Origin of the sequence: Anabaena cylindrica UHCC 0172 (assembly GCF_034931625.1) — a bacterium.
GTDB classification, from domain to species: Bacteria; Cyanobacteriota; Cyanobacteriia; order Cyanobacteriales; family Nostocaceae; genus Anabaena; species Anabaena cylindrica_A.
In genome coordinates this window covers 1-115343 of sequence record NZ_JAYGGY010000002.1, presented here as the reverse complement: position 1 = coordinate 115343, position 115343 = coordinate 1, and the positions used below count along the sequence as shown (strand labels likewise).

The 115343-nt window shown below is 38.4% G+C and carries 58 protein-coding genes and 2 tRNA genes (1 of these 60 running past the window's edge); 39 read left to right on the top strand and 21 right to left on the bottom strand.

Annotated features, from left to right (window positions below; all coding sequences use genetic code 11):
* The 4 genes from VB713_RS01095 to VB713_RS01080 form a co-directional block, all read left to right on the top strand.
* On the top strand, positions 1–5290 hold the 3' portion of the coding sequence (locus VB713_RS01095; RefSeq protein ID WP_323309740.1) for a non-ribosomal peptide synthetase. The gene continues 3872 nt to the left of window position 1, outside the view; only the last 5290 of its 9162 coding nucleotides appear in the window; its start codon lies beyond the left edge, outside the window; the stop codon is at positions 5288–5290.
* A 161-nt stretch (positions 5291–5451) separates the two neighbouring features.
* Positions 5452–16425 carry a non-ribosomal peptide synthetase gene (locus tag VB713_RS01090; protein WP_323309739.1) on the top strand — a complete coding sequence of 3658 codons (10974 nt, stop codon included), beginning with the start codon at positions 5452–5454 and terminating at the stop codon, positions 16423–16425.
* A gap of 5 nt (positions 16426–16430) precedes the next feature.
* A complete protein-coding gene (locus VB713_RS01085; protein ID WP_323309738.1) occupies positions 16431–17480 on the top strand; it encodes an NAD-dependent epimerase/dehydratase family protein in 1050 nt (349 codons plus the stop codon).
* A 415-nt stretch (positions 17481–17895) separates the two neighbouring features.
* Complete coding sequence (locus VB713_RS01080) at positions 17896–19098, top strand: macrolide family glycosyltransferase (protein WP_323309737.1); 1203 nt, start codon at positions 17896–17898, stop codon at positions 19096–19098.
* Between the two features lie 424 nt (positions 19099–19522).
* Here the strand turns inward: VB713_RS01080 and VB713_RS01075 are convergent, their stop codons facing one another.
* From VB713_RS01075 to VB713_RS01055, 5 genes are all read right to left on the bottom strand, one after another.
* Entirely contained in the window at positions 19523–20650 is a 1128-nt protein-coding gene (locus VB713_RS01075) for an acyltransferase family protein (RefSeq protein WP_323309736.1), read from the bottom strand.
* A 290-nt stretch (positions 20651–20940) separates the two neighbouring features.
* Positions 20941–21801, bottom strand: a complete 861-nt coding sequence (locus tag VB713_RS01070) for a cupin-like domain-containing protein (RefSeq protein WP_323309735.1) — start codon at positions 21799–21801, stop codon at positions 20941–20943.
* 60 nt (positions 21802–21861) lie between these two features.
* Positions 21862–22599, bottom strand: coding sequence for a glycosyltransferase family 32 protein (locus VB713_RS01065; protein WP_323309734.1), 738 nt, complete (start codon positions 22597–22599; stop codon positions 21862–21864).
* Between the two features lie 64 nt (positions 22600–22663).
* Positions 22664–22885 (bottom strand): MbtH family protein, encoded by a 222-nt coding sequence (locus tag VB713_RS01060; protein ID WP_323309733.1) that lies wholly within the window; start codon positions 22883–22885, stop codon positions 22664–22666.
* Between the two features lie 86 nt (positions 22886–22971).
* Positions 22972–29400: a non-ribosomal peptide synthetase gene (locus VB713_RS01055; RefSeq protein ID WP_323309732.1), complete on the bottom strand. Its 6429-nt coding sequence runs from the start codon at positions 29398–29400 to the stop codon at positions 22972–22974.
* Between the two features lie 844 nt (positions 29401–30244).
* Here VB713_RS01055 and VB713_RS01050 point away from each other — a divergent pair.
* The 11 genes from VB713_RS01050 (at position 30245) to VB713_RS01000 (ending at position 53727) form a co-directional block, all read left to right on the top strand.
* Complete coding sequence (locus VB713_RS01050) at positions 30245–31159, top strand: glycosyltransferase family 2 protein (protein ID WP_323309731.1); 915 nt, start codon at positions 30245–30247, stop codon at positions 31157–31159.
* A 184-nt stretch (positions 31160–31343) separates the two neighbouring features.
* Positions 31344–32210: a hypothetical protein gene (locus VB713_RS01045; RefSeq protein ID WP_323309730.1), complete on the top strand. Its 867-nt coding sequence runs from the start codon at positions 31344–31346 to the stop codon at positions 32208–32210.
* A gap of 112 nt (positions 32211–32322) precedes the next feature.
* Positions 32323–40848 (top strand): non-ribosomal peptide synthetase, encoded by an 8526-nt coding sequence (locus VB713_RS01040; RefSeq protein ID WP_323309729.1) that lies wholly within the window; start codon positions 32323–32325, stop codon positions 40846–40848.
* 61 nt (positions 40849–40909) lie between these two features.
* Positions 40910–42193 (top strand): MFS transporter, encoded by a 1284-nt coding sequence (locus VB713_RS01035; RefSeq protein WP_323309728.1) that lies wholly within the window; start codon positions 40910–40912, stop codon positions 42191–42193.
* Positions 42194–42836: 643 nt separating this feature from the next.
* On the top strand, positions 42837–45923 hold the full coding sequence (locus VB713_RS01030) for a plasmid replication protein, CyRepA1 family (RefSeq protein ID WP_323309775.1): 3087 nt from the start codon (positions 42837–42839) through the stop codon (positions 45921–45923).
* Positions 45924–46209: 286 nt separating this feature from the next.
* Entirely contained in the window at positions 46210–47358 is a 1149-nt protein-coding gene (locus VB713_RS01025) for a tetratricopeptide repeat protein (protein WP_323309727.1), read from the top strand.
* A gap of 201 nt (positions 47359–47559) precedes the next feature.
* Complete coding sequence (locus VB713_RS01020; protein WP_323309726.1) at positions 47560–48309, top strand: DUF928 domain-containing protein; 750 nt, start codon at positions 47560–47562, stop codon at positions 48307–48309.
* A complete protein-coding gene (locus VB713_RS01015) occupies positions 48282–50549 on the top strand; it encodes an adenylate/guanylate cyclase domain-containing protein (protein WP_323309725.1) in 2268 nt (755 codons plus the stop codon). The genes VB713_RS01020 and VB713_RS01015 overlap by 28 nt, the downstream gene beginning before the upstream one ends.
* A 110-nt stretch (positions 50550–50659) precedes the next feature.
* Entirely contained in the window at positions 50660–51466 is an 807-nt protein-coding gene (locus tag VB713_RS01010; protein WP_323309724.1) for an MBL fold metallo-hydrolase, read from the top strand.
* 369 nt (positions 51467–51835) lie between these two features.
* On the top strand, positions 51836–52636 hold the full coding sequence (locus tag VB713_RS01005; protein ID WP_323309723.1) for a PEP-CTERM sorting domain-containing protein: 801 nt from the start codon (positions 51836–51838) through the stop codon (positions 52634–52636).
* 263 nt (positions 52637–52899) lie between these two features.
* On the top strand, positions 52900–53727 hold the full coding sequence (locus VB713_RS01000; protein WP_323309722.1) for a sterol desaturase family protein: 828 nt from the start codon (positions 52900–52902) through the stop codon (positions 53725–53727).
* Positions 53728–53885: 158 nt separating this feature from the next.
* Here VB713_RS01000 and VB713_RS00995 read toward each other — a convergent pair whose 3' ends face one another.
* Entirely contained in the window at positions 53886–55064 is a 1179-nt protein-coding gene (locus tag VB713_RS00995; RefSeq protein ID WP_323309721.1) for a low temperature requirement protein A, read from the bottom strand.
* Between the two features lie 791 nt (positions 55065–55855).
* Between VB713_RS00995 and VB713_RS00990 the strand changes: the two genes are divergently transcribed.
* The 14 genes from VB713_RS00990 (at position 55856) to VB713_RS00925 (ending at position 78586) form a co-directional block, all read left to right on the top strand.
* Positions 55856–60157 carry a DUF4114 domain-containing protein gene (locus VB713_RS00990; RefSeq protein ID WP_323309720.1) on the top strand — a complete coding sequence of 1434 codons (4302 nt, stop codon included), beginning with the start codon at positions 55856–55858 and terminating at the stop codon, positions 60155–60157.
* Positions 60158–60261: 104 nt separating this feature from the next.
* Positions 60262–61983 (top strand): iron uptake porin, encoded by a 1722-nt coding sequence (locus VB713_RS00985; protein WP_323309719.1) that lies wholly within the window; start codon positions 60262–60264, stop codon positions 61981–61983.
* A gap of 709 nt (positions 61984–62692) precedes the next feature.
* Positions 62693–63034 carry a carboxymuconolactone decarboxylase family protein gene (locus VB713_RS00980; protein WP_323309718.1) on the top strand — a complete coding sequence of 114 codons (342 nt, stop codon included), beginning with the start codon at positions 62693–62695 and terminating at the stop codon, positions 63032–63034.
* A gap of 364 nt (positions 63035–63398) precedes the next feature.
* A complete protein-coding gene (locus VB713_RS00975) occupies positions 63399–64955 on the top strand; it encodes an EthD domain-containing protein (protein ID WP_323309717.1) in 1557 nt (518 codons plus the stop codon).
* A gap of 1 nt (position 64956) precedes the next feature.
* A complete protein-coding gene (locus VB713_RS00970; RefSeq protein ID WP_323309716.1) occupies positions 64957–68121 on the top strand; it encodes a nuclear transport factor 2 family protein in 3165 nt (1054 codons plus the stop codon).
* Positions 68122–68146: 25 nt separating this feature from the next.
* The gene (locus tag VB713_RS00965; RefSeq protein WP_323309715.1) at positions 68147–69643 is read left to right on the top strand and encodes a nuclear transport factor 2 family protein; all 1497 of its coding nucleotides are present in this window, start codon (positions 68147–68149) and stop codon (positions 69641–69643) included.
* A gap of 83 nt (positions 69644–69726) precedes the next feature.
* Positions 69727–70329 (top strand): DJ-1/PfpI family protein, encoded by a 603-nt coding sequence (locus VB713_RS00960; RefSeq protein ID WP_323309714.1) that lies wholly within the window; start codon positions 69727–69729, stop codon positions 70327–70329.
* A gap of 68 nt (positions 70330–70397) precedes the next feature.
* On the top strand, positions 70398–72218 hold the full coding sequence (locus VB713_RS00955) for an AGE family epimerase/isomerase (protein WP_323309713.1): 1821 nt from the start codon (positions 70398–70400) through the stop codon (positions 72216–72218).
* Positions 72219–72291: 73 nt separating this feature from the next.
* Positions 72292–72630, top strand: coding sequence for an anti-sigma factor antagonist (locus tag VB713_RS00950; RefSeq protein ID WP_323309712.1), 339 nt, complete (start codon positions 72292–72294; stop codon positions 72628–72630).
* A 129-nt stretch (positions 72631–72759) separates the two neighbouring features.
* Positions 72760–74880: a glycogen debranching protein GlgX gene (gene glgX, locus VB713_RS00945; protein WP_323309711.1), complete on the top strand. Its 2121-nt coding sequence runs from the start codon at positions 72760–72762 to the stop codon at positions 74878–74880.
* 87 nt (positions 74881–74967) lie between these two features.
* Positions 74968–75306, top strand: coding sequence for an anti-sigma factor antagonist (locus VB713_RS00940; RefSeq protein WP_323309710.1), 339 nt, complete (start codon positions 74968–74970; stop codon positions 75304–75306).
* Between the two features lie 177 nt (positions 75307–75483).
* The gene (locus VB713_RS00935) at positions 75484–75900 is read left to right on the top strand and encodes an ATP-binding protein (RefSeq protein ID WP_323309709.1); all 417 of its coding nucleotides are present in this window, start codon (positions 75484–75486) and stop codon (positions 75898–75900) included.
* A 174-nt stretch (positions 75901–76074) separates the two neighbouring features.
* On the top strand, positions 76075–77511 hold the full coding sequence (locus tag VB713_RS00930; protein ID WP_323309708.1) for a PP2C family protein-serine/threonine phosphatase: 1437 nt from the start codon (positions 76075–76077) through the stop codon (positions 77509–77511).
* Between the two features lie 76 nt (positions 77512–77587).
* Positions 77588–78586, top strand: a complete 999-nt coding sequence (locus tag VB713_RS00925) for a 2-hydroxyacid dehydrogenase (RefSeq protein ID WP_323309707.1) — start codon at positions 77588–77590, stop codon at positions 78584–78586.
* 27 nt (positions 78587–78613) lie between these two features.
* Here the strand turns inward: VB713_RS00925 and VB713_RS00920 are convergent, their stop codons facing one another.
* From VB713_RS00920 to VB713_RS00900, 5 genes are all read right to left on the bottom strand, one after another.
* Positions 78614–79543 carry a hypothetical protein gene (locus VB713_RS00920; RefSeq protein WP_323309706.1) on the bottom strand — a complete coding sequence of 310 codons (930 nt, stop codon included), beginning with the start codon at positions 79541–79543 and terminating at the stop codon, positions 78614–78616.
* A gap of 188 nt (positions 79544–79731) precedes the next feature.
* Positions 79732–80472, bottom strand: a complete 741-nt coding sequence (locus VB713_RS00915; protein WP_323309705.1) for a M50 family metallopeptidase — start codon at positions 80470–80472, stop codon at positions 79732–79734.
* 87 nt (positions 80473–80559) lie between these two features.
* Positions 80560–81468: an FHA domain-containing protein gene (locus VB713_RS00910; protein WP_323309704.1), complete on the bottom strand. Its 909-nt coding sequence runs from the start codon at positions 81466–81468 to the stop codon at positions 80560–80562.
* 144 nt (positions 81469–81612) lie between these two features.
* The gene (gene pgl / locus VB713_RS00905) at positions 81613–82335 is read right to left on the bottom strand and encodes a 6-phosphogluconolactonase (RefSeq protein ID WP_323309703.1); all 723 of its coding nucleotides are present in this window, start codon (positions 82333–82335) and stop codon (positions 81613–81615) included.
* A gap of 365 nt (positions 82336–82700) precedes the next feature.
* Entirely contained in the window at positions 82701–85268 is a 2568-nt protein-coding gene (locus VB713_RS00900; protein WP_323309702.1) for a TonB-dependent receptor domain-containing protein, read from the bottom strand.
* Between the two features lie 536 nt (positions 85269–85804).
* On the opposite strand from VB713_RS00900, the gene VB713_RS00895 reads away from it, so the two are divergent.
* From VB713_RS00895 to VB713_RS00865, 7 genes are all read left to right on the top strand, one after another.
* Complete coding sequence (locus tag VB713_RS00895; RefSeq protein ID WP_323309701.1) at positions 85805–86710, top strand: TauD/TfdA dioxygenase family protein; 906 nt, start codon at positions 85805–85807, stop codon at positions 86708–86710.
* A gap of 280 nt (positions 86711–86990) precedes the next feature.
* Entirely contained in the window at positions 86991–87569 is a 579-nt protein-coding gene (locus tag VB713_RS00890; protein ID WP_323309700.1) for an FcoT family thioesterase, read from the top strand.
* A 97-nt stretch (positions 87570–87666) separates the two neighbouring features.
* On the top strand, positions 87667–88002 hold the full coding sequence (locus VB713_RS00885) for an acyl carrier protein (RefSeq protein WP_323309699.1): 336 nt from the start codon (positions 87667–87669) through the stop codon (positions 88000–88002).
* A complete protein-coding gene (locus tag VB713_RS00880; RefSeq protein ID WP_323309698.1) occupies positions 87999–95447 on the top strand; it encodes a non-ribosomal peptide synthetase in 7449 nt (2482 codons plus the stop codon). Before VB713_RS00885 ends, VB713_RS00880 begins: the two co-directional genes overlap by 4 nt.
* Positions 95448–95759: 312 nt before the next feature.
* Positions 95760–99827 carry an amino acid adenylation domain-containing protein gene (locus VB713_RS00875; protein WP_323309697.1) on the top strand — a complete coding sequence of 1356 codons (4068 nt, stop codon included), beginning with the start codon at positions 95760–95762 and terminating at the stop codon, positions 99825–99827.
* A 170-nt stretch (positions 99828–99997) separates the two neighbouring features.
* Complete coding sequence (locus tag VB713_RS00870; protein ID WP_323309696.1) at positions 99998–101581, top strand: long-chain-fatty-acid--CoA ligase; 1584 nt, start codon at positions 99998–100000, stop codon at positions 101579–101581.
* A gap of 72 nt (positions 101582–101653) precedes the next feature.
* Positions 101654–102898, top strand: a complete 1245-nt coding sequence (locus tag VB713_RS00865) for an MFS transporter (RefSeq protein WP_323309695.1) — start codon at positions 101654–101656, stop codon at positions 102896–102898.
* Between the two features lie 42 nt (positions 102899–102940).
* On the opposite strand, the gene VB713_RS00860 is transcribed toward VB713_RS00865, so the two are convergent.
* The 5 genes from VB713_RS00860 to VB713_RS00840 form a co-directional block, all read right to left on the bottom strand.
* A complete protein-coding gene (locus VB713_RS00860; protein ID WP_323309774.1) occupies positions 102941–104131 on the bottom strand; it encodes an MFS transporter in 1191 nt (396 codons plus the stop codon).
* Positions 104132–104303: 172 nt separating this feature from the next.
* Positions 104304–105089 carry an MlaE family lipid ABC transporter permease subunit gene (locus tag VB713_RS00855; RefSeq protein WP_323309694.1) on the bottom strand — a complete coding sequence of 262 codons (786 nt, stop codon included), beginning with the start codon at positions 105087–105089 and terminating at the stop codon, positions 104304–104306.
* Positions 105090–105154: 65 nt separating this feature from the next.
* A complete protein-coding gene (gene rph, locus VB713_RS00850) occupies positions 105155–105898 on the bottom strand; it encodes a ribonuclease PH (RefSeq protein WP_323309693.1) in 744 nt (247 codons plus the stop codon).
* Positions 105899–105947: 49 nt separating this feature from the next.
* Positions 105948–106154 carry a hypothetical protein gene (locus tag VB713_RS00845; RefSeq protein ID WP_323309692.1) on the bottom strand — a complete coding sequence of 69 codons (207 nt, stop codon included), beginning with the start codon at positions 106152–106154 and terminating at the stop codon, positions 105948–105950.
* Positions 106155–106190: 36 nt separating this feature from the next.
* Positions 106191–106766: a nucleoside monophosphate kinase gene (locus VB713_RS00840; protein ID WP_323309691.1), complete on the bottom strand. Its 576-nt coding sequence runs from the start codon at positions 106764–106766 to the stop codon at positions 106191–106193.
* A 349-nt stretch (positions 106767–107115) separates the two neighbouring features.
* Between VB713_RS00840 and VB713_RS00835 the strand changes: the two genes are divergently transcribed.
* The gene (locus tag VB713_RS00835; RefSeq protein ID WP_323309690.1) at positions 107116–107652 is read left to right on the top strand and encodes a P-loop NTPase family protein; all 537 of its coding nucleotides are present in this window, start codon (positions 107116–107118) and stop codon (positions 107650–107652) included.
* A 471-nt stretch (positions 107653–108123) separates the two neighbouring features.
* Here the strand turns inward: VB713_RS00835 and VB713_RS00830 are convergent.
* The 5 genes from VB713_RS00830 to VB713_RS00810 all read right to left on the bottom strand — a co-directional run bounded on the left by VB713_RS00830 (position 108124) and on the right by VB713_RS00810 (position 112131).
* A tRNA-Thr gene (locus VB713_RS00830) sits at positions 108124–108195 on the bottom strand.
* A 95-nt stretch (positions 108196–108290) separates the two neighbouring features.
* Positions 108291–108376 (bottom strand) — tRNA-Tyr (locus tag VB713_RS00825).
* Positions 108377–108488: 112 nt separating this feature from the next.
* Positions 108489–110309 (bottom strand): ABC transporter ATP-binding protein, encoded by a 1821-nt coding sequence (locus VB713_RS00820; protein WP_323309689.1) that lies wholly within the window; start codon positions 110307–110309, stop codon positions 108489–108491.
* Between the two features lie 87 nt (positions 110310–110396).
* Positions 110397–111197, bottom strand: a complete 801-nt coding sequence (locus VB713_RS00815; RefSeq protein ID WP_323309688.1) for a DUF6816 family protein — start codon at positions 111195–111197, stop codon at positions 110397–110399.
* Between the two features lie 175 nt (positions 111198–111372).
* Positions 111373–112131: a YebC/PmpR family DNA-binding transcriptional regulator gene (locus VB713_RS00810; protein ID WP_323309687.1), complete on the bottom strand. Its 759-nt coding sequence runs from the start codon at positions 112129–112131 to the stop codon at positions 111373–111375.
* A gap of 144 nt (positions 112132–112275) precedes the next feature.
* On the opposite strand from VB713_RS00810, the gene VB713_RS00805 reads away from it, so the two are divergent.
* Entirely contained in the window at positions 112276–113637 is a 1362-nt protein-coding gene (locus tag VB713_RS00805) for an ABC transporter substrate-binding protein (RefSeq protein WP_416242397.1), read from the top strand.
* A 183-nt stretch (positions 113638–113820) separates the two neighbouring features.
* Positions 113821–115266: a signal recognition particle protein gene (ffh, locus tag VB713_RS00800; protein ID WP_323309685.1), complete on the top strand. Its 1446-nt coding sequence runs from the start codon at positions 113821–113823 to the stop codon at positions 115264–115266.
* Positions 115267–115343 lie beyond the last annotated feature (77 nt).

Genomic DNA, 115343 nt, shown 5'->3' with positions numbered 1-115343 from the left:
TAAATTAACCGCAGCACAAACTCAGATTTTTTTAACAAAAGCCAATAAAACTTACCGCACTCAACCCCAAGAATTATTACTTGCAGCTTTGGTGAAAACTTTGGGAAATATCACCCAAAAATCAAATCTCCAAATTATGATGGAAGGGCATGGTAGAGAGGAATTATCTTCAGATTTGGATATCACCCGTACCCTTGGTTGGTTCACCACTCTTTATCCCCTCAATTTAGAATTACCGGATATTAATTTAGAATCAGAAATTATTAAAACTGTCAAAGAACAACTCCGTGCTATCCCTAAACGTGGGTTTGGTTATGGACTTTTAAGATATCTTGAAGAGGGAGAAAAGCCGAAATTTACCAATTATCAATCACCGGAAATCAGTTTTAATTATCTTGGTCAAGTCCGCAGCGAAAGTGGTAAAAATAAATTATTCCGCTTATTGAATGCAGAAATAGAACCAACTCGAAATCCTGAAGGTTTGCGTCCCCATCTTATTGATATTAACGGTATTGTTGTGGAAGGGGAATTGCGGGTTGATTGGTTATATAGTTCTAACTTACACAAAGAAGAAACAATTACTAAATGGGTGGATGAATTTCAGAAAAATCTCCTGGAAATTATCAATTATTGTACAGAAGTAGGTGTGGGAGGATATACACCATCAGATTTTCCTTTGGTGCAAATTTCTCAATCTTCTGTAAATATTCTCCAAGAAAAATATGCCAAATTAGAAGACATTTATCCTCTGTCTCCTTTGCAGGAAGGAATGTTATTTCACTCAATCTATAATCTAGAAGATGGAATTTACTTTGAACAGGTAACAGGTAAAATTATTGGTAAATTTGATGTTGATAACTTTAACTTTGCTTGGCAATCTGTTGTAGATAGACATCCAATTTTGCGGAGTGCCTTTGTTTGGGATAACCAAGATATGCCCTTACAAATTGTGAATAAATCTGTTAAATTCTCTATTTTACAAAAAGATTGGCGTGATTTATCACCTATTCAGCAAGAAGAAAAACTTCAACAGTATCTAGTTATAGATAGACAACAAGGATTTATCTTAGATCAATCTCCTTTAATGCGGTTTAGCGTCATTCGCTTAGATAATTCTACCTGGCAATGGGTGTGGAGTCATCACCATATTACCCTTGATGGTTGGTCATTACCAGTTATTTTCAAAGAAGTTCTGACTATTTATCAATCAACCTGTCAAAGAGTTCCCCATTCTTTGTCACCAGTTCCTCCTTATCGCCATTATATTCAGTGGTTAGCAACTCGAAATTTGCAGGAAGCAAAACTGTTTTGGCAGGAAAATTTAGCAGGTGTTTCTACATCTACTCGTCTGTCTTGGCAGATACCAGAATCAGAATTTGATGTTAATTTACCTGCATATCAAGAAGTAGAATTACGTCTGAGTCAAGATGAATTTGCTTTGTTGCAAAAGATGGCACAAAACCAGCGATTAACATTAAATACTGTAGCTCAAGGTGCTTGGGGACTGTGTTTACAAAAACATGGAGCAGGGGAAGATGTATTATTTGGTGTTACTGTTTCTGGTAGACCTCCAGAATTAGCAGAAGTAGAAAGTATGGTAGGGTTATTTATTAATACTTTGCCCATGCGAGTCCAAATTAATCCTGGTTTATCTGTTGCTGCTTGGCTGCAAAACATTCAACAGCATCATGTCGAAATGCGAGAATATGAGTATAGTAAATTAACAGATATTCAAAAAGAGATTCAATTAGGGTCTGGGGAGTCTTTATTTGAGAGCATTTTAGTATTTGAAAATTATCCTGTTGACCAAAGCTTAAAGGAACAAGGGCAGGATTTTAGAGTTGATGATATCCAGTTTTATGAAAGAACAAATTATCCATTGACGGTGGGGGTAATTCCTGATCAAGGATTGTTGTTAAAACTGAATTATCAAACTCAATTTTTATCGCCTATAGCAGCTAAAATAATGCTGTTACGCTTGCGAAATATCATGATGAATATGGCTGAACAGCCGAATGTGCCATTAGGAAAAATCCAGGCGTTATCAGCATCAGAGCAAGAAAAGATTATTAATAGTAGTGCAGTTAATATTATTACCTGGGGAGATTTTCGTCCCGCCCATCAATTATTTGAAGAATGGTCTGATTTACAGCCTGATGGTGTGGCTTTAGTTTGTGGTGATAGTGAGATTACTTATAGTGATTTGGAAAAATATGCCAATAATTTGGCAGCTAAACTCATTGCTACAGGTTTTGGATTTGAGTCCATAATTGGCTTATATTTTGATCCTTCTATTGAATATATTATTGCTCTCCTGGCTGTGTTAAAAATAGGTGCAGCCTTTTTGCCTTTAGATCGCAGTTATCCAGAAACGCGACGGCAATTTATTGTAGAGGACAGTCAAACTCGGTTGATTTTGACAAAAGCAGTTTCTGCACAGGGATTATTTCCAGATGATGTGAAAGTTATTGCTATTTCTGAACTAGATTTAACTGCAAATGTTCCTCGTCCTTGCTTAAAAGTTAGACCAGAAAATCTGGCTTATGTTATCTATACATCTGGTTCCACAGGTAAACCAAAGGGTGTTTTAGTGTCTCATGTAGGGATAGAGAATCTGGTACGGAATCAAACTGCAAGTTTCGGTGTCACAGCCGAAAGTCGCGTTTATCAATTTGCTTCTTTGAATTTTGATGCGGCAATTTCCGAGATTTTCATGGCTTTGGGTAGTGGTGCTACTCTATATCTGCAAGAACAGGCAAATCGTTCTCCTAGTGCTGCCCTTTGGGATAAATTGACTGCATGGGAAGTCACTCATGTTACTCTGCCTCCTTCCTTAGTGGCAATTATCAGCACCGCAGATTTACCCCAATTGCAGACTTTAATTGTGGCAGGAGAAACAGTTTCTGGGGATTTATTGCGGCGGTGGAGTAGTAATAATCGCACTTGTTTTAATGCCTATGGACCAACAGAAGCTACAGTTTGTGCCAGTTTGATGAATTGTAGCAATTTATTGGGAGAACCGAGTATTGGCAGTGCGATCGCTAATGTGGAAATTTATCTCCTCGACTCATTTTTAGAACCAGTAGCACCGGGGGTAACTGGGGAAATATATATTGGAGGCATTAGTTTAGCGCGGGGTTATTTACACCGTCCCGATTTAACCGCAGTCGCATTTATTCCCCATCCCTTTAGTAAAACACCGGGAGCTAGACTTTACAAAACAGGCGATCGCGGTGTATATGATTTACAAGGTAATATCCGCTTCATGGGTCGTCAGGATGCCCAAGTTAAACTTAATGGTTATCGCATAGAACTAGGTGAAATCGAAGCTGCCTTAACCAAGCATGAAACCGTAGATAGCGCGGTAGTTCTTTTGCGCCAAGACTTACCCGGACGGAAACGCATAGTTGCTTACGCCCTAGCACCGCAAGACAACCCACCAACTAGCCAAGAACTAAAGGATTATTTAGCAGAAATTTTACCTGCATATATGGTTCCCAGTGCAGTGGTGTTAGTTTCCTCTTGGCCAGTCACCCCCAACGGAAAAATAGATCGTCGAGTCCTACCTGCACCGGAAATATCAACCACTCCAACTATCGCCAAAACCCCCACAGAGGAGATATTTGCCCAGATTTGGGCAGAAATTTTAGGGATAGAAACCGTTAATCCCGATGATAATTTCTTCGAGTTGGGAGGAGATTCGATTATCAGTTTGCAAATAGTTTCTCGCATTCGTGCTGCTGGTTGGGAAATTAACCCCAAAGATATCTTTGAAGCTCAAACTTTATCACGACTAGCTGCGATCGCTACGGAGCGCTTCGCTATCGCTCAACCATTAGCCCAGAAAATCGAAATTACCGAACCGTTAACCGGCGCAGTGGATCTTTCCCCTATTCAGCATTGGTTTTTGAGCAAAAATTGGACTCATCTCCACCACTGGAATCAAGCAATAGCCCTGAATAGCAGTGAACCTTTAAATATAGATGCCTTGATTGTGTCCTTAAACGCCTTAGTTGCCCATCACGATGTTTTTCGCCTAGGATTCTCCCAAAATCAAGGACAATGGCAGCAATTTTATACTGGTGCTGCGAAAACCACACCTTTGCAGATTGCAGACTTTAGCAACCATTCACCCCAAAGCCAGCAAGAGGCTTTAACCGCAATGGTCGAAGCAGAACACGCAAGTTTTCAATTAGATAATCCGCCCCTATTCCGGTTATTATATGCGACTAATCTTAGCGAGTATGGTAACGTTTTATTTCTCTTTGCCCATCATTTAATTATAGATGGTGTATCCTGGCGAATTTTACTAACAGATTTAAACCAAGCTTATCAACAAACCATAGATAATCAACCTATTTCCCTACCATCAAAAACATCCTCCTATCGAGAATGGACTGCATCCTTGCGAACTTTAGCAGATTCTGATGCGATCGCTAAAGATATTCCCTTTTGGCAAAACATTCTCTCAACTCCCGTCGCCACCTTACCCGTTGATTATCCAGTTATCAACGATAAAAATACAGTAGACAGCATAGCCATCATATCTTACCAATTAACCCCAGAAGAGACAAATATTCTCCTCAAACAAGCAACAATAAACTATCATGCTAACATCCAAGAAATCATGTTGGCAGCATTATTTAAAACTCTTTGGGAAACTTATAAATCTGACAATTGGCTCATTGATTTAGAGGGACATGGTAGAGAACAAATAAATGATCAATTAGATATTTCTAGAACAGTAGGTTGGTTTACCTCTCTTTACCCAATTCTGCTACAACAACCAGCAGCCAATACCCATGAGGATGCATTAATTAAAGCAATTAAAACCCAATTGAGAAGCATTCCCCATCATGGCATCAGTTTTGGATTACTACGATATCTCAGTCAAAATAAAACCTTACAGGAAAACCTTAATCATGCTAATCAAGCCGCCATCAGTTTCAATTATTTGGGGCAAATTGACAACAAATCCCCAGATAATCACCTATTTAAAATTAGTCATGCACCCACAGGAACAGGGCTATTTGCTAAACAAGAACGTCCTCATCTATTAGCAATTAATGCCCATATCCAAAATGATTTTCTGCAAATAGAATGGTCATACAGTCAAAACATACATCAAAAACAAACTATCGATCATCTAGGAGAAAAATATGTAGAAAACCTGCGTTTATACCTCACAGATGCAACCTCTAATAATTCATCATTTTATAGTGCTACCGATTTCAACCTAGTTGACTTATCTGAAAACGAACTAGATTCGATTTTAGAAGACTTAGAATAAAAAAATCCTAATAATTAATTCAGGTAAGGCGATAAGATACTTGACTTCTTTTATTTATTGTGTCCATAAATTATAAATTGATGTCAGAAGTTGGGTATCTAAGTGTGAACAAGTTCTATAGCCTTTTAACCCTCTGCTTTTAATAAAACAAAAGGATAATTATGACAAATCTCAAAGATAAAATCCAAGATATTTTTCCTCTTACTCCCTTACAAAAAGGATTATTATTTCATTCCCTCTACGAACCAGAATCAGGGGTTTATTTTGAACAATTACATTGCCAATTACAAGGAGATGTATCTATAGTTGCAGTACGTCAAGCTTGGCAAACTTTAGTAGATCGCCACCCCATTTTGCGGACTGCTATTGTTACCAAAGGACAAACAGAACCAGTACAAATTGTATTCCGTAATCTCGTATTTAACATAACAGAAGAAGATTGGCGGGGATTAAGTAAAACAGCACAAAAAACCCGACTCCAAGAATTTTTAGAAGCAGATAAACGACAGGGATTCATTCTCAATCGTCCCCCCTTAATGCGAGTTAGTTTAATTCGACTAGAGGAAGATTCCTGGCATTTAATATGGAGTCATCACCACTTAATTTTAGATGGTTGGTCTTGGCCTATTCTACTTCGAGAATTTTTGATGTTGCATAAAGCAGCCAGAGAAAATAAAAATATTTCCCTACCTAATGTCCGCCCTTACGGTGATTTTATTGCTTGGTTAAAACGGAAAAATCCTCAAGATGGTGAATCTTTTTGGCGTGAATATATGGGTGACTTTGAAAGTGCTACCCCATTATTAATGACTTCTAAAACCAAAGTCAGTCACACATTTAAAGGTGGAGAAATCAACCAAATATTATCGCCAGAAAATACCGCATTTTTACAAAAATTAGCCCGTAAATGTAGCGTCACTCTTAACACTGTAATTCAAGGAGCTTGGGCAATATTACTGAATCGCTATAGTCGGACTACAGACATTGTTTATGGAATTACAGTAGCAGGAAGACCTCCAGAATTGCCAGGGGTAGAAGGGATGATTGGACCCTTTATTAATACCTTACCATTTCGGGTTTTGATATCTGGAGAAGAAACTCTGGAATCTTGGTTACAAAAATTGCAAACTAGAGCAGCTTTAATGCGTCAGTTTGAACACACCAGTTTATCAGATATTCAAAGCTGGAGTAATGTTTCTCGTGGACAACAAATGTTTGAAAGTTTGCTGGCTTTTGAAAATTTTCCCTTTGACAAATCCTTAAAAACAGAAGACTTTGGCTTAAATGTATCAGAGTCATCTTTTTCTGAAACTACCCATTATCCCTTAACTTTAGTAGTCGTTCCTGGGGAGGTAATCTCTCTGAAATTAAGTTACAATGCTGCTCGTTTTGAGGCAGTAACTATGAAATTATTGCTAGACCAGTTTACCAATTTGCTGTTAAACATGGCCAATAATTCTCAAGCACCTTTGCAATCTTTATCATTGCTGGGGTATGAAGAGAGAGAACAGAGAAAAGCAAATAATGAACAGACAACAATTACTATCGTCGAAATTTTCACAGAAACCGTTAAGAAATATCCAGAACGAATTGCTATAACCTATGACAATGAAAGCCTCACATATCAAGAATTAGACCGTCGTTCTAACCGCATAGCTAGATATTTACAATCATTAGGAATTAGTGCGGAAAAACGAGTAGTAATTTGTTTGGAACGTTCCCCAGAAATGATTATAGCCATGTTAGCTGTAGTCAAAGCAGGAGGAGTTTATGTTCCTGTTGATCCGGCATATCCTGATGATAGAATTGAATTTACTATTACTGACTGTGAAGCAGAATTAATTCTCACCACAACTAATATTAGTGAAAAATTTCCAGATTCAATCACTAAAATTTGTTTAGATGCAGAAGATGCACCCTATTTCAACCTCAGTACAGAACCTTTAAATGTAAATAATGTTGAGCCAGATTCAGGAGCCTATATTATTTATACATCTGGTTCGACGGGAAAACCCAAAGGTGTATTAGTTACTCAAAAAAATCTCACCCGATTATTTAAGAGTACAGAACATTGGTTTGAATTTAAAGAACAGGATGTTTGGACATTCTTCCATTCCTTTGCTTTTGACTTTTCTGTGTGGGAAATTTGGGGAGCTTTGTTTTATGGTGGAAAATTAGTCATTGTTCCTCATTGTGTCAGTCGTGACCCTCAAAGCTTTTTAGAATTGCTACAAAATGAGCGAGTTACTGTTCTGAATCAAACTCCCTCAGCCTTTCTCCAATTACTAGCTTCCAGAAACATTCATTATAATTTATCAAGTTTACGCTACATCATTTTTGGTGGTGAAGCGTTGAATCTCCCCAGTTTGCGTCCTTGGTTTGAAAACTATGGAGAAAATCAGACTCGCTTGGTGAATATGTATGGAATTACGGAAACCACAGTCCACGTTACCTATAGACCAATTAGCAAACAAGATATAGATAATTCATCTGGTAGTTTAATTGGTCAACCAATTCCCGATTTACATCTTTATATTCTTGATCCTGATGGAAATCGTCTACCAACAGGAGTAATTGGGGAAATGTATGTGGGTGGTGCGGGGGTTGCCCGTGGTTATTTAAACCGTCCAGAATTGACAGCAGAAAGGTTTGTTAAAAATCATTTGTCCTCAAGTTCACGCTTGTATCGGACAGGGGATTTGGGTCGTTTTCTGCCTAATGGCGATTTGGAATATTTAGGACGGATAGATAACCAAGTTAAAATACGCGGTTTCCGCATTGAAATTGGTGAAATTGAAACTGCTCTTTCCCAATTTCGTGATAGCTTGCGTGGCGAAGCCATTGTACAAGAGAATATTGTTATAGTGGCATCTGATGCAGAAACACATCAAAAACGGTTAATTGCCTATCTGGTTTGTAGTTCTGAACAACCACCAACTATTGAAACTTTGCGAAATCATCTGCAAGAGCTTTTACCAGATTATATGATTCCGTCGCAGATAGTTTATTTAGATAAATTTCCCCTCACACCCAATGGTAAAATAGATAGAAAATCTCTACCTGTACCAGAAATTAACCGAGAAAATATAGGGATTGAATTTGTATCCCCAGCCACAGAAATTGAGCAGAAAGTAGCAGAAATTTGGCAACAAGTTTTAGGTGTAAATCGGGTTGGTAGATTTGATAATTATTTTGTTTTAGGTGGCGATTCTATCCGCAGTATTCGGGTTTGTTCTCTAGCGCAAGCAGCCGGATTAAACTTAAAAATTGAGCAAATATTTTCCCATCCCGTTTTGTGGGAATTAGCGGAATTTTTAGAGACAGCAGCAACCGTAAAAAGTCAGGTTTGGCATCAAGAATCTTTTGCTTTAATTACATCTGAAGATAGAGAAAAGTTAGAAAATATTGCTGATGATGCTTATCCTTTAGCACAATTGCAAGCGGGAATGTTATTTCATGGTGAATATTCTCAGAGTTCCACAACTTACCATGATGTTTTTAGTTTTCGGATTCGTATACCTTTTGATTTGCAAGTTTGGGAACAAGCTTATACTCAAATGTTTGCTAGACATAGGGTATTAAGAACGGCATTTTATTTAGCTGAATTTAGTCAACCAATTCAGGTAGTTGTTAAAGATGTACCTGCAAAAATCACCTTTGCAGATTTAACTAATTTATCGTCATCAGCACAGGATGATTATATCAAAACTTTTATTGACCAAGAACGGAGGAATCGGTTTGATTATCAGACTGCACCGTTAATGCGTTTTCATGTTCATCAGCTAGATGAAAATGTGATGGAAGCAACCTTTACTTTGCATCATGCTATTATGGACGGCTGGAGTTTAGCCAACTTTTTAGCAGAATTGACAGGGTTATATCTGCACTTAATGGATAGAGGTGTACCTGCCTTACCTCCTGCACCTAATTTAGAATATTCTCGCTTTATTGCTTTAGAACAAGAGGCTTTAAAAGATCAGAAAATAAGGGAATTTTGGCAACAACAACTGACGGAAATTCCCTTTACTAAAATACCCCGTTTACCCGTGACAGTTTCCCCAACATCACAGTCAAATATGGGGAAAGTTGATATAACTTTATCAGATACAATTTCCCAAGGTTTAAAAGATGTATCTCATCAATTGGGTGTACCTTTACGGACTGTGTTGTTAGCATTGCATCTGCATATTTTAGCTGTTGTTTCAGGAGAGGAAGAAGTCGTTACAGGCTTGGTAAGCAATGGTAGACCAGATGAAACAGATAGCGATCGCATTTTAGGTCTATTTTTGAATACCTTGCCATTACGATTAAAATTACCTCATGGTTCTTGGGTAGATTTGATTAAGGAAACATGGCGTGCTGAACAAGCATTAATGCCAAATCGTCGTTTTCCTTTAGCAGAATTGCAACGGCTAAATGGTAATCAACCCTTCTATGAAACTTCCTTTAACTTCGTGCATTTTCATGTTTACAAAGGATTACTCAATTGGCGAGAAGTAGAATTAATCCAATCCGTATCCTTAGATGAAACAAATATTCCCTTTGCAGTTAGTTGGAGTGAAGAAGTAGCTGCTGTTAACATCAGTTTAAATATTACCTATAACAGTCAGGAATTGACTAAATCACAAATCGCTACCATAGCTAATTACTATCAAACCAGTGCCGAATTATTGAGTAAAAATCCCCATGTTAATAGAGAATATTTACCAACCGATAGGGAAATTTTCACCCATGATCAATTAAAAATTACCCCAATTCATGAAATTGTCAATCAACAAGCTGCCGCAAATCCTGATTCTATTGCAGTTGTTTGTGAAGGAGAAGTTTGGACATATCAGCAATTAAATCAAAAAGCTAATCAATTAGCGCGGTTTTTACAAAAGCATGGTATTAGTCAAGAAAAACCTGTAGGTATTTGCTTAGAACGTTCTCTAGATATGGTTTGTGCCATGCTAGGTGTCTTGAAGGCAGGTGGTTGTTATGTACCGATAGACCCCCATTATCCCACCGCGCGTATCCAATCTATGTTGGAAGATGGCAAGGTTAACTTATTGCTAACTCGGTCAGAATTAAAGGTAAATTATGGTGAAACTATTTACCTGGATATTCACAAAGAAGAAATAGCAACCCAAGCTACTAACAACTTAGACATTACCGTTTTTCCTGACAATATTGCCTATATCATTTTTACTTCTGGTTCAACTGGTAGACCAAAAGGCGTAGCTGTTTCTCACCAAGCATTAGCCTATCACCAAAATTGGTTTTTAGAGAATTTTGCAGTTAATAATAATGATGTAGTTCTGCAAAAAACACCATTTAGTTTTGATGCTTCCGTGTGGGAATTTTGGACACCTTTAATGGTGGGTGCAAAACTGGTTATGGCTAAACCAGGAGGACATCAAGATCCAGCTTATTTGGTGAAAATAATACAACAAAAAAATGTCACGTTGCTGCAATTAGTACCCAGTTTATTAAAAATAATTTTAGATGAACCTGGATTTTCTCAATGTGGTAGTTTACGGTTGGTGTTTAGTGGTGGAGAAGCACTGAAAAAACGGACTTGGCATGAGTTTAAAGAAAAATTAGCCATTCCTTTAGTCAATCTTTATGGCCCAGCAGAAACAGCAATTGATGTGGCTTTTCATGATTGTCGAGAAAATGAAAATGCTGAGATTATTCCCATTGGTGAATCGGTCAAAAATACCAGGTTATATGTTCTTAATTCCCGTATGCAACCTGTACCTGTGGGGACACCAGGAGAGTTATTTGTATCTGGATGTCAATTAGCGCGTGGTTACTGGAATGCACCGGGGATGACTGGGGAACGGTTTTTACCCGATCCTTTTGTTGCCGGGGAGAGAATGTATCGTACAGGCGATCGCGCTCGGTACTTACCAGATGGTAAAATAGAATTTCTAGGACGTGCAGATCAACAGGTGAAAATTCGCGGTTTCCGCATCGAAACTGGTGAAATTGTCGCAGCTTTAGAACAACAAACTTGGGTGAATCGTGCAGTAGTTAAAGCAATTACTACTCCAGGAAAACCAAATCGGCTGATTGCTTATTTGCAACTCCAAGAAACAATCACAAATTGGCAAAAAGTTCTGCGTTTGGAACTAGCACAGATTCTTCCTGATTACATGATTCCCGCTTTCTTGGTGGAGATTGAAAACTGGCCATTATTACCAAATGGTAAAATTGATCTAAATTCTTTACCCAATCCAGAAATTGCAGAAACAACAAGAGACGAATATATCTCCCCACAAAATGAAACAGAAAAGATTTTAACTCAACTTTGGGAACAGGTATTACAAGTATCCCGTGTTGGTGTGAATGATAACTTTTTTGAATTAGGTGGAGATTCAATTATTGGATTACAAATTATTGCTAAAGCCAGGGATTTAGGTTTTTATTTCACACCTCAAGATTTATTTAAGCATCCCCAAGTATGTGATTTGGCTAATCATGTCAAAAAAGTTGATCATCAATCGGCAAACTTACCAACTATTAAACAAGGGGAAATTCCTTTAACTCCCATTCAAAATTGGTTCTTCCAACAATCTTTAGCTTATCCTGAACATTGGAATCAGGCTATTTTATTGGATATCAAACCACAATTTAATATTGCCCAATTCCCAACTGCTTTAAATCAAATAGCTAAAAAGCATCCAGTCTTCAGGTTGAAATTCCGCCAAACAGCAACAGGTTGGATACAGGAATTAGATAGTCATAGTCAAGGTGTAAATTTTGATATTGTCAATTTAACAGATATTCCTGAAACTGAATTATCTGCCCAACTGCAAACCATAGCCACAAATTTTCAAAGCCAACTTAACTTAGAAACTGGTAATCTTTTCCGTGCTGTCTATTTCCAAACACCAGAAAACACAGCCGATAAACTATTATTGATTATTCACCACCTGATAGTTGATGGTGTTTCTTGGCGTGTGATTTTGCAAGATTTAGCAGCGAAAGTTTCTGGAAATATTCCTCAATCTTTACAAAATCAATCTTTACAAAAACAGAGTGCGAGTTTTCCTCAATGGAGTCATTATTTACAACAAACCATTGAAAATGATACTTGGGAAAAAGATGTTGATTTCTGGAAACAACAAACAGTAGATAATTTCACATTACCGTTGAATTTTCCTGATAGCTTGCGTGGCGACGCAGGAGATATAAGAATAGCAGATAATAAAGAGATTTCTGCAACACAAATTGAGTGTAATTTCACCAAAGCAGAAACGGATAAACTATTATTTGATATTCCCCGCACCTGCAAAGCACGTATCCAGGAAGTTCTCCTCACAGCACTTTTGATAGCAGTTAGCGAATGGACTGGTAAATCAGAAATTGTCATTGCATTGGAAAGTCATGGTAGAGAAAGCACTTTAGATATATCTGATGCTGTCGGCTGGTTTACATCTTTATTCCCTTGCAAATTAACCAAGACAGATGGCGACATTTTAGATAATTTAGCCACCATTAAAGAACATCTCAAAAACTTACCAAATAATGGTTTTTCTTACGGTATTCTCAGTCAAAAACCAGAATATGCTGCGGTTTTACCACCAATTCCCCAAGGGATTATCTTTAACTACTTGGGACAATTTGACGAACAAATTGCACCAGATGCACCATTTACACCTGCTGTTGAAGATACAGGAATTTCTCGACATCCAGAAAATCAACGTGCTTTTCAGTTAGAAATAACTGGTTTGATTGCTAACGGTAAATTGCAAATGCGATTTGGTTTTAGTAAAGACTTACATCAAGAAGCAACTATTCACAATTTAGTAAATAGTTACCAAAGATGTTTACGGGATTTATTAACAGCTAGTGATCATCAAGCTGAAAGTTGGCAACCTGGAGATTTTCCTTTGGTTAATTTAACTCAGGAACAATTAAATATCGCTGTCAAGGAAATTACAGATTTAGAAAATATTTATCCTCTAGCACCAGTTCAAGAAGGTATTCTTTTCCATGCTAATTATGAAACCGAGAAAGATATTTACCTGCAACAGGTAACAGGTAATATTGCCGGAAATCTGAATGTAGAAATATTTAAAACTGCTTGGGAAAGCTGCATTAACCGTCATTCTAGCTTGCGTACTTCCTTTATTTGGCAATCACTTCCCCGTCCTGTAGCTAGAGTGCATAATAGTGTGGATTTGCCCTTTATCGTCGAAGATTGGCAGAATTTGGCGGTTGATGAATTAGAGCAAAAATGGACGAATCTATTAACAAATGACCGTCAACAAAACTTATCCACAGAAACAGCGCCTTTAATGCGCTTAACTTTAGTGAGAACAGAAGCTCAAAAATGGCGATTCTGTTGGACTCATCATCATATATTGTTAGATGGTTGGTCTTTACCTCTGGTTTTTGGCGATGTCATTGCCTTTTATCAAGCACAACAAAATCATCAAGTTCTTAATTTACCACCAGCACCAAATTATCGAGATTTTATTGTCTGGTTAAATCAAAAAGAAACTCATGCAGCGGAAGCATTTTGGCGGCAAGAGTTAGCCGATTTACAGTCTGCAACTAGCTTAGGATTAACTACTCAAAAATCTGCTGATGTTGCCGATTATCAAGTTTTAGAAGGTACTATTATCCCGGAAATTTACACACAACTAAAAACCTACGCCAATAAAAATCAAATCACAGTCAATACTTTAGTTCAAGCCGCTTGGGGGATTTTATTGAGTAAATATAGCGGTGTTGATGAAGTTGTTTTTGGTGTAACAGTTTCCGGAAGAACAACAGAATTATCAGGTTTTAGTGAGATGGTAGGTTTATTTATTAATACCTTACCTTTGCGGTTAAAATTCAATGCAGCTACACCTATACAACAATGGTTAAAAGAAGTAGGCGATCGCATTTTATCCATCAATGAATATTCCTACAGTCGCTTGGTAGATATTCAAGGTTGGAGTGATATTAACAGAGGTGAATCTTTATTTGAGTCTATTGTGGTTTATGAAAATTACCCCGTAGGCGAAAACTTACGTAACCAACCCGGTGAATTAGTAATTAATGGTGTAGAATCTTTAGAGAAAAATCATTATCCTGTCAGTCTCTACGCCTTACCAGGAAAAGATTTAACCCTAAAAATTGCTTTCCAAAAAAATATAGGAACAGTAAAAGAACGGGAACAATTATTACAGCAACTCAAGCATATCTTAACCACCTTTGCCACCAAATCACCACAATATATTGGTGAACTTAGTCTCAAAACTTCACCTGTTCTACCAATTACCAATCACCCATTACCAATCACCACAATCCTAGATTTATTTAATAGACAAGTCCTCCAAAATCCCGACTCTCCCGCCATTCTCCAAGGTAAAAAATGGTTAACATATCGTGAATTAGATGAGAAATCTGATCAAATTGCCCAAGCATTAATCCAGCTAGGAGTCAGACGAGAAACATTAGTAGCTGTATGTTTAGAACGCCATGCAGGTTTAGTCATAGCATTGTTAGGAATTATGAAAGCTGGTGCGGCTTACTTACCACTAGATCCAGCCTTCTCAAGCGATGCCTCCGGCGAGCGAAGCGATCGCTTACAATGGATACTGGATGATAGTCAAGCTACGGTAGTCCTCACAGAATCTCAACTTGCCCCCCACATACCCCCATCATCAGCCCAAATCCTCTTACTAGAAGCAATACCACAACATTCAACAGTCATTTCCCCACCGCAAACACCCTTAGATTTAGCATACACAATTTACACTTCTGGTTCGACTGGCAGACCCAAAGGAGTGCAAATTCAACATCAATCCTTAGCAAATTTTCTCCTCAGTTTCCAAGCCAAACTACAATTAACTGCGGCTGATACCTTAGTGGCGGTAACAACAATTTCCTTTGATATTGCCGGTCTAGAACTATTTTTACCCTTAATTAGCGGTGCAAAATTAATCCTAGCTGACAAAGAAACAACCCAGGATGGATTTAAATTATCTCAATTGTTGCAGCAAAACCAAGCAACAATCATGCAAGCCACTCCGACCACTTGGAGATTACTATTAACAGCAGATTGGCAACCACAAAATAATTTTTGCGCCCTCTGTGGTGGGGAAGCAATGCCATTAGAATTAGCCGCTTCTCTTCTCGAATTAAAGGTCAATCTGTGGAACGTTTATGGACCAACAGAAACTACTATTTGGTCAGCAATAAATCAGGTACAGCAACCAGAAGATGCCCTTTCTATTGGTCAGGGAATTGCTAACACATCTTTGTATATTCTGGACAGTGGTTTAAATCCACTACCAGCAGGAATTGTTGGTGAATTGTATATTGGTGGCATGGGACTAGCGCGAGGCTATTGTGGCAACCCAGCCCTGACATCAACAACATTTATACCCAACCTATTTTCACAACAACCTGGAGAACGTTTGTATCGCACTGGAGATTTAGCGCGGTGGCTACCAAATGGAGAAATTGAGTTTTTAGGAAGACTTGATTATCAAGTCAAAATTCGTGGTTATCGCATTGAGTTGGGAGAAATTGAAACTGTTCTAGAAAGTCATCCAGCCATTACTCAAGCTATTGTCCAAGCAATTGGTGAGACTTCTACAGATCAAAAGCTTGTGGCTTATTTAGTGGCTAAATCTGATAGCGAAATACCAACAATAGAAACCCTGCGCTTATATCTCTCAGGCAAATTACCCGATTATATGATACCTGCGGCTTGGGTGTTTTTAGATACTATGCCTCTTACCGCTAATAATAAGGTAAATCGTCGTGCTTTGCCCGCACCTACTCAAGCAGATACACGAGTAGATTATTTAGCACCCAGAAATCTCATTGAAGAAGCATTAGTAGAAATGTGGCAAGAATTACTCAAAGTTGAAAAAGTGGGTGTAAAAGATAACTTCTTTCATTTGGGGGGACATTCGCTTTTAGCTGGGCAATTTCATGGACGGATTAAAAAAATATTTGCCGTTGATTTGGCATTAAAAGAACTATTTGATGCTGTAACTATTGAAGAAATAGCACCAATTCTTGTAGAAAGAGAAACCAAATCAGGAAATACAGAAAAAATTGCTAAAGCCTTTTTACGTCTCAAACGCATGACACCAGAAGAAAAAGCCCAACTACTACAAGCCAATCAGCAACGAAATTAACCAACATGAAAAAACTACTTGTCACTGGATCATCGGGATTAATTGGTTCGGAAGTCTGTGAATATTTCGCCCGAAAAGATTGGGCAATTCACGGTATTGATAATAATCAAAGAGCCATATTTTTTGGTAATCAAGGGGATACTCGTTGGAATCAACAACGGCTAGAGTTGAAAATTAAGGGTTTTGTGCATCATGAAATTGATATCCGCGATCGCACCGCTATCTTAGACTTAATGGGTAGTCTTAGACCAGATGCGATCGTGCATACAGCCGCCCAACCCAGTCATGATCTAGCCGCCAAAATCCCTTTTGATGACTTTGATACCAATGCTGTAGGCACACTCAACCTTTTAGAAGCAACTAGGCAATTTGTCCCCTCAGTCCCCTTTGTGCATCTGTCAACCAACAAAGTTTATGGTGATGCACCAAATGAAATCCCCATGCTGGAGTTAGCAACCCGTTGGGATTATGCTGATCCTACTTATCAGCATGGTATACCCGAATCTTTTCGTATTGATCAATCAAAACACTCTCTATTTGGTGCTTCTAAACTTGCAGCCGATATTATGGTTCAAGAATATGGGCGCTATTTTGGCTTAAAAACCTGCTGTTTACGTGGAGGCTGTCTAACAGGCCCTAATCATTCTGGTGTAGAACTGCACGGTTTTTTGAGTTATTTAGTCAAATGTAATTTAGAAGATCGTACTTACAAAATATTTGGATATCAAGGTAAACAAGTCCGAGATAATATCCATGCTTATGATGTTACCCGTTTTATAGAAGAATTTATGGCAGCACCACGTAGCGGCGAAGTTTATAATTTAGGCGGGGGAAAAGAAAATACCTGTTCAATATTAGAAGCTTTTGAAATCGTGACTGCATTAACAAATAAACCAATGCTATATGAGTATGTACCAATAAATCGGGAAGGTGATCATATCTGTTACTACAGCGATTTAGGCAAAATTAAAAACCATTATCCTAATTGGCAAATTACCAAATCCTTAAACTCAATCTTTGCTGATATTGTTGCTGCTTGGAGAGATAAAATCTAAATGAATTAAGCTGCTATCAAAAAATGGCTCTACCGTTTCCTTTATGTAAAAAAACATTTATTGTAGGTTGGGTAGAACGAAGTGAAACCCAACACTCCTTGTTATACTGCAAATGGGTGAAATTTGGACTTATGTCATACTGTATCCCTGACGAGGGCGTAGCCATACTTAACGTAGTGCAGCGTATCCCTTCGGAACACTTCGTACCCTACGGGAAGCAAGCTACAGAATGACACTTTTAACCCGTTTTTAGTATATCCTACCGCTAATGTTGGGTTTCACTTCGTTCTACCCAACCTACAAAAATTAAATTAATATTTCTTCTCCATAAGGGGAGCGGTAAAACCCCTGTCTTTATCAGGATAAAACCTGACAACTTTCTATATACAACAGGTAATTTACAGGTAATTTAAATATGAGTCGTGTAGTATTTTTCAACGTTTCCGCAGCCGGTCATGTTATCCCCACATTGGGATTAGTAAAAGAATTAATTCACAGAGGTGAAGACGTAATTTACTATGAAGTGGCTAATTTTCAAGCAGAAATCGAGTCTTTTGGTGCTAAATTTCGTTCTTATCCACCGCTAAATCCCGAAACAGCACCACCAGCAGAAAATGAAATGTCTTTAGTCCCTTCTCTGACTTGGTGCGCTCATCAAATGTTACCAGCACTGCTTGAGTCAGTACGTGCAGAAAAGCCAGATTATATTATTCACGATTCCCTCTGTCTTTGGGGCAGATTAGTAGCCCAAATCTTGAATATTCCCGCTATTAATTCCATTGCTACAGCAGCGTTTACTCCTGAAAGTTTCTATGAATGTCCTTGGCTAAGAAAGAAACTACCAGGATTTTTAAAACAGGCTGCTGCTGGGATGAAACATTATCGTCAATATCAGCGAGAACTACGAACAACTTACGGTGTACCATCAATTAAATTTGTGGATACCTTTACCAATATTGAACCGCTAAACTTATGTTATTTGCCACCGGAACTCCAACCTTATCGAGATAAATTTGACCAGAGTTTTCATTTTGTTGGCCCTTGTAATCCAGTCCGAGGAATGGAATATGATTTTCCCATGGAACAACTGCAACAAGACAAGTTGATTCTAATTTCCTTTGGCAATATTCATGATCCAGGTGTAGAATTCTATCGCAGTTGTATTCAAGCCTTTGGTAATACAGATGCTCAAATAGTGATGATATTAAGTCCATTTGTGGATATAACGTTGTTAGGAGATATCCCAGATAATTTTATTATTCGACCGACTGGAACTGTTCCTCAATTAAAAATATTAGAACGCGCCAGTTTATTCATTATGCACGGAGCAGGTGGCGGTGCAAGGGAAGCTGCTTGGTATGCAGTACCTATGATTGCAGTCCCTCAAACTTATGAACAGGAAATAATTTCCCGTCGGATTCAGGAACAGGGTGCAGGAATTATGATGATGTTAGAAGATGTTACTGTAGAAAATTTGCAACAGACAGCACAACAGATTTTTGATGATAGTTCTTTTCGAGTCAATAGTGGTCTTTTAGGTGATGCTTGTCGTGCGGCTGGAGGGGTAAAACGAGCAGTGGATGAAATTTGGCGATATGTGTATGATAAAAACTCTTGACAGCAATTAGAAGATGGCGAAACGCCTGCTATCAGATATCGAAATTACAAGATGTTTTAAAAATTTTTCCTTTGGGATCTCAGATTTTAGATTCCTCATAAAACATTATGGCGGTTATCGGTCGGATACAATACAATCGAGGGCAGGTTTTCCCGTCCTTACAGGTTTCAATACTTGTCAGTTAAGGAAATGTAGGTTGGGTTGAGCGACAGCGAAACCCAACATTACAAAGGATTTAGTTGGGTTATGGCTTCGCCTCCCGTCAGGGATACGTTCCATTGCTTCGCAACGCTAACGCGAACAACCCAACCTACGATATAACAAAGTCTTACCCTTAACCGAACAGTATTGCTACAGGTTTTGTAATTTCCTGACTGTATCTCACTCAAGTAGATACTGCGATAATATTTTTTGAGAACGTAAGCTATATAATATCTTGAAAAATTTGGAAATTTCTCATAATTTTAGTAATGTAAATTGTGAATATAAATATTGCAAAAAATATTAAATAATAAACATAATAAGGATAATGACCTTCTGGGAATAATCGAATAATTGACAATATTAAGAATGTATGTAGGCAATAAATACCAAGAGAAAAATTAGATATTAACTTAATTAAAAAAGGAGGTGAAGATGTGATTTTAAAAGAAATTACCGTAATTAACCAAGAGCAAAGAACTAAAGATACTCTAGAATAAATTGGTAAACCTTCTTTAGTAGCATCATCGGAAATCCAAACCCATATAGGCTGGTTAAAATATCCCCATTCAATGAAGAAAAAGCAGAAGAATAGAATTATTAAAGACCAAATCTGTGGACTATTGAGATTGTAATTAGATTCTATTTCTTTTTGTGATAAAGATTTGCTAATTAAAAAAGATGAAAATATATAAGGTATAAAATTAAAAGGATTTTCTACCTTAGTTAAAAGAGAAAACTTTTCACCAAGTGTGATATGAATTAAGGGCAAACTAAAAAGAATCACACAAGACAAAATTAAAAGAATATAAGATATAACATCAGGATTTATATGCTTATTCTTTTGATTAATTTCAAGAGAAAAAACAAATAATTCAGCTAAAGCAGTCATTAGAAATAAAGAAAACAAAAAATAGAAAATTGAGTTCCCATTTGAAATAATAAAAATTATAATTTCTTGGATATTAATTTGGATAGTCATTAAATCTTTAATAGAAATTAAATATATTTTGTTTAATTGCAATGTCAAGGAAAATAGCTGAAAAAACAAACCCCAAAAAATATAAAGTTTAAGTAATTTAAACAATCTTTTTTTGCGAAAATAATCTGGTTGGCTTTCTCTCTTTAAAAAAAACAGAATTAAAGATATTTGAAAAAACAGGGGAACAGCTAAATCAAATACGTTATAAATCAGGAAACTATGTATTCTTTGATATCCTTCAAATATGCAACTTATATTGCTATGTAATGCAATCACAAAAATACAACTGATAGCTCTGAGATAATCAAAGGCGTAAATTTTTTCTAAATTGGAGTTAGATGAGTTCATAACAGATGTAGTGATAGTCATAAATTTTCCCTGACGATTAAAATAGATTTTCTCTGTCAATCAAAGTGGTCATTGCGGGTAAAATAAACATGAAAATTACAGGCAAGAATATTTCCATCTTCAGTAAAAATTTATATTTACTACTTTTATCAATAACTATCTAAATCTTTTTCAGTCAACTAAACTCTCATCAAATAATTAGATAATATAGGACTTCTATTTGAGTTTTGAACGGAATTTTTTTACGTCCGCGAATGGTGGCGCAAGCCATACCACTACAGGTGCAGAAATCACAGAGGAAGAAAAAGAGATTAAACTCCGGCGAAATTCTTAATATTTTGCCAAATTAGACCAGGTATCTGTGATACCAAGCGTCTTCCTGGTGGTGTTAAATATTCTTTAAAATTAGTTTTCCACCAGAAGTTGATAGAAATATTTAGTTGGTCGAGAGAGTAAACTTGGTGCCACCAAAAAGCTGGAATAAAAAGCATTTCACCTGGCTCAAGCACGCACTCTATATATTTTGCTTTTTGAAATTTAGGAAATTTATCAGTGTCAAGTTGCTCAATATTTAATTGGCTCATGTGTGGTATTTTTGAATGTGCTGGAAAAGGATATAGCAGAGAAGTTTCTTTCGGTGCAAACAGTAAAATCCGCTTGTGACCACGCACCTGAGCTAATAAGTTTTCTGACATATCATAATGTAATTGTGAGACATTACCGCCAGCACCTATCCACAGATTTGCAATAATGAATAATTTTTGATCAATATAATCTGGAACTTCAATATCTGAAACCAGTTCGGGAAAGGTGTCTTTAATCGGACTTTGCTGGAGATAATAGTATTCGTCTTTTGTCTTTTTCTCAACAATCCAATCGGTGAAGTCAGTAAATTTCATTTCTTTACTAGGTACAGTAAAATCTATCTTAGGATCAAAATTGAATATCTTGTTTTTGGAAAAGTTGACATTAATTTTTTTATTACCTACAGCATTATTTAAATAATCAACTGACCATGAAGAATATGCTTTCCAATCAGTTATTTTACCAGTAATAATCACTGGTTTTCTGGAAGGAAATATTTTTTGTTTAAACTCATCTAATGTAGGTTGATAAATGCGCTCAATCTGATTTAGTGTTTTGTCAAAATTATTTTGTACACTGATATTCATAAATTTTTCCTGGCGATTAAAGTCGAACTTTTAGTAGGTTAAGAAGATATTATGAAATAATTACACTTTACTTTGTACCAAAGAGCGAAAAAACCAATATGGCTCTAAAACTATACCGAATAAAACTCTAGCTACTTGGTCTTTTTTAGACAACCAAGAAGTAGTCATGTGGTGTATTGTATAAGTTTCTGATGTCTGCCGACTTTTGAAGATTTTACCATTCAGTTCCATTGGTGCATTTGGTTCAAAAATGTATCCTGGGCAGACCAGAACAGTGGAACTTTCATGAAATTTCCCTGCTACTACACAATCATTTAACATAATTGGTCCGGTACTGTAGCCGACATAAAAAGGCATGGTTTTATTGTCTAAATTATGTTGACGTTTTTTTAATTCTTCAAATACTGTCAGCCAGAGGGGATGTTTAGGAATACTGCCCATAATTGCATTACTAAAGGCTACTAACTTTGATAACACAAGCTCAAAATCTGCTAATAAATCATCAAGTGGTTTAAGGGATTCAACATCCATATCCAGATAAAATCCACCGTAGTGATCAAGGATAAAATAACGGATAGCATCACGACGTTGAATATCATGGGGATAAGCATCAAATATTGGTAGAAACCAGGAATAATTTGATTCCATAAATTTTCTGGCTTTGGCTTCATCCCAAAATTGATGTTCCCAATCAGGATGATTTTGCAAAACCGTTTGATGATAAAGACGATATTTTTCTGGTACTGCTGCTTCTCCTAGAAAAAAAATCTGATGGATAATTTTGGGAATTTTGCTCATAGATTTAGTTGGTTAATTGGGAATAGGTAATTAGTAATTAATCTATTCCCTGATTATTAGTTGTTTATTTTGATGATTCTTGCATGGCTTGACGTAAACTTAAAGGACGCATATCCGTCCATACTTCTTCGATATAAGCTAAACATTCAGTTTTAAGTCCTTCTTTGCCTACAGATTTCCACCCTAATGGTAGTTCCTGTTTCCATTTAGGCCAAATTGAATATTGTTCTTCATGATTGACTACTACAAGATAGATAGTTTCGTCGTTTTGTTCGTTGTTACTCATGGTTTTTTATTTCCTTGATCTTATTGATTGGATTATATAAGTAATAAGACAGAATTACACGGATTTAATTTTGTCCGACTACATTATTATTCATTGCCTTTAATTAAAATGCCGTCATCACTTAATTTTACAGAACGTCTTTGACGATTTGCTTTGGGGATATCGGTGATTGTTGGTGTTGTGGGAGAATTTGCTGGTAAAAGAGCGATCGCTTCTGGGGTACGATGAATAAACAATTCCGGTAAGGGAAATTCGCTGTTGTATGTTTGGCGTAGACGCATAGCTAGTTGTGCTACTAATAGGGAATCTCCACCAATATCGAAGAAATCATCTTTCACTCCTACCCGTTCTAGTTTTAACAAGGAAGCCATGAGGTCACAAATAGTTGCTTCTTGGTCATTTCTGGGGGCAATATAAGGTTTACTTGTCCAATTCCAATCAGGTGCAGGTAAGGCTTTTTGGTCTACTTTACCGTTAACTGTTAAGGGTATGGTTTCTAGTGGCACAAAGGCCGCTGGAATCATGTAATTGGGTAGTTTAGTCTTTAAAAACTCTGGTAAGTCTGTTTTCAGGTCTGCTGCAATATCAGATGTAAAATAGGCAACTATGCGATTTTCTCCAGTTGTGGTTTTCTGCACCATGACTAATGCTTGTTTGACTTGAGGATGACTATTAATAACTCCAGTAATTTCTCCTAGTTCGATGCGGAAACCACGTATTTTAATTTGCTGGTCTGCACGTCCTAAATATTCTATTTCTCCGTCTGGTAAACGCCTAGCTAAGTCACCGCTACGATATAAACGACTACCAGGGGTTTGGCTGTGGGGGTTGGGAATAAATCTTGCTGCACTCAAGCGTGGTTGATGCAAATATCCTCTGGTGACTCCAGCACCTCCAACATAAATTTCTCCAGACACTCCTATGGGTGAGGGTTCTAAATTTTCATCTAAGATATAAAGTTGTAAATCGGGAATAGGCTGACCGATAAGACTACCACGATTATTGCTAATATCTGCTTGAGTAATCGGTCTATAGGTGACGTGAACGGTGGTTTCGGTGATACCGTACATATTAATTAATTTCGGTTGTTCGTCACCATATAATTCCACCCAAGGTTGTAAACTGGTTAGTTCTAAGGCTTCTCCCCCAAAAATAACGTAGCGTAAATGTAACTTTTCTGGCTTTTCTTTAGCAATGGGGATTAATTGTTTAAAGGCTGAGGGTGTTTGATTTAATACTGTAACTTGGTGGGTTTGTAGCAGGTGGAAAAAGTCTGCTGGTGAGCGACTTGTCCAATAAGGGACTACTACTACTTGACCACCATATAATAAAGCTCCCCATATTTCCCATACAGAGAAGTCGAAGGCGTAGGAGTGAAATAAAGTCCAGACATCTTGACTGTTAAACTCAAACCAGGATGCAGTGGCTTTGAGGAGGCGAATGACGTTAGCGTGAGTGACGATACAACCTTTGGGCGTGCCTGTAGAACCACTGGTATAAATTACATAAGCCGGATGATCTGGTAATATGTGGACTATTGGGGGTTGAGAATTTTCCGGTTTTAATTGAGTGACAATATCTTCAAGGATGAGGATGTCTTTTTCACATTCGGGTAATTGGGAAATTACGGCTTTTTCTGTGATTAAGAAGACTATACCACTATCTTGTAGCAGAAATTCTATGCGATCGCTTGGGTAACTAGGATCAATGGGAACATAAGCACCACCAGCTTTCAAAATCGCTAAAATGGTAATTACTAATTGTTCTGAACGTTCTAAACACACACCCACTAAGCTTTCTGGTTTGACTCCTTGGGTTTGCAGGTAATGCGCGAGGCGGTTGGCACGGGTTTCTAATTCTGCAAAACTGAGGCTGGTTTGTTGATAAACTAGGGCAGTTTTATCTGTATATTCTGCCACTGTTTGAGCAAATACAGAAACTATGGTATCCGCAGATAAAAAGTTTTGGGGATTGGTGTTGACTGCTTGTAATAATTGTTGCCGTTCTGGGGTGGAGATGAGCGAGTATCTGTTATATGCTGTTTGCGGATGAGTAACCATATCTGCCAAGGCAGTTTGGTAATACTTGCTATATTGCTCAACTTGTGCATCTGTAAATTGTTGGATGTCATAGATTAAATTCAGTTCTAATGCTGCACTTCCTGGTACTAAACAAAATTCTGTCAAGAAGGGGAAATCTGTTTCTTCAAAAATATCAACTTTGTCAACTTGAATTTGCGGTAAATTTAACAACCCTTCATAGACGTGAAAATGCACATAATTAAATCCCACTTCAAATAGGGGGCGTTTGTCAATAAGACGCTGAATTTCCGCTAAGGGAAAATCACGATAGGGAAGAATTTCTGTCTCTGCACGGAACACAGCCTGTATCAAATCCATCCAATTGCCAGAAGTTAACTCCAAGCGCAAGGGTACTGTATTCACAAACAAACCCAATAAATTTTCACTATCAGTAATTTCCGGTCGGGCATTAATTACGTTACCTGTTACCACCTCTTTTTGTCCAGTGATAAAGGAGAGAACTCGCAGGTGTAAAGCTAAAAGGGCTGTTTTTAAGGGAATGCCGATATTTTTTGTGAGTTTACGGATTTTATTGGCCAATTCCTCATTAATAGTAACGGATAGGCGTTTTAACTGGCGTTTTTGAGAGTTTGTTGCTAAGGCGATTGGATGTAAACGCGGGAGAGTGGTTATTTGTAAATCGCTGAGATGTTGTCGCCAAAATTGTTGGAGTTCTTGATTAGCGATCGCCTTTTGTTCTTGAATAATAAAATCTTTATAAGTAATCTCTAGGAGAACTAAAGGTAGCAAAGTTTCCGATTTTAAATACTGCACATAACGCTGTAATAGTTGCGTTAGCAAAGTTGCCACACTCCAACCATCAAGAATAACATGGTGAAAACTAAAACTAAAACTGAGTTTTTCATCTGATATTCTGTGAATTTGGAAGCGAAAAAGAGGCGATTTAGTAATATCAAAAGCACGGTTTTTTTCTAATTCAATCCATGCAGCAATTTCAACAGGTGCATTTGCTTTTAAATTTCGCAAATCAACTACAGTTAAAGGTAGTTCAACTTCTTTATGTACAATTTGAATAGGAGTGCTATATCCTGTCCAATGAAAAGAACTTCTTAATACTGGATTGGCTAAACAAATATCAGAAATTGCCTTTTCCCAAGCTAATTTTGAATAACTTAAATGTAAATCAAAGGTAAAAATTTGGTGGAAAATGGCCGAATCAGGATGTAATTCACTGTGATAAAGCATTCCTCCTTGTAAACTAGAAAGAGGATAAGCATCTTCAGCATCTTGTGGTAAAAGCTGTTTGTCTGCTGCAATCAAATTAATTGCAGGAGTTTGATCAATACTAGGTGATATTTTAACTACTGCTTTTTTAGTAGCCAAATAACGCACAGTTGCAAATTCATATAACTCTCTAGCTGAAACTGCAAAACCCGCTTTTTTAGCTTTGGCAATCACTTGTAAAGCTAAAATTGAATCTCCACCAATTTCAAAGAAATTATCATCAATACCTACCTTTTCCAAACCCAGAATTTCTGCCACAATAGCACATAAACTTTCTTCTTCTGGATTGCGGGGAGCGATATAATCTTCCTCTACCCTTAACAAATTCCAATCCGGTGCAGGTAAAGATTTAACATCAATTTTACCATTCACATTCAAAGGGAAAACATCAACACTTACATAAGCAGCGGGAACCATATAATCAGGCAACTTATTTTTAAGATATTGACGCAGTTCATTTCCGTGAGGTTGAGATTCCCCAGGTACATAATAAGCAACCAGGCGTTTTTCTTCTTCCCATTCATCAGTTATAACCACTGCTTCTCGGACTTGAAAATGAGATGTTAACGCTGCTTGAATCTCTCCCAACTCAATCCGAAAACCGCGAATTTTAACTTGTTGATCTATTCTTCCTAAATATTCTAAATCCCCATTTGTTAATCTTTGCGCTAAATCACCACTGCGGTAAATTCTCCCACTACCAAAGGGATTTGGTAAAAACCTTTCTGCTGTTAATGCAGGACGATTTAAATAACCACCTGTCACCCCCGCACCAGCTACATAAATTTCTCCAGGAATACCATCAGCAACAGGTTCTAATTTTTCATCTAGTAAGTAGATAGAAAGATCAGGAATTTCTCTACCGATTACACTCGCTTTTGTTTTTAAATCCTGACGATAAATAGGACGATAAGTAACATGAACGGTAGTTTCTGTAATCCCATACATATTTACTAAACAAGGTTTTTTATCCCCATACTTTTCCAACCAAGGTTGCAAACTTTGTAAATCTAAAGCTTCACCACCAAATATTACATAGCGCAATGCTAATTGTCCCACACTAGCTTCATCAGTGCGAATTAATTGATAAAAAGCTGAAGGGGTTTGATTGAGAACAGTTACCCGTTCTGTGGTGAGAAATTCCCGGAATGTTTCTGGTGTTCGGCTTAACCAAAAAGGAACAATAATTACCTTACCACCATATAATAAAGCACCCCACAATTCCCACACGGAAAAATCAAAAGCAAAGGAATGAAATAGCGTCCAAATATCATTTTCATTAAAGCCAAACCAGGGTTCTGTCGAACGCATTAATCGGATAGCGTTACTGTGGTTAACAATACAACCTTTAGGAGTTCCAGTAGAACCACTAGTGTAAATAATATAGGCAGGAAAATCCGGTTTTATAGTGATTTGTGGTGACGTATCTGGTTGCTGGCTAAGTTCAGATTCAATAGATTTGAGAGTAAAAGCGGTGATTTTTTCGTTAGTTAATTCTGATAGTAGTGTTTCTTCTGTAATTAATACTAAAATTCCACTATCTTGCAGAATTAATTGACGACGGACAGCAGGAGAATTAGGATCAAGGGGAACATAAGCTGATCCAGTTTTGAGAATTGCTAAAATAGCAATAACTATCTGTTCCGAACGTTCCAAACATATTCCTATTCTTGTTCCTGGCTGTACTCCTTGACTGAGTAAATAATGCGACAATCGATTGGCTTGATTATTTAATTCTGTATAATTCAGAATATGTTTATTAAATTGAACTGCTAGGTTTTCTGGATATTTTTGAGCAATGCTTTCAAAAGCAGAAATTAGTGTTTCCGTGGGGTTTTTTATTAAAATTTCGGGTTGAGAAATATTAATCTCTCTTGCTTCTGGTAGGGAAATGGCAAGATCACAAATTGTACTTTCTAAATTATTTGCCGCTTCAGTAAATAATCGCTGGAAGTTTGTAGTTATTTGTTCAACTGTTTCTGTATCTAGATAGGAAAGGTTATAATCAAAATCTATTTTAATATCACTATTTTCTGCATATTCTCGCACATAAATAATCAAAGGGACTTTTTGCTGATGACTATAAAGAGGAATACAACTTGTTTGAGTATCGGCAAAATATTCGTTGTAATCATGTCTTTCGTAGGAAAGATAAACTTCAAAAAGATGTTCTTTATTATTAGATTGCAATCCAGAAAGACGCTTCATTTCTCCCAGAGGAAAGCGTTGATGACGATAATCTTGGCGTAATAAAGAACGAATTTTATCTAATAGTTCATGGATTGTTTCATTACTATTAATATCTACGCGGAAGGGAATAGTGCTGACAAACAAACCAATGGCATCTTTAAAGCTTTTTTTGCTGCGATTTAAAAGAGACAACCCTACAACTAAATCTTTCTTTCTATAGCGTTTAGTTAAATATATAGAAATTAAACTCAGAATAAAATGAAATGCATTTGATTGGATGTTTTGGCAAAGTTGGTTAACTTGGTTATATTGTTCACGCGAAATATAAATAGATTGTCGTTGTCCGTACAATTCTTGTTGTTTGATTGAGGTAAAAATATTAGGTGAAATGCCACTTAAACGCTGTTGCCAATAATTACAATCGCGCTGAAAATTATTGGATTTTAAATATTCTGATTCTGTTTCGATATATTCGGCAATTACCCAATCTTTTGCTGTTTGATTATCCTTACTATTATGGAGAATTTGATTATAGGTTTTAATTACTTCTCGAAAGAAAATAGCAGTTCCCCAACCATCAGTAATAGCGTGATGATATTTAGCAAAAATGATATGGTGTTCTTGATGAACACAAATTAATTGGAAGTCAATCAGGGGGGAATTTTCACCAAAGCTAAAAGGTTTAATAAATTCCTGATTGATATATTCTTCAGCCTGTTTTTTACTGTTTTCATAACTGGAAAAATCAACCAAGGGAATGTTAGCATCTTGGTGATTTACTATAGTCTGTAAAGGTTTACCCTCAACTTCATAAATTCGTGTCCGCAAAGCAGGATAACAAGCAATGATTTTATTTATGGCATAATTGAAAACTTCCCTATTAAAACCACCATGAACTATTACAGTTGCACCAATATTAAGATGAGAACCTTCTGACCACATAATTTGGTCAATATATATTTCTCTTTGATTGATTGATAATGGAAGTCGCTGATTCATGATCTATTTATTCCTCAAATAAATGAATAAATTGACTGTTTAAAATTTCCTATGAAGTTTTGATATTCAAAATTTTGTTTTCAGGTGAAAGTATAAGAAAAACTTATTCTTGGATGAAATAAAGACTTTGATTGACAATGAAGATGATTATATGAAATATATGATAATGTCAATACCATAAAATAACAAATACATATCAGTACGCACTGAAATGAGATACATCATAAGACCCCTTCTTGTTTGCGGGGATGGTTTCGAGGCTTGGATAGTGCCAACTTATACTTAAGAAGGCCATAACTTGCGTTTTTACATCCATATATTACATTTAAGCAAAAGCTCAAATTGTAACCTTGCGAAGTATAACTTAGGTTTCATGATTTTTAACTTAAAGACTCAATGTTATACTAAAAACGGGTTAAACGTGTCATTCTGTAGCTTGCTTCCCGTAGGGTACGAAGTGTCCCGAAGGGATACGCTGCACTACGTTACGTATGGCTACGCCCCCGTCAGTGATACAGTATGACATAAGTCTAGATTTCACCCGTTGGCAGTATATCATTGTACTGTAGTATACAGTTGGTGATCGCAGCAGAATCAATACTTGTCGGTTAAGGAAATGTAGGTTGGGTTTCGCTGTCGCTCAACCCAACATTACCAAGGATTTAGTTGGGTTATGGCTTCGCCTCCCGTCAGGGATACGTTCCATTGCTTCGCAACGCTAACGCGAACAACCTAACCTACGATATAACAAAGCCTTAACCGAACAGTATTGGCAGCAGAATAATTGTGGATTTATTTACTCCACTAAAGATCATAATCCAGTCCATTTCTGAAACTAATTTTTATGGTTCATATCAGTATTATTACCCCTTGCTACAATACTGAAAAATTTATTGGTAAAGCGATAGAGAGTGTTCGCGCTCAAACATTCACTGATTGGGAACATATTATTGTAGATGATGGTAGTACAGACAATTCCGCCGAAATTATCGCATCCTATGCAGAATTAGAACCACGTTTAAAGTTAATTAGACAGTCTAACAATGGTATGTGCATTACACGGAATAATGGCTTTAAAGCCTGTTCTCAACAATCGCAATACCTACTATTTTTTGATGCAGATGACTGTCTAGAACCGCAGATGTTAGAGATAATGATTACCTATCTGAATGCACACGTTGATGTTGGTGCGGCTTACTGCGATTTTTATAACATTGACGCAGAAGATAAACCCATAAATACTGTTTATTGTCCTAGATTTATTCCTTCTATGTTTGGTGTAAAAACTTTACCATACAACACACCTGAAACGCCTTTAGTAGCTATTGCGGCTGGGTTAGGAGGAGGACTGGATGGACGCACTGTTTTCCGTCGTAGCATCTATGAGCAAACATCAGGATGGGATGAAAATTTAGGGAGAAATGGTGGACATATACTTGATCTATTATTACAAATTGCCTTAATTAGCAAGGTTCATTTTGTTGCAAAAAAACTCCATCAATATCGTATACATAATATAAATCAACTACATAGACAAGTCGATTTTGAAGCACAGGCTAGAAAAATTATGAATAAGTGGGAAAACCAAAAATATCTAAATACCAAAGAAAAGCAACAGGTTGATCAAGCTATATTTGTGTATAAAAAAAGATTAACTCCTCTAATAAAAATGATGTCTGCGAATCAGTTAATTACAGAAAAAAAAATTCTGCCAGCGTTGGGTTTATATTTCCAAGCAGCCAAAAACTATCTGCTGTAATTTTTTGTTCTTGCCACATTACCATAAAAAACGCATAACAAAAACTTATAGTTAAATCCAGAAGATTTTGATTGACAAGAAGATGGTTATATGAAATATATAGTAGTGTCGATGGGGTAACGATTCCATAGTTTCAGAATTTGTAACTCAAACACTAAATATTAGGATATCAGGGCTAAAAATTATGCCTAAAAGAGTCATTTCTAAAGAACCATTATTTAACTTTCTCGATATCCATATCTCAGAAATAGAAAAGCATCCCAACGCCTTACAAGATATGCTACTTAACCGCAGCTTTGAAGGTATGATTATTCGTGAGGCACTGCCTAAAGAGACTGTTGAGTTAGTCGTTAGTCGCCTCAACAGTGACGAAGGGGGTATGAGTGATATTTTAGATACTAAGTTTGCTGACGCAATCAAAGGAGCCTATACTCTCGGTGAAAACATTGTTTTCAGTGACCCTGGCTTGCAACAATACTTTGATTATGCAGCCATTTTTCGACAAAAATGCCGCAAATTGTTTGCAGGGACGTTGGACTTTGAGGAGCTAATGGAATATGTATTGGGTTCTCTTTCTGGGGGACTTTCAGTAAAAGTACCCAGTAAGAGTCAACAACAAAGCTATATACCAGCTACTATCCGTCAAGTACCAACTGATCATGAATTTCCTATTCATGTGGGAAATGATTTTTTGAACAGTCCTCAAAGTGAGCATTTGAGAACTCTGGTTGATGTCACAGACCAGCTAAGTTTCTTCGTTCCCTTAGTTCTCCCTGAATCTGGAGGGGAATTGGTGGTTTATGGAATGGAGTGGGACGGTGAGGAGTTAGCATTTGACAACATAAACCGTTCGTATCATAAATCACATCCATTATTTGATCAAGAATATGGGAGTATGACTTTTAAGCCGAATGTTGGAGATATGATGCTTTTCGATGGTGGTCGTTTTTATCATTGTATTGTGCCAACGGTTGGCGATCGCACCAGAATAACCATTGGCGGATTTCTTTCCTTCGCTAAACAGCATGATGCAGTTTATTACTGGAGCTAGTTTCTATGGTTACAGAAAAGGAAAATACTGCCAGCTTGGAGTTTATATTTCCAAGCAACAAAAAACTATTTGCTGTATTTTTTGGTCTTCGTAACCTTAATGTATTATTGATATGATGAACTATTCAGAAGCCGAAGATATTGATCTTTTAGAATTGCTGCTCGAAGAAGAAGGAATCGAATTAGAAAAGGATAACTTATTAATTTCACGTCTTAACCTTACCCAAGCACCTGCTTCCTTTCAACAAAGACGGTTGTGGTTTCTCTATGAATTAGAACCAACATCCTCCGCTTATAATATTTGTTCTGTTTTTAGTCTCCAAGGATTATTAAATGTCGCCGCTTTGCAACAGGCTTTTCAACAATTACAACAACGACATGAAAGCCTCCGCAGCATATTTGTAGATATTGATGGAGAACCTTGGCAAAAAATCCATCCTCATCCTTTGACTGAACTGGTATTAGAAGATTGGAGTGAAAATACGACTGAACCTACACAAATAATTACTAAAATAACACATTCTGAAGGTAATTATACATTTGATTTACAAACTGGTCCATTAATCCGCGCTCGCCTTTTCCAACTTTCACCAAATCAACATATTCTCACCCTGACTTTACATCATATTATCGCTGATGCTTGGTCTATTGGTGTGATTTTACAAGAAATAGCTCTGCTTTATCAAGTAGCAATTTCAGGAGAGCAAATCACACTTCCTCAATTAAGATTTCAATATGCTGATTATGCCCTATGGCAAAAAGAAAAATCTCATAATTCTCATTTAGAAAATAGTCTTAATTATTGGGAAAAACAACTGTCAGAATTACCAGTTTTACAATTTCCCACTGATTTTTCTAGACCACGATTACAAACGTTTCGCGGAGATTTAGTTAAATTTGAACTATCAAACCATCTAACTACAGCCATTCGTTCCTTGAGTCAAAAAGAGGGAACAACCTTATTTATGACATTGATGGCTGCTTTTCAAGTCCTTTTATCACGTTACACCGGACAAGATGATATACCTATAGGAACTTCCATTGCTAACCGTCCAGGAATGGATGCGGAAAAACTGATTGGTTTTTTCGTGAATATGTTAGTAATTCGCACTAATCTAGCTGATGAACCTAGTTTAAGAACACTATTAAATAGAGTCAAAACAACAATTTTGACAGGTTTTGAACATACAGAAATTCCTTTTGAAACTTTAGTAGAAAGACTAGACTTAGAAAGAGATACCAGTCGTAATCCCTTATTTCAAATAGCCTTTACTTTATTAAATGCACCTAAACCAGAATTTAGCACAGGTGATTTAAAAGTTTCTATCTTAGCAACTCAAGAAGCGGCTCGTTTTGATTTAGAGTTGTTCATTACCGAAAGCGAAGATAGATTAAATGGAGTTTTATCCTACAACGTAGATTTATTCAAAAGAGAAACAGTAGAAAGATTTGCACGTCATTTTTGCCAACTACTAGAAAATTTAATCTCCCAACCAGATACCCCAGTCAGTCGTGTACCTTTTTTACTAACAGAAGAATTAGCTGTTTTAGCACCAAGTCAACCTTCCCAAACTTTTCCTGTGCAGTTTTGTTTGCATGAAATTTTCACTCAACAAGCAAAATTGCGTCCCCAACAAATAGCGCTAAAATTTGGACAAGAAAGCCTCACTTATTCAGACTTAAATCATCGCGCTAACCAATTAGCACATTATTTAATTAATGCTGGAGTCACACCAGAAGCAAGAGTGGGACTGTGGTTGTCTCGTTCCTTGGATTTGATAGTGACTATTTTGGCTATTTTGAAAGCTGGGGGTGTTTATGTTCCCTTTGATCCTGACTATCCAAGCGATCGCATAGCCTATATGCTAGAAGATAGTCAGGTAGCAGTTTTACTCACCCATACTCAATTTCAAACCCAAATACCACCTCATTCAGCCAAGACTATATTTATTGATAATTGCCAAACTGAACTAGCACAAGCACCAACAACAGAACCAGAAATATTAGTCTTTCCAGATAACGCCGCCTACATTATTTATACCTCTGGTTCTACGGGAAAACCCAAAGGAGTCGTTGTCAACCATCGTCATGTTGTCCGTTTAATGTTAGCCACTGAAAAATGGTTTAACTTTAACGCCAAAGACGTTTGGACACTCTTTCATTCCTGCGCTTTTGATTTCTCAGTTTGGGAAATTTGGGGTGCGCTTTTCTATGGTGGTCGTTTAGTAATTGTACCTTATTTAGTCAGTCGTTCACCTGAAGAATTTTATAACATATTGTGTGATGAAAAAATCACAGTTTTGAATCAAACCCCCTCAGCTTTTCGGCAATTAATCCAGGCAGAATCAATACTTTGTCGGGAAGCAGAAATAGAATTACGTTATGTTGTTTTTGGTGGTGAAGCCCTTGATTTAGCAAGTTTAGAACCCTGGTTTGAACGTCACGATGATCAATTCCCCTTACTCGTAAATATGTACGGAATTACAGAAACCACAGTTCATGTAACTTACCGTCCAATTTACTTAAAAGATGTCAAACAACGGTTAGGAAGTTTAATTGGTAAACCCATTCCTGACCTTTCCTTATATATTTTAGATCGTTATTGTCAACCCGTTACTGTTGGCGTAGTTGGGGAAATGTACGTTGGTGGTGCAGGTGTAACTCGTGGTTATTTGAATCGCCCCCAATTAACCGCAGAAAGGATGATTGTCAACCCATTTAATAATTCAAATCCAGAACGTCTCTATAAAACTGGTGATTTAGCTCGCTTTCTTGATAATGGCGAAATTGAATATATAGGACGAAATGATCATCAAGTAAAAGTTCGTGGTTTCCGCATTGAATTAGGTGAAATTGAAGCAGTTATTAAACGTCATCCAGAAGTACGTGATGCTTTAGTCATTGTCAGAGAAGAAACCAAAGAAGATGTGCGAATAGAGGCTTATATTGTTCCTAAAAATCAAATCCTTGACTCAGAAACTTTAACAAAAGAACAAACCGAAGAATGGCAATATACCTTTAACGATACCTATAGTATTAGCGAAGCCGAAGGGAACGAAGCCTTCAACATTATCGGTTGGAATAGTAGTTATGACAATCAACCTATTCCTACGGAAGAAATGCAACAATGGCTAAATAATACCCTGACGCGAATTCAATCTCTAAAACCCCAAAAAGTTCTAGAAATTGGCTGCGGTACAGGGATGATTTTATTAAATATTGCTGATCAAGTAGAATCTTATTGGGGAACAGATTTTTCCCAAGCTGCAATTATTCGCTTGACAAATATCCTGCAAAATCGCTCCTGGAATCATATTAATTTACTAACCAGAGAAGCTATTAATTTTTCAGAAATTCCTGAAAATTATTTTGATAGTATCGTCATTAATTCCGTCGCTCAATATTTTCCCTCTATCGAATATTTACAGCAAGTAATCGCAGGTGCTTTGCGAATATTAACACCAGGAGGAAGTTTATTTATTGGTGATAATCGGAATTTATCACTTTTAAATTATTTTCATGCCAGTGTTGCCTATTTTCAAGCTGATGAAAACACAGATAGGGAAACATTTAAAACCCAGGTTAAACGTATAGCTAAAACAGAAAATGAGTTAGTAATTGATCCGCTTTTCTTTGTTAATTTAACCACAATATTCCCCGATTTAACCGCAGTAGAAATTCAACTCAAAGCCGAAAATAGCGATAATGAACTCACTAAATACCGTTATGATGTTGTGTTGCATAAATTAGGTACATCAGCAAATCAGCTTACAGAAATTATTTGGGAAAATTGGGAAACAGCAAATTTACAATTAGAAGACTTAAAACAGCAAATTATCAAAATAGGTACAATTGGTTGGTGTAATATACGCAATGCAAGGTTAATTAAAGATGCAGCTATTTATCAATGGATGTTAGAAAATAATAATGAAACCACTGTTGAACAATTAAATAAAATTATTAAAAATAATGATATTAAAAAGGCAATTAATCCAGCAGAATTATATGCAATTGCTCAAGAAATTGGTTGCCAAGTAAATATTAGTTATTCACCGGAAAACCCTGATTACTTTGATGTCTGTTTCTATCCAATAACAGAGGAAAAATGTCTTGCACCAGTAATGCCAATTACCAGCAAAATATCTACAGACAATAATAACTCTTACTGGATTGATCCACTTAAAGGGCGTTTTGCTAAATCCTTAATTTCCCAGTTAAAAGAACAGGTACGGGAAAAATTACCAGAATATATGCGTCCATCTGCTTTTGTGATGCTAGAAAGTTTTCCCATGACTCCCAGTGGTAAACTAGACAGACGCGCTTTACCAACACCAGAACGAGATTTAACTATTAGTAAACAAGCTTTTATTCCCGCGACAACTTCCACAGAAAAGAAATTATCCCAACTCTGGATTGATGTTTTGGGAATTGATAAAATCGGTATTCAAGAGGATTTCTTTCATTTAGGAGGACATTCACTTTTAGCCACTAAATTAGTTTCTCGAATTAGAGAAGAATTTAATTTAGCCTTACCTTTACGTGCAATTTTTGAATATTCAACTATTGCCGATTTAGCGATAGAAATTGATCATTTAGCCAGGGTAAGTGACGGAACAAATACCCATCAAGATATTATTGCTACTGTTTCTACCCGTGAAAATTTACCTCTTTCTTTCTCCCAATCTCGACTGTGGTTTTTAGATTTATTAGAACCCAATACTCCTGCTTATAATATCTCAGTTGCTTTCCGCTTAAATGGCAATTTAAACCTAGAAGTATTACACCAAAGTTTGCAAATCATTATTCAACGTCACGAAGTATTACGCACAACCTTTGATAGTCAAGCAGGTGTGCCAATCCAAGTAATTCATGAATTTGCAGAAGTACCGTTAGCGGTAACAAATCTCAGTCATTTAGACTCTAAAACCCAAGAAGGAAAACTGAAAGAAGCAGTTAAAGAAGTAATTATAACTCCGTTCAATCTTCGCAAACTGTCTTTATTGCGTCTCCATCTTTATCAATTATCTGAAGATGTTCATGTTTTAGTATTGGTAATACATCATATCATTGCTGATGCTTGGTCTTTGGGATTAATGATTAAAGAATTATCCTTATTTTATACAGCATTTTGTCAAGATAATGTCAAATCTTTAACTCCTTTATCTATCCAATATGCTGACTTTGCTAATTGGCAACGGACAATTTTTGAACAAACAGAATTACCTGCACAATTAGCTTATTGGAAACAAAAACTAGCTGGTGCAATTGAGGTTTTACAATTACCAACAGATTATCCCCGTCCTCCAATTGTTAGTCACCAAGGTAGTGCAGTATACTTTAGTATTAATAAACAAACAAGTGAGAAGTTTCAAAAATTATGTGAATCTCAAGGTGCTACCCTATTCATGGGATTATTAGGGGTATTTAGCATCCTATTAATGCGTTATTCAGGACAAGAGGATTTATTAATCGGTACACCAATTGCTAATCGTAATCGCAAACAAGTTGAAGATTTAATTGGCTTTTTTGTCAATACTTTAGTGATGAGAAATGATTTAAGTGGTAATCCTAATTTTATCAATTTACTCTCCAGAATTAAAGAAGAAACCGTAGAAGCTTACGCTCATCAGGATGTACCTTTTGAAAGAATTGTCGAAGAACTACATCCTGAAAGAAATCTGAGCCATCATCCCTTATTTCAGGTGATGTTTGTCTTGCAAAATGCACCAATGGGTAAATTAGAATTACCTGATTTGCAACTAACTCCCTGGGAAATTGAACAAACAGTTTCCAAGTTTGATTTAACTTTATTGATGACAGAAACCCCACAAGGAATTGAGGGAATATGGGAATATAGCACAGACTTATTTGATGTAGCCACAATTAAGAGAATGATTGGGCATTTTCAAACTTTAATAAATAATATTGTTGCCGAACCCGAACAGCGAATTAAAGAAATATCCCTACTTACAGCAAATGAGCAACATCAGTTGTTAGTTGAATGGAATCAAACTCAAATTAATTATCCTCAAGACAAATGCCTTCATCAATTATTTGAACTACAGGTTGAAAAAACACCAGATGCAGTTGCAGTGGTTTTTAACAATCAAACTCTTACTTATAAAGAGTTAAATCAACTAGCAAATCAATTAGCCCATTATCTGCAATCTTTAGGTGTAAAACCAGATGTATTGGTGGGGATTTGTATTGAGCGCTCTTTAGAAATGGTAATTGGTTTATTGGGTATTCTTAAAGCTGGTGGTGCTTATGTTCCCATTGATCCAAATTATCCTCAAAAGCGTCTAGCTTTTATGTTAGAAGATGCTCAAATATCAATATTATTAACTCAACAAGAACTGCTGGAAACTTTAAATATCCCAGCGATTAACAAAATTATTTGCTTAGATACTGAATGGAAAATTATTGGTCAAGAAAGTACAGAAAACTTTGTTAGTAATGTAGTCGGTGAAAATTTAGCCTATCTAATTTATACATCAGGTTCAACTGGTAAACCGAAAGGAGTGATGATACCACATCATGCTATCTGTAATCATATGTTATGGATGCAAGCAACTTTCTCTTTCCAAGAAACAGATAAAGTATTACAAAAAACTCCCTTTAGTTTCGATGCTTCAGTTTGGGAATTTTACGCGCCTTTATTAACAGGGGGACAATTAATAATTGCAGAAAAAGGTGGTCATCAAGACAGTGCTTACCTCTTAAAACTTATATCTGAACAACAAGTAACTATTGTGCAACTTGTTCCATCTTTACTACAAATGCTGTTAGAACAGGGGGGAATTGAGGCTTGTACATCTTTAAAACATATCTTCTGTGGAGGTGAACCTTTGTCGGTGGTTCTGGAACAGAGTTTGTTGAGTAAACTAAACGTGAACTTGCACAATCTCTATGGACCTACCGAGGCTTGTATTGATGCCACATTCTGGACTTGTAAGGATGAAACTAACCAACAAATAGTTCCTATTGGTCGCCCAATTGCTAACACCCAAATTTATATTCTTGACTCCCATTTACAACCAGTTCCCATTGGTGTTCCAGGAGAATTACACATTGGGGGTCGTGGACTAGCGAGGGGTTATTTCCATCGTCCAGAATTAAATAATGATAAATTTATTCCTCATCCTTTTAATCATCAACCAGGTGCGCGTCTCTATAAAACAGGTGACTTAGTTCGTTATCTTCCTGATGGTAACATCGAATTTTTAGGACGTATTGATCATCAAGTCAAAATACGTGGTTTCCGCATCGAATTAGGAGAAATTGAAACGACATTAAGTCAACATCCAGATGTACTTAATGCTGTGGTGATTGCTTCTACAGATTCATCTGGTAGTAACTGTCTCATTGCCTATATTGTTACTCAGCAACAGCAATTAATCTCTTCAAGTATATGGCGTGATTTCTTAAAAGCTAAATTACCTGATTACATGATACCCAGTAATTTTGTGATTTTGGATCATCTACCTTTAACACCTAATGGTAAAGTTGATAGAAAAGCCCTATCTGCCCTAAGTGTAGACAGAAATATTAACTCTGATCAACAAATTTCACCCCGCACACCTTTAGAATATAAGTTAGTGGAAATATGGGAAGAAATATTAAAAGTTAGTCCTATAGGTGTGACTGAAAATTTCTTTGATTTAGGTGGTCACTCTCTCTTGGCAATTAGATTAATAGCTGCCATTGAACAAAAATTAAAGTGTAATTTACCAGTTGTTTCCTTATTCAGAGAAGGTACGATAGAAAAAATTGCTGCATTGCTGGAGCAAGAAAAACCCAGCAGTAATTTAGATGTTCTCATTCCTCTCCAAACTAAAGGTAATCTACTTCCCTTATTTCTTATTCACCAAGCAGGTGGCTATGGTTTATCCTATTCAGTCTTAGCCGAAAAATTAGCTAAACAACTGGACAAACAACGTCCTATTTATGCAATTCAGGCACATGGGTTAGATGGTAAACAACCGCCTTTAGGTACTATCGAAGCAATGGCAACCAGTTATATCATTGCTATTCAAGAGATACAGCCTTGTGGCCCTTATTTATTAGGTGGTCACTCATTAGGAGGATTAATTGCTTTTGAAATAGCTAAACAATTAGAAACTGGAGGAGAACAAGTTGCACATCTATTAATTATGGACACTCATCCACCCTTAGCAACGGATGAAATTACAGCTTCCCTCGAAGATGATGCTGGTATTCTTTGCTTTATTGTTGAACAAATAGGATTGCATTTTCAAAAAACCATCAATATTGCCTATGACAAACTAGCAACTTTAGATCAAGAATCCCAATTTGAATATGTGCTACAAACTTTGCAGCATCATGAAGTTATCCCACCAGATTCAGGACGGAATTTAATTGCAGGGTTAATTAACGTTTATAAAGCTAATTTACAGGCTAGTCTGATTTATCAACCACAACCTGTGAAATCTCCTATTGCACTCTTTAAAACTGCATCCTTAGCGGAACAGTTTCCGAATAATAATACAGTTGGTTGGGGACAATTAACCAGCGAAAAAGTGCGTGTTTATTGTGTAACAGGTGAACATCAAACTATGCTAAAAGAACCTGATGTCAAAAATTTAGTAGCTGAAATTGTGGAGATTTTAGATAACTAACTTGTAGCTTTTTATGCTAGTCTCATCTAGATTTGTATACCATAGGTTTTATAAATAAAAAATGCAGACTTTTACATTTATTTGGTTAGGACAACTAATTTCTTTAATTGGTGTTTCCATGACCGGGTTTGCTCTGGATATCTCGATTTTTCAGGAAACTCGTTCTGCCACCCAATTTGCTTTCCTTACCATTGCTTGTACAATACCAATCATCATTGTTTCGCCCATAACAGGCACATTAGTTGATCGCTGGGATCGTCGCTGGATCATGATTATTAGTAATGCCTGTCAAGGACTATTGACTCTAATGTTAATAGCACTAATTAGTATTGGTCAATTAGAAATTTGGCACGTCTATCTTAGAAATATCTTGACTTCCATTATTGGCGCTTTCCATGCATCTGCTTATCAGGCTTCTATTACTACTTTAGTGCCTCAAGAAGATTTACCACGAGTGAATGGGATAATTCAATTGGGCATGGGGATTCAGCAACTCATTGGACCTTTACTTGGAGGTATTTTGCTGAGTATTCTTCAGCCAAAAGGCATTCTTATCATCAATTTTATAACTTTACTGATTGCTATTTTTCCCCTTCTGTTAGTACGATTCCCTCAATTAAATGAGGCTGATGATGAGAATAAGAACAATCCACCTTCTTCATTTTGGCAAGAAACACTAGGCGGTTGGACTTATCTAACAGAAAATCCTGGACTACTTAGCTTTGTGATTCTGTTCACCATTTACAAATTTTTTATTGGCTTAATGAGTGTATTAAGCTTTCCACTAATTCTTTCCTTGACCAGTCCATCTGGTTTAGGACAGATCGTATTTGTTAGCGGGATGGGGATGTTAGTCAGTTCTATAATAATGAGTACATGGAAAAAAAATTGGCAGAACTTGATCAATCCTATTCTCATCTCTATGTCGCTGAGTGGGTTGTGCATCATTCTGGCCGGTTTACGCCCTTCTATCATTCAAATTGCCATTGCTACTTTACTTTTCTTTCTGACTACACCTTTTATCAGTGGCTTAGTGCAAGTTATCTTACAGACAACAGTTCCTGAATCGTTACAAGGAAGAGTATTTGCCTTAACTGGATCGATATGGGTAACGGTTGTACCGCTTGCTGCAATTATTGCTGGACCGCTTGCTGATTATGTTTTTGAGCCACTCATGTCTTTTGACGGACCTGGGGCTGAATTACTTTTAGGCCAAATAATTGGGTCTGGTCCTGGTCGTGGTATTGGACTATTGTTTGTAATAATAGGATCTCTTCTATTAGCAACAGTATTTATTAGCTCTCAATACCCTGCTATTCGAGATTTGGAAGTATCGACTCAATAAGTCAGGGTTAGTGCATCTCAATTCATACAGCATTTTTTGTATTTTTTTGAATAAATGCAGCGGATTTCATTTAGTTTAACCAAATATAGAACCCCTCTCCATAGACGCGAAGCGGCTTCTCGAAGAGTACCTCTACCCCATGAGGGGAGAGGCTTAAAACTGGGTTTTTGTATTCTCAAAAAGTCAAATTTCTAGCCGTGTTGAGTATATACAGCACTTCCCGGTGTTATAAAGTACAAGAACCCCACCCCCAACCCCCTCCCCGCAAGCGATGAGGGGGCTAAGATGTACCTCATAAGAGCGGAAACCGCTGTATTATCTTTTGTTTTGGAGAATGCATCACAATCAGATAAAACAGATTGATGTTTTTGACAAATTTTGATTCTACACGCTAAAAATACATTTTTACTATTTTCGGAAAAATTTACTGATAAATAAAAATTAATCACACACAAAAATCACAATACAAAATTATTACTTCCACAGGACAAAAGGGAAAATAAGCACTTTCTGTATTAACCGAAGTATTTCTGACAACTATGTAGCAAAAATATCATATAAAAAACACAAAATCTTCTGTAAAAAAATCAGCAGATGCGTGCTAAGGTTTGAATCTCGTTGTCTTCCCTTAGTGCTTCCCATCATGCATCTGCATTATTTACACCCCCAACACCTTGAAGAATTAGTCAAGAGTAGTAGTATAGATTTACACTTAACGCGACTAAACTTTAGATCGCTTCAAGGTGTTAATGCCTATGATTACTTACTCATTTCAGAACAACTACCCCGCACCAATACTGGCATGATAAAAAGCGGTTGGTTGCAGCGTTACAACCATATTACAGAAGGTGGTTGGTGGTGTTCTGGACGAGATCCTTTAAATAATTGGCAAATGATGGAATGGGGATGTTTTAAACCAACCCAACCCCGACAAAATCAAAATGGTAAGTCGATTAAATATGAACATCCCCCCAGCACACCAACGCGGGTGTTTTGTCTGCGGGTAAATTTGCAAATTTGGCAGCAAGTTTCCCAACGTTATAATTTACCTATGCCTGAAAATATCACCATTGCTGCTGATGGCGAAGCGGAGGGCTTTTGGCAATGGGTAATGGAACACAATATATCTATAATTATTTGTGAAGGTGTGAAAAAAGCAGCAGCTTTATTAACACAAGGTTATGTGGCTATTGCTATTCCGGGAATTACTAGTGGTTATCGAGTTGTTAAAGATAACTTTGGCAAAGTTACGCGTCGGCAACTAATACCTGATTTAGCAGTTTTTGCGGCAACAAAACGCAGTTTTTATATATGTTTCGATTTTGAAACTCAAGCTAAAAAAATTGCGGCTGTTAATAATGCTATTACCCAACTTGGCGGTTTATTTCAACAACAAGACTGTCCTGTAAAAGTTGTAGAACTTCCAGGTAGGGAAAAAGGTGTTGATGAATTTATTGTTGCGAAAGGTGCAACTAATTTTGAAAAAATTTATCGTCAAAGTATAGATTTAGAAATTTACATTGCTCAAACGAAACCCCACACTGAGTTAACAATTCCTGCTGCACTTACTGTCAACCTTCCTTATTTGGGAGAACTACCTTTTCCTACTTCTGGTTTAGTGGGAGTAAAGTCAGCGAAAGGAACGGGTAAAACGACAGGACTGCAAACTGTTGTCAATCAAGCAAAAAGTCGTAATCAACCTGTTCTATTAATTACACACCGCATTCTTTTAGGGCGGTTTTTGTGTGAAAAAATTGGGATTCAATGGGGAATTAATCATGAAGCATGGAATCTAGAAGAAGAACCAAAATCACCAATTATAAATTATCCTTTACCAATAAATAAATCTTTTGGCTTATGTGTTGATTCTATTTGGAAGCTTAATCCAGAAGATTGGCGTGGTGCGATAGTAATTTTAGATGAAGTTGAGCAATCTTTATGGCATTTACTTAATAGTAATACTTGTAAGCAAAAGCGTGTTAAAATTCTGAGAATTTTTCAACAATTAATTTCTACAATTCTTATGTCTGGGGGTTTAGTAATTGCCCAGGATGCCGATTTATCAGATGTTTCTCTAGAATATTTACAAGTTTTATCAGGAACTAAAATCACACCTTGGGTAGTTGTTAATCAATGGAAGCCTCACAAAGGTTGGGATGTAACTTTTTATGATTCACCGAACCCTACACCATTAATTCATCAATTGGAATTAGATTTAATTTCTGGACGCAAATGTTATGTAACTACTGATAGCCGCACTGGACGTTATAGTTGTGAAACAATTGAAGGTTATCTAAAACAACGGTTACAGAAATTAAGAAAGCAATTTCCTGAAACTTTGGTTGTGAGTAGCCATACTACTAATACACCCGGCCATGCAGCAGTTGATTTTATCGCTGCGATTAATCAAAAAATTACTGATTATGATACTGTTTTTGTTACTCCTAGTTTGGGAACAGGAATTAGTATTGATGTTCAACATTTTGACCGTGTTTATGGGATTTTTCAGGGGGTGATTCCTGACTCGGAAGCACGTCAAGCATTAGCAAGAGTGCGTGATGATATTCCTCGTGTTGTCTGGTGTGCTAAACGCGGTATTGGTTTAATTGGTAGTGGAAGTACAAATTATCGCTTGCTATCTCATTGGTATCAGGAAAATCAAAAAGAAAATTTAGCTTTGCTTAGTCCTTTACATAAAATTGATGTGGATTTACCTTTAGTTTATGACCCAATTCATTTACGAACTTGGGCTAAGTTATCTGCAAGGGTAAATGCTTCTATTCGGCTCTATCGTCAATCTATGCAAGAAGGTTTGATTGATGACGGACATAAAATTATGATGCGGAGTAATGCAGTTCAAAATAATATTCTTCGGGATTTGCGTTTAGCTTTCTTTGCAACTGATTCTAGTGACGTGGAGAACCGGAAGAGGTTGATTTTAGAAATTGTCAAAGTGCAGAAAGACTGGTCAAATAGTCGTCAAAAGGCTAAAGATATTAAACGCAAAATTCAGGAAATTAAACAGCAAAATCAATTATTAGCCGCAAATGCTGTATCTACAGCTAGGGATATTGATTATGTGGAATATGAGCAGCTATTAACTAAACATTCTCTCAGTAATGAGGAACGACACCAAATCAATAAATATATTCTCAGACATAGATATGGGATTGAAGTGACTCCTTTGTTGAAGTTGCTGGATGATAAAGGGTATTATGGACAGTTGTTAACGCACTATTATTTGACTCATGAAAGTGAATATTTTCATGTGAGAGATGAGCAAGAATGGCATCAACAATTATTTTGGGGTGAGGGAAAGGTTTTTTTACCAGATTTAAGGACTTATACTCTCAAAGTTGAAGCAATGCGAGCTTTAGGTATGCTGCAATTTTTGGAAGGAGAAAGAGTTTTTGATGAGAATGATGCTGATATTATTTGGTTGAAAACTGTAGCTGTTCAGAATAGTAAACATATTAAGAGGGCGTTGGGTATTGATTTATCAAGTAATCAGAAAATGGTTTCTGGAATTAAAATAATTGGTAAGCTTTTAGGTTTGTTGGGTTTGAAGTTGCAGCAGGTAAATGATGTTTATAAAATTGATTTGGAAACTATAAGTGATGGGAGGGAAAGGATTTTTGCGGTTTGGCAGCAACGTGATGAATTAATGTTAAATCATGTGAAAGGGGTTGATTGTGTTTTAGAATCTAAAGCGTTGGCTTTACAAATGTAGCGTTTCTAGCTTGTATGTAATATATTGTTGCCTCATTGAATGTGAAAACTTGGTAATGATGTTATGTCAAACTTATTCAATTACCAATTAATTCCAAAGAACCCCACCCCTAGCCCCTCCCCGCAAGCGAGGAGGGGAACTGGATTTACAGTTAAATTCGGTTTTTAGGGCTGAAAACTCTCTCTGGATCAGGATGTGTGTACACCGTAGCGCAAGCGAGGAGGGGGACTGGATTTCTGATGAAATTCTGATGCTAACGATAAATATTCAACACTACCTATTTGTTATGAATACTGAAGAGTTGATAAATGAGGGAATAAAGAAAAATTTATCTGGGGATTATCAAGGGGCGATAGCTGCGCTGACCGAAGGTATCGCTCTTTTTAACCAAGCAATACAGCTAAATCCCTACCTGGAGATAGCTTACCATTATCGGGGTCATGCCTATTTGGGGTTAGAAGAGTTTGATTTAGCGATCGCAGATTATCAACAAGTCAGCGATAATGGTACTCAGTTAGAAAATATCAATTTCGATCTTGCGAAGGCTTTCCATAACCGGGGTTTAGCTAGTTTTCAACGAGGAGATATTCAAGCAGCTATCGCAGACATCAACCAAGCTTTAAAGTACTATCCTGATTTTGTCGCCGCTTATAGTAATCGCGGTAATATTTTTTATATCCTCGGTCAGCATAGAGAAGCAATTGCTGATTACAACCAAGCCATACAGCTAAATCCCAACTTAGCCGCAGCTTACAATAACCGAGGTAATAGCCGCTATGCTCTCAAAGACTATCAAGGTGCGATGCCTGCGGCGAGCGAAGCTATCGCAGATTATAATCAGGCATTAGCAATTAATCCCCAGTTTGGTGAAGCTTACTATAACCGAGGCTTGATTATGTCACACCTCCAAGACTATCAAAGAGCGATCGCTGATTTCAATCACGCCATCCAACTCAATCCAGATGATGACCAAGCATACCATCAACGGGGTTTAGTCTATAGCAACCTAGAAGACTATCAAAACGCCATTCAAGACTATAACCAAGCATTGCAAATTAACCCCACCTTACCGATAGTTTACGGCTTGCGGGCTAATGCACTCCGCCACCTGGGAGACTATCGAGGCGCAATTGCCGATAGCACTAGATTACTACAACTAAATCCCCATCTAGTAGAAGGATATTGCGATCGCGCAAATTCTCATCGCTTATTAGGAAACTATCAAAAAGCTATCGAAGACTATAATCGAGCCTTACAAATCCAACCTAATTATGCAACAGCTTACTTCCTGCGGGCAAATATCCATATGCATTTGGGAAATAGTCAAGCAGCTATTGAAGATTTCCGACAATCTGCTAGTTTCTTTTACCAAGAAGGAAACAATGTATACTATCAAAACGTCACCAACCTAATTGCACAAATTCAGCAACAGTAAATAATCCGACAGAATTAATTACATACCTACAGCAAATTGCAGATTAATGAGGTACAGAATCAAAATTGAAACCTAGACACCAAGCCAGTTTTACTCCTGACTCCTGAATTCTTACTTTAATTGTAACGTTTTCCTAAAACCATGTATTAATCAAATACAGTACATTACCTTAGAAAAGTAATAAACTTAATCTTAAATATCATGAATCGACAAAAATATATTCAGTATCTAGGAAAACTTGCAATCGGAATTTCTCCAGTCCTGTTAACTGCACATATCTTTCCTTCACAATTACTGGCACAGCCATTACCAATCAAAATCAGTTTAGAATTTCCATCAGGAGATTCCAGAGGCAAGCCAGAATCGACAATTGGCGGAGGAAGACGAGGATTTTCCTGTATCCATCTTGAGAAAGGAAAACCTACTCTCACGGCCTTAACACCCAGACGAGATAATCAGATCAAAACAGGCTTAGACAATCCCACACTATATTTTTATGTTCCTAAAACTAGCGCAACTACTGGTGAATTTGTACTGAGGTCAGAAGAAGATAATGATATCTATCAAACAAATTTTAAACTGCCCAGTACTTCTGGAATAGTCCAACTCAACATTCCCCCTACTGCTGGCATCAAAACAGGCCAAAAATATCAATGGTACTTCACCCTAATTTGCAATTCTGAAGACAGAAGCGGAGATGAATATACCTCAGGGGATATCCAACGCACAACTATCAGTTCATCATTGAATAAAGACCTCCGGCAAGCAACACCTTTAAAACAGGCAGAGATTTATGCCAAAAATGATTTGTGGCCAGAAACCTTAAACAATATTGCTCAATTACGCGATCAAAAGCCAGATGAATGGCAAGAACTTTTAAAATCAGTAGGTCTAGAGGTCATAGCCGAAGAACCTATCCTTAAGTGTTGTCAACAAAACCCGGAACCTTAGTACCGATGGATCTGGACAAAATTAAACATCTTCTGTGGCAAGGACGCGGTTTGTGGATTACCACCCCTGTAATCGCCATGTTTATTATTCTCATTCGCTTTGCAGGGTTATTACAATCCTGGGAGTGGGGAGTTTTTGATCAATATATGCGTTGGCGACCTCAAGAAGCCCAAGATCAGCGCATTGTCATGGTTGGTATTGATGAAACCGACTTGGATAATCTCAAACAAGCAACCATTTCCGATCGCATCTTAGCCAAATTACTCAACAAACTCAAAACCAAACAACCAAGAGCTATTGGCCTCGATATTTACCGGAATTTACCTTTACCACCTGGGACTTCAGAATTAGAACAAGTATTTAAATCTACACCTAATCTGGTTGGTATTCAGAAAGTAGTTGGAGACAGGAAAAACGAGACAGTAGACCCACCCCCCGTACTCAAATCCTTGGGTCAAGTGGGTGCAAATGACCTGATCATTGATGCCGATAACAAAGTACGACGCGGCTTAATGTATGTGAATACAGAAAATGGAGAAACAGTCTACAGTTTTAGTTTGCATTTAGCTTTGCGTTATCTAGAAAAAGAAGGAATCACCGCCAGCAAAGATTTCCGACTAGGGAAAACCAAATTTATTCCCTTTGAAAGCTATGATGGTGGTTATGTACGTGCTGATGCTCGTGGTTATCAGATATTAATCAACTATCGGGGAAAAAGTGGTAACTTTGAGACGGTTTCCATGACGGATATTCTAGAAGACAAAGTACCAGCAAATTGGGGGCGCGATCGCATTATTTTCATTGGTTACATCGGCGAAAGTTTTCGAGATTCATTTTTTACCCCCCACAGCAGCGGACTTCTCAGCCTTCCAGAACCAATGAGTGGAGTAGAAATTCATGCCAATCTCACCAGCCAAATCATCAGTGCAGCCATCGAAGAGCGATCGCTATTTAGAACCTGGTCAGAACCTGTAGAATGGCTATGGATTTTACTCTGGAGTGGAGTTGGCGCTACCCTAACCTGGAAATTGCGATTACAAAACCTACTCACATTACAGAGAATAATCAGCGCTGTCCTAGCAGGAGGGGCTTTGCTAGGCAGCACCTATGTAGCTTTCCTTTCCGGCTTGTGGCTTCCTGTAGTCCCAGCATTCTTAGCATTAACAGGGGCTGTAATTGCCATCACAGCTTACATCGCTCGCACCGCTGGAGATATCCGCAAAGTATTTGGACGTTACCTCACAGATGAAGTCGTAGCCAATTTACTAGAAAGTCCACAAGGATTGAAACTCGGAGGAGAACGACGCAAAATCACCATCTTCACATCCGATTTAAGAGGATTCACTGCCACATCAGAACGCTTACAACCAGAAGAAGTAGTTAAAATTCTCAACTTTTACCTGGAATGTATGGCAGATGAAATTACCAAATATCAGGGAACCATTGATGAATTCATGGGTGATGGTATTTTAGTACTCTTTGGCGCTCCCACAGCTAGAGAAGACGATGCTACTAGGGCCGTAGCCTGCGGTGTCGCCATGCAATTGGCAATGGTCAAAGTGAACGCCCAAATGAAAGAATGGGGCTTACCACCTCTAGAAATGGGCATCGGCATTAATACAGGCGTTGTGGTAGTAGGAAATATTGGTTCTGAAAAACGCACCAAATACGGTATCGTCGGTAGTCAAGTTAATTTAACCTACCGTATTGAAGGCTATACAACCGGTGGTGAAATAATTATTTCTGAATCCACCTTTCATGAAGTAGAGTCAGTAGTCATAATTGCTAGTCAAACTCAGGTAAAACCAAAAGGTGTTAAAGAACCAATTAATGTATACAAAATAGCTGGTATCATCGGCGAATACAATCTTTTTCTCTCTGAACATCAAGAAGAATTATGCAATCTTCCTGAACCTATCCCCATTGAATACCTATTGTTAGATGGGAAAGATATCGGCAATTCATCTTACCAAGGAATTTTAGTCAGACTTTCAATTAATGAAGCAGAGATTTCTCTAGCCAATAAAGAACTCCAAACTCTACCATTTTTCCTCTGTAATATAAAACTTAATTTATTAACACCCAATAACTCAGGAGAAACCGAAGATATGTATGCCAAAGTTTTGGAAAAACCTGCAAAAATAGGTGATTTTTGCATTCGTTTTACAGCCAAACCCCCAGCGATTATAACAAAATTTAACACTTTAATTGATCAAATAAATTCCCAGAATATTCCATAATTTATAGTAGATAGTAGGTAAATAAGGTATAAAGTTGCAACGCTATATACCAACATACTAATCACCCTTTCCCCTTCTCCATAATATCCAATTACTGAAATACTAGTAAAATGACAAGGTTAATATTTTTAGGTTCGGGTTCAGCTTTTACAGTTGGTGCTAATAATTTTCAGTCTAATATACTTTTAGTCACTGAACAAAACCATAAACTATTAATTGATTGTGGAACAGACATTAGATTTTCTCTCCATGCAGCTGGTTTATCATATCGTGATATCACTGATATTTATATCAGTCATCTCCATTCTGATCATGTTGGAGGACTTGAATATATAGCTTTTAGTACCTTGTTTGACCCAAAATGCAAAAAGCCACATCTTTATTTAAGCAAAGATGTATCCAGCAACCTGTGGGATAGAACCTTATCTGGTGGTCTCAGGTCTCTTGATGGAGAAATTGCCAATATAGAAACCTTCTTTGAACAACATAAAGTTGACCGACAAGGTTATTTTATGTGGCAAGACATCAGGTTTAATTTAGTCAGAGTTATTCATGTTAATAATGGCTTTTATCTCATGCCAAGCTACGGGTTATTTTTTACTTTAGCAGGGGTAAAAATATTTTTATCCACAGATACCCAATTATGTTTTGACAGAAATGGAGATATATATGAACAGGCCGATATAATTTTTCATGATTGTGAAACCTCCCGTTATCAAACTCCTGTTCATGCCAATTATGAACAATTAACAGAGCTACCAGAAAAAATTAAAAATAAAATATGGCTCTATGGTTATCAGCCAGGATTGCTTCCTGATGCCAAAAAAGATGGATTTTGCGGTTTTGTAGAATGTGGACAGGTTTTTGAATTTTCATCCTCACATAGTCAAGAATTAAAAGTGGGGTTTGAGGCGTAGGATCTCCCCATTACCGAATAGACACCTCTGAACAAGATTTTAGAAACGAGAATCCCTACCCATGAAATGTCTCTAAAAGAGTTCTAGATAATGCATATTTAAAATAATTCGTAATTAAGTTTTGTGACGGAGTCTAAATCTCCGTTACAAAACTTACCGCTTATAGAAGCAGGTGACTTAAACCCACAGAACTTGTTAAAGTCAGTCGATATCTAATTGAATGAAATGTCTTTTCTTGAATTTCTCATGAACTTTTCATCAAGTTTGTATTATAGGGCTTGTCTCAGTAGATCTATTCAGATTATGTTACTGAAATAGCAACTGAATCCACCATCCAAGATATTAAATCAATAACTAATAGAAACAATAATGCACAATCAACTAGCTAAATCAGCGATTATCGGGCTGTCAGCAATTACCCTTTCCGCCTTCGTTTCTTCTTCCGCGCAAGCAACGAATCTAGTAACAAATGGTAGTTTTGAGACCACCTCCAACGGCTTAACTGGGCAGTTAGGCACGCCCTATGGCACAGAGTTACCCGGCTGGACTTATCTCCCAGCACCCACCAGCTACGACTTTATCTTCGGGTCTGGAACCGCTGATACGACAGGATCTCCTAGTGAATACTATGGCGCTCCTTTAACGTTTTGGGGTTCTAATAATGGTGGTCTTGATGTTTGGCCTGCCAGTAGTCCTGATGGCGGAAATTTTCTAGCGGTAGATCCAGTCTATCAGAATTATGCTCCTATTAGTCAGCTGTTGAACGGACTCACTGTAGGACAGCAATACACCGTGTCTTTTTATAATGCAGCCGCACAGCAATTCGGTTTTAGCGGTTCAACTTATGACCAATGGAAGGTTGTATTTGGCGGAGAGACTCAGTACGCAACTGCATTTAATCTTCCCAATCATGGTTTTAGTGGTTGGGTTAAAGAATCATTGACTTTCACAGCTAATTCTTCAAGTCAATTGCTGCAATTCTTCGCCACAGGCGGTCCAGTAGGATTGCCACCTTTTGTTCTTTTAGATGGTGTCTCCGTTGAGGCTGTCAAAGGTACTTCTGTTCCTGAACCTTCATCTATATTTGGTTTGGGTGCAGTAATCGTACTAGGATTAGGTATTGGTTTTAAATCGAAGTTAGCAAAAGTAACCCAAGCGAAACGTGCTTAATTCTGCTCATTTTTCGATCTAAATTCAGGTATGATAAATACCTGTATGATTTTAAGAGGATACCGTTGATGTGGCATCCTCTTATTTTAACTCTATATGACGCTTAGGTGATTTCTAAAAAAGAATTTATTGATTAGGAGGGCAAACAGTAGTTCTCTCTGACGATGTAGTGATATTGTGTGGTAATTTTTATTTTAGAAATCACCTTATGTAAATTAATCCAGCCGTATATTTTTAGTCTTGGTATGGAAAGGCTCTGACAAATGCAACATTATCTCCAATCATTCGCGTTAGATGTCTTCAGATTATGTATTTGGTTGGTACTGCTCATAGTTATTTTCGTACCTCTAGAAACTTTCTGTTCTCAGAACCGACAGAAGGTTTTCCGTAAAGGATTTATTGCAGATTTAGGCTATTACTTTCTCAACAGTCTCCTGCCCAAGTTCCTTTTGATCCTACCAATATCAATAATTGCTAAGGGAGTTCATCATATCGAGTCCAGTGGACTGTATGCATGGATAGCGGATATCCCTCTGCTGACGCGCTTTATGCTGGTGATCATTGTTGGAGAATTCGGCTCGTATTGGGGTCATCGCTGGTCCCATGAGATTCCTCTGCTATGGCGCTTCCATTCCATCCACCATAGTGCGGAAGAAATGGACTGGCTAGTTAATACCCGCACACACCCTTTAGATATGTTCTTCACCAGACTTTGCGGCTTAATTCCCATATATCTACTGGGCTTGGCGCAGCCAACAGGGAAGACTGTGGATTTAGTTCCCTTGCTGTATGCACTTTTCGGTACTATATGGAGCTTCTTCATCCACGCAAATATTTGCTGGCGTTTCGGTTGGCTGGAGAAGTTGGTGGCCACTCCCGCCTTTCACCATTGGCATCACACCAATGATGGGGAGAAGTATATTAATAAAAACTACGCCGCGATTTTTCCTTGGGTGGATAAATTCTTCGGCACATTTTACCTACCGAAGAATAGGTGGCCTAGTAAATACGGCATTGATATTCCTATTGCGCCAAGTTTTGCTGGGCAACTTGTGCAACCTTTAAAATGGCAGTTAAGGAATGAAGATTAATTAACTCTATCTTTTACTTTCCGGGCTAAACCCACAGAAATTCTTGGTACTCTTCGAGAAGGCTCACGCCTATAGCCAGTCCATTTTCTTCTTTCTAACTCATGATAGCGTGGCACAAGCGATACTTTTGGACTCCTGACTCCTGAATTCTGCTGTATCTAAGAACTGACAGAAAACTGATTTTTGGTGAATAAGTCTAGAACCACTGTCACCATACAACTGCAAGCTACAAGGGCGATTAAAACCAAAGGAGATAATTTTCCTCCGGCAATAGCTAAGAATAAAACAAAACTTCCGGCTCCTAGACGATAAGCACTCAAAATTCTACCCTTTTGCATTTTATCTAAAACACAAGTTGTGAAATTAATGATCGACAATACCATTAAGCAGAGCGCTACCCCTCCACAAAAAAGCCAACGTTCATTTCCTGGTAGGATATTAACTCCACTTTTGTCGATGATATGCTCAACTCCTACCCCTATTGCCGCTAAACTTATAGCTAAGAGTAGGTGAGAATAAAGCCAAGTCAGAAAGATTTTGATTTTCCCGACTTTCATAGTTTCTAATGGTGAAGCATCTACGCTATCGAAGTAAAGCCACCAGAAACTAAAAGCTATGCTCACACCAGAAACAGCAGTTAATACTGATGAAGTATCCCATTGCTTTTCTGCTACCCCTCTAACTACGGCGGCGACTGATTCACCTAAAACAATGATTGTAAATAGTCCCATTCGTTCTGGAACATGAGACATATTTGGTGGGATTTGAACTGCTAATTGACCTGTACCTAACGGAGTTAGAAATTCGATAATCAAACCTAGTGTCCAGAGTCCAAAACGCCAGGGAATTGGCAATAACAACGAAACTAACCAAAATGCAGCACCAATACTAAAACCTTTGACATACCAACTGGTTAAGGGATGGGCTTCTGGTACATAGTGTCCGGCAATCAGGTATTGAAGAATGAGAATACAGCGAGCAGCTATATATGAAATAGCAAATCCATGAGAAGATGTACTCAGACCGTGATGCAAATTTATCGTCAAAGCGATAATAATCGACATTTGTAGCAGAGTTAGCAAGCGATCGCCTAAATCATCAGTATCAAAGAGAGTGGCATAAAAAGTAGCCCCTATCCAGCACCACCAAATCGGGATAAACAGAGCCACAAAGCCAACAAATCCGCCCAGAGAAACATCCTTACTCAAATTGTGAGATAATTCTGCGATCGCAACTACAAACACTAAATCATAGAAAAGTTCTAGCCAAGTCGCACGTCTTTCTTCATGCTCCTCACCAATGCGTAATCTAGGCGGTTGCCACAAACCTTTTTTCATCCGTTTAGGTAATAAAAACTACTAATCGAAAACTATTTTAGGGGTTTTAGGAAATGTTTTTACAAAAAAATTATCGATCACAACTAGGGCTATATCTTAAGAAAATAGTCAATTGAATCACATAATTGACTCATAAAGAGGATAATCTCTGCTTTACTGCAAATTGTAACATTAATTTAATGTTAAAAGAATGACACACTCTTTCATACCAATTGCTGTATCATATTCAAGAGAACCAACATAAGCTCAGGACTTACGCAACTCGAATATTAGTAGGATGCATCAGAGGTCAAAAATATATTTATTTGCAGGATTTATTGAGTCACACTTATCCTACAATAGATGTTTATTGTGACACTTGTGTCAGTCCTAAAGCTATACTGCACACCGATAAAACCTTAACTTATGTCATACTGAGTCTAATGTAGTGCAGGGTATCCCGCAGGGATACTACGTGAAGCAAGCTACAGAATGACACTTGTAAACCTTCTTAAGTATACATGGAAAATTAAAATTAAGATGAATTACATTCATAAATTCAAAAGCAATTGGCTTAATTTTCAAGGTTCTACCTGAATACATATCTAGCCAATTTTGTTTACTTGAATATGAAGAGTGTTGACGATCAAAGTTTTAGACAGTATTCTCAATGAGTGCGACTGTAAATTATGATTCAAGCCTCTAATTGAAAAAAATGGGGGGGCTAACAAGCTAATATCTAACAGTGGAATAAGCAAGTACAGAAATAACCATTTTCAACTAATTTTTGTGACCTTGGAGGTATTTTCATCATGGCTATAGAGAACGCATACATTATTGGATCTGCAAATTTTGAGGAATGGAGTGAGGGTTATGACGCATCAGGGTACTTAAAAGTTTTACCTCATCCTGACGAGAAAGTAGTTTTCAAAGATCCCTTGAAACAATGGCAACTAGATCATCAAAATGGGCAATATAAATCCGCAGGTGCAGATGGAACTTATTATTCCAGTTGGGGACCTGATCAGGAATTAGAAGTCACCTTAGATATGCAGTATCTCAGCCAGATTCAAATTGATGGATTTGGTATCTTACAAGCAGGTGATGGATACATCCCTTGGCTCAACGATGAGACAACAGCCTATGAATTTCTGAGGGCTTACAATGGTTTAATTCTCGGACCATTGCTAGTTGTAGATCCTGGCGACACAATAAAAATTACACTCACAAATAACTTAGCACCTAGCTCAGTTGCCCCATCTGCTCCAGAACAAGTAACCAACTTACATACACATGGACTACACGTTTCACCTCTAGGTGCAGGAGATAATGTTCTTGTCAGTCTTGCTGCTGGAGATACTAGAGAGATCACAATTAAGATACCTGATAATCACTCCATCGGATATGACTGGTATCATCCCCACCTACACGGAATCACCAGTGAGCAAGTAGCTTCCGGTTTAGGCGGTCTTTTAGCAATTAACCCTCCATACGACCTGCCAGATTTAGACAAATTTAATCCCACAACAGAGCCAATCTATACCCTGTCCATTAAGACCTTTGGCATTCAGCAACAACTAAGAGATGCCAGTGATGATGATCCCTTAAACCAAAATCCAGATGGAATCAAAGTTCCAGCTGGTACACCCTTGGAAGTAATAGATGGAAGTTATGAACTTTCTGATGCAGTTTTTGGAGGTTACAACGCTAAACCTGCATCCTATGATCCAACAAAACCAACTGGAAATCCTCCGAATTCATCTGCATATGGCAGTGGCGGTTTATCAGAGCCAGTAGAAAACGTTATCCACACTGTTAATGGACAATACAACCCCACAATAGATGTGCAAACAGGTGAATGGAGTCTCTTCACATTCGCCAATATGAGTATCAACTCATTCCACATCTTGCAGTTGGTATATGAAGATGAAAATGGTAATCTCACCCCTGAACAAGTTACCTTAGTATCTATAGATGGTAATGCCAGTGGGATCGTAGAGAGTTCCAGAAGAGAAATAACAGAGTTTCCTGTCCTCAGTCCTGGTGCTAGAGTTGCTATTCAACACGCTTTTACCAAACCAGGTAAATACTACTTTCTTTCCAACGGTACAGAGGAAATTCTCAATTCAGAAGATGTATCCGTTTTAATTGGTGATGGCAAAGGCTTCAATGATGGACATTTAATTTGGGGATCTCAAGTTTTAACCACTGTTGAAGTCACAGGTGATGAAGTAGCGGTTTTACCTCCCTTTCCTGAAGTCTATGATGTTTTAGTGGAAGAAAGTGAAAAGATTAATGACATCATACAAACAGCTAAAAACGGTGATGCAAATCGGGAAAGAACTTTTACCTGGGATGCAAATGTAGGTGGTGCGATCCTAGCTGGCAATTTTCCCGACGATACCAAAGTAGAAACCTTTCAAGGCACATATACCATCAATGGTGAATATTATTCCACACATTCCGGTGAGAGTATGCCCCCATTGGCAATGCCCATGCTGGGAACAACGGAAGTTTGGAATATTATCAATAGATCAGGATTACCAAATCCTGACTTTGATGGTGAGACCATACCGGGTACTGATATTCCTCTACCAAATATTCCTTTATCAGAATGGCATCCATTCCACATTCATCAAAATGACTTTGCTGTTATAGAAATCAATGGATTTGAAGTAGAAGACATCGATCAAACTTACCTAGCTGGTGTCTTAAGCGATACTATTACCCTACCACCGGCGTATTTAGACGGAACTGCAACTCCAGAGAATCCCTACGGTACACCATTCAATAGTTTTGTCGATCCCCCTGGTACAGGTAAAGCATCAGAAGTCAAAATCGTGATGAGTTTTGAGGATTTTCCTGGCAGCTATGTCAATCACTGTCATATTCTCTTCCATGAAGATGCCGGGATGATGGCTGTTGTCAGAGTTATCCTCAACACAGGAGAGACTTGGATGGGGCTGGGGGTTGATGAGGATGCTCAAGGACAATTGGAGTTGTTTAGAGCTAACAACTATGAAGAAAGCATCACTCTTACACCTTATGGTCAAAACTTTAGCAAAGGAATTGATATTGCGATCGCAGATGTCAATTACAAAACCCTCGACACAGATGAAAACAAGAACGTTACTGATAACGTTACTGACATCATCACCATCCAGCAATCTCTACAAAATACTAATGATAAATTCACTGTTAAAGTCTTTGATGGTCAAACATTAATTCACCAGCAAGAAGCAGGGGCTGACGAAGTTACAGAAGCAGAAAACGCCGACCTCTTAATTACAGAATTCAATCCCTTCCAAAATATCACTGCATCCATTGACCAGATCGCATCAGTAGCATCTGGGGACATAGATGGTGACGGTTTCGCCGATATAGTCGTCGGTTTAGGTGGTGGCATCGCATCAATCATTGAGATTTATAGCGGTAAAGATTATCAGCTAATGAGTCGCATTAGCGCCTTCCATCACGAAGACTTCACAGGTAAAATCAACCTAGCAGTTGGTGATATTAACGGTGATAACTATGACGACATCATTGTTGGACAGGGCAGCGGTGGTACTGGTTTAGTAGAAATCTACGACGGTATCTTAATTCAGGAAATAGGTAGCTTAGTTGGCAAAGACACTGCACATGACACAGCACTGCTATCTCAAGTCTTCCAACCCTACGGTGCTAATTACACAGGTGAAGTAGATGTCACATCTGGTTATATCCTCCAAAGACCAGATGAACCCAATGACTTCCCAGTTCAAACTAATAATGCCAACCTGACTACAATTGCTAAGGATGATCAACCTGATGGTTATGAGCAAATTCAGGTATTCACCTATATGGGTGGAGGTCATGGTGGACATCATGAAAGTAGCTCTGATGAAGAAGAACTTCGTCTTGATGTATCATTAACTTCCGTTGGTAACACCCAAGAAATTTTGGGAACCTTTGCCGATCTTCCTGACTTTGACTTACCCAATGGTGAACCAGTTCTCTTTACCCGCAAAGAAAATGGTGAGTATGAAATTATTCACTTGGGAGCAGAAAATACACCAGAATCAGTTACCTTTGGTGAAGCCACTAACCAATCAATTACGGAAATCACCAAAGAAAATAACCAGGATATTTTCACTCTCAAAGGTGGCAGTAACGGCAAAGTCAAATTAAAAGTCACCCTTGAAGAATACAGTTCTAGTTTCGTCAATGAAATCGCAGTATTTTCTGTTGATGGTGATGATGGCAATATTAACGGCATAGCTCCAGGAGCATCTGGTTATACTGAAGCCGCTTTAGCACGAGCCAAAGTCATTTTCTCATCCATTGCCAATTTACCGACAGGCTTTCAGAACAATGGTTTATCCAGCCTGTTAGAATTTGACACTGGTATAAAAGTGAGATTCTTATTGGTTAATAACAGTACTTTAGACGCTGTATCATCTGGATTCACCTCAAACACCGAAGTGTTGTTTTCCGAAACATACCAAGAAATTGAAACTTTAACAGGTGGGGAATTTTCCCTCAAATGGCAAGATAAATCTGCCAACAGTAACTTTAAAGTCAAAATTAAAGCTACCAGTGAAACTTCAATTCAGGGTACAAGTTTCCAAGACGACTTGGCAGGAGAAATCCTTGATTTTAGAACTGCTACCACTGATATCACGGCTGAGTTTAAAATCTACCGAGAAGCAGCATTTGACAATTTTGTCGGTTTTTATCCCATCTTAGATGCAGACGGTAAAATTGATATCGACAATGATGGTCAAGCCGATTTTGCACCCGGTGATACAGGTTATCTCCAAGCTGCTGTTAACTTATACCTGCAAGATATACGTCTAACTGTCAATAACCAAGAGCAAGCAACTTATCAAGGAACTTTTGCCAAAGGATCAATCTTTGCACCATTTATTATTGCTAATGGCACACCAGAGGCGGTGTTAGGAAATTCTACCAACATTCCCGCAGTTTACTTCCCATTCTTAGCAGCCAATCCCGGTCAGGCAGATCATATTCGTCTACTAGGTAATAATATACTCGGCTTTGAAGATTTACCCAATGGTAGTAGTGACAATGATTTCAATGACATAATTGTGCAAATTAATGTCAATGTGGTTTAAAACCCTGTTTTAAATTAGTGTGGGCGAATCGAGGTTCGCCCCTACTGACTCCTGTATTCTGTTGGATAAAAATTGCTTTTACGACGTGGTGTGAGATTCAGAAAATGTTGGCATTAATAAGATTACTCGCTAGTCCAATGGTAATAGTAGGAGCGATCGCTACTTCAACTTTAATAAGTAGCCTTGCTTCTGCTCAGACAGTATTCACAGATAATTCATCCATACCCGAATCAACTACCCCCAGCAGTTCCATTGAACATCTGCTAGATAGTGCCTCTACTGTTAACCCTGATCTAGATCAAAATGACAGTGGCACTGATGAAAGTATGGCACAGATTAATAGTGTCGCTCAGTTCTCTGATGTCCAACCCACAGACTGGGCTTTTCAAGCTTTACAATCCCTAGTTGAACGCTATGGCTGTATCGCCGGATATCCCAACGCCACATTCCGGGGTAATCGTGCCATCACCCGTTATGAATTTGCCGCAGGTTTGAACGCTTGTTTAGACCGAATCAACGAATTAATTGCCACAGCCACCAGTGATCTTGTCACCCAACCAGATTTGGTTTCTTTGCAGCGGTTACAACAAGATTTTTCCGCTGAACTAGTTACACTACGTGGTCGTGTAGATTCATTAGAAGCTAAAAGCACTGAAATAGCAGGAAATCAGTTCTCTACTACCACTAAATTATTCGGTAACTTAAGAGTTCAAACCAATGCCTATTTCTCCGGTGATGGTAATCCCCAAGCAAATATGCAATACAACCTCTTCCTGGGGTTACTTAGTAGTTTCACAGGTAAAGATTTATTGTTCACAGGCATTGGTGCTACCAGCAGTAGTTTTCCTGAACTCGCCACCAACAATAATGGCAGAGATGTAGGTTCTACAAGAGAAGGTTCCAGTGATACCACTGGATCAGGTGATAGTTTTAACAGCGTCAGAATACTAGGTTTAGAATATCAATTTCCAGTCGGGAACAATCTACTCATAGATGTTGTTGCTGCTAATCGCTATCGTTTTAGTCCTATTTTACTGGCCAAATTTGCTCCTTATTATAGTATCGGTCGTGGTCCTGTAAGTTCCTTTGCTGAAGCACCCCCTATTTATCTTGTCGGCGCTGGATCTGGCGTTTCTGCTAGTTACAAAATCGTAGATTCGACAGTGCTAACTTTGACTTACTTATCAACTTTTGGCAACGACTCCAATGTCGGAGGTTTATTCAACGGAGATTATGTAGCTGCTGGACAGATTAACTATAATCCCAATCCTGGGCTGTTTTTACAACTTTTATACCAGCACGGTTACTTTGGTCCCGGTAATTTTGGCTTTAATAATGGTCAAACTTTTAGAGAAAACGGTTTTGTTGGTACTGCTTTAGCAAATCGTTTTGATGATCAGGGTGTGTTATTTGATGAAGCTTCGTCCGTGATTACCAATTCTTATCAGGTTGGTGGCTACTTCGCCATCACGCCCAAGGTGTTAATTGGTGGTTGGGCTAACTTAATCCAAGCTAGGCTCATTGGTAAAGGAGATGCTGATATTTGGACTTACTCAGTTCAAACAGCTTTTCCCGATTTGTTTAAACCAGGAAATCAGGGAGGTTTAATTGTAGGTATGGAACCTACCCTTACTGATGTGAGAAGCAACCTACCTTATCAACAATTTAAAAAGGATACGTCACTACACATCGAAGCATATTACAGGCATCAGATTACAGACAATCTCTCAATTACTCCTTCTCTCATCTGGATTACAGCACCTAATCAGGACGCTGACAATGAAGACATTGTGATTGGTGGAGTGAGAACAACCTTCAATTTTTAACTAATCTAGGACTTACGCACTGTACAAACTGCACATGATATGTATAACGAAATTGCCTAGTTTCAGGCTTTTGGCATCGCATATTAGTGCGGTGCGTCAGATAGAGACAATCTGTTAGATGCTCAATTATCGGGTCTGACGTGGTTGGTGAGCTTGCCGAACCACACCCTACAAAAGATAAAATTCGTAACCCATATTTGATAGATTTTGTCAATGCGTAAGTCCTATAATCAAGCAATATCAACCAAATTATTGGTAAAAAGTGCCAGTTTTAATCCAAGCCTTTTTACCAATCAGCAGATATTGTTAAAACAATCTTAATTTAGTTATCAGTTTAATAAATTATTAACTAATAATTATGTTTTGACAGTACATCCAAAATATGTGTATGGTAAGGGTTTAGACATTCAAAATTGATGTTTTGAATATGTAAAAAGTTATTAAAATTCCAGTCAGGGAAAATAGGTTCATGCCATTGTATGGTAGTAAATATACATATTGAGGAAATGCAATTTATAGTATTCCGACTTTATGATGTATATTTGCTAGAGGTTGGTTGTACCTGACTTGAAAATAAGATTAAAAATCCAAATGAGGAAATCTTGATGAGGGGTTAACAAATCTTGATTTCTGACTACGGAAGACAAATTTTAACTTTCAATGGTTACATAGTTGATAGTTACCAAGATAATGAGGGAAAAATCAAGCTATGAAGTATGAAAATGCCGTTTTAGATGATATAGAACTTCAAGAGAGTTTAAAACAGATAAATCCCAAATTTGGTGATTTTGTAACGCGCGTCGCAGGTGAAGCTTGGGGACTGCCATTAATCGACCAAAAAACCAAAGCCTTGATCACAATTGCAGTTGATGTAGTCAACCAAGGACAAGCAGGACCAGGAAGCCCCTTTGGCGCTCACGTAAGTATGGCTCTTAAACAGGGCGCAACTCACGCAGAAATCGAAGAACTATTGTTGTTTCTTTGTGCTTATGCAGGATTCAATAAAGTTGCCGGTTGTTTTGGCGCTTTAAATGAAATATTGGAAAAATAATCTTAAGCGTGATTCCGGAATCTACGAATCTTGATTTGTAGTTGAAGAGAGTGAAATTACTGAGGTACGGAAATACGGTTATTTGTAGAAAAATCAACTCCCGTTTTTCTATCAAAATCAAGTGAATTAAAGAAATAGAGACACCTAAGTTATTGTCAGTTTTAAGACAATAGCATTAGACAAGTTGAATCTTGTCGCTGAATCATCTTTTGCAAACCGTCTACCTCTATCTAGATCATAAACCTGCATAAAGATTAGCGATCGCTTGATTTAAAAACTTTGATTGTTATCAATTTTCAGCCTTTATTTGCATCAAAGTGACATCAACAGAAATTTAACTAGTGGTGGAAAGGGGGCAGCAGTAATGCTTTCAGTAATTAATAACACAACCAAAACCGATTATTCAACACGGGATCAAAAAGGGAAAGTAGCCTTTTATGTCCTCCTGTGGAAAAGACAAGGAATCTCTTTAGAACTTTTTGATAACTATTGGAAAGACGTACACGGACCAGTCTGCGCCAGATTACCAGGACAATATCAATATTGGCAATTTCATGTAGCTCATAACCAAGGTGGCTTCTGTCCCGATATTCCCGGTTTGGACTACACCTGGGACTCAGAAGATAACTTCGATGGCATTGCCGAGTTAACATTTGCAAGTGTTGCAGATCGTCAGACATGGTTTACAGCATCTGCCATTCTGATGGATGACGAACACAACTTATTCCGCAAAGCCATCGGTTACAACAGCAATCCCGGCAATTCTATTACATACATAGATAGAATTCCCACAGGTGATCCCAACGGCGAAGTTGCTGCCATCAAATTTCACGTCATGGTGAAAAAAGCCAATGGCGCTAGTACAGAAGCTTTTCGTCGTTATCTGACAGAAACATTCGCACCTCAAGTTAGTAGTAGTGACTCTGTACTCAAATTTCGACTGCACTTATTTGAAGAAGTAGACAACTCCCGTCCAGATGCCGCAGGAGTTGGTCATTATGAACCAGCAGCAAAGCAATATCATGCAGCTTATGAAATTGCCTTTGCTAATCATTTAGAAAGGGAGAAGTTTTTCGCATCTTCCCAGTATTTAACAGCAGTTAAAGATGCCGCTAAATACATTAAACAAATCCAACCATTTCCTGAAAGAACAGCTTATACCTTTGTTTACGATGGTCAGATGACTCTCGCTGGTCAGCGTAGTTCCTCAGTAGCAGAACTAATCACAGAAATTGGCGCAGTTAATCAACTTAAAAACGACATAGAATCTCTCATGCTAAACCAAACTCTTTACAGTCAACAAACCAACGGATTTTCTTCTGCCTCAGCCAGCCAAAACCAGCCCAAAGCAATGAAAAAGAGAACGAATTATTATACTGACTTATCAGCAGATTATTCTCGTCCCGGTTTAGTTACTCCTTATGTAGCGAAAAAACTGATCGAGGATGCAGAAAGAATTGTCGCCTTGAAAGAACCAAAACTACCAGAAATTGGTCCTTATTACACCCTGGCACAAATAGAGCAAGAAAACAGAGATTGGTGGCCTACCCATTGTGAAGCATTAAGACAAGGAAGAGGCGATATCTTAACTGGGGAATATCGCGACGATCTAGTTTATTTTTGTCAGGATGGACCATACCAAGGTTTAGAACAACAAAAAGAAAGAGAAAAGCATTGGTGGGCATTAATTGCTCAACCAGGAGTGACAATGTGCTGGCCTATTGTCATGTTTTTTGGTGAACATACTTACTTTGAATGGAAGTGTGTAGATGATGAAACCAACGAAACTCTAGCCAAAGGTAATGTAACTTGGGTACGTCGTGGTCATAGAGGTGCTTGTTATCTAAAAACCGAGCAACTAACTTTCTATCGTGACGTTTTTGCTGCTAATGAATTATTGACCTTGATTACTACAGCCTGAAATGAAACAGGAGCGAGTATACCAAAATGCGGTTCTGGATGACCTTCAACTTCAAACGGGTTTAAAACAAATTAATCCCAAGTTTGGTGATTTTGTCATTCGGGTAGCAGGAGAAGCTTGGGGTTTGCCGTTAATTAACCAAAAAGCTAAGGCTCTGATTGCGATCGCTATTGATGTTGTCAATCAGGATCATAGAGGTGCTGGCAACCCTTTCGCTGCCCATGTAAATATGGCTCTCCAGCAAGGTGCAACCCGTGCAGAAATTGAAGAACTACTTTTATTCCTCTGTGTTTATGCGGGATTTAACAAAGTCGCAGCTTGCTTTGCTAACCTGAATTTGATTTTTGATCATGTCAATAGCACACCAAGGATAGCAGAAATGCTGACAACGAATCAAAAGGCCACAACAGCCGATTATTCAACACGGGATCAAAAAGGGAAAGTAGCCTTTTATGTCCTCCTGTGGAAAAGACAAGGAATCTCTTTAGAACTTTTTGATAACTATTGGAAAGACGTACACGGACCAGTCTGCGCCAGATTACCAGGACAATATCAATATTGGCAATTTCATGTAGCTCATAACCAAGGTGGCTTCTGTCCCGATATTCCCGGTTTGGACTACACCTGGGACTCAGAAGATAACTTCGATGGCATTGCCGAGTTAACATTTGCAAGTGTTGCAGATCGTCAGACATGGTTTACAGCATCTGCCATTCTGATGGATGACGAACACAACTTATTCCGCAAAGCCATCGGTTACAACAGCAATCCCGGCAATTCTATTACATACATAGATAGAATTCCCACAGGTGATCCCAACGGCGAAGTTGCTGCCATCAAATTTCACGTCATGGTGAAAAAAGCCAATGGCGCTAGTACAGAAGCTTTTCGTCGTTATCTGACAGAAACATTCGCACCTCAAGTTAGTAGTAGTGACTCTGTACTCAAATTTCGACTGCACTTATTTGAAGAAGTAGACAACTCCCGTCCAGATGCCGCAGGAGTTGGTCATTATGAACCAGCAGCAAAGCAATATCATGCAGCTTATGAAATTGCCTTTGCTAATCATTTAGAAAGGGAGAAGTTTTTCGCATCTTCCCAGTATTTAACAGCAGTTAAAGATGCCGCTAAATACATTAAACAAATCCAACCATTTCCTGAAAGAACAGCTTATACCTTTGTTTATGATGGTCAGATGACTCTCGCTGGTCAGCGTAGTGCAAAAGTAGCAGAACTAATCACAAAAATTGGTGCTACCAATCAAATCAAAAATGATATTGTGACCTTAATGGTTGATGGTCATACCAACGGTAAAGGTTTAATCAATAATGGTCAAACTGATTTGCAGCATAGCCCACTGACTACTTCTGGGTTGGGTCACTTATTACAAGGCGTTCAACACGTCGGTGTCACAGTCCATGACATAACTAAGTCCCTAGAATTTTATACAGAAGTATTAGGAGGGAAACTAGTTGCTAGTGAAAGTGAATTAGTAGGTGATGTCATTCAAAATACCCTCTTTCAAAAAGAAGAACTGGATGCGATCGCTCAAGGAATTGACCCCAAAACACTTACTATTCCTTATCTTAGAAGTACAAAAAAAGACGCATTAGATGTCAAGTTTATTTCTTTTGGTAACACCGCTGTTGAACTGATCTACTTCAGAAATGCCGGGGAAACTAATGCCCCTCAGACTTCAGTTCCCAGTATTCCTTCCCACATTGGCAATGTCAACGCCATGCACATTTCTTTCAACGTCAAAGAAGGTGTTGATTTAAGTGTTTTTGCCAAAATGTTAGAAGAAGAATGCCATAAACGAGGGATGACAAATGTCATTTGTAACCGAGTTATCAACGTCAAATCTGAAGCCGAAAGGCGAGCAGTTGCCCTTAGATATAATTCTTTTAAATTTTGGAATGAACCAGAATCTTTAGCCGCAGGAGAACCAGAAGTAGATTGGAGTCACGATCCAATGGAAGGTTGGTCTTTGTTCTACTGCAAAGGACCAAATGGGGAACAATTGGAATTTAACCAAGTAACCCGTAAAGTTAAAACCAGCTTCCAACAAGGCATGGCAGAATATAACCAGGCCAACGGCACTACATTCACCTTTCCTGAAGCAATAGTTAATAATTCTCACCAGACAAAAAACGGTAAACATAATCAAATTGCCCAGATGCAAAATCACAATTCTGGCAATTTAACAGCAACCAATAATGGAACTATCTCCATGTCAAAAAAATTCCCAGGCACAAATACAGACTTAGTCAAAAGATTATTCTCCAGAGGAGAAGCTTTTGATGCCGAAGGTTTCATTACTTTCTTTACCGACACACCAGTTTATCAATTTGGTAACTTTGATGTCTGTTTGAATAAAGAAGCCATCAAAAAATCAGCCGATGCTTTTTTCAGTCAAATTGATGCGGTATATCACGAAATCAAAATGATTTGGGAAGTCGGCAATGTCGTCTTCGTAGAAATGGATGTCATCTATTGGCGGAAAGATGGTTCAGTCATCTCACTTCCTTGTAGTGACATCTTCCGAGTTGAAGGGGATAAATTTAGTGAACTGCGGATTTTCATGGATGTGAATCCCGTCTTTAACCCCAAAATTTTCGTTTCTCAATCTGCTTCTGTGTTGACAGTGAGCAAAGGACAGAAAATGCTTCCTCCTGACACAATGAGGAGACATTTTGCCGAACATCCTGAAGGGAAAGAAAGAGTATCCCAAGGATTTGTTCCCAAATGGTCAATTGCTGGACCAAAATGGTCTATCGGTGCTGAAAATACCCCCGCTACCTCAGCACAATTAACAGCTGTTGGTGAATTATCAGCCGCAATCATGGCTGAAGACTGGGAGAAAGTCAAAACTTACCTGACTGATGACCTGTTTTATAAAGTTGGTTCAGGTGAGCCAATGTATGGACCTAACGCAGTTGTAGATTTCTTTAAACAGACCTTTAAAACTACTGCCAAGTTTTATGGTCATGATGCCCGAAAAATCTGGATAGAACCAGATATCATCACCATTGAAATGGATGCTAAATATGAAATGGTGGGCAGTAAGAAACACGTAGTAGTAGCTTGTTGCGATATCTATCGAATGCGGGGAAATAAGGTCAATGAATGGCGAGTTTATGCAGATATGACCCCGTGGCAAAACTGAACTGAAATCATTTAGGAGCATAGTTATGTCACATAAAGTAATCGACCTATTACAAGCAGCTTTTGATCAACCAAATCTCCAACAAAAACTGCATTCTGCGGATACATCTGAACAGTTTGTCAAGATTGCTAGGGAAAATGGCTATGAATTAAGCAAAGAAGAATTGGCAGCAGCACTTGGTAAAGTTCATATAGTTTTTGGCCAAGTTGTGCAGTCAATGATGGGTGAATTGATGGCACAAGGATCACCAACTCCCAGCACAGAAAACATTTCTGGAACTAATACAGATTTAGTAAAACGTCTGTTTTCCAGAGGTGAAGCATTTGATGCCGAAGGTTTTATTACTTTCTTTACCGACACACCAGTTTATCAATTTGGTAACTTTGATGTCTGTTTAGATAAAGAATCAATCAAAAAATCAGCCGATGCCTTCTTTAGTCAAATTAATGCCGTATACCACGAGATCAAAATGATCTGGGAAGAAGGAGATGCGGTATTCGTAGAAATGGATGTCACCTACTGGCGCAAAGATGGCTCAGTTGTTTCCCTTCCTTGTTTTGACATTTTCCGAGTTGAGGGAGATAAATTCAGTGAACTGCGAATTTTCATGGATGTAAATCCTGTATTTAATCCCACAATTCCTGTTTCTGAATCTGCGTCTGTGCTGACAGTTAGTAAAGGACAGCAAATGCTTCCTCCTGGCACAATGCGGAGGCATTTTGCTGAACATCCTGAAGGTAAACAAAGAGTATCCCAAGGATTTGTGCCGAAATGGTCAATTGCCGGTCCAAAATGGTCTATAGAGGGTAATACGGAAATGCCATCAGAACAGTTAAACGCAGTTGGTGAACTATCAGCAGCAATCATGGCTGAAGATTGGGAAAAAGTCAAAACTTACCTGACTGATGACCTGTTTTATAAAGTTGGTTCAGGTGAGCCAATGTATGGACCTAATGCAGTTGTAGAATTCTTTAAACAGACCTTTAAAACTACTGCCAAGTTTTATGGTCATGATGCCCGCAAAATCTGGATAGAACCAGATATCATCACCATTGAAATGGATGCTAAATATGAACTAGTAGGCAGTAAAAAACAAGTTACAGTAGCTTGCTGCGATATCTATCGGATGCGTGGCAATAAGGTCAATGAATGGCGAGTTTATGCAGATATGACACCTTGGGGTGAAGCTGCTGGTAAAGCAGTTGCACTAGATAAGCAAAAGGCTTCCCAAGTGTTTCCAGTAATTGTGGTATTTGAAGTTGAAACATGGAAACAACAAGAGCTTTTAAACAGCATTGTTGATTACATGGAAAACCACGTCAAGCACCAACCAGGCTTCATTTCCTCCACTCTCCACAGAAGTTTAGATGGGACTAGAGTGATCAACTATGCCCAATGGGAAAGCCCAGAATTCTTTAAGAAATCCATTGATGGTAAAATGCGATCGCTCGAACCGAAAATATTCCAAGAACTTTCTCCAGACGGACATCTGTACGAAATCTATCACCAAGCGATAACTTAATCAATTCTCTAGGTTCAAAGCTTGAAGTAATAGAGATTGTTAAATTCTATTACTTCTAAAAATTACCAAGGATTTAAGACAATATGGCAACTGAGTCAAAAGGCAAAATAGGTGTACTCATTGAAGAACATTTTGACGGCACAGAATTTCGTCGCTTCAATGAGTATTTCCCTGAACAAGGTTATGAAGTAGAATACATCTCTCATCTGTGGGGTAATAAAGAACTACACTTTGGTTCTAATCCCGAAAATGATCAAGTAGAATATCATGTCACTGTCAGCACAGAAGTAAAAGATATAAATCCCAGTGACTATAAAGGGATCATTTGCATTGGAGCTTATGCAATGGATAGGCTCCGATATCAAGTCAATGTAAAAAAAGGTCAAAAAAATCAAGCTCCCGCAGTTGTTTTTCTGCGGAATGCCATAGCTGAAAATCATGTAAAATTAGGAACGATTTGTCATAGCCTGTGGCTATTTTGTGCAGATCCAGACTTAATTAAAGATAAAAAAGTAACTTGCGCCCATAACATTATCTGTGATGTAGAAAATGCCGGGGCTGAAGTTATCTATGAAGGTGATATCACTGCTGATTTAGTCATTGATGGTAATCTCATCACAGGTAAACATCCCGGCATGGTAGACCAATTCATGGAAACTTTTGTCAAAGAAATAGAAAAAAATTAGTAATTGCCATACATCCTTTACTCAGGGAATTTAGGTTAATCAATTCTTAACAAAACGAGGAAATAAATATGACAACAAAGGTAGATTTTACCTTTTCTGACTTAATCGCTGGATACGTTACTGAATATGACGGCAATAGCGACACATTTGGACTCAAGACATCTGATGGCAGAGAGTTCACCGTTAAACTCAGCCCCATGGCCTATGCTAAGTTAATCCAGAATTTTGACGAAGGCTACCCAGATGCCACTGGCAGCATGAAATCAATGCTGCTTCCCGGTCGCTATTTATTTACCTATGGGGTATTTTATCCAGATAGTGATGTATTCGATGCCAAACAGATAGTTTTTGCTGGTCGTCAGAAAAACGATTATGTTTTTGAGAAACAAGACTGGTGGGTAAAACAGATTAATGCTTTAGGGAAATTTTATCTCAAAGCTCAATTTGGTGAAGGTGAATACGACTATCGCAACTATCGTACTACTTTAAATCTAAGTGGTGTACTATCAACCACCAATTTCCGCCAAGAAACCGATACTATTTCTCGTCTAGTATATGGTTTCGCTACCGCTTTTATGATGACTGGTAATGATAGCTTCCTCAAAGCCGCTGAAAGAGGTACTGAGTACCTGCGGGAACACATGAGGTTTGTAGACTTAGATGAAGGCATCGTTTACTGGTATCACGGGATTGATGTGAAGGGAGAAAAAGAAGATAAAATCTTCGCTTCCGAGTTTGGGGATGATTATTATGCTATCCCTGCTTATGAACAAATTTACGCCCTAGCAGGACCAATTCAAACCTATCGTTGTACCGGTGATCCACAAATTATGGATGACACCGAGAAGACCATTAAGCTATTTAACGAGTTTTTACTCGATAAAAGCGAATATGGTGGATACTTCTCTCACCTTGATCCATTGACTTTAGATCCCTTAAGCGACACCTTGGGACAAAATAAAGGGACAAAGAACTGGAATTCTGTCGGTGATCATGCCCCAGCTTACCTGATTAACCTCTGGCTGGCTACAGGTAAACAAGAATATGCCGATATGTTGGAGTATACCTTCGACACCATTGAAAAACGTTTTCCTGACTATGAAAACAGTCCATTTGTGCAAGAACGCTTTTTCCAAGACTGGTCTAAAGATACAAGTTGGGGATGGCAGCAAAACCGAGCTGTAGTTGGTCACAACCTCAAAATTTCTTGGAACTTGATGAGGATGCAAAGCCTCAAAGCCAAGGATAGCTATGTCAACTTAGCCAAAAAAATTGCTGATTTGATGCCAGATGTTGGCAGTGACCAGCAGCGTGGCGGTTGGTATGACGTTGTTGAACGAACCCTAGCGGAAGGTGAAGATACTTATCGTTTTGTTTGGCACGATCGCAAAGCTTGGTGGCAACAAGAACAAGCAATCCTCGCCTACCTCATCTTAACGGGCATTCTTGACAATAAAGAATATCATCGTTTAGCTCGTGAATCCGCAGCATTTTACAATGCTTGGTTCCTAGATTTAGAAGAAGGTGGCGTTTACTTTAACGTTCTCGCCAATGGTATCCCCTATCTGGCTGGAGGCAACGAACGAGGTAAAGGTTCCCACTCCATGAGCGGTTATCACTCCTTTGAACTATGTTATTTAGCGGCTGTATATACCAATTTGCTCATCACTAAGCAGCCAATGGACTTTTACTTCAAACCCATCCCTGGAGGATTCCCCGACAATATTCTGAGAGTATCACCAGATATTTTGCCTCCTGGAAGTATCAAAATTGGTAAGTGTGAAATCGACGGGGAGCCTTATACCAACTTCGATGCAGAAGCTTTAACTGTCACCTTACCCAAAACTAGCGATCGCGTCAAAGTTAAGGTGCAGATTGTGCCTGTGTAACTATGGAATAATGCGGTGAGGGGTTTTTTCCCCTCATCCCTAATGACGAATCCAGTGAGACTTACTAATAAATATGGAAATTAGCATCAAGACAATTGAAGACATAAAAATCGCGGTTCTGACTGGTGATATAGATGCCAACACAGCATCATCTGTCACCAAAGAAGTTTTACCTCTAGCGGAAGCGAACAGTAAAATTATCCTCGATATGACTGGTGTACCTTATATGTCCAGTGCTGGTTTGCGAATGCTGCTGTCTCTGTATCGACAAACAACCGCTAAAGAAGGGAAGTTATTATTGGTCGGTTTAACTGAAGAAATTATAGACACCATGACCGTAACTGGATTCCTAGACTTTTTTGCAACTAGTGAAACTCTGGAACAAGGTATAGAAGCACTGGCTTCTAAATGAGAAGTGCTGAGTAACGAGTACCGAGTACTAATTAACGAGTATAAACTCAGTTGCTTCAAGGTTTGAACAATCAAAACTGTCCTAACCTATGTAACTACAGCTATAACCGGGAACTAAGGACTAGTAACAATGGAAAGAATTGATATTCATCCAACGCATACTTACAAAGATTTTAAATTACGCAACGGTAAACCATTTCCCTTCGGTGCTACCCTCGTACTAGGAGGGGTTAACTTCTCTATTTTTTCGAGTCAAGCCATATCCTGTACTTTAGTCCTGTTTAAGAAGCACGCCAAGGAACCTTTAGTAGAAATTCCTTTTCCTGAAGAGTTTCGGATTGGTAATGTTTATTGCATGACTGTCTTTGACCTTGATTATGAAAATATGGAATATGGCTATCGCATGGATGGGCCAAATAATTTCCAGGAAGGTCATTGGTTTGATACCAGCAAAGTCTTAATGGACCCTTACGCCAAAATTATTGGTGGTCGGGATGTTTGGGGTGTCACCCCAGACTGGAATGATATCTATCACCATCGAGCTAGAATTGGTTTTGATGATTTTGACTGGGAAAATGACCGTCCTTTGGAAATTCCTCCAGAAGATCAGATCATCTATGAGATGCACGTCCGCAGTTTTACCCGTCATCCCTCCTCAGGTGTTAAAGAAAAGCACCAGGGGACATTTGCAGGTATCAGAGACAAAATTCCTTACCTGAAAGAGTTGGGTGTCAATGCTGTGGAGTTGATGCCCATTTATGAATTTGATGAATTTGAAAATAGCCGCCCTAACCCGCAAACAGGGGAAACCCTTTATAATTACTGGGGTTACAGTACCGTTGGTTTCTTTGCTCCCAAAGCTGGCTATGCAGCTACAGGCAAATTTGGGATGCAGGTTGATGAATTGAAGACCTTGGTTAAAGAATTACATAAAAACGGGATTGAGGTAATTCTAGACGTAGTTTTCAATCACACAGCGGAAGGTAACGAACATGGCCCAACAATTTCCTTCCGAGGCATTGACAATAAGACATACTATATGCTGACCCCGGAAGGGTATTATTACAACTTTAGTGGTACTGGTAATACTCTCAATTGTAATAACCCAGTTGTCAGGGGGATAGTGCTAGATTGTCTGCGTTACTGGGCATCAGAATATCATATTGATGGGTTCCGGTTTGACTTGGCAGCGATTTTAGGACGAGATCCTTGGGGCGCACCTTTAGCAAATCCACCACTGCTAGAATCGTTGGCCTTTGACCCCATTCTGGCTAAGTGTAAACTGATTGCTGAAGCTTGGGATGCAGGTGGTTTATACCAAGTGGGTTCCTTCCCTGCCTATGGACGTTGGGCAGAATGGAATGGTAAGTACCGTGATGGTATTCGTAAATTTTTGAAGGGAGATGGTACAGTTGGGGATGCTGCCCAACGTTTGCAAGGTTCTCCTGATTTGTATGCTTGGTCTGGTCGTGCGCCGGCAACATCAATTAATTTCATTACTGCCCACGATGGCTTCACAATGATGGATTTGGTTTCCTATGATGGGAAACATAATGAAGCCAATGGCGAAAATAATAATGATGGCACGAATGATAATGATAGCTGGAACTGTGGCTGGGAAGGGCCAACAGATGATCCTGGCATTAATGCTTTGCGCCGTCGTCAGATTAAAAATGCTTTGGCAATGCTGATGGTGAGTCAGGGTGTACCGATGATTCTCATGGGTGATGAGTTGGGACGGACTCAATATGGGAATAATAATACTTATTGCCACGATAATGATTTGAACTGGTTAGACTGGAATTTGTTAAAAACTAATGCAGATTTGTTTAAGTTTGTGAGACATTGCATTGTTTTTCGCAACGCTCATCCAGTTTTGAGAAATCAATGGCACTTCCAAAATCGGGATTATGTGGGCAGTGGCTATGCAGATATTACATGGCATGGCACACAAGCCTGGAATGCTGATTGGTCTGATTCTAGCCGGACTCTGGCTTTTATGCTCTGCGGTAAACACGCAAAGCAAGGAACTGTTGAAGATAATTATATCTACGTAGCAATGAATATGCACTGGCAAGCTCAGTGGTTTGAGATTCCCAGTTTGCCAGTAGGAATGAATTGGCATATCTTTGCTAATACTGGTGCTATATCACCGGATGATAGCTGGGAACCTGGTACAGAACCTAGACTAGAAAATCAATCAGGGTTGCTCATGGGCGATCGCTCTGTGGCAATCTTAGTAGGTAAATAAATTTCCATTTGCCTTGCTGATAATTTGCTCTCTAGCAATTGTCAACTTTAAAATCGTTGCTCACAATTCAACTACTCACAGGAAATTATGGCTTTCAACGCAACTCTAGAAACAAGTGATGACATCGCTAAAATTACCTTATCTGGAGAACTGGATGCAAGTACAGCATCAGAGCTAAAGACAAAGGTGGAAGAGGCTGCTGCCCAAAATCCCAAAAGTTTGGTTTTGATGATGGCAGACCTAGAATATATGGCCAGCGCCGGACTACGGGTGCTAATTTTCGCTAAACAAAAGATGGGTGCAGTGAATATTTACATAGTCGGCGCTCAAAAAGACACAGTTTTGGAGACAATTATCAAAACTGGCTTTCACCACAGTGTCATTTTGCTAGACGAGTATGACGCTGCAAAAATAGGAAAGGCGTAGAAATCTCAATAGACATCTGGTGAAAAAGTAGAGACGTTGCCTACAACTTCTCTACAAGGGTTGTAGAAAACGCATATTTAAATTCGGTCGATGTCTATATAGATACCAATCTGCGTTTCTGAATGGAGCGCAGAGATTCAATCTGATTATCCCAGGATACCAACACCACCGTATGTTATGGAAACTTTAACCGTATCGGGAACACTAGACTCTTTGGGAGCGATCGCTAAATATGTGATGACAGCAGCTGAGTCAGCAGGCTTGGATAAAAAAGCCACCTATAAACTGCGTCTGGCAGTAGACGAAATAGCTACCAATATCATTATGCATGGCTATGAAGAAGCAGGATTGACTGGTAAATTAGATATATCTAGCGATCGCCAAGAATCAACCTTAACTATCTGCATAGAAGATACTGGTGCTAGATACGATCCTTACGAAATGGTAACTGTCGAATCTGAAGAATTAAATAAGCGTTTAGAAGAACGCCGCATGGGTGGACTAGGAGTATACTTGGCAATTCAGGGTGTGGATCAATATTTTTATGAGCGAGTAGGAGAAAAGAATCGTAATATCTTTGTAGTCAATTACTAATAGTCAAGTTATGGATGTTTGTTTAGGCTATGATATTGAGGTAATTCAGCCCCCATTAATCTAAGTTAACTAGGTTAAGCAATTGAAAAATATGCATACATACAGGTTTTTAGCATCTATCTTTTCAGAAAAGTCACTTTAAATTGACAGCTTGAATCATTTGCTTAGGGGAATATGAATTCTAACCATCAATCTCAACAACAAGTAGATTACCAAGAACTAGAAGCGCTACGTCGAGAAGTAGCAGAACTCAGAAATGAAGAAGCTGCTTTTAATGCCCAAAGTAAGTTGCTAGAAAAATTAGTATCAATGGCACGCTCCTCCACAGAAGGAGAGGTATTAAAAGAAGCATTACAGACTACATTAGATGTCGCTACCGATCAAACCAAATCTGAAAAAGGCAGTCTATTTTTACTTGAACCTTCTGGGAAGGTAGCTGATGCAATCCTCTCACGCACAGAAGTAACAGCAGAAAAGCGGAAAAGCCTGATTGGTAGTGTCTTAGATCAGGGGCTTGCTGGTTGGGTGATCCGTAACCGTCAAATCGGATTAATTGCAGATACTGAGTGTGATGAGCGCTGGTTCACCTTTGCCGATCAGCCTTACATTGTCCGTTCTGCCTTAGCTGTTCCCATTATCAGAGGTGAAGAGTTACTAGGAATTATCACCCTATTGCACTCTCAGCCAGGACATTTTAGTCAAGAAACAGCCAATCTCATGCTACTCACAGCAGACCAAATGGCTTTAGTATTGGAAAATGCCCGTCTCTATTCAAAACTTAATAAATATTCCAAAGCTCTTGATGCTGAATTAGAAAAGGGACGGCAAATTCAGATTGATTTTCTCCCCTATGAACTAGTTAAACTTCCCAACTGGGAAATTGCATCCTGCTTTCACCCAGCCCGTCAGGTAGCTGGAGACTTCTACGACACTTTTGAACTTCCTAATAACCAGATAGGATTAGTAATTGCGGATGTATGTGATAAAGGGGTAGGAGCAGCATTATTTATGGCTCTGATGAGAAGCTTAATCCGTGTCTTTTCTTCAGAAACTCAATTGCGCGGTATTGCCAATCAGGTTCTGCAAGACAATCAGCCCAGTGGTGGTTGGATTGGTAAGTCTATTGCTACAAACTTAGCTCATGTCAAAGCACTCCAAGCAGTTTCCAGAACTAATGAATATGTTGCCAAAAATCATTGGCAAATGAGTATGTTTGCCACCATGTTTTTTGGTGTTCTAGAGGCAGAAACAGGTATACTTACTTATATTAATGGTGGACATGAGTCGCTGTTTGTTATTGATAAATCTGGCATTAAGAAAACTCTTAAATCTACTGGACCGGCAGTGGGAATGATGCCGGGAATGAAATTTCAAATCGAGCAAATTCTGCTTGAACCTAGTGATATATTGATTGGTTATACTGATGGAGTAACTGAAGGTAAAAACCCTGAAGGTAAGTTATTTACAGACAAGCGACTGCGAGATATTCTAGAGCAACCATCCACTTCTGCTATTGATTTGCTGAATGCGATTAAGACCAATTTATTTGATTTTATTGCTGATGCACCACAGTTTGATGATATTACAATGCTCTGTGTGCGAAGGAAATGATTAATAAGGTTGTGGGGTATGGAGTTTAGGGTATAGGCTATAAGGGTATCATGCAGCATATAGCCTGAAATTTTAGATGAAGGTAGCAGTTTTCAGTACAAAAACTTACGATAGGCAGTTTTTAGAAACTGCAAATTCTCCGATTCAACATGAGTTGGTATTTTTTGAACCACGACTGAATCGAGATACAGCCATTTTAGCAGCAGGGTTTCCCTGTGTTTGTGTATTTGTTCATGATCAAGTTGATGCTACCACTTTAGAAATTCTTGCTGCTGGGGGAACTCATTTGGTTGCTCTACGTTGTGCAGGTTTCAACAATGTAGATTTAGCAACCGCAGCTAAGTTAGGAATTACTGTTGTCCGTGTACCAGCTTATTCACCCTATGGAGTAGCAGAACACGCTGTAGGCTTAATTTTAAGCTTAAATCGCAAAATTCACCGTGCTTATAACCGTGTGCGGGAAGGTAATTTTTCACTGCATGGGTTGTTAGGATTTAATTTGAATGAGCGCACAGTGGGAATTATTGGTACAGGTAAAATCGGTCTGATTTTGGGACAGATTATGAAAGGGTTTGGTTGTCATCTACTAGCTTATGATGTTTATCGCAACCCAGAATTAGAGGAATTAGGTGGGAAGTATGTAGAGTTGCCAGAAATCTTCGCCAATTCTGATATTATCTCTTTGCATTGTCCTCTGATGCCGGAAACTCACCACTTGATTAATAGTGAAGCGATCGCTCAAATGAAACCGGGTATGATGATTATTAACACTAGTCGCGGTGCTTTGATTGATACCCAAGCAGTGATTGAGGGGTTGAAATCAGGTCAAATTGGTTATCTTGGTGTGGATGTTTACGAACAAGAATCGGAATTATTTTTTGAAGATTTATCTGGGGAAATTATTCAAGATGATGTTTTCCAACGCTTGACAACATTTCCCAATGTCTTGATTACAGGACATCAAGCTTTCTTCACAGCAGAGGCTTTACGAAATATTGCCGATACCACTTTTGCTAATATAGCTGACGTTGAACAAGGGCGTTCTTGTGCTAATGAAATCTGCCATCAACAGTAAAAAGCTTTCATTGGTTGATATGGGTTGTTAGGATTTAAGGTTCAAAAAATCTTTAATTATTTTAGATCTTTGATACTTACTTGCAGATCCAGAACTATAAACATGAGTTAAAGGTAAAATTTTACCTGAATTAAATGCAAAAACAACTCGATAAATAAAGCCTTCTTCACCATCAGTTCTTTCCACTTTCACATCAACAAGTTCATCTAGTTTATGCTGAGTAACTTCTTTCCCAAAAATTCCTAGCCATCTACTACGAGTTAAAGTCATGAAATTGGCTTCTTTATCGAAAAAGCAGATTATAGACGAACCACTAGTTATAATTAATAGAGATAGCATCCCTAAAAAAAGACTTATTTTCATACCAGCGTAGCCAACATTTCTATCATCCTCTTGAAATACTAAGGATGTCTGTAACGAGTTAGATAAAAAGCTTTCTATTGTAGAGATGACAAATTGATATTTTTTAGATTCATATTTACTGTAGTTATGAGTTCTAAAAGGGATATTATCTGTATTAGTTAAAAGCATAACTTGATATTTATAAGATACTTTACCCTCTTTATCAGTCTCGATTTTACTTTCTAATTCAACTCCGTGTAGATTAGTAACTAACTTTTTAAAATTTTCATGACCAAACCAGTTCAATTCGACTAATTCACAAACAGGTTGTGGAATGTTATCCTCCATGTTTATAAAATACTTATCTGGTATTGAACGATTACAATTTAATTGAATAATAGGTGGATACAAGCAGATAACAATAAAAAATATAGTTGCAATTCCTATAAAAATTAGCCCAATAACTTGAGATATTTTAGGCATAACTGTGAATATGAGTTTAGTAGAAGATTGCTCAGAACAGGTTGAATTTTGACGCTTGATCGAATAAGCTCCCATTCCGCAAATTATTAAGAATAAAAATGTTCCTAAGGAAAGATTTAAATCAATTTGCATAGATATAAGAATTCGGTTTGATTATTGAAATTACCCGTAAAGGCAGGGAACTCTTAACAGGGTAAAGAGGGAACATTTTGTAATAATGTTAAAAACTATCCCTAATTTCTCATACATAGTCGGCTCTCTGAGATTTTTTAGCCTCATATTCGCATATTAGGTACTCAAGAACCGATTTTTATTACCCATCATTGCGAACGATAGGCAACCTGTAGACTGCGGACTAAAATCACCAAAGAAGCTACAGCCATGAATCCTCCCCAAAACCAATAAGGTAACAACAAATACCTCTGCATTTGTGCTGTATCGGAAAGACCTAAGGGTCCAGCCGTATAACTAAATAGATAATTTAATTGATGGTATGTACTCACACAAGCTTGCACACCCAAAAACTGAATTGCAAAACCCTGTACCCAGCGTGGAGTTTTTAAAGCTACTCCCAAAATAATTAAACCTAAGATGGGAATTGCTATTAAACCAAACCAAGAACGTACCCAAACTAATGTAGAAAATAATAAAAACCCTCCTAAAATCTTTAAACTCAGGGAAGCTGTTTTAAAATTGCGGGAAGCGAGAATCAACGCTGCTCCGGCGATAGGTGGACCCATTGGTCCTGCGGCGGCAACCAAACCAGGGCCAATTGGCCCCAATGAAGAACTGACAAAGTAACTTGCTACACCAGAACCATTGCTGAAAATTTGTAATTTCTGAAAATTACCTCCCAACATTAGAGCCATCAAGCCGTGACCCATTTCGTGAAACCATGTTGCGAGGATGGTAAAGGGGTATAAAATATAATCCCCAGCGGGAAACTGCCACAAAACAGCAGTTGCGATCGCAGCTCCCACAAGCCAGGTTAACCCCATCCGTTCTACTTCTGAAGGGGCTTCTTGACTTAGGAAAGGTGAAAAATCTTTTGGTTCTCGCATAAATTATCAATTTGTATTCGTAATTCGTAATTTGTAACTACATATTATTCATTACGAATTACGAATTATCAATTACCAATTATTCTGCTAAGAGAGTTGAAATAAGAAAGTCACCAAATCTCCCTTACCCAAGCTGATGCGATCGCCTGGACGTAAACGGTGTCTATTCCCTGGCAACAGCGGCAAATTGTTAATATAAGTGCCGTTGGAACTACCCACATCTTCTATATAATGAGCATCTCCCTCGACACGGATATCTGCATGAATCCGGGAGACAATTTCTGAATTAGAAAATCCAGCAACATCAATATCTGGAGGAATACGGTCATTAGGCTTACCGATATGAACCACAGATAGATTTTGCGGTAATTCAATTTCTTGATTACTTTGAACGTGGAATAGTCGGGCTATTACCTGCTGTAATTGGGTTCTAGATGCATTTACAGCAACTGCTTCTGATGGTGGAACTGGTGCAGGTTCTGGTTCTGGTGGAGCAACTGGCACGGGTGCAGGTTCCGGTTCTGGCTCTGGTGGAGCAACTGGCACGGGTGCAGGTTCCGGTTCCGGCTCTGGTGGAGCAATTGGCGCGGGTGCAGGTTCTGGTTCCGGCTCTGGTGGAGCAATTGGCGCGGGTGCAGGTTCTGGTGCAGATGCAGCAACTACCGTTGGTGGTAGGGTAGAAGTGGTAGGAGGTTGAGAAGGAGCATTGAGTCCTAGAGCATCTGGTTGTAAAAGTTCTAACATTGGGTCAGGAGACACCAATGGTGGTAATTCCACAGGCATATCAGGGGCTATAGTTGATCCTACTATTGTTGGCTCCGGTACAGCAGTATTAGAGTGCAGGTTATAGCCACACTGACCGCAAAAAGCAGCATCTGCCTGTACAGTTGCCCCACAACTGGGACAGTTAGTAGTTGCTGGTAACGGCGTGTAACAAGCTTCACACTGAACAGCGCCGTCTGGATTGGGATGATTGCAATTCGGGCAGACGATCATGGATTTAAGCCTTTGTCAAGGTCATAGTAAAATAAAGTACTGGCAAGCAGTTATCAGTTGTCAGTGGAAGAAGGCAATAGGCAATTAGGCAATAAGGTTATTTTCCCCGTTTCCTTGTTCTCTGTTCCCTGTCATCTACTGAATTTAAGGTTTGATTTCCAAACCTGCTGCTGCATCTAGCAGCCATAATAGTTCCCCTTGGGGTTTAATTAAGCGAGATGGATAGGCAAAATCATCAGCTACAGGGGCAAAAATTTGGGCTAAAGCTGGTCGTTTATTAGCACCAGCCACCGCGAAAATCACGCACCGAGCCGCGTTAATAAATGGGTATGTGAAGGTGATCCGGGGATTACCGTCTTTGTTGCCCACAGTAATCAAGCGATCGCTTACATTCAGAGCTTCTGTATGTGGAAACAAAGATGCAGTGTGAGCATCATCACCCATTCCCAATAAAACTACATCCAAGGCGGGAAACTTTCCTGGCGTAGAATTAAAAAATTCTTGCAGGTGCTTTTCATACTTAGCCGCATCCACCGCTGGATTAGCCGATAGGGTTGGCATGGCATGAATATTAGCTGCTGGGATAGCAACCCGATCTAACCAGGCTTGACGCGCCATTAATTCATTGCTATCAGGGTGATTGGCTGGTACATAACGCTCATCTCCCCAGAACACATGAATTTTATCCCAAGGTAGGTTTTGTTTACCTATCGCTTCATACAAAGGCTTAGGTGTGCTACCACCAGATAAAGCAATAGTAAATTGCCCCCGTTCCTTGATGGCAGTTGCCAATTTGGACAAGATTAAATCTAGCGCCCGTGCTACCAGCGCAGGCAGATCCGGTAAAACTTCAACCGTTTTGTTCATGGCTTTATCATTACATAGCCGGCTTCCAGCAATACAATACCTAACTTATGACAGTTTCCCATTTTAACTTTTGAAACTTTTAACATCATCAAGTCAGGTAGGGAATAATCAACCTAAAATTTCTTTATCACTATTTAGGCTCATTTATCAGTAGTCAGCGGTACTAACCATAAACAATCACCGCAAAGGAAAGCTATAAATAGCATACTGTGACATACTCCAGTTTTTGATGCTCAGATGACTCGTCAGTGGATAAAAACTTAATGATACCAAATTTAAGAAAATGGACTCAGCAAAGTGTTCTAGCTAAATTAATAATTCCCAATCCAATGTCAAGCCAAGGAAACTCAATCCTCGAAAAGAAATCACAAATTTGCCCTGATTTGCACACCATACATCGCTGGTTCACCAAATCCCGCAGTCACATCAGGAGGTGGGAAAAAGAACCCGGAAGTAATGTAGCGAGTGTCAAACAAGTTGTTAGCAAATAAATAAATACCGTAATTTGTCCATTCGTAACCAATGCGAGCATTCACTATTGCAAATGGGTCTTGCTTGATCTCATTGGCATCATCAAAATAGTTTGTGCCGTAACCACGCAATTCTGCACGAGCAAAAATACCACCAGGACTGCGATATTGAACCGCTAAATTGTAAGTTAATTCTGGTGCGAGGGGAACGCGATTGTTACTATAATTTATACCTGTAAATGGATTGCTATAGTTTTGAAATTTGCTGTCTACATAGCCGACTCCAGCAATTAAATCCAGTCCTTCTAAAGGTTGGGCTTTGACCTCAAATTCTAATCCGGTGATGTTCACATCTGCATTGGCAACATTACGGAAAAAACCATCGTTGTCCGTGAGTAACACTTGATAGTCGTTGACGTTGGTATAAAACACTGATAAGTTGGCAGTCAAGCGATTATCCAGCCAAGAAGACTTTAAACCAGCTTCGTAAGTCCAAGATTTTTCTTCTCGATATTGGCGTGTGGCTTCGTCGTCGGCGCGGTAATTGAATCCACTGGGGCGATAGCCTTGGGCAATTGTACCGTAGGCCATTAAATTCGGGGTGATTTGATACTGCAATCCAAAGCGAGGAATTAAGGCACTACTGCTGATTTCTGCCCCCTGTACGGAGCCGCTTGGGGTGACTCCACCATTAGCAGCCTCAAAGACACGAAGGCGATCAAGGGTACTATCAGCCGCTTCATAGCGCAGACCTGCAAACAGGGTCAACGGATCAATTAGTTTGTAGTCTACTTGACCAAATACTGCATAAGTATTGCGAGATTGTTCTGCCAAAACGCGATTGCGTCCTGAGGGTAAGCCAAATATCGCCGCAGCAGTTGCTGTTCGTTCTATAGTATCGTTAACGACATTGAAATCACGATTTTCATAATATCCACCAAGTAACCAGCGGAAACGGCCAGCATTTTCTGGCGACTGCACGCGAAATTCCTGTGACCAAACAGTGGAGTTGATATCTATCAGTTGACGCAGTAAGTCAAGCTGGGGAAAGTTATCTCCAAGAAAATTAGATTGATTGGTAAAACGCCTGGCGGTAATTGACGTAGCGCGGAATCCTGCACCGTCATAGCCAATTTTCAGGGCTTGGGTATTGCTGCTCAACCGGGCAAAACCGTCTACACTTTGGTCTATCTGGAAGGGGTCAGAGGCATTACGGAGATTAAAGCTGGGATTACCGCCATCACTATCATTGGCATAAGTGTTAAAAGACACGCTCCATTCTGGTGTCGGTGTCCAAAGAATTTGCGCTCGTCCTGCTACTTTTGATACTTCGCCAACTGTGCGATTTAGTGTCACATTGTCAATAAATCCATCCCGTGCGCTGTAGGCACCTGCCAGTCGAAAGGATAGTTGATCAGGAATTACGGCATCGCTGAGGGAAAGTTTTACTTCTCGGCTGTTGTAGCTGCCATAACTAGCTGAAATTCCAAATTCTGGCTTCTGAGTCGGTTGACGAGAAATCACATTCACCACGCCAGATGGACTGCTTCTACCGTAGAGGGTACTTTGGGGGCCACGTAGTACTTCGACTCTTTCCAAATCTATTAAACTCAGGTCTAAAAAGCCACCATAATCAAAGGGGACATCATCAATGTAAAATGCAACACTATCTTGATTGGCTAATGAGTTGAAATTACTCAAACCCCGCATACTGTAATAGTTATATTCAGTACCACCAGATGAGGTGGGAGAAAAGGTAAAGTTGGGGGTGTTGTTGGCGATACCTTGAAAAGAACTAATTTGACCGTCTTCCAGTTCTTGACGAGGAATGACTGTGAGGCTAAGTGGTACATCCTGAGCGTCTTCTGTTCGTTTCTGGGCGGTTACGGTTAGCTCGATGTCGGGTTCGCTCGCAACGGTTTTTAAATCGAATACTAATGCATTTTCTAAAGTGTTGACAGTTAAAGTCGGTGATTCCTCGGAGCCTATTATTTCCACGCGCACCCGATCTGCTGCAACCTGAGTCACTGCGATGGTTTCAATTCCTTCTACCGGCTTTGAGCTTTTAAATTCCTGCTCAGTTGTCAGTGCTAAAACTGCTCCAGCAATCTCTACTGTTAATGTTTTCCCGTCACGGGATGGAGTGGGTAGTGATGAAATTTGTCCGGCTTCCGTCTCTAGGATCAGTTCTAATCCACCTTCAGTTGACTTCAGTTGAACATCAATGATTTTAATGGGAATGGCGAGTTGAGCTTCCTGCGCCAACCAGTTTTTTACTGTCCTAGCAGGAGGGTTGATTTGTGGTAATTGATACACACCGGCTGGTGATAATCTCTCTGTTAGAGATTTATCTGTTTCTGCTTGGGCTGGTTGAATAACGAACAATGCAACTATTGAGGCGATAGCGAAGCGCTGCTGCCTCCGGCAGATCGCAAACCCTGGATACCGATAAATTCCATTCATCAACCCGTCTCACACCAAACGAAGATTACAAATACACGCAGAATTCAGGAGTAAAATAGGCTTGGTTTCTAGCTTTGAACTAGATTTTCTACTTTCTTAATCTGCAATCTGCTTGATCAAAAATTACACTATCTGTAATCTGTAGCTAGTGTCAAAAGACAGGCTGTCAAACCAGTACAAAAGAACGTAATTTGGTGATTGTCAGTGAAGATTGCTGAGTTTAAAGACCGTGTGTTAGATTTTACCGCGAGAGTTTTTGCCAAAAAATCATGTTTGACAAGTGGTCTTTTGACAGTTCCAGATGAATTATTCAAATAATATGCAGGTCAGCAATTCTCTGCGAAATAAGTTCTAAGTGTATGCTATTTAGTTCGGATCAAGCGATCGCTCTTCCTGTCCATTTCCAGCAAACCTTCACCCTGGATGTGGAAGGGATGAAGTGTATAAATTATGTGAGAGTGTTAGAAAATCACTGAATTGGGTTTTCCAACTCGGCCTCGAAATCAGGTTTAAATACAAAAAATCGGCACAGAACCATGAAAATAAATACACCATCTTCAGAATCTATTGGAGCAGAAATTTTAGATATAAACGTTGTTTCAGTTACCGAAGCAGAAGTCAAAACAATTAAACAACTTGTATACCAACATAAATTAGTTGTCTTCAGAAATCAAAAAATTAACGAAAATCAATATTTAGAATTTGCTAATAAAATTGGTACGCCACAAATCTATCCTCAAGACAACTATCATCACCCAGATTATCCCGAAATATTTGTATCTTCTAATGTTCCCAAGGATGGCAAAAAATTTGGAGTTCGGGGAACTGGAAGATACTGGCATACTGACTGTGCTTTTCTGGATGAACCTCTACCATTAACTATGTTATATCCACAAATTTTACCTAATTCCAAGAGGGAAACTTACTATATTGATATGCAGCAAGTTTATCAAAAATTACCTGATAATTTAAGAAGTTATGTTGATGGAAAATACATATTGCATGAGGCAAAATGGCGTTATAAAGTGCAAGAGTGGGATATTGATAGGGCTATTATAGACATAATGAATGATTTTGAAAAAAAATTCCCTCCTGTTAAACATCCAGCTATTATTACTCACCCAGTTACTCAGGAAAAAATTCTCTATATGAATCAAGGTTTTACTACTGGTATCGTGGGTTTTGATTATGAAACAAATCAAAAACTTTTACGAGAATTATTTTCTTTTATTGATCAGGATGAACATATTTATACCCATGTTTGGCAAGATGGAGATATTCTTTTATGGGAAAATAGAACTCTGAATCATAAAGCATCTACAGTTATAGAAGGTGAGAAAAGTGTCAGCTATCGCATTGGTATTTACGATGGACTGCCTTTTTATGTTTCCTCGAAAATTGATGATAAGTTTAGTGAATTAGTGAGTAATAAGACTTGGTGATTTTACCAAATTCAAGAATAAGAAATTAATTTTGAATTCTTTATATAGGAATTCTATCTAATTTATGAAAAGCGGATTTTCCAAATTAATATGAAGCTGTATAAAATATCAAGAACAATTAAATGCAGATGAACACAGATAAAGATGGATTAATCAAGATATTTTAGGATTATGTGCAACTTCACATAAAATTGGTATAAGAGGGATTTCACTGATCATTTTAGACTGTTATAGTATTTTGTTCTATCAAATTTTGTCTAGTCTAAGGAAATAGGAATTTATGAAAACAGACATAAAAATTATCAAGATAGATGAAGTAAGTCAGGATTTATTGAATGTTTTTCTTGAGCCATATAAGGAGGATTGTAAATATCTAAAAAAGGCTCAGTTTCAATATCTAGATTCCGGTTGCAGTGATCACAAATGCTCATGGTTAATCAAAGCTGATTTTTCTATTGGAGAATCTTGTTATATTGCTGACACTGGACATTTTAATTCAGTAGAATTCAATATTTGCTACAATCAATTATTCTATGTCATGATTGCTTATTTACTAGAAAATCAGTTGTTGGAGGTGATGAAACACTGGGATTTAGACATCTATAAACGCCGTCAACTTAGTGACTTTTTAATTGTTAAATTTTCCAGCACTTTTAAGAAACCAATTAATTCTAGTAATTTTCAAGGTACTCTATCAATTAATAAATGTTCATCTCGCAGCAATCTAATCATCTTAAAAACCTCATGCGCGTTTTCTGATGATAATAGTGGTTACTCAGAAGGAGAAGTTACCATAGCCATATTAGACAATAAACTAGAAAACAATCTTGATAATTTTCCCCAACCCGCAATTGATTAATCCATCTTTATCTGCGTTTATCTGCGGTCAATTATTTTTGATATCTTGTTCTCATCAGAGATAATAAAAACCTTGTTTATTTCATAAAAATTAGTGTATGCATAAATTACTAGAACTAACTGTAACTGAACGTCAAAAAAAGTTAATCGCCTATATTCAAGAAACAGTTACCAAAGCTGTAGGAATAAGTGTATCCGAACTAGACATACATCAGCCTCTAAATTATTTAGGAATTGATTCTCTGATAGCTACGAAATTGCGGAACCAATTAAGAACAGACTTGGAAGTAGAAGTACCTGTAGTGCAATTTATGCAGGATTTAAATATCGTTGATTTAGCAACTCAGTTAAGTGAACAAATCACCTCAGAAAATTGGAAAAACACCAGCCAAAAAATAATGAATGATGACGATTTACTAGAAGGTGAATTATGAATTTAATTAAGTTTCTGCAAGACTTGTATTTACAAAATATAGAATTGTGGGTTGATGGTGGCAAACTCCGTTATCGTGGTTCTAAAGAAGTATTAAATCCTCCACTTTTAAGTCAAATTAAGCAATATAAAACAGAAATTATTGAATTGCTACGTGGAGGCTTTCATCCCTCTCAAACTTATCCTTTAACTCACGGTCAGCAAGGATTATGGTTTTTATATAAATTAGCGCCTCATAGTGCAGCTTACAACGTTGCATTTACAGCGCGGATATGTTCAAAGTTAAATATTCCAGCTTTACAAAAAGCTTTCGCAGCCTTAGTCCTTCGCCATCCTACACTAAGGACTACATTCGATCAAAAAGATGCTGAACCTTTTCAACAGGTGCATGAATACCGAGAAGTATGTTTTGAGAACACTGACGCTGTAACTTGGGAGGAGGATGAATTAACTACAAAGGTAGTTGAAGCATATCAGCGTCCTTTTGATTTGGAACGAGAAACAGCAATCAGGGTAAATTTATTTACTTGTGCTGAGGAAAATCATGTACTTTTACTGACAATCCATCATATTGCTGTTGATGGATTTTCCTTTGGAATTTTATTGGATGAATTGCGATCGCTCTACCATTCAGAAAACACTGGTCAGACAGCCATTCTACCACCCATTAACTCACAATATCGGCACTTTGTGCAGTGGCAACGGCAAATGTTAGCAAGTCCCGTGGGAGATAATCTTTGGGAATATTGGGAGAAACAACTGGTTGATGAATTACCAATATTAAAGTTACCCACGGATAGACCAAGACCGCCAATTCAAAACTATCATGGAGCTTCCCATACCTTTAATTTAACTCCAGAATTAACCGCCAAACTCAAACAACTGGCTAAGACTCAAGGTGCAACCCTATATATGACCCTCCTGACAGCCTTTCAAGTGCTGCTACACCGCTACACTGGTCAGGAAGATATCATAGTTGGCTGTCCCACCGAAGGCAGAAGTCAGTCGCAATTCGCCAGAACTGTGGGATTTTTTGTAAATATGCTGGCTTTGCGAGTAAATTTAGCTGGTAATCCCACCTTTGGGGATATTTTAGCCCAAGTCCGCCAGAAAGTATTAGGGGGAATGGGACATCAAGATTATCCCTCACCTTTGTTGATTGAGAAATTACAAATAAATCGTGATTCCAGTCTCCCTGGACTGTTCCGCGCTTCATTTAATTTGTTGAAGTTGTCAGAAATGGTTCCAGATTATGAATTATCTGTATTTCCTCAAGCAAAAACTAGAGAAAATTGGGGAGGTTTAAACTTAGAACCTTTTATCATTCCCCAGCAAGAAGGACAGAATGATTTAGTCTTCGACATGATGGAGACAACAGAATCACTGATTGGGATTTTAAGATACAACACAGATTTATTTGATGCAGCAACTATTAGCCGGATGGCTGATCATTTTTGCACCTTACTAGCAGGAATTATCGCCAATCCAGAGCAGCAAATTTCTACATTACCACTGCTGACTGAAGCTGAACAACATTTACTCTGGGAGTGGAACAATACCCAAGCAGATTATCCCCAAGCTAAATGTATTCATCAGGTGTTTGAATCTCGTGTGCAAGAGACACCAAACGCTGTAGCAGTAGTATTTCAAGACCAGCAGCTAACTTATCAAGAATTAAATAACCAAGCTAATCAACTAGCACATTATTTGCAAAAAATAGGCGTAAATTCCGAAATATTAGTGGGAATTTGTCTAGAGCGTTCCTTAAAAATGGTTGTAGGATTGTTGGCAATTCTCAAAGCAGGTGGAGCATACCTCCCATTAGATCCAAATTATCCCCAAGAACGATGGGAATTCATGCTTTCTGATGCCAAAGCAGCGGTATTGATAACTGAAGAAAAACTATTATCAGGTCTTCCAGTGCAGGATATACCTGTAGTTTGTTTAGATAAAGATTGGGAAAATATTTCTCAAGAAAGTGCAGAAAATTTAGTTAATAATACTACAGATGAAAATTTAGTTTATGTAGTTTATACATCAGGTTCTACAGGTAAATCCAAGGGAGTGATGATTACTCATCGCAGTTTAGTTAATGCCTATTATGGTTGGGAAAATGCCTATCAGCTTCAATCTCTCAATAGTCATTTGCAAATGGCTAGTTTTTCTTTTGATGTCTTTACTGGGGATTTAGTACGTGCGCTGTGTTCGGGAGCAAAGTTAGTATTGTGTCCGCGAGAATGGCTTTTGGAACCGGAAAAACTATATCAACTCATGCAAAAAGAGCAAATTGATAGTGCTGAGTTTGTTCCTGCGGTGTTAAGCAATTTGGTTGATTATTTAGAAAGAAGTCAGCAGAATCTTCATTTTATGAAGTTGCTGGTGGTAGGTTCAGATAGTTTATATGTGAGAGATTATGAAAGATTTCACCATTTTTGTGGTTGTGAAACTCGTTTAATTAATTCCTATGGTTTAACGGAAGCGACTATTGATAGTAGTTATTTTGTAAATACAAAGATTAAGTTATCTGATGAGGCTTTAGTGCCGATTGGACGACCTTTTGCTAATACACAAATATATATTTTAGATCATCATCTTCAGCTTGTGCCAGTGGGGGTTGTTGGGGAAATTTATATTGGAGGGGATGGTTTAGCTAGAGGTTATCTCAATGATTTGGGGTTGACTGAGGAGAGATTTATCTCCAACTTTTTGGAACAGGACTTAGGCAAATCTAACCGCAGAGGAGGCGGAGAAATAAGAGTTTCAGAGAGTTATTGTGTAAGTCCTATTGAAAATTCTAAATCTTGTCGTCTTTATAAAACTGGGGATTTAGCTCGTTATTTGAGGGATGGGAATATTGAGCTTTTGGGTAGAGTTGATTATCAGGTGAAGATTCGCGGTTTCCGCATTGAATTGGGAGAAATTGAAGCAGTAATTGGGAATCATCCTCAAGTTCGAGCCGCAGTGGTGGTGGTTAGGGAAGAGGTAGTGGGTAATAAGTTAATAGTTGCTTATATTGTACCTCATCAGGAGTCATTAAGTATTGGTGAATTGCGTAAATTCATTAAGCAGAAATTGCCTGATTATATGATGCCTGCTGCTTTTGTAATGTTAGAGGTTCTGCCTTTGACTCCCAATGGTAAAATAGACCGTCTGGCTTTACCTGCACCAGATATGGAACAAAATCGGCAGGGAGATTTTGTGCCACCACGCACACCTAATGAAGAATTAATTGCGAATATTTTTGCTGCTGTTCTCAAAGTTAAACAAGTAGGCATTTACGATAATTTTTTTGAGTTGGGGGGACATTCTCTACTGGCTACTCAAGTAGTTTCTCGTTTGCAACAAACTTTTAATGTTGAGTTTCCTTTACGCAGTTTGTTAGCATCGCCGACGGTGGAAGGAATCAATAAAATTCTTTCTGAGTCGGGACAAATTGCATCTTTTATTCCTTTATCTGCAATTGTACCTGCGCCAGATGATTGTTATCAATCATTTCCTTTAACTGATATTCAACAAGCTTATTGGTTGGGTCGCAGTGAAGCTTTTAATTTAGGAAATATTGCTGCTCACGGTTATTTAGAGTTAGATACTAAGAATTTAGATATTGAAAGATTTAACCAAGCTTGGCAACAGTTAATCTGTCGTCATGATATGCTGCGGGTGGTGATTTTACCGGATGGTCAACAGCAGATTTTAGCAGCAGTTCCTTTTTATGAAATTGAGGTTTTGGATTTATCTGGACAGACATCTGAATCTGTAACTACAAAGCTAGAATCTATCCGTCATCAGATGTCCCATGAGATATTACCGGCTGATAAATGGCCTCTGTTCAAGTTAAAAGCCACTCGTTTAAATCAACAAGATATCCGATTGCATCTCAGCTTTGATGGTTTGATAGCTGATGCTTGGAGTATGTTTGTCTTAGGAGAAGAATGGTATCAACTTTACCAAAATCCTCAGTTTTTATTGCCACCACTGGAACTGAGATTTAGAGATTATGTTTTGGCTGAATTAGCTTTAGAAAATACACCCCAGTTTCAACGTTCTCAAGAATATTGGTTTAAGCGTTTGGATACTTTGCCTCCAGCACCAGAATTGCCTATAGCTAAAAACCCAAGTTCAATTATTAAGCCGCAATTTAAACGTCGGACTGCACAACTTGACGCAGAAAAATGGCAACAATTAAAACACCGAGGTAATCAAGTTAATTTAACTCCCTCTGCGGTATTATTGAGTGCTTTTGCTGAGATATTAAGTGATTGGAGCAAAAATCCTAAATTTACCATTAATCTTACACTATTTAATCGTCTACCCCTCCATCCCCAAGTGAATAATTTGGTAGGAGATTTTACTTCACTGACACTTTTGGAAGTAGATAATTCCATTACCAATAAATTTGTTAACCGCGCTCAAAAATTACAGCAACAACTATGGCAGGATTTAGATCACAGCTATATTAGTGGTGTGCGAGTTCAACGAAAAATTAGTCGCAAGCGAGCAAATTATCAATTAATGCTGGTGGTATTTACTAGCACCTTGGGTTTAGAATCTCTGGGTCAAAATACATCTGTATTAAATCAGTTTGGGGAAATAGTTTATGGTATTAGTCAAACACCACAAGTTTCTTTAGATCATCAAGTTACAGAACAAAATGGGAGATTAGTATTTAACTGGGATGCTGTAGAAGAATTATTTCCTGATGGTCTTTTAGATGATATGTTTACAGCTTACTGCAATTTGTTGGAGCAGTTAGCAACAAAAAATTCAGCTTGGGTTGAAAACAGCCGAGAATTACTACCAGAAGCTCAACTGCGAGAAAGATTGGCGGTTAATAATACTGCTGCTCCAGTTTCTCACGAGACTTTGCATAGTTTGTTTATCAATCAAGTCAAAGTGGCGCAGTCATCAATAGCTGTAATTGGTTCAGAATACACTTTCACTTATCAAGATATATACCAAAAAGCTAATCATTTAGCACATCGCTTGTGGCAATTGGGAACTACTAGCAATACCCTCGTTGCTGTAGTCATGGATAAAGGCTGGGAGCAAATTGTCGCAGTATTAGGAATCTTAATTTCTGGTGCGGCTTATCTACCCATCGACCCCACACTACCACAGGAAAGACAATGGTATTTACTCTCTCAAGGGGAGGTGAAATTAGTTGTTACCCAACCCCATCTCAATTATCAATTGTCTTGGCCATCAGGAATTCAGCATTTAGAAATTAACAATGAAAATTTAGTAGAAGTTGACTTTACTATAAGGGAATTACAGCAAAATCCCAGCGATTTAGCTTATGTAATTTATACTTCTGGTTCCACAGGTGAACCGAAAGGGGTGATGATTGACCACCGGGGTGCAGTCAATACTATTTTGGATATTAACCAACGTTTTGCTATCAATTCATCTGACCGAGTGTTAGCTTTATCAGCTTTGAATTTTGACCTCTCAGTGTACGATATTTTTGGTACATTAGCGGTGGGAGGAACTATTGTGATTCCCGCAAACACAGGAGCTAAAGACCCGACTCACTGGTTAGAGTTAATCAAAAATCACCAAGTCACTATCTGGAACTCAGTTCCGGCTTTAATGCAGATGTTGGTGGCATATTTATCAGACAAACCGCAACAAGCACCATCATCTCTGCGTTTAGCTTTGTTAAGTGGAGATTGGCTACCTCTGAGTTTACCAGGTCAAGTGCAGAAACTATTTCCAAATGTGCAGTTAGTCAGTTTGGGGGGAGCAACTGAAGCCTCAATTTGGTCAATTTGCTATCCTATTGAGACAGTAGACTTGAACTGTCCGAGTATTCCCTATGGAAAACCACTAAAAAATCAACATTTTTATGTTTTAAATGAGTTGATGTCACCCTGTCCGGTGTGGGTGAGTGGACAACTTTATATTGGCGGAATCGGACTAGCATTAGGTTACTGGCGTTCAGAAGAGAAAACAACAGCTAGTTTTATTATTCATCCCCATACGGGAGAGCGTTTATATAAAACTGGTGATTTGGGACGCTATTTACCCGATGGAAATATTGAGTTTTTAGGAAGAGAAGATTTTCAAGTCAAAATCAATGGTTATCGTGTCGAATTGGGTGAAGTTGAAACGTCTTTACAAAAATATCCCGGAATTAAAGATGTGGTAGTAATGGCGGTGGGAGAATCACAAAATAAACAGCAACTTGTGGCTTATGTTGTTTCTTCCCATCTGCTACCACCAGAGCCAAATTTAGGAGAAGCTTACCAACCACGTCAACTTGCAGGAGTGGTATTTGATGCTGGAGAACGCATTGAATTTAAACTGAAACAACCAGGATTAAGACAAGTAGAATCTTCTCAAACCACTGTCCAATTACCTTTAGTTAAATTGGATGAAAGTCTAACTCAAGCTTACTTAAAACGTCAAAGTTATCGGCAATTTTTACCTCAACCGATTTCTTTGGAACAGTTTAGCGAGTTTTTAAGTTGTTTACAGCAAATGCAACTGGATGATTATCCACTCCCGAAATATCGTTATCCTTCTGCTGGAAGCCTTTATCCTGTCCAGACTTACTTATTCATCAAACCTAATGGAGTGACAGGACTTGCCGCAGGTATATACTACTATCATTCTGCTAATCATCGTTTAGTGTTACTCAGTACAAACAGCGAAATTGACAGCAGTGTTTATGGGGGAAATCAAATAATTTTTGAGCAATCTGCCTTTTCGGTGTTTTTAATTGGTAAACTGAGTGCGATCGCTCCCATGTATGGAGAATTAGCAAAGGATTTCTGTCTGTTAGAAGCCGGCCACATTGGTCAATTGCTGATGAACACCGCACCCAAACAGCAAATTGGTCTGTGTCCCATTGGCTATCTAGAATTTACCAAATTACAAGACTTATTCCATCTGGAATCAACTCAAGTTTTACTTTATAGCTTTGTTGCTGGGAAAATTGACCCGTTGCAAACCAAACCTCGAAATTCCCTCCCCATTTCTACCCAGTTGTCTGACTATCTGCGACAAAAAATACCAGCATACATGATTCCTTGTGAGTATATTTTCTTAGATACTTTACCTCTTACCCCCAATGGTAAAGTAGACCGCAAGGCGCTACCTGTCCCCAAAATTGGAGCTTCAAAATCGGTAGATATTTTCACACCACCAACAACTGAAATAGAGCAAAGTTTAGCGAAAATTGTGCAAGAAATTCTGCAAATAGAAGCAGTAGATATTCATAATAATTTTTTTGAATTGGGTATGGATTCCTTGAAGTTAGTGCAGATTAAAAACAAATTGCTTTCTGCGCTACAAGTCAATATATCTATGCAGCAATTGTTAGTAGAGGCAAATAATATTGCCAAACTATCCTTAGCTGTAGAGGAACAATTAACCCTAACAAAAATTAAACAAAACCCCTTATTAACTCCCACGAATGATGATACTGAGATATTCCAAATCTAGAAAATGTCACTCCCATATTCCTCTCTGCGCCTCTGCGTGATAAAAATCTATATTTTGATGTAAGAAGGATTCTTTTAATGAACCACCAAGACGCATTCTACGAAGTCGTTCCCGAAGGGAAGAAATAAGATATTTGTAGGTTGGGTAGAACGAAGTGAAACTCAACAAATTTCCGAAAATGTTGAGTTGAGGAACGAAACCCAACCTACTTAGATATAATGGCGAATGCGTTAGAAAAATCCATTTTTATATTTTTTTAACGAACCACAGAGATACGGAGAATTGTTGGCAAATAATTTAGAACTGCTATATATGAACAGAAATGAACTTTTAACAGAACTGGATAAACGTGGTGTGAAATTGTGGGTAGAAAATGACAAATTAAGTATTGAAGCACCCAAAGGGGTATTAACAAAAGAGCTATTTGACTCACTTGCAGAGCATAAAATAGAAATTATCCGGTTGCTACGCTTAAATGACCCGAAAACTACTTCTTTGCCAATTATTGAACCAGATTATCAAAACCGATATGAACCTTTTCCTCTGACTGATATTCAACAAGCTCATTGGGTAGGACGTAGTAGTATATTTGAGTTAGGTAATTTTGCTAATCATCACTATTTAGAATTTGAAGTTAGTAATTTAGATTTATCACGTTTAATAGCAGCTTGGCAAAAATTAATTGTTCGCCATGATATGCTAAGAGCGGTAGTGCTACCTACAGGTGAACAACAAATTTTAGCACAAGTCCCCGATTATGAAATTGCTATATTGGATTTGCGAGGATTAGAAAGAACAGAAGTAGAAGCGCAGTTAACAGCTATTCGAGAAAATTTATCTCACCAAGTTGTACTTTCTCAAGAATGGCCTTGGTTTGATATTTGTGCAACTTATTTAGATAATCAGCACGTCCGCATTCACATCAGTATGGATTTATTAGTTGTGGATGCTGCGAGTATTCGCATTGTATTTCAAGAGTGGAATACACTTTATCAAAAACCTGATTTATTATTATCTCCATTAGATTTATCTTTTCGGGATTATGTAATTAATAAAAATGCCTTACAAAATTTAGAATTAATTAAACAATCCCAAGATTATTGGTTTAGCCGTTTAGATACTTTACCACCAGCACCAGAATTACCTTTAGTTTCTTTTACCAGTGAATTAAAAGAATATAAATTTAAACGTTACCGTGCTGAATTATCCCCCAATATCTGGCAAAAATTAAAGCAACGGGGTCAAAATTCTGGTTTAACTCCTTCTGTGATTTTGCTGGCTGCTTTTGCAGAAGTTTTAACAGTATGGAGCAAAAATCCCCGTTTTACTCTCAATTTGACGGTGTTGGAACGCCTACCTATTCACCCACAAATAAATCAAATTGTTGGTGATTTTACTACTACTAACCTCTTGGCAATAGATAATTCAATTCCAGATACATTTATTGCTCGTGCTTTGCAAATTCAGCAGCAATTGTTGCAAGATTTAGATCATCTGCAAATCAGTGGGGTTGAGGTACTACGAGAATTAGCACGTCGCCAAAAAACTGGTTTAACTGCTACTATGCCAATAGTTTTTAGCAGTGTTTTAGGTTTAAGTTCTTTTACTCAGGGAGATTTAGAATACAGCTTTTTAGGTGAAATAGTTTATGGTATCAGCCAAACACCACAAGTTTCTTTAGATCATCAAGTTACAGAACAGAATGGCGCATTAATATTTAACTGGGATGTTGTAGAAGAACTTTTTCCTGATGGTCTTTTAAATGATATGTTTGGTGCTTATTGCGATTTGTTGCAACAATTAGCCAAGGATGATGAAGTATGGTACATAAAGCAGCGATCGCTATTACCACCAGCACAACTAAGGCAGCGAGTAGCTGTGAATGCTACAGAGAAACCAATTCCAGAAACAGCTTTACTACATACTTTGGTTTTTGAACAAGTATCTTTGCGTCCACAGCAGATGGCTGTAGTTACTAGCAGTCTCACTTTAACATATCAAGAATTAGGCGATCGCGCAATTAATTTAGCTCATCACCTGCAACAGCTACGTGTTTTTCCCGGACAAATAGTAGCAATTATCATGGAAAAAGGCTGGGAGCAAGTTGTGGCAACTTTGGGTATCCTAGCTGCTGGTGCTGCATATCTACCCATTGACCCTGGACTACCAACTGAGCGCCAATGGTATCTTTTACAACAGGCAAAAGTCCAAATCCTGTTGACGCAAACTCGACTTGAGAACCGAATAGATTGGCCGGAGAACATCCAACGTCTTTGTATAGATGCTGATATCAAGCCTCTAGATAACCATTTATTAGAGACAGTAGTAAAACCAGAAGACCTTGCATATATAATTTATACCTCTGGCTCTACGGGAATACCCAAAGGCGTGATGATTAGTCATCAAAGTGTAGTTAACACTATCCTCGACATTAATCAACGCTTTAACGTGAATGCAGATGACCGGATTTTAGCGCTTTCGTCTCTGAGTTTTGATTTATCAGTTTACGATATCTTCGGTACTTTAGCTGCGGGAGGGACTATTGTGATTCCTGAAGCTGCTAGTACTAAAGATCCAAATCATTGGACAGAATTGATTACAAAATATCAAATCACAATTTGGAATTCAGTTCCGGCTTTAATGCAAATGTTAGTTGAATATGCTTCACCGCATCAGGAGATTTTATTTAACAGTTTGCGGTTAGTTTTACTGAGTGGTGATTGGATACCACTGAGTTTACCACAGCAAGTCAAAACGTTATCTAAAAAAGTAAAAATTATCAGTCTTGGAGGTGCGACAGAAACATCTATTTGGTCTATTATCTATCCTATTGAAAATGCAAATAATAAGAGTATTCCCTATGGTCTTCCAATGACTAACCAGAGATTTTATGTACTAAAGGAAACTCTTGAAAATTGTCCAGTATGGGTTGCTGGACATCTTTATATTGGCGGAATCGGACTAGCTAAAGGTTACTGGTGTGACGAAGCGAAAACCCAGACTAGCTTTATCATTCATCCACAGACTCAAGAACGGCTTTATAAAACCGGTGATTGGGGACGGTATTTACCAGATGGTAATATTGAGTTTTTGGGACGGGACGATTTTCAAGTTAAAATTCATGGCTACCGAATTGAACTCGGTGAAATTGAATTTGCATTGCAACAGCATACCACAATTAAAGAAGTAATTGTTAATGTACTAGAAGAAAAAAGCAATAAGTCACTGATAGGTTATATAGTTCCTAAACCTGAGAAAGCCTCGGAAATTAATTTTAGTGAACTGCGTCATTTCCTCCAAACAAAGTTACCAGCATATATGATACCTTCTACTTTTATGCTGTTAGAATCATTACCACTCACAGCTAATGGTAAAGTGAATCGTCAAGCACTTCCTACACCCACCAAAACACCAAAGTTAGAAAAAACTTTGGTGCTACCGCGTAACCCAACTGAGAAAATATTAATATCAATTTGGGGTGAAGTATTCCAACTTAATCAAATAGGCATAAATGATAACTTCTTTGAATTGGGTGGACACTCATTTTTAGCCTTGCAATTAATTGCCAAAATCAATCATAAACTTGGTCAAAATATAGCCATCAGTACACTTTTTCAGTATCCAACTGTGGCGGGTTTAGCAAATTCTTTTACCAAAAATCCTGTATCTTCAGTTTTAGTTCCCATCCGAGTTGAAGGAACGCAGCTACCACTATTTTGTATCCACCCATCTGGGGGACAAGTGATGGCTTATCAGCATTTAGCAACTTGTTTGGATTCAAATCAACCTATCTATGGTTTACAATCTCGGACTTTGAATAATTCGCTTCCTGAATATGAAAGCATTGATAAAATGGCTGTAGAATACGCTAAAATTATTCGCCAACATCAACTAAATAGCCCTTATTATCTCATGGGTTGGTCTATGGGCGGGGTAATTGCTATAAGTGTTGCAAAAGAGTTAGAAAAACAAGAGCAAGAAGTCGCTTTTGTCGGACTTGTGGATGCTTTTTTACTTCCTAAGAATGCACCAAACTTTGAACGCAATCGCTTACAAGAACTGGGATTATTATTTGATGAAACTTTTGCTGATATTTCTGTAAACATGATAGAAAAACAACTCAACCTCACCGAAATTCACGAACAAATGCTTAGAGTTCATCATCCACCTCAGATACAAGCTAAAATCTACATTTGGGAAGCTCTAGAGGAATATGCACAAGGAATATCTCGTACTAATTGGAGTCAATACACAACAAATACAACCCACACAGAAATTGTCCATGCTAATCACTTTACTATCATGCGTCCACCAAATATTCAAAACCTTGCTCAAAAATTACAACAATACCTCTACGCTTTACAAAATCACCCAAATTAAATAAAATTTCCAGAATAATTAACCGCAGATGGACGCAGATAAACGCAGATAAATATGGATTATCCTGTTTTATATAATATTGGTATATCTCTTATTTATCTGTGGTTAGTTTTTCAGAAAGTCATTAAATTTAGCTTAACCGATATAAATACAATTTTTGGAAAATCTCTATGATGTACAACAATGAAATTACAACATTAGCAAGTTTATCACAAATACAATCACGTCAATTTGCAGATCATAAAGCATTAATTGATCAGGATAAATTCCTGACTTATTCACAGTTAGATATCCAAAGTAATCGTGTCGCTAATGCACTTTTATCTCAAGGAATTAAAGATGGTTCGCGCGTTGCATTATTGGCTAAAGATTCACTTAGTAGTTATACAATATTATTTGCCTGTGCCAAAATAAATGTTGTTTTAGTTCCTATTAATTGGCGCTTGGCTGCTGCGGAAGTCAGCTATATAATTAAAGATGCTGATGTTGAAATTCTTTTTGTTGGTGCTGAATTTCATAAATTAGTCAAAACTATTATTAATGAACTTGATGGTGTTAAAAATATTATTTCTCTAGGAGATAAGCAAGCAGATAAATGGCTAAATTACGATAATTGGTGTCAACTTCATAACGATGTTCAGCCCAACATGACTATTGACATAAATAATGTTATCGTGCAAATGTACACTAGTGGGACAACGGGAAGACCGAAAGGAGTCCAACTAGCACATTATAGTTTTTTTGCCGTTGCTCAGGAATTTTTCAAAGCAGGTAAAAACTGGATAAATTGGCAGAAAAAAGATAAAAGTCTCCTCGTTTTACCTAGCTTTCATATCGGCGGTTTATGGTGGGCTATTCGTGGTTTAGTCTCTGGTGCAGAAAATATTTTATTATCAACTTTTGATAGTGTTGAAATATTAAAAATAATTCCCCAATATCGAATTACTAAAACTTGTATTGTCCCCGCAATGATTCAAGTTTTATTATCTGAACCCCAATGTAAAAAAACAGATTTTTCCTCATTAGAATACATTGTTTATGGAGGTTCCCCAATTGCTGAATCATCTTTGAAAGAGGCAATGTCTACATTTGACTGTAACTTTGTGCAAATTTATGGCATGACAGAAACAGGAAATTGTGCTGTTAGCTTATCCCCAGATGCTCATACATTGGCAACAAATCCAGACAGACTCAAATCTGCTGGTAAACCCTTTCCTGGGGTGTCAGTAGCTATTTTAGATAGTACAGGAAAAGAAGTACGTGGCACTCAAGTGGGGGAAATTTGTATTAAATCTCCTGCCAATATGATAGGTTATTGGAAATTACCCGAAGCCACAGCAAAAACCTTGGTAGATGGCTGGATTCATACTGGTGATGCTGGCTATTTTGACACAGAAGGTTATATTTATATTTGCGATCGCATCAAAGATATGATCTGTTGCGCCAGCGAAAACATCTATCCAGCCGAGATTGAAAATATTTTATATGAACATCCAGCAGTCGCCGAAGTTGCAGTAATTGGTGTTCCAGATGCAGATTTTGGAGAAATTATTAAAGCTATTGTCGTTTTAAAACCAGCTATGGATGCAACCGCACTAAATATCATTCAATTTGTGCGCGGTAAACTTGCTGATTTCAAATTACCTAGAAGTGTTGAATTTGCTGAATCCTTACCAAGGACACCAAGTGGTAAATTACAAAAAGCCAAACTTCGAGAAAAATATTGGCAAGGCTATCAAAGAAAAGTTAATTAAAATTCTCCATTCTTCCGCGTACCTTTACGCTACCTCCGCGCCCTTCTGCGTTAAAAAAAATATTTCATACTAATGAAAAAACCAACAAATTCCAGTCTTTGGCAACCGCTAACCATACCCAACTTACTACTTCTATTCATCGGTGAAAATATTTCACTAATAGGCGATCAATTTTACCTAGTAGCATTACCGTGGCTGACTATACAGCTAACAAACTCTGGTGTTAGTGTAGGCACTGTGTTGATGGCAGCAGCCATTCCTCGTGCTATTTTAATGCTAATTGGCGGTGTAGTGAGCGATCGCTTATCACCCCGGTTAGTTATGCTGCTTTCCAATGCTTTACGTGCTTTGCTAACAATTTTACTCACAATTATAGTTAGCTTGCAAGTCACTCAACTATGGCATCTTTACTTATTTGCTATCACCTTTGGAATTGTAGATGGATTTTTTATTCCAGCCGCAAAATCAATATTACCTAGCCTCGTAAGCAAAGAACAATTGGTAGCGAGTAACACTTTAATTCAAGGAACTTCCCAATTAATTTTACTCATTGGACCAGCTTTAGGTGGTTTATTAATTGCTACTAGCGGGATTGAAAAGGCATTTGCAATTGATGCTGCTACTTTCATTGTTGCAGTCATCACACTTTCATTAATGAAAGTCACTTTTAAGCCCAATACTATGATGACGAAAAATCCTTCCTCCAGTAAAATTTTGAGCTTAATGACTGGTATTCGTGAGGGAATCAACTACGCTTGGCAGAATCCGTCTCTGAGAGCAGTTTTGCTAGTATTAATGATGTTGAATTTTTTGATTATTGGTCCTTTGCAAGTTGGTATCACTTCATTAGCTCATAATCGCTTTTCAGGTGGTGTAGTTGCTTTAGGAATCATGAATTCTGCTTGGGGTGGTGGTGGTTTATTAGGAACATTGATACCTCAATTACTCCCAAATCTTCCATCACTGGGAGTATTAATGCTGAGTCTTGCTAGTATACAAGGCTTTGGTTTGTTTCTACTTGGCTTCATCCCCAATATAGTATTAGCTAGTGCAATTATCGCTGTACTTGGTTGTTGTGGTGGCTTTTTTAGTATTGTGGGTATTACCTGGATTCAAAAGCGAACTCCACCAGAAATTATAGGTAGAGTTATGAGTTTAGGAATGCTTTCTTCCTTTGGCATTGCTCCTTTCTCTTTCGCTTTATCTGGCTTATTAGCTGGTTTTAATCTCACAATTCTTTTCACTCTTGCCGGCAGTATTATGCTGATGACAACTGCTTTTTTATCAGCGAATAAATCAGTACGCACCATTAATTAGTCAGGTAAATAATTGCAATAACAGTGTTATCAAAACTAGGAATTAAGAACTAACTTCATATTGCTTACTAATCAAGAATACGCTCAACAAACTTACCGCCGTACTTATCATAAATGTGAAAGTGTAACCCGTTTTAGCTGCTACCATACCACTCAGAACTGTGGCAGCAATTGCACCTAAAAACATCACAGAAACTTGAATTGTGTAATCAGTAGCCGCAGTAGCACGATCGCTCTTACCCATCATGGCACTAAGCAGGGCAGTATATGCCATACTTTGAGTAATGTTAACTAAAATACAAACTGCATAAAGTACAACCAAACTACTAACACCAATTGCCGGAATAATATATAAAAGTGTGGTAAAAGCAGCGATTATTCCAAACAAAATTAGAGATTTTTTCTGCCCTATTTTCACAATTAGTAATCCAGCAATCAAAGCGCTAACAATACGGGCGCTATAACTAACTATTCCTAAAATCCAACCAATATCTGATAAAGACAAACCCCTATCTACTAACAATGGACGAATCAAAATACTCGTTACACTCTCGCCACTCATATACAGAAGTAATATAAACAGCCAAGGTAGTATATTCGGACGCGAAAAAAAGCTGATGAATGGCTGAAAATATGACCGGAAAAAGCCTGAATTTTGTGATTTTATAGTAACTTCTTCTTGATAAAGTAATATGGGAATTAAATTTATTAGCATGAAAACAGACATAGTAATTAAACTATATCGCCATCCCATTTTATCTAGTAAAATCAGCATTACGCCACCGCCAAGCACTGCGCCGAAAACATTTCCTCCAGCTTGAACGGCATTCCCCAATCCCCGTTCTTCTGGTTCAAGTATATTTACTGCTAATGCGTCAGTAGCAATATCTTGGCTAGATGACAATAAAGATGCCAGAAACATACAAATTAGTAAGGCATTTAAGTTATTTTGGATATCTAGAAAAGCAGTTGTAAACATGGTTAATGCTAACAATAATTGAAAGCAAATAATCCAACCGCGATAATGTCCTAACTTACCCAATCGGTAGCGATCAATTAATGGCGACCAAAGAAACTTTAACCCTGATGGAAGAATCAATAAACCCAGAAATCCGATCACATTCAGCGACATTTTTTGTTGTCGCATAAAAACGGGTAATGCTTGGATGAAGAATGTGGTAGGGATAAACTGAGAAGTATAAAGGGTAGCGAGCAAAATCAGTTTAGAAAACATCTTACCTGTTATAAATAATATAGACACACTGTTTTAATTTCAAATTCGATATCCTCAATAATTCTCTTGTTCATCGGTAGTGTCGTCAAATGACAGACTGTCAAACTGTCTGGATTGGCTTTGTGGGATGGCTTTGCCCACCAAGGGATTGATACATGACAAATCATCAAGTTTAAAGTATGGGCTTTTCAAATAGCAGCAACGCCAGTACAAAATCCATGATAAAAATTGCTACCCAAGTAGTCACAACTGCTGTTGTTGCTGATTCTCCTACTTCTTTAGCTCCTCCTTTGGTAGTCAGTCCCCAACTACAGCCATTGACTGCAACTATAAGTCCAAAAATTAACCCTTTGAGCAAAATAATCAACATATCTGAAGGTTCTAAAAAATCTCGAACCGATTCTAAAAATGTCTCTGGGTCAACATGATAAAACTGAAATGCCGCAAAAGCTCCCCCACTGATGCCTATCACTAAAGCAAAAATCATCATTAAAGGCATCATCAAACAGCAAGCAATGACTCTCGGTAGGACGAGATAATCAATGGGGTCGGTTTTGAGCATATACAGGGCATCAATCTGTTCTGTGACTCGCATTGCCCCTATTTCTGCTGCAAATGCTGAACCTACTTGCCCGGCAATAATACTCGCAGTTAAAATTGGCGCTAATTCTCTGCAAAAGGCTAAAGCGAAAGCACCTCCCACAGACTCAACAGCACCAAATCTGACTAATTCTCTGGCTGTTTGAATGGTGAAAATCATACCCGCAAATCCACTGACTAGCAGAACTGGTGCGAGGGCAGCAGGCCCAGCCGTCACCATATGCTCCAAAATTTTCCGGTGGTAAGTTTTTCCTTGAATTATATGTAACGAGATTTGACCAAAAAGCAGCACTGTAGCAAAACAGCGGATAATCCACCATTGCTTTCGATTTCTTGTTGGTTGCAACTTTACCGCCATAAGTATTAACTTTTAATATTAGTCAGTATTCACCAAAACTGACCATTGACGGGAAATATTGCATCTCAATTTCCTATAAACAGTGTGTTCCAGCCCGGTATTGCATTTTGTTGGGCAATTAATAATTCCTGAATCCCTTTTTCAGAAACATCCAGCAACTGGTTTAACTGCTGACGGTTAAAGCTGCCTTCTTCTGCTGTTCCCTGGATTTCGATAATTTCCAGGTTTTGATTCATGACTACATTAAAATCTACGGTTGCAGCTACATCTTCAATATAATTAAGATCCAAAAATGCTTCTTTCTCCAATAAGCCGACAGAAACAGCCGCGATTTGTCCGCACAAAGGCGATCGCTCTAATACCCCCTGTTGCAATAATTGAGAAATGGCATGAGCTAAGGCGACAAAGCTACCTGTAATCGCCGTTGTCCTTGTTCCCGCATCTGCTTGCAACACATCAGCATCTACAGTCAGCGTCCGTTCTCCCAACACCTCAAAATCTAAAGCAGCCCTTAAACTCCGTCCAATTAAACGTTGAATTTCTTGTGTCCGTCCTGATAATTTCAATAATTCCCTTTCCTGTCGTTGTTGTGTTGCAGATGGTAACATCCGGTACTCAGCCGTTAACCAACCTTTACCACTCCCATTTAAAAATCTAGGCACGCCCTCAGCAACGCTAACAGTGCAAAGTACCTGAGTATCACCGCATTTTGCCAGAACCGAACCAGGCGCAAAGCGGGTAAAATTAGGATAAAAACTCAGTGGACGGAGTTCGTAGGGGTTTCGACCATCTGGACGCTGCCAAGTCATTGAAGTTACCTCAAAATTTTTCCATTCTGCCTTTTACATTACCGCAGAATCACGGGGGATTGGGAATTGGGGATTGGGGATTGGTAATTGGTGATTGGGAATTGGTGATTGGTGACTGGTGATTGGTGATTGGTGATTGGTGATTGGTAATTGGTGATTGGTAATTGGTAATTGGTAATTGGTGATTGGTGACTGGTGAGATGAGGAAGTATTTATCTTCTGCCCCCTGCTCCCTGCCCCCTGCTCCCTGCCTCATGCCTCCTGCCTCCTGCCCCCTGCCTCATGCCCCCTGTCACCCAAGTAAAGTCAGAATATTGTGCTGTACCTGTTCTGGGGAATCGTCACCATTGATAGTTAATAGACGACGACGGCGGTCATAATATTCTAAAATAGGGATAGTGCGATCGTAGAACAACTCTACACGCCGCTGTACAATCTCTGGTTGATCATCTGGGAGCGATCGCCCCAAGGAACGGCTAACCATCACTGCCTGTGGTACTTGCAGATATATTGCCCAATCTAATTTTTCTCCCAAATTGTCCAATAAAAAATCTAATTCTTCCGCTTGAAAAGCAGTCCGGGGATAGCCCTCTAATATCCAACCACCATTAGCATCCTGTTGACTCAAACGCACCTTGATAAATTCAATCATCATTTCATCTGGCACTAATTCCCCTCTAATCACATAAGGACGGGCATTACGTCCTAAATCATTTAGTTCACCATAGCCATTACCTGATTTATCACCAGCTATAGCATCCCGTAAAATCTCACCTGTTGAAATCAGCGGAACATCAAAGTATTTGCACAGCCTTTGTGCTTGAGTACTTTTTCCAGATCCTGAACCTCCTAGAATCACCAATCTCACAATAATTCACTCCCCATCATCTTAAATTCACTACCACCTAACTCTGTTTTGCCCAAATAAAATGATAAATCTACTTTTTTAATGATTTTCAGCCTCTAGCCCATAATTTTAATTGATAAATACTGCCAATTATTTGTTGCTATTTTTACAACTATCTCCAGGCAAGAAAAACAAAACTGTAAATCAAAATAGCTCTTGACTTCAAAATAAATCTAGTGTTTGACTAAATAATGGCAATCATGAAATACACTAGGCCTGTACAAAACAGACTGATTATACAGCTTAGATTTACGATTACTACTCTCAACGAAAACTATTTAATTTATTGTCACTTTTTAAACTTAACCCTATGGTTGCACAACTAGAAACCCCAAGTATCAATTCGACCCTCAGTTTACCATATTCAGTTGAGGGACTATTACAAGTTTTCACTAGTCCCCATCGTAACTTTTTTACAAGCGTTATGGCACAAGCGCTGAGAATAGCAGGTCAAGGTACACCAGTATTAATAGTGCAGTTTCTCAAAGGTGGTATTCGTCAAGGACATGAAAAACCTATTCACATGGTTCAAAATTTAGATTGGATTCGCTGTGACTTACCCCGTTGTATTGATACCCCACACTTGGACGAAACCGAAAACCAAGCTTTACAACAATTGTGGCAGTATACGCAAAAAGTAGTATCTGAAGGCAAGTACTCTCTCTTTGTTTTAGATGAGTTAAGTTTAGCCATCAACTTCGGCTTAATTCCAGAAGCAGAGGTTTTAGAATTTCTCGCCAAACGCCCTCCTCATGTTGATATCATTCTCACCGGCACAGAAATATCGAAATCTCTACTAGACATAGCAGATCAAATTACAGAAATTCGTCGTAGTCATCAGCCTTAAAAATCTATAACTTAGGGAATACAAAAACCAAGTCTTAAGCCTCTAGGTACTCTTCGAGAAGCCGCTTCGCGTCTATGGAGAGGGGTTTCATCAGCTGTTATGAAGTACAGTTTTTCATTACCAAGCCTGTAGGGGCGGGGTTTCCCCGACCTCGATTGTATTGCATTTGACTGCTGTATTTAAGATTATCAATCATGAAAAACAATTAATCATTAAATAGTTGAGGCTCTTGCGTCTCTTTTATGGTGATTGAGGATTGATTATAACAAAACCCCTACCCCGGAAGGGTTTTAAACAATTACGCCCACATTTTCCATGAAATGCCTACACAATAAGGCTTTCAATGGTTTTAACCCAGGTTTTCCATAAAAAGAACCGAAGAACCATAATTGTTAGATATTTGATACAATGATAAAGTACAGCAGACTTATGCAAATGGTTAAAATTATTTATCTTTCGATAATTTCAAAAAGCCCGTGACGAGGATTGAACTCGTGACCTCACCCTTACCAAGGGTGTGCTCTACCACTGAGCCACACGGGCAAAAAAACTGAAACTTAACTTTTCTGGCGAGTTACAAGTTACAAAGCTGAGAAGTTTACTCGACACTCAGCTATTGTAACTCACATCTCCAAAAGTGGTGGGCCGAGCTGGATTTGAACCAGCGTAGGTGTAAACCAACGGATTTACAGTCCGTCTCCATTAACCACTCGGACATCGACCCGTTATGTCCCACGATTAACAACAATAGCACCAGTTTTTAAATCTGGCAAGGGGTTGGAGAAAAGATTTTTATAGAAACCCCAAATTGCTTGCTCCAAAAGGGTTTTAGGAAATTAATCAATAAAATCTCCTGTTTCTTGCAGGGAGTGTAAGCGGTGGTAAATGCCTTCTTGAAGTAATAATTCAGCATGGTTACCGACTTCGGCAATTTTTCCCTGATCAAGAACCACGATTTTGTCGGCTTCCCTGACGGTGCTGAGACGGTGGGCGATAATAATTGTGGTGCGAGTTCCTTGAATTGAGCGCATAGCGAGTTGAATTGAACGCTCAGACTCGTAATCTAAGCTAGAGGTGGCTTCGTCAAAAATCAAAACGTCTGGTTCCACTAGTAACGCCCTAGCAATTCCTAAACGCTGTCTTTGTCCTCCCGATAACCTCACCCCACGCTCCCCTACAACGGTGTAATAACCTTGAGGTAGGTGCTGAACTACTTCATCAAGTCTGGCGATTCTACAGGCTTCCTGCACCTGCTCAAAGGTCGCTTCTGGTCTACCATATTTGAGGTTATCCAAAATTGTACCGTTAAAAATGTCTACTTCTTGGTGGACGATCGCTAATCTGCGTCTATAATTACCTACATCTAAAGCGCGAATATCTTCACCATCAATCAAAATCAGCCCTGTTTGTGGTTCAAAGTAACGCAATAGCAACTTGACTAAAGTAGACTTACCAGAACCTGATTTTCCTACTAACGCCACTGTTTGATATGGCTCAATCAAGAGATTGATATCTTGCAAAACTTGACGATTACTATCATATCCAAAACCAATGTGAGAAAATTCCAGCTTGCCAGTAAATTTATATGGTAACTCTTGCGGATTTATGTCTGTCAAAAGTCCATCTGAATCTACTCCTGATGGTGTTTGCAGAAATTCATGAAACCGCATCATAGAAGAATAGCGACGTGCGAAAGATTCGGCTAAATTACTGATAGGTTCTAACTCAGAATATGCCATGCTAGAAAGAGTTAAAGTCATGACAAAATGACCAAGAGAAATTTTACCATTTAGTGTGGCGACTAGAGTTAGACCCAAAATCATAAACACACAAAACTGAATGACAGTCTTTTGCAAAGTTGCCAGTTTCACATAACCTCTGTGAAGTCGGTAATCAACTACTTTTAATTCTCGATGCAAACGTTGTTTTTGTCGCTCAAGTTCCTTGGCTTCTGTTGCAAAGGCTTTAACTGTTTTGATGTTTGTGACAATTTCTGATGTGCGGCTTTCTGTGTTTTCCATATACTTATCTAGAGTGATTTCACAACCAATTAGCTGCTGCAATTGCTTCAAACTAAAGCTGAGGATAAGTACAAAAGAAATCAGAAATAACCCTGCAATTCGCCATTCAATCAAGGCAATAATTACAAATATTCCCACTACTCGCAATAATTTAGGAATAAATTGACCTGCAATTTCAGGATAACCCCAGGTGTGGTTAACAAGACCTCTAGCTATTCTTCCTGCTATACGTCCAGGGTTATTTTCATCATAAAATTCCAGTGGTAGGGTGAGAATTTTGGCTATGGCTGTTTGGGTTTTATCTCGACGCGCTCTTAAGGCTATATCCCAATGAAACCAAAGAGTTAAGTAAGGCTGGGTTGGCGCTCTAACTACGGTAACTAAAAATATTAAACCTAGTAATAAAGCCAGCGATAGAGATTTATTAACTGGATAATTTGTGATATTGGCAAGGGTAACAATCGCTTCTTGTACTGGTTTGTCTAAGGGTTGATTAGACAAAACATTTAATATTTGTCCAATCGAATAAGGTACAACTAAATCAATAATTTCGTAAAAACTGGATGCGGTAATGCTGAAAATACTCAGCGGCCAGTAAGGACGAAAATAATTGAGAATATCTCGAAAATTCGCCATGATGAACAATATTCCAAAGCATAACCATGAGCTAGGAACTTTATACTACAGCTATACTACAAAAGAGTCAAGCTGTAAACGATTAAATCATTCTTGAGACGTATTTGGCTGTACTGAGGGCAAAAAATCGAGTCGATAACGATAAAGAGCAACCGGTTGAGAACCTGCGGTAAAATAATCAGGATCTTGGGGAGAAAGGTAAACAGCAGTAACTTGATCTGCTTTAATTGCTGGATTGGATGTGGCTAGTTGATGGTAGGCTGTTGTAGATTCTACGATGTTGAAATAAGGACGAGAACCGCCTTTAAATAATTGTTGAAATACTTCTGTAGTGATAAATTTATGATCAGGTGTATTTTCTGTAGCCCGTGCGGTGACAATAGAAACTAATTGACGTTCACCTCGTAAAAAGGTAATTTGACGATTAGGAGATTCTGGATCTATTTTAATTGATAAAATTGCATCATTTCCTAAATAAGCTTTTGATAAATTCAAGCTGTTAAATACTCTATCAGCTACTAATATTTGTGATTGATTATCTATTTTAGGGATAAGTTTGAAACCTGAGATTTGCGGTTTAATTTTTACAAATCTGACCAAAAAAGTAATAGGTTGATTTAGTTGATGACGGTTTCCTTCAAAACCAGGTGTGATAATATCTGGTGCTAAAGGTGCGGCTAAATCTACTAAGGTACTGGTAACTTGCCAAGTTCCAGACATCCAATCAGGATATACTAAATCCCCTTTGGCTGTTTTCACTGATGTTAATTTTTCCCATTGCGGAAAATTTGCTAACCGGGTGGCTAATTCTCCTGCTTGTGCTTCTCCATTTGCTAGTAGGAGTAAAAGTATTAGGCAAAAACTCCAAATTGCTCTGATAAAAAACATAAAATTACTGTTTTAAGTAGTCGTGCAATTTATTTTGCACAGTTTAGGAAGGGAACAAGAAATTTTTAACAGATAACAGAAGAAGATTCCAAGGATTTCTATTTTTCGAGAAAATGTATAATTAATTTTGCCGAGGTACTTATTCTGTTCATAATCCCTACTAAATTTTGCTGTATTAAGCCATACTCAAAGCCATAAGATTTTCAGTCATTTCAAAGTTAGCTGTGACATTCTGCACATCATCTAAACCTTCTAGAGTATCAATTAATTTGAGAAGAGATTTAGCCTGATCACGATCTGTTACTTCTACCTGATTTCCCGGAATCCAACGTAACTCTACATCTGTAACTTTCAAGCCTTTTTCTTTGAGTGTTTGACTAAGAATTTCTAAATTTGCTACTTCGGTAAACACTCCTGCAATGTCATCAGCAATCATTTCATAAGATTCAGCATCACCTTCTAAAGAAGCTTCTAAAAGCTTTTCTTCATCCTCAATACCTTCAACTACACAAACCCCTTTTTGGGAAAACATCCAACTAACACAACCGATTTCTCCCAGGTTTCCACCGTTTTTACTAAAAGCTACCCGCAAATCTGCTGCTGTGCGATTGCGATTATCTGTTAAAGCTTCAATTAAAATGGCTACACCACCTGGTCCGTAACCTTCATAGCGAATATCTTCTAAACTGGAGTTATCGCCGCCAAGAGTACCTGCACCTTTAGCAATCGCTCTTTCGATATTATCATTGGGAATGCCCGCAGCTTTAGCTTTATCAATCGCCGTCCGTAGTTGAAAATTACCCGCCGGATCTGGTACACCATTTCTAGCAGCCACAATAATCGCCCGCGATAGCTGAGTAAAGATATTTCCCCTTTTAGCATCTACTACTGCTTTCTGGCGCTTAATAGTTGCCCATTTACTATGTCCTGACATAAATAAAGAAAAATATTAACACTCTCTTCAAACATAGGATATATCTAGCTTTGACTTAGATGCAAATCTCAGGTTGAGTAACTGCGGTTATTTGCTGGTCACATCTTGAACTAAGATAATTGTGCAAGTTCTCAAGTTTTTACGATGAAATTGCGTAAATTTGCTAATTATCTGCATCAATTTTTCATTTTCCGTCACTGCCAAAGCAAGTCCAAGAAATCACTATATTACCTTAGTAGTTTCTTTCTCATGTTGTTTATGGTCATATTCTCTTTAAGTGGATGTAATTATATACAATCATCTAATAAAGTGACTTATGTTACCTTCTGGCATGGTGTGAATCCACCACAAAATCGGGATGTATTGCAAAAGCTAGTCAACAAATTTAATCAAGCTCATTCAGAGATTCAAGTAGAATCTTTATATGTGGGTCAACAAGATCAGCAAATGCCCAAGATTTTGGCAGCAGTGGTGGGGAATGCACCACCTGATTTATTATGGTTTAATCCGACAATTGCTGGACAATTAGTAGAACTGGGTGCGTTGATCCCATTGGATGAAAAGTTAGCTAATTCTCCAGTCAAACAGGAAATTGATCCTGCTTTGTATACATCAATGCAATACAACGAGCAAATTTGGTCAGTTCCTTTTGCTACCAATAATGTCGGGGTTTATTACCGTCCCAGTTTGTTCAAAGCCGCAGGAATTACTGAGTTACCGCAGACTTGGGAAGAGTTGCGACAAGCTGCGAAAAAATTAACTCGTGATACTAATGGAGATGGGCAGATCGATCAACATGGAATGCTGCTACCTGGTGGAAAGGGCGAATTTACAGTTTTCACTTGGTTGCCTTTTATGTGGAGTGGTGGTGGTAAATTGGTAAATGGTAATGGTCAGAGTGCAGCAGATGTGGTTTTGGCAGATAATCAAGGAGCGATCGCAGCTTTGCAATTTTGGCAAGATTTAATTGCAGATAGTAATGCAGTACTATCCTCGCCAGAACGGGGTTATGAGATCGAAAGCTTGGTTAATGGTAAAGTGGCAATGCAGGTAACAGGCCCTTGGAGCTTGGGAGAATTGAAACAAAGTGGTGTAGATTTTGCAGTTTTTCCCATTCCCGTGCAGAAAGAACCTGCCACCGTCATTGGTGGTGAAAATCTATTCTTGTTTAAAACTACCCCAGAAAGAGAAAAAGCCGCTTTTAAATTTGCTGAATATACCTTAAGTGCAGATTTCCAAACAGAATTAGCTTTAGGAACTGGCTATTTACCTGTCAATATTAAATCTCGTCAAAGTCCTCAATATCAAGAATTCCTGAACCAACAACCACAGATCAAGGTATTTTTAGAACAGGCAAAACACGGGCATTCACGTCCCATCTTTCCCGGTTATACTCGCATCTCCGATAGTTTAGGACGCGCAATTGAGGCGGTGTTATTAGGTAAAACTTCCCCAGTTCAAGCCCTGAAAACAGCCCAGCAACGCTTAGATTTAATTTTCAATTAAAAGAAACTGGGTAAATGGAGAGAATGAGGGAGAGTATTTATCTTTCTTCTGCCTTCTATTGAGGCAGTTGGAGCAAAAACTACTAAGCTGGTAATACAGCAAATTGAAATTTTACCGGAAATCCTGAAGCGCCAGACTAGCGGTTCAGATTTTTTCTCTGTCTAACTACGTTGTAAATACATTATGTTTGATGCACTATCTGACCGTTTAGAGTCTGCCTGGAAAAAACTGCGGGGACAAGATAAAATATCCCAATCTAACATTCAAGATGCTTTGCGGGAAGTGCGCCGCGCCTTGTTAGAAGCAGATGTTAACCTCCAGGTAGTCAAAGATTTTATTACCGAAGTCGAAACCAAAGCACAGGGAGCCGAAGTAATTTCCGGTGTGCGTCCTGACCAACAGTTTATCAAAATTGTCTACGATGAACTGGTACAGGTGATGGGGGAAGAAAATATTCCCCTAGCAGAAGTTGAGGGTAAAACCACTGTTGTCCTCATGGCTGGGTTACAGGGTACTGGTAAAACCACTGCTACAGCTAAGTTAGCCTTACATTTACGGAAATTAAATCGCAGTTGTTTGTTAGTGGCAACAGACGTATATCGACCAGCAGCTATTGATCAGCTTTTGACACTGGGTAAACAAATTGACGTTCCTGTTTTTGAATTAGGCAGCGACGCAGATCCTGTAGAAATTGCCCGTCAAGGTGTGGAACGCGCTAGAGCAGAAGGCATTAATACAGTTATTGTGGATACGGCTGGACGCTTACAAATCGACCAAGAGATGATGGGGGAATTAGCCCGCATTAAGTCAACTATCGAACCAGACGAAACTCTGTTAGTAGTGGACTCCATGACGGGTCAGGAAGCTGCAAATCTTACTCGCACCTTTCACGACCAAATCGGGATTACTGGGGCAATTCTGACTAAATTAGACGGTGATAGCCGTGGTGGTGCGGCGCTGTCAGTACGGCAAATTTCCGGTGCGCCGATTAAGTTTGTCGGTGTGGGTGAAAAAGTCGAGGCGCTACAACCCTTTTATCCAGAACGGATGGCTTCGCGGATTCTGGGTATGGGTGATGTTCTCACCTTAGTAGAAAAAGCCCAAGAAGAAATTGACTTGGCAGATGCCGAGCAAATGCAAGCGAAAATTTTGTCGGCGAAGTTCGATTTTACCGACTTTCTCAAGCAGATGCGGCTGCTGAAAAATATGGGTTCCCTTGGTGGGATCATGAAAATGATTCCAGGTATGAACAAGCTTTCTGATGACCAGTTGAAGCAGGGCGAAACCCAGCTAAAACGGTGTGAGGCGATGATTAATTCGATGACGAAACAAGAACGCCATGATCCGGATTTGTTGTCTAGTTCTCCTAGTCGGCGACGGCGCATTGCTGCTGGTGCTGGCTATAGAGAGGCAGATGTGAGTAAATTGGTGGCAGATTTCCAAAAAATGCGATCGCTCATGCAGCAAATGGGTCAAGGTAACTTCCCCGGTATGCCAGGAATGTTCGGCGGTGGCAACCCCTTAGCGGCTAATAGTCCCTCCGCAGGCTGGCGCGGTTATCCAGGCGGTGCAGCACCCGCAAAAAAGAAAAAGAAAGAGAAAAAGAAAAAAGGTTTTGGCACTCTTTAGGTAGCAAAGGGAAAATTTATTCACCAATGACCAATGACCAATGACCAATGACCAATGACCAATGACCAATGACCAAT

Excerpts from the sequence above, each read along its gene's own strand:
- VB713_RS01065 (WP_323309734.1), bottom strand. The coding sequence starts at position 22,599 with ATGAGCAAAATTCCCAAAATTATCCATCAGATTTTTTTTCTAGGAGAA.
- VB713_RS01070 (WP_323309735.1), bottom strand. The coding sequence starts at position 21,801 with ATGAATATCAGTGTACAAAATAATTTTGACAAAACACTAAATCAGATT.
- VB713_RS00980 (WP_323309718.1), top strand. The coding sequence starts at position 62,693 with ATGAAGTATGAAAATGCCGTTTTAGATGATATAGAACTTCAAGAGAGT.
- VB713_RS00970 (WP_323309716.1), top strand. The coding sequence starts at position 64,957 with ATGAAACAGGAGCGAGTATACCAAAATGCGGTTCTGGATGACCTTCAA.
- VB713_RS01025 (WP_323309727.1), top strand. The coding sequence starts at position 46,210 with ATGAATACTGAAGAGTTGATAAATGAGGGAATAAAGAAAAATTTATCT.
- VB713_RS01050 (WP_323309731.1), top strand. The coding sequence starts at position 30,245 with ATGGTTCATATCAGTATTATTACCCCTTGCTACAATACTGAAAAATTT.
- VB713_RS00815 (WP_323309688.1), bottom strand. The coding sequence starts at position 111,197 with ATGTTTTTTATCAGAGCAATTTGGAGTTTTTGCCTAATACTTTTACTC.
- VB713_RS00875 (WP_323309697.1), top strand. The coding sequence starts at position 95,760 with ATGAACAGAAATGAACTTTTAACAGAACTGGATAAACGTGGTGTGAAA.
- VB713_RS00895 (WP_323309701.1), top strand. The coding sequence starts at position 85,805 with ATGAAAATAAATACACCATCTTCAGAATCTATTGGAGCAGAAATTTTA.
- VB713_RS01035 (WP_323309728.1), top strand. The coding sequence starts at position 40,910 with ATGCAGACTTTTACATTTATTTGGTTAGGACAACTAATTTCTTTAATT.
- VB713_RS00955 (WP_323309713.1), top strand. The coding sequence starts at position 70,398 with ATGACAACAAAGGTAGATTTTACCTTTTCTGACTTAATCGCTGGATAC.
- VB713_RS00925 (WP_323309707.1), top strand. The coding sequence starts at position 77,588 with ATGAAGGTAGCAGTTTTCAGTACAAAAACTTACGATAGGCAGTTTTTA.
- VB713_RS00995 (WP_323309721.1), bottom strand. The coding sequence starts at position 55,064 with ATGAAAAAAGGTTTGTGGCAACCGCCTAGATTACGCATTGGTGAGGAG.
- VB713_RS01085 (WP_323309738.1), top strand. The coding sequence starts at position 16,431 with ATGAAAAAACTACTTGTCACTGGATCATCGGGATTAATTGGTTCGGAA.
- VB713_RS01010 (WP_323309724.1), top strand. The coding sequence starts at position 50,660 with ATGACAAGGTTAATATTTTTAGGTTCGGGTTCAGCTTTTACAGTTGGT.
- VB713_RS00900 (WP_323309702.1), bottom strand. The coding sequence starts at position 85,268 with ATGAATGGAATTTATCGGTATCCAGGGTTTGCGATCTGCCGGAGGCAG.
- VB713_RS01045 (WP_323309730.1), top strand. The coding sequence starts at position 31,344 with ATGCCTAAAAGAGTCATTTCTAAAGAACCATTATTTAACTTTCTCGAT.
- VB713_RS00860 (WP_323309774.1), bottom strand. The coding sequence starts at position 104,131 with ATGTTTTCTAAACTGATTTTGCTCGCTACCCTTTATACTTCTCAGTTT.
- VB713_RS00985 (WP_323309719.1), top strand. The coding sequence starts at position 60,262 with ATGTTGGCATTAATAAGATTACTCGCTAGTCCAATGGTAATAGTAGGA.
- VB713_RS00930 (WP_323309708.1), top strand. The coding sequence starts at position 76,075 with ATGAATTCTAACCATCAATCTCAACAACAAGTAGATTACCAAGAACTA.
- VB713_RS00920 (WP_323309706.1), bottom strand. The coding sequence starts at position 79,543 with ATGCAAATTGATTTAAATCTTTCCTTAGGAACATTTTTATTCTTAATA.
- VB713_RS00820 (WP_323309689.1), bottom strand. The coding sequence starts at position 110,309 with ATGGCGAATTTTCGAGATATTCTCAATTATTTTCGTCCTTACTGGCCG.
- VB713_RS00910 (WP_323309704.1), bottom strand. The coding sequence starts at position 81,468 with ATGATCGTCTGCCCGAATTGCAATCATCCCAATCCAGACGGCGCTGTT.
- VB713_RS00965 (WP_323309715.1), top strand. The coding sequence starts at position 68,147 with ATGTCACATAAAGTAATCGACCTATTACAAGCAGCTTTTGATCAACCA.
- VB713_RS00915 (WP_323309705.1), bottom strand. The coding sequence starts at position 80,472 with ATGCGAGAACCAAAAGATTTTTCACCTTTCCTAAGTCAAGAAGCCCCT.
- pgl (WP_323309703.1), bottom strand. The coding sequence starts at position 82,335 with ATGAACAAAACGGTTGAAGTTTTACCGGATCTGCCTGCGCTGGTAGCA.
- VB713_RS00845 (WP_323309692.1), bottom strand. The coding sequence starts at position 106,154 with ATGAGGCAGGGAGCAGGGGGCAGGGAGCAGGGGGCAGAAGATAAATAC.
- VB713_RS00870 (WP_323309696.1), top strand. The coding sequence starts at position 99,998 with ATGATGTACAACAATGAAATTACAACATTAGCAAGTTTATCACAAATA.
- VB713_RS01080 (WP_323309737.1), top strand. The coding sequence starts at position 17,896 with ATGAGTCGTGTAGTATTTTTCAACGTTTCCGCAGCCGGTCATGTTATC.
- VB713_RS01090 (WP_323309739.1), top strand. The coding sequence starts at position 5,452 with ATGACAAATCTCAAAGATAAAATCCAAGATATTTTTCCTCTTACTCCC.
- VB713_RS01030 (WP_323309775.1), top strand. The coding sequence starts at position 42,837 with ATGCATCTGCATTATTTACACCCCCAACACCTTGAAGAATTAGTCAAG.
- VB713_RS00885 (WP_323309699.1), top strand. The coding sequence starts at position 87,667 with ATGCATAAATTACTAGAACTAACTGTAACTGAACGTCAAAAAAAGTTA.
- VB713_RS00975 (WP_323309717.1), top strand. The coding sequence starts at position 63,399 with ATGCTTTCAGTAATTAATAACACAACCAAAACCGATTATTCAACACGG.
- VB713_RS01005 (WP_323309723.1), top strand. The coding sequence starts at position 51,836 with ATGCACAATCAACTAGCTAAATCAGCGATTATCGGGCTGTCAGCAATT.
- VB713_RS00940 (WP_323309710.1), top strand. The coding sequence starts at position 74,968 with ATGGCTTTCAACGCAACTCTAGAAACAAGTGATGACATCGCTAAAATT.
- VB713_RS00865 (WP_323309695.1), top strand. The coding sequence starts at position 101,654 with ATGAAAAAACCAACAAATTCCAGTCTTTGGCAACCGCTAACCATACCC.
- VB713_RS00990 (WP_323309720.1), top strand. The coding sequence starts at position 55,856 with ATGGCTATAGAGAACGCATACATTATTGGATCTGCAAATTTTGAGGAA.
- VB713_RS01040 (WP_323309729.1), top strand. The coding sequence starts at position 32,323 with ATGATGAACTATTCAGAAGCCGAAGATATTGATCTTTTAGAATTGCTG.
- VB713_RS00960 (WP_323309714.1), top strand. The coding sequence starts at position 69,727 with ATGGCAACTGAGTCAAAAGGCAAAATAGGTGTACTCATTGAAGAACAT.
- VB713_RS01075 (WP_323309736.1), bottom strand. The coding sequence starts at position 20,650 with ATGACTATCACTACATCTGTTATGAACTCATCTAACTCCAATTTAGAA.
- glgX (WP_323309711.1), top strand. The coding sequence starts at position 72,760 with ATGGAAAGAATTGATATTCATCCAACGCATACTTACAAAGATTTTAAA.
- ffh (WP_323309685.1), top strand. The coding sequence starts at position 113,821 with ATGTTTGATGCACTATCTGACCGTTTAGAGTCTGCCTGGAAAAAACTG.
- VB713_RS00805 (WP_416242397.1), top strand. The coding sequence starts at position 112,276 with ATGAAATTGCGTAAATTTGCTAATTATCTGCATCAATTTTTCATTTTC.
- VB713_RS00935 (WP_323309709.1), top strand. The coding sequence starts at position 75,484 with ATGGAAACTTTAACCGTATCGGGAACACTAGACTCTTTGGGAGCGATC.
- VB713_RS00950 (WP_323309712.1), top strand. The coding sequence starts at position 72,292 with ATGGAAATTAGCATCAAGACAATTGAAGACATAAAAATCGCGGTTCTG.
- VB713_RS01000 (WP_323309722.1), top strand. The coding sequence starts at position 52,900 with ATGCAACATTATCTCCAATCATTCGCGTTAGATGTCTTCAGATTATGT.
- VB713_RS00810 (WP_323309687.1), bottom strand. The coding sequence starts at position 112,131 with ATGTCAGGACATAGTAAATGGGCAACTATTAAGCGCCAGAAAGCAGTA.
- VB713_RS00880 (WP_323309698.1), top strand. The coding sequence starts at position 87,999 with ATGAATTTAATTAAGTTTCTGCAAGACTTGTATTTACAAAATATAGAA.
- VB713_RS00835 (WP_323309690.1), top strand. The coding sequence starts at position 107,116 with ATGGTTGCACAACTAGAAACCCCAAGTATCAATTCGACCCTCAGTTTA.
- VB713_RS01020 (WP_323309726.1), top strand. The coding sequence starts at position 47,560 with ATGAATCGACAAAAATATATTCAGTATCTAGGAAAACTTGCAATCGGA.
- VB713_RS01055 (WP_323309732.1), bottom strand. The coding sequence starts at position 29,400 with ATGAATCAGCGACTTCCATTATCAATCAATCAAAGAGAAATATATATT.
- rph (WP_323309693.1), bottom strand. The coding sequence starts at position 105,898 with ATGACTTGGCAGCGTCCAGATGGTCGAAACCCCTACGAACTCCGTCCA.
- VB713_RS00855 (WP_323309694.1), bottom strand. The coding sequence starts at position 105,089 with ATGGCGGTAAAGTTGCAACCAACAAGAAATCGAAAGCAATGGTGGATT.
- VB713_RS01060 (WP_323309733.1), bottom strand. The coding sequence starts at position 22,885 with ATGAGTAACAACGAACAAAACGACGAAACTATCTATCTTGTAGTAGTC.
- VB713_RS00890 (WP_323309700.1), top strand. The coding sequence starts at position 86,991 with ATGAAAACAGACATAAAAATTATCAAGATAGATGAAGTAAGTCAGGAT.